Below are 93,385 nucleotides of genomic sequence, written 5' to 3'. Positions count from 1 at the left end.
CTGCTCGGTCAGTTTATACTGCAAGTATTCGTAGATGTCCGCTTCGCGGTCACACACCGATATCACGTTCGCCATTTGTCCTTGCAGCCGCTCTGCCATCGCTCGTGACGCTGACTCCCACTTGTAACTTTCTTTTTCTTCGTAAGAAGTCGTCGCGTGTTTTTCTCTTTTTCCCATCGTGTTGATATCACGAATCCAGCGAGACTGTTCAATTAATCCCACAACTTGCTTTGTGTCTGGCGCAAACAGTAATACGCTATGAGCTAACAAGCCTCGTTGTTTTGCTCCTCGTCCGACATGACCCAAATCATCTCGAATGGAGGAATGTTTATAAATTAGTGTGGTCGTGTCTTCTAATGCGAGCAACAAGTTATGACTTTTTGCTTGTTCAACCGTGGCTTTAAAGCCTGACTCTGCTATAGCCGTTGCGTCAATATTCTCGTTGCGAATAAAGCGGTAGGCACCTTCCATATCGGCGGGGATTGAGTGATGTTTACAAGTGGTTTTCCCGGTTCATTTGCAAGCGTTGATGCTAACTTTACCAGACGCGCTGTTCTTCTTGGATCACCTAAGTCCGATTTACCGAATTGTTGTTTTGCCCAATGAGTATGTTCGTTAATCATAATGTGCCCTCAAACAAGATTTGAAGATCTGATCATGACATTGAGATTTAGTTCAAAAAAATCCCCGCTAATTTCTTAGCAGGGATTTGTGTATAAGAGACAGCTAACAAGCGGCATTTTTTATTTTAATAAACTTACCCGCGAGGAATAAAACCAAGCGCATCGTATACCGATTTCAATGTTTTCTCAGCACGTACACTTGCTTTTTCAGCACCTGACTTCATTATGCCATCAAGTAGGTTTTGATCTTCTCTGATCTCTTTAAAGCGTGCTTGAATTGGCTCAATCATATTTACAACTGCATCTGCTGTATCTTTCTTTAAATGGCCATACATTTTATCTTCATACTCAGGAACTAGGTCTTCAATTGAGCGCTTAGTTGCAACACTCAATAAAGTAAGCAAGTTTGATACGCCAGGCTTTTCTGTGCGATCAAAATAAATACGTGCTTGTTCATCTGAATCAGTTACTGCTTTTTTAAGCTTTTTCACAATTTGCTTAGGCTCATCTAATAACATGATGTAACCATTTGGGTTTTCGTCAGACTTAGACATTTTTTTAAGTGGATCTTGCAAGCTCATTACGCGTGCACCAAACTCAGGGATGTACGGCTCTGGTAATTTAAATACGTCGCCATATAAATTATTAAAGCGTGTGGCTATATCGCGAGTCAGCTCTAAGTGTTGCTTTTGATCATCCCCTACTGGTACTTGATCAGCTTGGTATAATAAAATATCTGCAGCTTGCAATACCGGATATGAAAATAAGCCCACGTTTACGTTATTTGCGTGCTTAGATGACTTGTCTTTAAACTGAGTCATTCGATTAAGCTCACCCATTTGCGCGTAACAATTTAATACCCACGCTAATTGTGCATGCTCAGGTACTTGCGATTGTACAAATAACGCAGATTTTTCAGGATCAATGCCACATGCCGCATAAAGAGCAATACCATCTAACACTCGAGAGCGCAGTAATTCAGGCTCTTGGCGAACCGTAATAGCGTGTAAGTCTACTAACATAAAGAAACTTTCGTGGTCTTCCTGTAACTTTAGCCACTGGTTAATAGCGCCAACATAGTTGCCTATTGTCATACCACCGGTTGGCTGAATGCCGCTTAAAACTACTGGTTTACTCATGATTTTCCTTTATTTTGCTTAATGAATAATATTTAACGCTGCGTTAGAACAGGTATTATATCTAAGAAGTTATCGCATAGGTACTGCGGATTATAATCCTCAAGATTTTCACCTTGGTTATAGCCATAACTAAGTGCAATTACGTCTATATTAGCGGCTTTAGCTGCAAGTATATCGCTTTTAGAATCACCTATCATTATTGCTTTATTAGGCTCCGCATTTAGTTTTTTGCAGGCAAATAGCAATGGTTCTGGCGATGGTTTTTTTGCCATGTCGTCACCGCATACAACCACATCAAAATGACTCGTTAGTGCCAATTTTTCGAGTAGTTTCTCTGTAAAAATTCGAGACTTATTAGTGATTAATGCTTTAGGCATACCGCGAAGTGCTGCAAGCCCTGTTTCTACATGTTGGTACAAAACACTATACTCACCAACTTGCTGTTCATAATACTTATAGAACTGTAATATTGCTTTGCCACTAAGTGACTCATCTAGATTTTCACTCACTTGCATATCGCCACTCAAAGCGCGTTTAACAAGGACTTCAACCCCATTACCAATCCAACTTTCAACCAAGCGTTGACTAACAATAGGAAAAGCAAAATCGCTCAAGGTTAAATTAATAGCGATATACAAGTCGTAAACGCTATCAACCAAAGTACCATCTAAATCAAATAAGGCGACATCGTACTTCATTACTTAACACTTCCAAGCTGCTCACGCATTTGATCAATCACCACTTTGTAATCAGGTTGATTAAAAATAGCTGAGCCTGCAACAAACATATCAGCACCCGCTCGAGCCGCTGCTGCAATATTATCGACCTTAATACCACCATCAACCTCTAAGCGAATATCTCGGCCTGATTCAATAATACGCTGTTTGGCTTGGCGTAATTTTTCAAGCGTATGAGGGATAAAGCTTTGCCCGCCAAACCCAGGATTTACCGACATTAGTAAAATGGTATCTAGCTTATCAATAACATGATCTAAATAACTTAGGCTTGTTGCTGGGTTAAACACTAAGCCTGCTTTACAGCCGTGATCTTTAATTAACTGTATTGTACGATCGACGTGCTCACTGGCTTCAGGATGAAAAGTAATAATAGAAGCACCAGCCTCAGCAAATAAAGGTATTATGCTATCTACAGGCTTAACCATTAAATGTACGTCGATAGGTGCTGTAATACCGTAATCTCTTAGTGCTTTACACACCATAGGACCAATTGTGAGATTAGGTACATAGTGATTATCCATTACATCAAAGTGAACCACATCAGCACCCGCTTCGAGAACTTTATCAACATCTTCGCCTAGCTTTGCAAAATCAGCAGACAAAATAGAAGGGGCTATTAAATATTTTTGCTCTGGGTTAAACATGATTAACTCCATCAATAAATAGTGTATTGCGTTAATGTAACTTAATTGAAGATGTTACCCAAGTAATATGGCGTAATAGCCCCCATTTTAGGTAACTTTAAGTTTGATATTTAACCAGTATTTGCTATGATTAAAAAAGTAACAAATTATTGGATTTCATCATGCGTGCTTTTAAAATTGGGATATTAATTGCGTCGGCATTACTGCTTATCGGGGCGTTTAGCTTTGGTTCAAGCTCTGAGCAAGAATTAAGCTCAGTGAGTAATTGTCATAATACACAAGTGGTAAGTGCTCAAAACACTTTAACTGCGTGTATTAAAGCTGAAGAAGAGTCATCATGGTTTTCGTGGTTAACTGGCGATAGCCGTAGTGCTCAGTTTCATTACCTTGATTTACTGGAACTACTTACTAGTTCTGAAGATTCTAAAAACACTCCTTCTTTAAAACCTTTATTTTAAATAATGCTACAATTTTTTAGCGCGTTGCAAAGTGTGCTAGCTGCATTTTTTGGTGTTCAGTCTGAAAATAAACGCCAAGTCGATTTTAAACAACATTCCCCTTTATCCATCATTTTAATTGCGATTGTACTATTTGTTGCTTTTGTTATCGCAATTTACGCAGTGGTTGCTTGGGTGCTAAATACATAGCCATCAACTCGTCAACTTTATTTCTAGAGCCACCTTTGGGGCTAATAGTGCGCTTTACTTGAATTTGTTCAAGCGATGCTTGGCTATAAATTTTACGCGTCCACACGGTATCGTGGTTTGAAATAAGCACAGGCGTGTTATTTTCAAATGCGGCTTGTTCTGCCAAATTAGCTAAGTTAGCCTGATCATCTAAATTAAAACCCCCTTTAGCGTATGACGTAAAAGAAGCCGTTTTACTTAATGGTACATAAGGTGGGTCGCAATAAATAACAGCATTGTTAGGCACTAACTTAAAAACGTCATCGTAATCTAAACAAGTGAACGTTGCTTTTTGTGCTTTTTCAGCAAAAAAATACATTTCTTTTTCAGGAAAGTAAGGCTTTTTATACTTACCAAAAGGCACATTAAAAATGCCTTTTAAATTATACCTACACAGTCCGTTGTAACCATGGCGGTTCATGTATAAAAACAAGATTGAACGTTCGTATACATCACGGCTTTGATTAAACTGCACACGATATTCGTAATACGCATCTGCGTGATTATTCAAATCAACAAATAGCTTTTTAGCGTCACTAATAAGCTCATCTGGAGAGCTTTTAAGCTCTTTATATAAGTTAATTAAGTCTGCATTGATATCATTGAGGATATAGTGCTTAAAGTCACTATTTAAAAACACAGAGCCTGCACCAACAAAAGGTTCAACCAAAGTATCAGCATGCTTGCTAGCTTGGTTTAATCGCGCATTAATGTTTTCAACTAGGCTGTATTTTCCGCCGGCCCATTTAAGGAAGGCTCTACTTTTTTGCTGCATTGGCTCTTTACTTCAATCTGGTGTTGCGCGATTTTACACTAAAGCAGTGTGTTTTACTGATCAACGACTGCTATTTCTTGCTTTATTTTACTAATTTTTTTATAGAAAGGTTTATTTTTTCTAACCCCAGGGGGTAAAGTATCCATTGCTGATTTTGCCTCGTTTATACTCTCAAAGCTGCCAAATGTAACAACCCACCATATTTGATTATTTCGCTTCGTTTGGTAAGAATGTGCTTGCTGCTGTAGATTGAATTGAGCAATGAAATTATCGCGAACTTCCTGCTGAGTTACCGCTAATAATTGAATAACACTATTTGTATCTGCTTGCTGCATGTACCAAATATTATCTTGGCTTATCTGAGTTTGCTCTGCTGTATTTACTTTCTCTACTTTTAGAGCTTTAGATACAACTTCACCTGCTTCACTGCTTTTGTTTTTAACGCTATTATCAATAGCATTGTCTAATACCTTGACGGTATTTGCAGGTTCGGTAAGACTTTGCATGATAGCAGGCACATCATTAATGTGTACGCTCTCTGGCTCAATATCTGGCTCAACTACTTCAGGGTCATTTAAAGTAACTACTGACTCATTTTGCTTTATAACCGGCTCACTTACTTGCTCTACAGATATTGCTGTATTTAGGACTTGCGCTTCTTCCTGCTGATAATATTGTTGCCACCACTGCGTCATATCAGACTTATAAAGCAGACCAATAATTAAAAGCATAATTAACAACATCAAAATCAATAAGTGCAATCGCCAAGATACTTTATCTTTAACGATAATATCGGCTATGTGCTCACTAGGTTGCCAAGCAAGCAATAAGCTGGGATTACCATGAGCCTCGGCTAAAAAAGTACTAAAAACAGGGTCTTCATCATAAGGTAAATCAGTAAAGTACCACTGCAATAACATCTTGCTTTCTCGAAGCGTCAGTGGCTCCAAGTAAATTTCGACAGCATCATTTAAAGCAAGTTTAGACTGTGATGCAATTATGATATACAACGTATTAGGGCTATTTTTAGAAAGCAGCTCAAGCTCAATTAGTATCTCTTCAGATAATTGCCTACCGCCATCAAGCACCCATAAACAAGGTCCGCACTGCTGTTGCTCAAGCAGCTGGTAATAGTTTTCAGGTAAACTTAAATTATGATCAACTAAAGGGGAATCAAAGCTTTGCTCTAATAAATCGCTCATTAGCTGAGCGTCAGTCATTTGTGCACTTACTTGCACAAACGCTTTATTAAAGTCATTGTATTTATCTGTAATGAAGGTTTCGAGCATATAACTTTTACCTAGCCCCGATGTGCCAAGTAAAACTATTAAATTTTGTCCGTACTCAAATTGCAGTGCGATTCTATCCACCAAAGCCGCACGGCTTGGTAAAATTTGTGACTGCATTTACTGCTCGATTAAGTCTCTAACTTGGTCATCAGAAACATCATCAACTAATGCACACTGGCCAAATTGGGTAGGTAGAATAAAGCGTATAGTGCCTCTTTTATTCTTTTTGTCTTTACGCATATGCGTTAGGAACTGCTCACTAGTCATTTGCTTTGGAATTTCTGTTGGTAAATTATATAGCTCAAGCAGCTTAATAATTCGATCAACTTCACTTGCGCTTAAATCTTGGCGTGTCTTGGCAAGTTTAGCTGCTAATACCATGCCTGTTGCAACAGCTTCGCCATGTAACCAAACGCCGTAGCCCATTTCTGCCTCAATTGCATGGGCAAATGTATGACCTAAGTTTAATAAAGCACGTAAACCATGCTCTTTTTCATCTTGCGCAACTATAAGCGCTTTTATTTCACAACATCTAAAAATAATATGCTGTAAGCACGTTTCATCTAGTTGCTGCAAATTAGCTACGTTTCGCTCTAAGTATGCAAATAATTCGGTATCGTAAATCAGACCATACTTAATTACTTCAGCCATACCTGCTGCAAACTCTCTTGCTGGTAGGGTGTGTAATGTTTGTGTATCAATAAAAACCGCTTGAGGCTGATAAAATGCCCCTATCATATTTTTACCTAAAGGATGATTTACTGCCGTTTTACCACCTACCGATGAATCAACCTGTGAAAGCACTGTCGTTGGTATTTGAATAAACGGTACGCCGCGCTGATAACACGCTGCTACAAAACCAGTTAGATCACCTATAACACCGCCACCTAACGCGATTAAACACGTATCTCGGCCACAGTTATTTTGTAGTAAAAATGCTGATATTTTTTCAAACCATTCAAGTGATTTATATTGTTCACCGTCAGGAATAATAAAAGATAGCGGATTTTGATCTGCTAATGAGTCAAGTAACGCTTGTAAATATAAAGGCGCTATTGTGTCATTAGTAATGATGATAGGCCGACAATCACCAATGTGGTGAACCAGGCGGCCATTATCTTGAAGTGCAGATTGCCCAATATAAATAGGATAACTTCGCTCGTCCAAATTAACTGTTAATTTAAGCATGCTTAGTTATTTCCTTATTATTGGTTTTTAAAAATCTAATTTCTCGATGATTTGGTTAGCAACAACTTTAGCGCTTTGCTCATCGGTACGTACAACAAAATCGGCAACTTCTTTGTATAGGGGCTCGCGTTCTTCTGCTAAGCGCTCTAGTACGTTACGAGGTGCTTCTTCAGTTTGCAGTAATGGGCGACGCTTGTCGCGTTGCGTGCGTGCAACTTGCTTTTCTATAGGTGTCTCTAGGTATACAACTATACCTCGAGCCGAAAGCTTGTTTCGAACTTCTTTGCTCATTACTGAACCACCACCGGTAGCAAGTACAATACCTTGCATCTCGGTTAAATCGCCAATAACAGACTCTTCTCGAAGTCTAAAGCCTTCTTCACCTTCAAGATCGAATACCCATGCAATATCTGCACCTGTGCGGCGTTCGATTTCTTGATCAGAATCAACAAATTCAAGGTGTAATTGGTCAGCGATGTGACGACCAATCGTGCTTTTGCCAGCCCCCATGGGGCCAACTAGAAATATATTACGTTTCTCAGCCATATCTTTTAGTACAAACAAACTCTAAAATTTGAAATAAAACCCCGCCTAACGACCTGGCCCCAAAATTAAGGAGGGGATTATCTCAGTAATTGCAGGGGTATTTCAAGTCAATTAGAATAAAAAGCCATATAACGAGCAATTAATCTAAATAATCACCCGTTGGTTAACATAAAACCACTGTATTTTAATCAATTTGTATTTTCGGTGTCACGAAAATAAGTAATTCACGCTTTTCATTAAACTCACTTGTGGTTTTAAATAGTCTTCCTACGTAAGGAATGTCACCTAAAATTGGCACTTTACTCGTAGTATTAATGATTTGCTGTTGGAAAATACCACCGAGTACTACGGTTTGGCCATTCTCGACTAACACTTGTGTTTGAATTTCTTGAGTATCAATAGACACCGCTTCACCAGTACCTGTTTGTACAGTATCACCACGTGTATCTTGAGTAATAATTAAATCTAGAATTACTTTATTATCAGGTGTGATATGAGGTGTAACTTCTAAGCTCAGTACCGCTTTTTTAAAGCTTACGGTAGTAGCACCGCTTGAAGCTGACTCAGTATAAGGAATTTCAGTACCTTGCTCTATTCGGGCTTTTTGCTGATTAGCCGCTATTATACGTGGACTAGCAATAATCTCGCCTTTATTCTCTTCCTCAAGCGCACTTAGCTCTAAATCAATCAGCGTGCCGTTAGCCAGTTTTGCTATGTGTAAGCCAATGCTAGCCGCAGGGTTAGTGATAGGTAAATTTACATTTAATCGGTCTGAAATACTTGGTGCATCTGAAGTAGATGTCGCATTATAAATACCTTCTGCGCCTTCAAGAGAGCCTGAAATACCAACACTACTGCCTTGGTCACTAAAGCCCCAACGTACGCCTAAGTCTTCAGTAACGTTATCGCGTACCGTTACCATTCGAGATTCGATTACAACCTGCTGCACTGGAATATCGAGCGTTTCTATCATCCGGCGAATGTTTTCTATACTCTTTACAGTATCTTTTACCAACAAAGTATTTGTACGTTGATCAACAGATACACTACCACGGGCAGTTATAATACTGTTTGTATCTGTTTTTAATAGATCAGCAAAATTTTCGGCTTTAGCATAGTTTAATCGGATGTATTCACTATATAGGGGCTCTAAGTCTTCAACTTGCTGTTTAGCTTTTAAGTCTTTGGCTTCACGTGCTGCAAGTTCTTCTGCAGGCGCTACCATTAATATAGAGCCGTCCATGCGCTTATCTAGCCCTTTAATACGTAGTACTACGTCAAGCGCTTGATCCCACGGTACACCATCTAGGCGCAGCGTTATATTGCCCGTTACTGAATCACTGGTTACTAAGTTAAAGTCGTTGTAACCCGCGATAATTTGCAGTGCTGCACGCACAGAGATATCTTGAAAATTTAAGGTCATAGGGCGACCTTGATACTCAACACCACCATCTAAGTACGCATTTTGCGTTTCATCTTTTTCTACTGTCAACGTTAAAATATTATCTATTTGCTGATACGTAAACGTGAACTGAGCATTAGGTTCGATAACAACACGACTTAAACCATCTTCTTTAAAAGTCTCGATATTACTTACAACAGTTCCAAAATCTAATACATCTAATTCATAAAGTAGATCGTCTAAAATATCGGTGTGATGAAAGTCAGCGTAAATTTTCCCGCCACTTTCATGGACTTCAATTGCAGCTTGAGTGTCTTGTAAAAATACAAGTACTTTTGCTTCACCCTTCTCACCACGTCTAAAATCAATTGACTGGATACGGTTAATGTAATTTCCACTTACATCACCTGAGTCCATCACTACATCTTCATTTTCAGATTCTGTAAGAGGGTTATCAGAGACACGTATCGATACTAAATTATTATGAACTTCAGTCTCATAAATTTTTAATCTATCTAAGTTTACCGTTACCTTTAAACCACTGTTAGTTAAAACATTAGTAACACTGCTAATTCCAGCTTGATTAACTTCAACATCATTTAAACCAACTTCTAACTCTGCAGAATCAAAAAACATTTCGATTCGGGCTGGGCTATTAAACACTTGAACTTTTGGTTCAAAGGTTAACCCTTCATCAAAAACAAGCTGTAATTCAGTTTCGCCTTTAAGTAATGGATTATAACGAACATCATAAAGCAATGGCCCAGCTATGGCTGAGTTTACAGTGACTAAAGCAACAGCAGCCAGTAATGTCCGTGAAATACGATGAAGCCAAAGTACATCCTTATGCATCCTATTTTTACCTTTTTTATTATTAATTTGCGCCATCTGTTGCCGCCTCTAACATTTCTAATTTCGTCAGGCGCTCTTTCCAACAGCCAGACCCATCAGGGATTAATTCCACTAATTCTATATAGTCGTTGCTTACTCTTTTTACTTTGCCATCATAACTTCCAAGATAATTCCCTACCGTTACGCGGTGCAAAGTGTCATCTGTTGCTGTAATTAATGCCCATATTTGTCCACTAGAGCCAATTGTGCCTTTCATTGCTAAATTATCTAGCGGGTATTTCTCTAACGGTTCGCGGCGACGCTCTTGATCTGGGTGCAAACAGTTTTTTACCTGCGTTAGTTTATTTTGAATAATCTCAGGCTGAGGCGCTACAAACGGGCTACGTAGCTGACCAGCACTGTACTCAAATATTTCAAACTTTGTCAGTTCAGGAATCGTCTCAACCTTTGGTGTGGTGCTTGCTTTTACCTGATCAATAAATTCTTTTTGCTCAGAAGTGTCATCATTACAACCAGCTAAAACAAATGCTATAGCTAAAGGTACTACGCGAAGGAGTTTCATTTTTTAACCCCTTCTTCATAACGATATGTTTTTGCAACAACACTGAATGTTAACTGTTTATCGCCCGATGATAAAATAGAAAAGTCATGTAAGCTTACAATTCGGGGTAACTGGGCCACTTTACCTACAAACTCACCAAACTCATGGTAGCTACCTATTACTTCGATTTTAATAGGCAGCTCGGTATAAAATTCTTTTTCAACTTCTGGCAGCCAACCTATTTTTAAAAAAGTCAGACCACTCGTTGTCCCAACATATGATAAATCATCAAGTAAACCAGGAGTTTCATTCGAAGTGGGTAGACGCTTTAATAGCTGTGAAAACTTATCTTCCATTTCAATCATTTGTTGACGATATATTTCAAGCTTGCTCGCTACTGCATACTTAGTTCGATAAGTTGTTCGTAGTTCAACTTCTTTTGCCACGGCACTATGGTAGCTGTCAATTTCATCAGAAACTAATAGGCTATAACTAAAAAACAATACAAGGCCCGCAACAAATGTGCAGCAAATTGCTTTAACAGCAATTGGCCAATCACCAATGTTATCAAGCTCTATTTCATTCCAATCAATTTCACTCAGTGCTTTAAAATCAAGGTTCATCGCTAACCTCACCAATTTTATCAAATGGTTTTACATAAAATTCCATATTAAAATCACTAAGTAAACGCGAAGATTGATCGCCTGCAACAATGCCCTGCATTGAAGGATTCTCTAGTAAATATGAGCTTTGTACTTGGCGGAGCATTGTTGATAGACGATTATTAGATTCACTACGTCCTAAAACATGTATTTGGCTGCCTTTGCGCTCCAGTTTTGTTAAATAAACACCACCTGGCACTATTTTGGCAACTTCATCCATTATTTGCGTACCCAAGTTACGGCTGCTTTGCAATTCTTCAATGAGCCTCATACGCTGTTGTAAATTTTCCTTTCTTTTATCTAAGCTTCGTATTTCACTTATTTTTTTATCTAGCATGCTAATTTCTGAGCTTAAATAATTATTCTTTAAGTTTTGACCGTCTTTTAAGGCACTATAAAAAGAGCTTAATAAATACATACTTGCAAAACAAAGTATAACGACACCAACAAGTATAGTTACAAATTTCTTTTTCGATTCTTCGCGTTGTGATTCACGCCAAGGCAGTAGATTTATATGTGGCATGTTGAAAAACTCCTTAATGCCAACCCTGTTGCAATTGCAAACTGCGTTTTGTGACGCTGCATTATATTACGGTCTACCTTTGGGGAAATTTCCATATTTACAAAAGGCTCTGCAACAACTGAGTGGATACCGAGTTCTTCAATAAGCAATCGGTCGATACCTTTTATCATCGATGTACCGCCCGTTAATACAATATAATCTATTTGCTCTTTACCACTGGTTGTTAAAAACATTTGCACAGCTCTGCGAACTTGTTGAAGTAACGAAGTTTGAAAAGGGGCTAATACTTCAAAGGTATAGTTTGGCGGTAAATCACCTGATGTTTTGCCTATTTCGGCTTCATCAAAGCCTTTATTATAATAAGCAACAATACTATTTGTATATTGATCGCCACCAAAAACTTGGTCACGGGTATAAATGGTTTCCCCAGCTTGCACAACACTCACAAGCATTAAAACTGCGCCAATATCGACCACAGCCACACACTTATTAAATGCATCGCTAGGTAATTGTTGATAGTAAACGTCCATAGCACGGCTCAATGCGTAGCTTTCTACATCTACTATTTTGGCCTCTAAATTTGCGGCTTCTAAAGCGCCCACCCGTGCTTCAACACTCTCAGTACGAGCAGCCGAAAGCAAAACATTCATTTTGCTAGGATCGGCCTCATTCGTCGAAAGCTTCTCAAAATCGAGGCTCACTTCATCAAGTGGGTAAGGGATTAAACTATCAGCTTCAATTTCAATTTGCGATTCAAGTTCAGCATCTGTTAACGATACATCCATGAAGATCACTTTTGTAATAACTGTTTGGCCAGAAACAGCCACTGCAGCAGATTTTAACGACTTCGGTAATTTTTTTCTTAATTTTGTAATAACGTTACCAATCGCTTCAATATCTTGGATTGTGCGCTCACTCATCGCACCTTTTGGCATCGGCTCAATTGCAAGTGCTTCTAGTCGAAATCCAGTTTCAATTTCACGTAAAAGCACCGCTTTGATAGAGTGCGATCCAATATCAATTCCTACCATCATCGGGGACGGTTTTTGAAATAGTTGACTTAGCATGTTTCAACTTGGCCTTTGTTTTAATAATAAACAAGTTATAATTTTTATCTGAAAAAATATTATTCATTTTTTAATCAATATATACTAGCAGTCAAAACTCGCAATTGGGAGTCCATTTAGGGAAATATAAGTGATTTTATTAAAACGAACTTTACAATTTTTTATCATTTGTGTGTTAATTGGTCTGATCACTTTGGTCAGTCTTTATTACTACGTTAAACCTGATATCCCCAGTGTGCAAGTTTTAAAAGACGTGCAATTACAAACTCCTATGCAAGTATTCACAAAAGATGGGCTTTTAATCAATCAATTTGGTGAAAAGCGTCGTATTCCAGTGACTATTGATGAAATTCCTCAAACACTCATTAATGCATTTTTAGCGACAGAAGATAATCGATTTTACGATCATATAGGCATAGATCCTATAGGTATTGTGCGTTCGGCTATTGTTCTTATATCTACCGGCGAGAAAAAACAAGGCGCAAGTACTATTACTATGCAGCTTGCTCGTAATTTCTTTTTAACTCGCGAAAAAGCATATATTCGTAAAGTTAAAGAAATATTTATAGCGCTACATATTGAAGGTGTATTAACAAAAGACGAAATTTTAGAGCTTTACCTTAATAAAATAGAATTAGGTAATCGCGCTTTTGGTATTGGTGCTGCAGCACAAGTTTATTACGGTAAGGAGTTAAAAGATTTAACACTTGCACAAATGGCGATGATTGCAGGTTTACCGAAGGCCCCTTCAGCTTTAAACCCAATTCGTAACCCAACGCGTGCAAAAGCACGCCGAAATGTTGTTTTAGGGCGTTTATTAACTGAAAATTATATTACTCAAGAAGAATATAACGAAGCAACGAGCCAACCTATCACCGCTTATTTTCATGGTGCTGAAATAAATTTATACGCCCCGTATATTTCTGAAATGGTGCGCGCTGAAATGGTCTCGCGTTATGGAATAGATAAAGCTTACAACTCAGGTTTTAAAATTTTCACCTCGGTAGAGTCTAAAGTTCAAAAAGCAGCGCAAAACGCACTTGTAAATAACTTACATAATTACGATATGCGCCATGGTTTTAGAGGACCAACAGATGTTTTATGGGACCCTGAAACACAACCTGCTTTAACTGAGCAACAAATACTCAATAAATTACAAAGCGTAAATGAGTTGGGTACTTTGAAAGCAGCAGCCGTGCTTAGTGTTAATGATAAAACAGCGTCGGTATTACTTAAAAGTGGCGAGCGCACAACTCTTACTTGGGATAACTTAAAATGGGCGCGTAAATATATTACTCGTTACCGCCAAAGTTTTGCTCCAAAAGCAGCTACAGATATTTTAACGCCAGGAATGCAAATATGGGTGCGTAAAAATGAAGATGACAGCTACTTACTAAGCCAAATACCAGAAGCATCAAGTGCTATTGTGTCACTCGACCCACAAGATGGCAGAATTAAAGCTATTGTAGGTGGTTACAGCTTTGAGCAAAGTCAATATAACCGAGCGGTACAAGCAAAGCGTCAAGTAGGTTCTAATATAAAACCTTTTATATATTCAGCAGCACTTGAAAAAGGTTACACGCTTGCGTCTATATTAAACGATGCTCCTATAAACCAATGGGATAAAAGCCAAGGCGTAGCATGGCGTCCCAAAAACAGTCCTGCTGTATATAATGGTCCGATAAGAATTCGCCGTGCTTTAGCACAATCTAAAAACGTTATTTCGGTGCGCTTACTACGCGGCGTTGGATTACAACGTACAGCTGATCATTTATTAAAGTTTGGCTTTAAAGATTCAGACATTAATCGCAGTGAATCACTAGCACTGGGTAGTGCTTCCATTACTCCACTTGAACTTGCTCGTGGCATGAGTGCATTTGCCAATGGTGGCCACTTAATTGAACCTTACTTTATTTCAGAAATTCAAGATGCTTACGGTAATGTATTGTTTAAAGCAAACCCTGCCCTTGCCTGTGACGAAGAGTCTTTACCAACACATAATGAATTCTCACTTCATAATAGTAGTGATGAAGTGGAGCCAACAAAAAAATGTGCACCGAGAATTATTTCTAAGCAGAATGCTTTTTTAATTGCTGATGCAATGCACAGTGGTATTTGGGGCGGCGGTAGTTGGACCCATAAAACGGGTTGGAGTGGTACAGGTTGGCGCGCACAAGCTTTAGAACGTCGTGATCTTTCGGGTAAAACAGGCACAACTAACGATTCTGTAGACACCTGGTTTAGTGGCTTTAACAGTAAAGTAATGACTTCTGTGTGGGTGGGCTTTGATAACCCAGGTAACGCTCTTGGTCGTTCTACGTACAATAACAACTTAGATAGCAGCCAAATATCTGGTGCTGAATCGGGGGCTAAAACAGCGCAGCCTGCATGGATTGAATTTATGAAAGCCGCACTTGAGGGAACACCTGAAGCGCCAATTGAGCCACCTGAGGGGCTTGTTTCGATTCGTATTGATTTAGCCACTGGTTTGCTAAGCCACAAAAATGACTACACCAGCCGCTTTGAATACTTCGAAAAAGGCACTGCACCGACAAAGTATGTGCTATCTCAGCCAAACGATATATTTGAAGAAGACACAAAAACCGAAGAAGAGCTATTTTAATAATATCTCTGTAATACAAAAACGGCAGCTTATTTAAGCTGCCGTTTTAATTTAAATAATCGCTTATTTTAAGTTTTGAACAAGCCAATATAAGTCAGAGTGTACACCCGCAGCGGTTACTTCTTTCCCAGCCCCAGGCCCCTGAATCACAAGCGCGTTATCACTATACCATTTGCTATTAATTACAAAAATATTATCGCCAGGTGTAAGGTTTGCTAACGCATTCCCATTGGGCACATACGTAACTCCTACTTTAGCGATAACTTCAGTTTTTGTTATATCTAATAGGCCTGTGTATCTCAGTACTGAGTTATTAGCTTTTGCTGTATCAGCATGCTCTTCAATGAACGCATCTAGCTGGGCTTTATTGTTTAGAAAGTCTTCCCAACTTCCTAGCGCAAGCTCACCGGGCATTAATGCCGATAAGCTAACATCATCAAGCTCAAGCTCTATACCTAACTCTCGGGCTAAAATAAGTAACTTACGCTGCATATCTCGTCCAGATAAATCCTCGCGAGGGTCAGGCTCTGTGAACCCCATTTTCTGTGCTTCTAATACCAACTCAGAAAAAGCAGTGGTACCATCATACTTACTACATAACCACGAAAGTGTACCCGAGAACACGCCTTCAATACGCGTAATTTTATCACCACTATTTTGCAAATCAGCCAAAGCAAAATTGATAGGTAAGCCTGCACCTACACTTGTATTATATCGCCAATGTAAATTACGTTCGCCAAGGTTACTACGAAGTGCTTTATACCAAGAAGTAGGTGCTGTACCTGCATATTTGTTAGCACTAATTAAATGACAATCTCTGTCTACAAAATCTGTATATAAAAAGCTAAACTGCTCACTTGCAGTAATATCAATTAAAACTTTATGTTCGTAGTCAAGCTCGCTTATCGCATTAAGTAAATCCGCAGCTTCATAGCTATTCGCCTCATGCTGCCATTGAGTTTTCCATTGCGATATATTTATGCCACTTGCATTAAATAACATATGTTTAGAGCGAACCAGCGCTACCAATTTAATACTAAAGTCGTCTGATAAACGCTCAAATTGTGCCGATAACTGCTCAATAAAAGCATCGCCTACATTGCCAAGGCCCGCAACTATAACGGCTATTTCTTGGCCTTTATTGATTAGCTTATCGTGTAAGGCGCTTTGTATATCGCTATCTATAAATTGGTCTGTTAGTAATAAAACATAACCATTATCTTGATGCACAAAACGCGGTTTTATAGTCTGCTCAGCTAATACTTCTAAAGCTTGCAGTTTTAATACGCTAACGTCTTGCTCAGGGGCAATAATTGCACAGCCATTTAAATTTGACTCACTAATATTAGCTCTACCAGCAAAGTAATTAATAACTTGATATGTTTGTGCAGCCGGTACTACTAAATACACTTCACCATTATGGTTAAAATGATGAAGGCTATGCTGAATAAGCTGACTAACGCTTGCAACCTCACCTTCACTTAATCCTTCAACCATTAACAAATCAACATTTTGCAGCGTGGTTATAAAACGCTTTTTCTTTGCTGAACCTTCTTTTACTATATCTGTTGGGCTTGCTTGCACATCAAAACTACTACGAACAGCTAGCTTAATATCTGTGTTTTTAAGTGGCGATAGTGTTTTTGCATGTAATACAGGGTTACCCAAACGAGCTAATATATTAGCTTGTCCGCGACAAATTTTGCCGTACTTAATCGCTTTTTTTACCTTACGAGGATCAGTGCTAAACACTCCCTGTGTATCGGTCCAAATACATACTTGCTTAGCATTACAGTAATTTGCAAGTAGTGTTGCACTATAATCGCTACCGTTGCGTCCAAGTGTTACGGTCTCACCTTTCGTATCAGCGGCAATAAACCCAGTAACAACATTTATCTTATTAGGCAAAATTGACTGTCGACATTGCTGCGCATTTTGCGCATGCATTAATTCACCATCGTTCAAGGTAAAAAGACTACGGGCATCTTGAGCACACGCCTCAATATTTAACTGCTGTAAATAAGTAGCGAGTAAACGTGCTGACCACAGTTCCCCATGCGCAAGTAACGCAGCCTCTTTCAACTGCTCAGCTTGAGCAAGTTCTGCAATATTACTAAGCTCGGTATTTAGTGTTCTAAGTGCGCAGCGCTTTAAATCAGCTTGTAATAACTGCTCAATTAAATCGCTTTGATGGTTATTTAACTGCAGTAAAATATCAGCGACAGCTTGCGTGTCTTGCAGCTGATAACTTTGCCACAACGACACAAGTGTATCTGTAGTCTTACCTGCAGCAGATACCACAACACAGTCGCCCGGCTGAGTATGCCCAATAATTATTTTAGCTACGCTTTGATAGCGCTCACTAGAGCTTAAGCTTGAACCACCAAATTTATGTACACAATTGACCATATTTATACCAATTCGCTTAATTAAGTTGTCTATTTTGAGGTAAGAAAACCGTATCGATAACAAGGCAAAAATTTCGTTATTTAGTTGTTCTATATTAGGAATTTTTAACGATGTTATCGTGCGGTTTAATCCCTCAAATTGATTAGGTATTATTGCGGATTGGTATTAATTACCAAAGCGCTGGACGGGCTGCACTTAATTTAACGTTTCCACCAGAAGTGCCAGCACCTTTGCCTACACGGCCAACATTTTTATTTTGCCCTGGTTTTACAAGTTCAAATACTCGTTCAAAGTCAGCTATTAAATCGTGTATATCTTCAATCCCAACCGAAATACGAATAAGCGTATCGCCCACACCCGCTTCTAAACGTGCCTTTGCCTCCATACCTGCGTGCGTCATAGTTGCAGGGTGACAAATTAAGCTCTCTACGCCACCTAGTGACTCAGCTAAACTAAACGTTTTAAGGCTAGTTAAAAATGCTGCCGCGTCGTTTATATCGCCTTTAATATCAAAACTAACCATGCCACCAAAGCCAAGTTGTTGTGCTTTAGCAAGTTCATGTTGAGGATGCGACTCAAGTCCAGGATAGTAAACTTGGCTTACAAAATTGGAACTTTCAAGGTACTCAGCTATTGCTAGCGCATTTTCTTGGTGCTGCCTTAAGCGCACATTTAAAGTACGTAGACCACGAAGCGTTAAATAACTATCAAAAGGGGCGCCCGTAATACCAATATTATTTGCCCACCAAGCAAGCTCATCACCAAGCTCTTGTGTTGCAGCAATAACAGCGCCGCCCACTACATCTGAGTGCCCGTTAATATATTTAGTAGTTGAATGCACCACAATATCTACACCAAACTTAATAGGGTTTTGTAAGGCAGGAGACAAAAACGTGTTATCTGCGGCAACCAATGCACCGCATTGCTTAGCAACATCGGTAACCGCTTTAATATCAGTTAAACGAAGTACTGGGTTACTTGGAGTCTCTATCCAAATAAGCTTAGGTTTAATTGCTAAAATTTGTTGAAGGCTTTCTTCTTTTGTTAAATCTAATACTTCAAGCTTCAATAGTCCGCGTTTTTGTAACGATGTAAATAAACGATAGCTACCACCATAACAATCATGTGGAATTACTAACGTGTCGTCACTGTTAAGTAGCTGAGTAGCTAAATGCACGGCAGCCATACCAGTGGCCGTAATTATGCCACGAGCGCCGCCTTCAAGCTTAGCAAGCGTCTCTGCTAAAATATCACGATTAGGGTTACCACTGCGGCCATAATCATACTCACGCTTAGTATCAAAGTCGGCAAACGAATAAGTCGTTGATAAATAAATTGGCGGCACCACTGCACCATGATGTTTATCAGCATCAACGCCGTTACGTACAGCAATGGTCGCTTTGTTTTTTTCGCTCATATTCGTCACCTGATTAATTTGGATGTTTAGACGTCTAAAAGAGTAAGTTATCCGTTTTAATAAGTCAAAGTATTTTAAAGCTCTAGATGGCTAAAGTTAGGAAAGGCGTTTGCTAGTACCACATTTTAGCTCACAAAAGTGAGCTTATTTTTACATCCCAAATAGGCTTATTAAGATAGATCGGTATCTATTATTTGACTATCTTTTTTAAATCGATAGAATTTCACGCATATTTACACGCTTTTTATACCGTGTGAGAAATTAATAATCTGAGGCAACGATACATCTTATGGCTAAATGGAATGGTGAGTATATTCACCCATACGCAGAACACGGGAAAAAATCAGAGCAAGTTAAAAAGATCACCGTTTCGATCCCGCTAAATGTATTAAAAGTTTTAACGGATGAGCGTACGCGTCGTCAAATCAACAACCTTCGCCATGCAACAAATAGTGAATTGCTATGTGAGGCGTTTTTGCATGCATTTACTGGCCAACCTTTACCAAATGACGATGACCTACGTAAAGACAACGCAGAAAAAGTACCAGAAGAAGTTAAAAAGATAATGCAAGAAATGGGTTTAGAAGTGCCTATTTTAAACGAAGAATAAATCGTTACCTTTTTAATCAAAAAACCTCAGCATTGCTGAGGTTTTTTTGTTTAAGCGTTATATATTACGCCATATAGTTTTCAGGCAAGTCAATTTGCGCAACACCCGACTCTACCGCAGCAAGTGCTACAGCTTTAGCTATACGCGGTAGTAAACGCGGATCCATTGGTTTTGGAATAATGTACTGCGCACCAAACTCTAGCTTATCTACGCCTGCCGCTTTTAAAACTTCTGCAGGTACAGGCTCTTTGGCAATACTACGAATAGCCTCAACTGCAGCAATTTTCATTTCATCGTTAATCGCGCTTGCACGTACATCAAGTGCACCACGGAAAATAAACGGGAAACATAAAACATTGTTAACCTGGTTAGGGTAATCAGAGCGCCCTGTTGCCATAATTAAATCGTTGCGTGCGCCGTGAGCAAGTGCAGGATCGATCTCTGGGTCTGGGTTTGAACATGCAAACACGACCGGCTTTTCTGCCATTAGTTTTAAATCTTCGGCAGCTAACAAGTTAGGACCCGAAACACCAACAAACACATCAGCATCTGCAATTACATCTTGCAATGTGCGTTTATCGGTATTGTTAGCAAAAAGCTGTTTATATTCATTTAAATCATCGCGACGAGTATGAATAACACCTTTGCGGTCAAGCATATAAATGTGTTCACGCAGTGCACCACACTTAATTAACAGTTCCATACACGCAACTGCAGCAGCGCCTGCACCTAAACATACAATTATTGCATCTTCAATTGATTTACCTTGTACTTCTAGTGCATTTAACATGCCGGCAGCCGTAACAATGGCGGTGCCGTGTTGATCATCATGAAAAACAGGAATGCTACAACGCTCTATTAATGCTTTTTCAATTTCAAAACACTCTGGTGCTTTAATATCTTCAAGGTTAATACCACCGAATGTGTCAGCAATATTGGCCACCGTGTTAATAAAGTCTTCTGTTGTTTTGTGCTTTACTTCAATATCAATAGAATCAAGCCCTGCAAAACGTTTAAACAATAACGCCTTGCCTTCCATTACGGGTTTAGACGCTAAAGGACCTAAATTACCCAAGCCCAAAATTGCAGTACCATTAGTGATAACCGCAACCATATTACCTTTACCGGTATATTTATATGCATTTGCAGGATCTGCGGCAATTTCACGTACAGGTTCAGCGACGCCAGGGCTATAAGCTAGGGCTAAGTCTTGAACTGTTTCAGCTGGTTTTGTTAGCTCAATGCTAATTTTACCAGGTACGGGATGTGAGTGATAATGTAGTGCTTGTTCACGAAAGTCAGACATAACGCGATGGTATCCTGCAATTTAAGTTAAAGTGAGAGGTGGAGTCTTGGGGTACGATACCCTTATTATTTTTAAATTCCAAGCAATATCAGGTCTATCCTGTTATATGCTATATCCTTTAATTTTAAGAGGTTTTTCAGTAACTTTGCAGGATTATATAAACATTTGATAAATAAAAATTCACCAAAAAAGTAAGTTTTGAGGTGTGTTTATGTCTATTAAAATATTAAAAAAATGTATGTTTAACACATCATCATAAACTTAAAATAACAGCCTACTACACTACTTTAAAAACAGATAAGCCCACGTTAGCTACTTTTATCAACCTAGTTAAAATTTGTACCATTTAAAATATAGAGAATATCTATCCATTTGTCTGTAAAGGTTTATGCATACTCAGAATAAGAATAGGAAATAGTTATGCAAGGTGTGATGTAGCTCGAGCAAGCTAAATAAGATAAGAAGTAGTAAATTTTAGACACAAAAAAAGCACCCTAAGGTGCTTTTTTTAACTAAACAGCAATAATTACTTCTTGCTGCTAAGTGCACCGAAGCGCTTGTTGAAGCGATCAACACGGCCGCCAGTGTCTAAAATCTTTTGCTTACCAGTGTAAAACGGGTGACACGCAGAACATACGTCTAAGTGAATGTCTTTACAAAGAGTTGAGCTAGTTTCGAATTTGTTTCCGCATGAACATGTTGCAGAAATTACTTCGTACTTAGGGTGAATACCTTCTTTCATAGGAACCTCTAGTTAAGGCCGCATCGCTCTCCAAACCCGAAGTCTGGCACCATACGTCGTTAAAACAAATTTGTTGGTGGCGGATTTTATCCAACAACCTTCCCCTGCACAAGTATTTATTTATCTTTTCGCTAAAAAAGTGAACAATCTCTTTCTCAAGTACTATTGCTAGTAGGTTTTTAGCGGTATTTTTAGTACATTACAGCATTAATTTTACGGGTTGAGTTGTTATGAGTTTTGTTGAAGTTGCTATTAAAGTCCCGCTTCCACGCACCTTTGATTATAAAATAGAAGAACAGCTCAGTGGCTTATCAACCCCAATACTTCCGGGCATGCGGGTTTTAGTGCCTTTTGGTAATCAAAAAAAAGTGGCTGTTGTTCTGGGCATTAAAAACAGTACCGACGTCCCTTTAAATAAAATTAAGAATATTATAGAGGTAATAGACGACACCCCTATTTTAAGTGCCCAACATTTAGAACTCCTTAGCTTTACTGCCCGCTATTATTGCTACCCCTTAGGCGAAACTATTCATATAGCGCTACCGAGTGTACTTCGCCAAGGTGAATCGCCAGATAAAACCAGTATTAATATGGTTGCCCTGACAGAAAAAGGTGCAAAAGTACCGTCATTAAAAGCTAAAACACAGCTCAATTTATTAAAGCAGTTATCGCAATCGGGGAAATCATCGTTAACCGAATTAAAAGCTCTTGGCTTTAGTAAAAAAACAATCGATAGCCTAATAGATAAAGAACTCATAACACAAACTATTGAGCACGATAACCAATGGCAAAGTGTTGCTCCAACTGTCGGTAGTAAACCAGTACTTAATAAAGAACAAGCGGTTGCCTGTACGGCAATAAATCAAAGTAGTGGATTTAGCAGCTTTTTATTAGAAGGCGTAACTGGCAGTGGTAAAACAGAAGTGTATTTACAGTGCCTAGAAGAAGTACTCAAACGTGGCGAGCAAGCATTAGTATTAGTGCCAGAAATAGGCTTAACGCCACAAACTGTAAACCGTTTTCGTCGCCGCTTTCCTGATACACCCATTATGCTTTGGCATTCAGCCCTTACCGACAACGAGCGATTGCAAACATGGCGTTTTTGCGAAAAAGGCAGTTGTGCAATAGTTATAGGCACACGTTCGAGTATTTTTCTGCCATTTTTAAAACTCGGTATGATAGTTGTCGATGAAGAGCACGATTCATCATTTAAGCAACAAGATACCCTTCGTTACCATGCTCGTGATTTAGCTGCATACAGAGCTTTTCAGCATAAAATACCACTTATATTAGGCAGTGCTACACCCGCACTTGAAACACTTCACAAAGCAATTAATAACAAATATCAGCTACTAAGTTTAACCGAGCGCGCGCAAACTGCGACAGATAACCAATTTAAGTTACTCGATATGAAAGGCCAACCCGACCAAGCAGGTATTGCACATGCAAGCCTTGCAACTATGCGCCAACACTTAAATCGCGGTAAACAGGTTATGGTTTTTTTGAATCGTCGAGGTTTTTCACCCACTCTTATTTGCCATGAATGTGGCTGGCTAAGTGAATGTAAACGCTGCAGTACCAGCGCCACATTTCATAAAGCGATTGGGCAAATGATTTGTCATCACTGTGGCGATCAATACCCTGTTCCTCACCAATGTCCTGATTGTGGAAGTACGCAAATATTTCCAAATGGCAAAGGTACAGAGCAAATTGAAGAGTTTTTATCGACCGAGTTTCCAGATACACCCGTTACTCGCATAGACCGCGATTCAACTCGCCGTAAAGGCAGCCTTGAAAAAGCACTAGATGAAATAAACCTAGGCGGTGCACGCATTTTAGTAGGCACACAAATGCTTGCCAAAGGCCATCACTTTGCAGATGTAAGCCTTGTTATAATTTTAGACGTAGATAGCGGTTTATACTCATGCGACTTTAGGGCAACAGAGCATTTAGCACAGTTAGTTACTCAAGTCGCGGGGCGAGCTGGGCGTTCAGGGGAGCCTGGCCAAGTATTATTACAAACACACTTTCCAGAACACCCACTTTTACAAGACTTAGTTAATAATGGTTACCAAGACTTTGCTCGCTTTGCACTGAGTGAACGCGATGATGCAGACTTACCACCCATTACAAATATGGCTATTGTCCGTGCACAAGGACACAGCATTAAGCTAGTCGTCGATTTTTTGACGGATTTGGTTCCTGTGAATGGGGTATCTGGTATACAATTGCTCGGCCCGATCCCTGCTCCACTTGAAAAAGTCGCAGGTATGTATCGTTTTCAATTACATATTCAAGCGCAAGATCGTCGCATATTACATCAGTACCTTGCGCAAATGGTTGATTATTTAAGTTCAAGTAAACTTGCACAAAAAGTACGCTGGAGCTTAGACGTAGACCCTATAGACATGATTTAGGTTAAGGCCAAAATAACACCATGGCACAGCACGATTATATTAACAAAAAGCCTGCAGGCAGAAACAGTAAAAAAAACGCACCCGCTAAAAAACCATTTCCTATTCTTTTAGCTGTCATAGCCATCTTACTCGTCGGTGGTTTTGCTTATACATTATGGTTTATAAAAAGTAATGCAGATCCAAAACTTGTCGAAAAACAAGCAAACCCCACTGCGCCCGCAAAAGTAGAAGTGGTTATTCCACGCACACCAGAGTTTATTAAAGAAATTAGAAACCACGAGATTCAAGTTGAAGTGAAAGAACTTGAGCAAAAAGGTCCTTACGTTATGCAGTGTGGTTCGTTTAAAACCCACGCACAAGCGGAATCGCTAAAAGCTAAAATAGCATTTGCAGGCCTCATTTCTGAAATAAAACAGGCTGAAGGCAGCAATGGTACTTGGTATAAAGTGCGCTTAGGCCCATATAAAACCAAACGCCAAGCCGAAAGTGATAAAAACAAACTTAAACGTGTAAAAATAGTCGGCTGCGGAATTTGGGGCTGGACTTGAAAATAAACCATTCACCCATATAACCTCTTCATAATCGTTTTTTACGAGTTGCCTCTGCAGCTCGATGATGAGGAATAACATGACTACTATCGTAAGTGTACGCCGTGGCGACAAGGTTGTAATTGGCGGCGATGGCCAAGTGTCTCTTGGTAATACAGTAATGAAGGGCAACGCCCGTAAAGTTCGACGTCTTTATAATGGCAAAGTAATCGCTGGTTTTGCCGGCGGTACTGCTGATGCCTTCACTCTTTTCGAACGCTTTGAAAGCAAATTAGAAATGCACCAAGGAAACCTGACTAAAGCCGCAGTAGAAATGGCTAAAGATTGGCGCAGCGACCGTGCACTTCGAAAACTCGAAGCGCTGCTCGCTGTTGCAGACGAAACAGCCTCTTTAATTATTACCGGTAATGGCGATGTGGTTCAACCTGAAAACGACCTAATTGCAATTGGCAGTGGTGGTAACTTTGCACAATCAGCGGCAACCGCCCTTTTAGAAAATACAGATTTAAGCGCTCGTGAAATAGTAGAGAAAAGCTTAACTATTGCAGGCAACATCTGCGTATTTACTAATAACTTCCAAACAATCGAAGAATTATAATAGGAACTATCATGTCTGATATGACCCCAAGAGAAATTGTTCACGAGCTAGATCAGCACATTATAGGTCAGGCTAAAGCAAAAAAAGCAGTGGCTATCGCACTTCGTAACCGCTGGCGCCGCATGCAACTCAAAGAAGATTTACGCAGCGAAGTAACACCAAAAAACATTTTAATGATTGGTCCAACCGGTGTAGGTAAAACAGAAATTGCACGCCGATTAGCAAAACTTGCTAACGCACCCTTTATTAAAGTAGAAGCGACTAAGTTCACTGAAGTTGGCTATGTTGGTAAAGAAGTTGAGACTATCATCCGCGATTTAGTCGATGTATCAATTAAAATGACTCGCGAACAGCAGACTAAGAAATTTAAACATCGCGCCGAAGAAGCAGCAGAAGAGCGCATTTTAGATGCCCTTTTACCACCAGCGAAAGATCAATACGGCGAAACGCAGCGTGATGATAACTCATCAACTCGCCAAACGTTCCGTAAAAAGCTACGTGAAGGTCAGCTAGATGATAAAGAAATTGAAATCGATTTAGCACAAGCACAACCAAACGTAGAAATTATGGCGCCTCCTGGTATGGAAGATATGACCAACCAGCTACAAAGCATGTTTCAAAACATGGGCGGCGATAAGCGCACTAAGCGTAAACTAAAAATCAAAGAAGCCTTCAAACTATTAACGGAAGAAGAAGCCGCTAAATTAGTAAATCCTGAAGAGCTAAAAGAGCAAGCTATTTTTGCAGTAGAGCAAAACGGTATTGTGTTTATTGATGAAATAGACAAAATTTGTAAGCGCGGCGATTCTTCAGGTCCAGATGTGAGCCGAGAAGGTGTTCAGCGCGACTTACTACCGCTAATTGAAGGTTCAACTGTAAATACTAAGCACGGAATGGTTAAAACTGACCATATGCTGTTTATTGCCTCTGGTGCGTTTCAGATGGCAAAGCCATCAGATATGATCCCAGAGCTACAGGGCCGCTTACCGATTCGAGTAGAACTTGAAGCACTTACTGCAGATGACTTTAAACGCATCCTTACAGAGCCTCATGCATCGCTTACCGAGCAACAACGAGAGCTGCTTAAAACTGAGCAGGTATCGATTGAGTTTAGCGACGATGCAATTGAACGTATTGCCAAAGCAGCTTGGCAAGTTAACGAGAAAACCGAAAACATCGGTGCTCGTCGCTTACACACTGTAATGGAAAGATTGATGGAAGAAATTTCATACGACGCTTCTGAAAAAGCAGGCTCGTCATTAGTAATCGACGCCGCTTATGTTGAGAAACACTTAGGTGCACTTGTTGAAGATGAAGACTTAAGCCGCTTTATTCTATAAAACGAATATAAACGTTATACTAAAAGCCTCCAGATTGGGGGCTTTTTAATGGGATATATTAAATGAAACACGTAACAAAAGTGCATTACCACAGTGTAAGTAAAAATCTAGATGTTTACTTTGATGATGACAGTAAAGCTGTATTTAGCTGTGAGTTTTTACGTGTACACTCCCCTTCAGCTGAAGTGCAGGGCCATGGCTCTGGCCCAATGAAGCTAGTACTTAATAAGCAAGCTGTAGGAATAAAAAGTATTGTACCTGTTGGGCATTACGCACTTCGTTTAGATTTTGACGATGGCCATAACAGCGGACTATTTAGCTGGCGCTACTTTGAAAAACTACAACAGCAACAAGATACATTGTGGAGTGAATATTTAGCGCGGGTAACTGAACACGAAAAAAGTAAGGATAGCGTGCCTATAAAATTTGTTCCTTAAACTTTGTAGGCCCGTTCTATTAAGCGTTATTAAACATTAAATTTATCAATTGCAGTGAACAGAACGCGAGCCTGCTCAGAGACTTCTTCACTTGTTTGCGCATTGTTAGCAGCGTGTTCAGTTGCGTCTTGTGCAATATCGCGAATTCTTACTACATTTTTATTAACCTCTGACGCCACTTGGCTTTGCTCATCAATAGCAACCGCTATTTGAGAGCTCATTTCCATTATTGTTTGTACATCTTCAGTAATTGCGCCTAATAGCTCACCTGCTTTAATTGCTTGCGAGGCACTTTCATCACCTTGAGAGCGACATTTGTGCATAATACTCACCACTTCTTGAGTACGCTGCTGTAAGGTACTTATAATACCTTCAATCTCACTTGTAGACTCTTGAGTACGCTTTGCTAATGAACGAACCTCATCTGCAACAACAGCAAAACCACGACCATACTCACCAGCACGGGCCGCTTCTATTGCCGCATTAAGTGCAAGTAAATTTGTTTGATCTGCAATCCCTCGAATTACATCAAGCACTGAACCAATTGTTTCACCATCTTTTTCAAGTTGCGACACTACATTTGATGCATTCCCCAGCGAATCAGATAGGGCCCTAATGTGCTTAACGGTAGAATCTACTTCACTACGCCCTTGTTGTGCACTTAAATTTGTTGACTCTGCTTTTTTCGCAGCCGCCTCAGTATTATGTGAAATATCCTGAATCGTCGCCTGCATTTCGGTGGCTGCAGTTGCAACCATGTCGGCTTCATGTAGTTGCTCTTGCATACCAGAGCTTGTTGCTGCGGTACTTTGTGATAAATGCTCTGTTGCTACATTAAGCGTGTTTAAAGCACCATTAACTTCGTTAATTAAGTTCTTAAAATCGCCTATTAAGCTATTAAAGTCGACCGTCATGGTGGTAATTTCGTCTTTACCAGTTTGCTCTATCATCACGCTCAAATCATTATTACGGCGAATATCGTTAATGGTGTGATAAACCCGCTCAATAGGTACGATAATGGAGTGGCTTGTAAAATAAACGAGTGCTAATACAATCACACCTGCAATCAAAAATACCAAAATAGCTAAAAATTGAGCCTGCTCTACACTTTGCTCTACTTGTAACTTAGTGTCTTTAACGATTTTAGAAACAATGGCGTCGCTTTTATCTACACTGTCACGCATTACTCCAAGTGCGCCTGACTCAAGATCTAGCCCTAGCTTAGTTTGCGCCTGCACAAGTGTTTGAAATTCGCTTTGGTATATATCAATCAAAGGATTAATTTGTGCTTTATAGTCGCTTGGCAGCTGTGCTGCAGCTATCTGCTGCTTAAATGTATTAATTCCCTCATTAAAACGCCCTAGGTACTTAATATCAAATCTCAGCATGAAATCTTTTTCTGAGCGTCTTAGTTGCAGCATTGACGACAGCAGTTGGTAATTTTGCTGCTCTTTTAATAGTTGCTCAACTTCATGAACCGAGCTTCTAAGCTTGCCATATAACCCGTCGGTCGGGGTTAAACCAATCTCTTTTTGAAGCTTAACAACAGTTTCAAAATCATTATTATAGCTATTTATTAGTTGCTCAAAGCGCTGGACCTGCTCCTGTGCAATACCTTGGTTAGCCATTAACTGTTGTAACTTTTTTACTTTATCACTTAACTGCTCAAAATCCGTTTCAAATGCAGTTAACGCATCTTCTTGTTTATAAAACAAAAAGTTTTTTTCATGTTTACGCAATGCTAATGCATGTACGTTGAGCTCTTCTGCTAATTGAATAGTCTTGTTTAAGCTCAAGGTTGTACGTGATTCAAAAATAATCACGCATAAAAGGACCACCATTGCTAAACCAACAACGACTGCGTTTAGTTGTAAACGTCGTTTAATTGTTAAGTTTTGTAAAAAATTCATCGCTAACGCCTTTTTTGAATATGCATTTTTATTATAGCTAATAGATCACAAGCGACTAATTAATTTAACTTTTATTATTGGTAATTCTAAACAGTTTAAATGTGATGGCTATAAGGCGACACTATCCCACAAACCTTTATGTAACGATTGTGTGTTATTCCATTGTTGTTTAACCAACCAATCAATTAAAGGCGCGGGATCGCTGGGGTAATTTATTTGCTTGTTTTGCGGCGCGCTATTCCAATCATCAAGGGCTTGAGGGTTTAAATAGTTCATAACATGCGCCATGCCCATGGAAAATAAAGTTTGTGCATTTGCTGCTTGCTCAAACTGACCATCTAAAGGCTTTAATAGTAACTTTTTACCTAACTTAAGCGCTTCACTGGCAAGCTCAAATCCCGCGTTACCAACAACACCACTTGTGTTTGCTAAGTCGTTTAAAAAGCCAGAACGTGAAGGGGCTCGTAAATGTATATGTCCAAAAGACTGATTGCTGGCATTTGGGTGATAGCAATAAAATTCTTTTTCGGGAAAGTCTTTTAAATAATCAACAACGCTATCTAAGTTTTCGAAAGGTAAATATACCAATACCTTGTTCATTACTGCTACAGGGTTGTCGTGATTATGATGAGCAATAAAAGGCGGTATTATATTATTTGCAAATGGTTGCCAGTGCACGCCTAAGTAGGTAGTCGCTGGTGCATAATGCTTGATAAGTGATTTTCTCAGGACGCCACGACCAAACATAGGTACGTTATCTGACAAAAATGCTGCTTGGTGACTAATGCCAATAACGGGTATACCTGCCCGTTTTGCAGCCCATGCTGTAACAGGCTCAAAGTCGTTAAGTACAAAATCGTACTGTTTTATCTCAAGCGATTTTATATCACTCACCAACTTACAAATTCGCATGTTTTTAAGTGTTTTTAAATTTTTAACTTGCCCATTTTCAGTGCTAAACGACAAACCACGATACGCTTTATAATCTGAGAATTCGTGCATATCAAAGTAATCTTTATTTGCGCGCCCTGAAAACACATAATCAACATCAATACCGAGCTTATTAAAGCAGCTTGCCATAACCCGAGCGCGCGTTATATGACCATTACCGGTACCTTGTACTCCATACAATATTTTCATGCAGGCACCACGAGTGCTAACGCAAATAAACCACAAAAACTACCAATCGTTGCGCCTATTATAATATCAGCAGGAAAGTGCACACCCAATACCACACGAGACATAGCAACGCCGGTAGCCCAACTAAATAGTAGTAATGCATATTCTGGGAAAAAATGGCTTAATATAATTGCCACTAAAAAGGCTGCAGCACTGTGACCCGATGGTAAACTAAATTTATCGCTTGGTACTATATAGGCATTTGTTACTAAGCAGTCGCATGGACGGATCCGAGCAAATCTATTTTTAGCTAGTAGGTAAATAGGTCTTTCTATAGCAAAACCAATTAATATAGTGACAGGCAATAATTGGTGCTGTTCATTATTACTAAGCCACCACACTGCTAAGCATATTAATATATAAAGCCCACCATCACCGCTTTTAGACAAACCAAAGGCCATTGTTTTAAACCACCTCGGTGAATTGCAATTAAACAAAGTTAAAAATAATTGCTCATCTATCTGAGTTACCTTTTTAAGCATATTATTATTCATCACCATCCCTCATCGCATAACATATGAACACCGATTTAGCTTATGTGTTGTAAATAACAATTGAGTGACGCTTTTAATACACTATTATTGCGATTAATGATTTAGCGCTTGTTTTGCCTAAATTTACTGCGATTAAGTCGTTGTTATTGCTTATAAGGAGGGTATACTGAGATATAAATTAATGTACCTTTTGAGGATAAAATAATGGATTACAGCACTTCTGATTTATGCGACCACTTTGCTGACGTGGTTGACGTGCTAGAGCCTATGTTCATCAACTTTGGTGGTCGACACAGTTTTGGTGGCCGCATTAAAACGGTTAAATGTTTTGAAAATAATGAACTCATCCGCGAATTACTTTCTCAAGATGGTACAGACCTAGTACTTCTTATTGATGGTGGCGGCTCAACTCGTCGCGCACTAATCGACATTGAACTGGCTGAGCTAGCACTTGAAAACAACTGGAATGGTATTGTTGTTTACGGCGCAGTACGCCACGTTGATGAGCTTGAAGAGCTTGATTTAGGCATTCAAGCAATTGCTTCAATCCCTGTTGCAGCCGACAGCGAAGGTGCTGGTGAAGACGCTATAGGCGTTAACTTTGCTGGGGTATCATTTTTTGATGACGACTTTATTTATGCTGATAGCACAGGCATTGTTTTATCTGCAGAAGAATTAGAGTTGGAAGTTGTAGAAGTATAACGTGACTTCCCATTTAAAAGTATATGATGAAAGCGCGGTTAGAACACTTTGCTCTACCCGCGCAAATGAGAAAAAAGCATGGCAATCAATGGCCTTGCTCGACACCCAAGTAAACCTGCAACAAGCACTTGTTGACGCTGCTCAATTTGGTATCCGCTATGTACTTCTGGGTATTTGCGAAGATATCGGCCCAAAAGCAAACTTAGGAAATGGCGGTGCAAACGAAGCATGGCCGGCTTTTTTAAAACGCTTTTTAAACCAACCTCACAATCAATTTATTGCCACTCAAAAAGTGCTTTTATTGGGTGAAGTTAATACTGATGATTTAATGGCGCAAAGCAACCAGCTTAATAATCAGCAAGGCCAGCAGTTAACCCAATTACGAGATTTATGCCAACAGCTTGATGAACGCGTAGAGTCGGTATTGAGCCTTATTTTTAAAGCGGGGCTTGAGCCAATCGTTATTGGCGGAGGTCATAACAATTGCTTGGGAATTATCCGTGCCCTGAGTAAGTCAAAAAATACACCTATTAATGCTATCAACTTTGACCCCCATGCCGACTTTAGAGAATGTGAAGGTCGCCATAGCGGCAATGGCTTTCGCTACGCTTATAACGAGCAACATCTAAGTAATTACCACGTTATTGGCTTACATGAGATAAAAAACAATCAAGCAATTATAGATGCAATGAGTGAAGCTAACTTTACGTTTGATAGCTATCAATCAATACAAGTTAAGCGAAAAACTACACTCACGCAGGCAATTGAAAACGCATTAAGTAATTTTAACGATTTACCACTGGGTATTGAAGTTGATTTAGATAGTATTACTTACATGCCGGTGAGTGCGTACACATGTTGCGGATTTAGTGTGAATGACACTGAGCACTTTGTGCATTTAGCAGCAAACCATCGCGACTCTAAGTACTTACATTTATGTGAAGCAGCGCCTAGCCAGCACCCTAACGGAGTTGAGGCCGGTGCTGCCCATGTAGGACAAGTGATCAGTGCACTTGTGAATAGCTATCTACAAGCCAAAGAAAACACTTAGCGCTGTTGAACTAATCGCCACTCTTTTAGCCAGCTCATTAAACCAATACTACTTAGCGGGTGACCAAAGTAATAACCTTGGGCAGCATAACCTTTTAAGCTTTTTACAAACTTAAGTTGCTCAAGTGTTTCTACCCCTTCAAAAATCACTTTTGTTTTTTGTTGGTTATGCATTTCAACCATTCCGCTAACTAAACTGCGTATATTGTTTTGATTACTAAAGTCAGCAGTGAGTGAAGGTGAAACCTTAATATACTCTACCGCTAAGCTTGGTAACTTAGAAAGCAGTACCGGGTTATCACCAAGTCCATCAACACATACTTTTAAGCCTATGTTATTAAGCCTTGCGATCATGCCTCTGCCTTTATCATCTAGTCCCGCAAAAATATGCAAAGGGCATTCAACAATTAAATCGCCAGCTTCCAAGTGATGCTCACTTAAAACAACATCAACAAATTCAATAAACTCTTCGTTAAGCATTTCAGGACCAAATACGTTAATGCTAAGCGGTATAGAAATACCTTCTATTCTAAGCGCCATTGCAAGCTCAGCAGCTCTCTCTATTACAAATTTAGCGAGTGGATAACCAAGCCCTGCAATTCTAATGTCGTCGATAAACCTGTTAGCGGATAAAATCCCTTGCTTAGGGTGCTGCCAACGCAGTAGTAATTCTAAAAACTCAATTTGACCGTTTTCGTTACAAATAATAGGCTGAAAATAAAGCTCTAACTCGCTCGAAAAATCAATATTTGCTAATTCCTTTAGTCGCGCTTGTTGCTCTCGCAATTCAATCATCATTTGTTGATGATAAGGAACAACCTTGCGATCTGGGTGGCTATCGAGTGCTAGGTATGCGTACGATATTAAATTATCAAAGTTGTTATCTTGCTCATTACAATCAACATAACTCGCTCTCGCTTTTACTTCTACAGTGCAGTTAGCAACATTAAATGGCTTAAGCGTTGCACCCAGTATTTGGTCAATAACTAATTCATGTAAGTGTTTTTGATTCGCGAAACTACAAATAAATGCAAAGTTAAGACCCCCTAAGTGGGCTAGCTTTTCTTGTCCAGTTAAAGTCACTATTTCGTCACTTGAAAGTAGCTCTTTTATTCGATTAGCCGATTGCGCTAACAGTATATCGCCAAAGTCGCGTCCAATATGCTGGTTAACTTGCTCAAAGCCTTCAAGGCGAATAACGATTAACGCTGCGCTTATTTGTTTGTTGTCGCACCATGTATAGTAACCTTGGCGTAACTGTTTTCTATCTGCAAAAACTGAAAGCGGAGACTCTTCAACAAATGCATCACCTTCAGGTTCTGGCTCTATAACGACTTCTATTTCAGCACTTTCATCATTTAAAAAACCTACAATAGCTAATAATAATATTGCTAACACAACCCAAAATAGCGGAACTTCCAATAATAAATGAGCTGAAAATAGAACAACAAATAAAAGACCAGCCATTGAGCTGGTAATTATCATGCTCCAATTATTTCGCTCAAATGCTTGCCATAAGTGAAAACAAAACCCAAAGGCTAGTAGAATAGCAAGCCAAGCCGCACCGCTGCTTAAAATAGCTAAACCAACAGCAGCTGTGCATAAATAACTAAATTTAATACTGGTATTTTTAACAGCAAATAAAGTGGCGATCATCGCCATTAATAGTGCACCACTAAAAAATATTGGGAAATTACTGTCGGTTAGTATGTTCAAATTAACGGCATCCGTATTCGCTAAAAAAGTTTAAACCAAGTTATATGTGGGTAAAAATAATACAAACTAATTAATTCTACCCAAAATCCATAAATTTAACAGTTTATTTACGCCAAATTGGTAACTTAATTGTGATGGATGACTTATTTGCCAATGCGCAATATCAGCTCTTGCGCCAACCTTTAAAATACCACGGTCGTCTAAACCTAGTGCTTTAGCTGCATTTCGAGTAACACCAGCTAATGCTTGCTCAGGTGTTAATCTAAACAATGTGCATGCCATGTTCATCATCAAGTGCACTGAGCATAGTGGTGAAGTACCTGGGTTAAAATCACTCGCAATAGCTATCGGTACTTTATATTGATTAAGTAATTCAATAGGTGGGAATTTAGTTTCTCTTAAAAAATAAAATGCACCTGGCAATAATACCGCTACCGTCCCAGCGTCTGCCATGGCTTTTACACCCTCTTCATCTAGATGCTCAATATGATCCGCCGAAAGGCCATTAAACTGCGCCACCAGCTTAGCACCCTGTTGATTAGATAGCTGCTCAGCATGGCATTTTACTGGGAGGTTATGCTTTTTAGCCGCCTGGAAAACACGTTTGGTTTGCGAATAACTAAACCCAACATTTTCACAAAATACATCGACTGCATCAGCAAGATTATTAGCCACTACCTGATCAAGCATGTCAGTACACACTAAATCAATATATTCATCAGCACGGCCTTTGTATTCAGGCGGTAGAGCATGCGCCCCTAAAAAAGTAGTTTTAATATCAATAGGGTGATGTTGACCTAATAAACGAGCGACTTCTAATATTTTTATCTCATTTTCAGTATCTAGCCCATAACCAGACTTTATTTCAACGGTGGTTACACCTTCTTTTAATAACGTATTTAAGCGATCTTTTGCATCAACAAACAATTGTTCACGGTCGGCTGCTCTTGTGGCTTTAACCGTGCTTGCTATGCCACCGCCTTGTGCTGCGATTTGCTCATAGCTTACGCCTTGCAAACGCTGTTCAAACTCTTGCGATCTTGAACCTGCAAATACTAAGTGAGTATGGCAATCTACTAAGCCCGGCGTTAACCACTGTCCTTTTACACTCAATGTCGGCGTTGCAAACACATCAAAACTAGGCAATGTTGATTGCTCTCCAATCCACGCAATTTTACCATTTTTAATGGCTATAGCAGCATTTTCGATTGCGCCATAAGGGGCATTTATATTGCTATCCATAGTGGCAATATTGGCATCAGTTAAAAGTAAGTCGATTTCTTCTAACTCATAATTTTGTGTTGTGCTTTGCATTTTTTAGCCCTTTTTACGCCCAGAGTGATGAAAATATAGTCTAACAACCCATCTTGTATATACAAGATAATTGTGTCATCTTATTTATATAGTTTATTTTTAATGTAACCATAAATTTAATGACGACACCTAAATTTGCGCAAATAAAACAATTCATTGTTGATAAAATTCGCAGCGGTACGTGGCAAGAAAACCAACGTGTTCCCTCTGAAAACGAACTAAGTAGTCAATTTAGTGTAAGCAGGATGACAGCCCGCAGAGCACTAAGCGAATTAACCGAGGCAGGTATTTTAACCCGCAGCCAAGGGCTTGGTACATTTGTAGCTACATTTAAATCGCAGTCATCGTTACTTGAAATAAAAAATATTGCTGATGAAGTAAAAGAGCGTAACGGCAACTACACCTGTAGTGTACTCATACTCGAATCAATAAATGCAGTAGCACCTATTGCCATTGCACTTGGTGTTGAGGTTGACAGTGTTGTATATCGAAGTGTACTTGTGCATAACGAAAATGACAGCCCTTTGCAGCTAGAAGAGCGTTTTGTAAATCCTGCCCTTGCGACTGGCTACTTACAACAAGACTTCAGCACGCTTACGCCGCATGAATATCTATCTAGTGTTGCCCCACTTACCCAAGCAAGGCATACAGTAGAGGCCATTATGCCAAACAGCGAAATGTGCCAATGGTTAAATTTATATAATGAAGAGCCATGCTTACAAGTGATCCGACGCACCTGGTCTGTTAAAGGCATTGTAAGCTTTGCGCGCCTTGTATCACCTGGCAGTAAATATCGCTTAGGCGGCCACTTAACATTTAAAAAATAACAAACAATAGCGCTTACTGCGCTTTTTTTATAACAAATCACCTTGTATATACAACAGGAGCAAAACATGAACAACCGACTCGACACAAGTCGCGTAATACGTGCACCTCATGGAGATAAAATAAGTGCTAAAAGCTGGCAAACAGAAGCTGCCAAGCGCATGCTAATGAATAATTTAGACCCTGAAGTTGCAGAGCATCCTCATGCACTTGTTGTATATGGTGGTATTGGCCGAGCAGCTCGTGATTGGCCAAGTTATGACAAAATTATAGAAACCCTCGATAGGCTCGAAAGCGACGAAACCCTGCTTGTACAATCAGGAAAACCCGTTGGTGTATTTAAAACCCACAGTAATGCACCTCGCGTGCTTATTGCTAACTCAAATCTTGTTCCACACTGGGCAAATTGGGAGCACTTTAACGAGCTCGATAAAAAAGGCTTGATGATGTACGGGCAAATGACGGCGGGTTCTTGGATCTATATTGGCTCGCAAGGCATAGTACAAGGAACTTACGAAACCTTTGTAGCTATGGCAAAGCAACATTTTGCAGGTAGCGCTAGTGGTAAATGGGTATTAACAGGTGGTCTTGGTGGTATGGGCGGTGCGCAACCACTTGCAGCTACAATGGCTGGGTTTAGTGCACTGGTTGTTGAATGTGATGAAAGCCGTATCGATTTTCGTATAAAAACAGGCTACGTTGATGTAAAAGCAACAAGTCTTGAACACGCACTGCAATTAGTAACCAATGCATGTGTAAAAGGTAAAGCCCTCTCAGTGGGTTTGCTTGGTAACGCTGCCGATGTATTTAGTACACTGGTTAAAACAGGCATTACCCCTGATGTAGTCACAGATCAAACATCTGCTCACGATCCATTAAATGGTTACTTACCACAAGGCTGGACAGTGGAGTACGCAGCAAAAATGCGTGAGCAAGATCCAAAAGCCGTAGTAAAAGCCGCTAAACAATCAATGGCAGTCCAAGTTAGAGCTATGCTGGCACTACAAAAAGCCGGTGCCGCCACTACTGATTACGGTAATAATATTCGTCAAATGGCGTTTGATGAGGGTGTTACCAACGCGTTTGATTTCCCTGGATTTGTGCCTGCCTATATTCGCCCTTTATTTTGTGAAGGTATTGGACCATTTAGATGGGTAGCATTATCAGGCGACCCTGAAGATATATATAAAACCGACGCTAAAGTAAAAGAGCTTATTCCTGATGATGCACATTTGCATAACTGGCTTGATATGGCGCGGGAACGCATACAATTCCAAGGTTTACCTGCACGTATTTGCTGGGTTGGCCTAAAAGATAGAGCGCGCCTTGCACTGGCCTTTAATGAAATGGTTAAAAATGGCGAACTTAAAGCCCCTATAGTTATTGGTCGTGACCACCTCGACTCTGGCTCAGTTGCAAGCCCTAACCGCGAAACAGAAAGCATGAAAGATGGCTCAGATGCAGTATCAGATTGGCCATTACTCAACGCACTGCTTAATACGGCAAGTGGCGCTACTTGGGTGTCGCTTCATCATGGTGGCGGTGTAGGAATGGGATTTAGTCAGCACTCTGGTGTAGTTATTGTTGCCGATGGTACTGATGAAGCTAAAGAGCGTATTGCTCGCGTACTGTGGAACGACCCTGCAACAGGTGTAATGCGCCATGCTGATGCCGGATACGACATAGCAAAAAACTGCGCTAAAGAACAAAATTTAGACCTACCTATGTTAAACGAGGAATGATCATGTTCGAACTTACTCTCACACCCGGATCACTTGATTTAAACACACTAAGAAAAATTAAGAATTCACCGGTAAAGTTAAGCCTTGCAAAGCATGCCGAGTCGCAAATAGCAGCCAGCGCGCAAACCGTTCAAAACGTTATTAATGAACACCGCACTGTATACGGAATTAACACCGGCTTTGGATTATTAGCCAATACCAAAATTGCCGACGACGAACTTGAATTATTACAGCGCTCCATTGTGCTTTCACACGCTGCGGGTATTGGCGAATACATGGATGACAGCACAGTAAGGTTAATGATCACCTTAAAAGTAAACTCGCTTTCACGTGGCTATTCGGGCATTCGCCTGCAAGTAATCCAATTTTTTATGCAGCTGCTTAGTAGCGAAGTATATCCATGCGTGCCTAAAAAAGGCTCCGTGGGGGCATCGGGAGATTTAGCCCCTCTTGCGCATATGTGTCTACCTTTATTAGCTGAAGGTCAAATGCGACATAAAGGAGAAATAATTAGCGCAGCACAAGGGTTAAAAATAGCGGGACTTGAACCCCTTACCCTTGCAGCCAAAGAAGGCTTAGCATTATTAAATGGCACACAAGCGTCGACTGCGTTTGCACTACAAGGCCTATTTAGAAGCGAGAACTTATATGCACAAAGCTGCGTTATCGGCTCGATAAGTATAGAAGCCGCAATGGGCAGTCGCGCGCCATTTGATGCACGTATTCATGAAATTCGCGGACAGCGCGGACAAATAGACACCGCTCAAGTATTTAGAGAGCTACTCGATACGCACTCTCAGATTAGTAACTCCCACGTCAATTGTGAAAAAGTACAAGATCCATACTGCCTTCGCTGCCAGCCTCAAGTGCTAGGTGCTTGCCTAACTCAGATACGCCAAGCTGCAGAAGTGTTACTATGCGAGTCAAACGGTGTAACCGATAATCCGCTAGTTTTTGCCGATGTAGGCGACATTATATCGGGAGGAAACTTTCATGCAGAGCCTGTTGCAATGGCCGCTGACAACTTAGCAATCGCAATTGCAGAAATTGGCGCATTAGCAGAAAGGCGAATTGCATTACTTATCGATTCAAACCTATCCAAATTACCGCCATTTTTAGTTGAAAACGGCGGGGTAAATTCTGGATTTATGATTGCCCAAGTTACCGCAGCAGCGCTTGCATCAGAAAACAAATCATTAGCGCATCCGGCTTCGGTTGATAGCTTGCCTACATCTGCAAATCAAGAAGATCATGTTTCTATGGCAACCTTTGCAGCAAGGCGCTTAGATGAAATGGCCAATAATACCCAAGGTGTTTTGGCAATAGAATGGTTAGCATCGGTTCAAGGGCTAGAATTTAGAAAGCCGCTTGAACCATCAGATAAAGTGCAAAGCGCTAAAGCATTGTTACGCGAGCATGTAAGTTATTATGATAAAGACCGCTACTTTGCTCCCGATATCGAAGCTGCTAATACATTACTAAGTGAAGGTAAGCTATGCGACTTTATAGAGAGCAGTCCCCTGCCTTCAGCATATTAAATACCGTGCTGATAGCTAAACCCTAAGGCTTCAATGGCTGAGCCTAATATTTTTCGCTCAGCCGAATCAGTTCCTGTAAACGTTGGCATTTCACCACCATGTTGCTGACACTTCATAGCGTAGTACTCAGCTTTTGTGGGGTGCGCAGGATTAACCACATTATAAATATTTTGCCCTACTTGCCAGTGCTCTATCACCGCAAAAATAGCATTAATTACATCTTGTTGATGCACCATATTTACCACTTGCTCACTTGATGTATTGAGCTCTTTACCTGCCACAAAACGCCCCGGTTCTCTATTAGGCCCTAGTAAGCCAGCTAAACGAAGTATTTTGCCATCTTGTTCGAGCACTTGCTCTTCAGCTTCGTAAAGCTTTATTTGGCGCTCGTTTGTGCATGAAATATCGCTACTTTCACTATATACACCAGGCTCTTGATCGTACACCCCGGTTGATGAGCACAATAAAAAGCCCTTTGCGTTTAGCTCCTTTGAAAGCTTAAGCGCTGCGGTGAGTGTTTCAGGATAATTACTTTCACTGTGCCTGCTACGTGGTGGAATAGCACATACCCAATAAGCACCTTGTAAATCAACTTGATGCCTTAATTGTCCATCTTCAAGTGTAAACTGACGCTCAAAGTCAAACTCGTGTATATCTGTTCTATGCGTTCCTTGTACTTGCCAGTCAGCTTTTTGTGCACTTAGGCATAAAGCATGTCCTAACCAGCCTGCACCTAATACTACTAATTTATTACTTTTCTTTGTCATTTTTGTATAAGCCTTTATTTTAAACGCATAATTAGTTCTTTCTATCTAACTTTATAGAGATTTTAAGTAAGATATGATTAGATATAATTTCATAAATAATAAAAATATGTGTACTCATGCTAAATAATTTATCATTACGGAAGAAAATATTATTATTGATTGGTGGAACAATTACCGTTTTACTAATTATCGCCTCAACATTTTTTGTTAAACACATTGCCAATCTCTCTAGAGAAAACATAGAAAACGAAGCACAAAGTTATCTACAGACCGAGCAACTTTCAATGCAAAGTTACTTCGCGATGTACGGTAAAATGGTATCAACCTTTGTTAATAACCCACATTTAATCAACTTTTTTGAAAATTGGGATACACGCGATCAAGCACTCGAAAGCGCGCCAGGTTACAGCGAAGTAAACCAAGACTTTGTGCGTTTAAGCTCAAATGACGAAAACATTTTATCGGCCTTTTTTGCCTCAGCAACCACCGGTGAATACTTTAAAGAAAACGAGCGTACAAGTCACTACAACGGCCAGCCTTATTACGCTTACAAGCGTGGGTGGTGGCAAGAAGCCATGCAAGTTAACAAGCTTTACGTAGGTCCAATCTCTGTTGATTTAACCACAGGCGTAGCATCCGCAGTAGTACAACAACCTGTTTATAACGCTCAGCGAAAACTCATTGGTATGGGCGGTGTTGATTTACAATTAAACAAAATTAACGACATGGTCGAAAATATTCGCTTTAACGGCCAAGGTTATGGATTTTTACTCGATGGCAATCAAAAAGTAGTACATTTTTCAAAGACCACTGGGCATAAACTTTCAATTACAGATGAAGGTGCAAATGGTAAAGAAGGGCTCGATGCGCTTGAGCAACAATTTACAAATACAACAGGCTTTAAAGAGTTAAATACACAAATGCGAAATAACCTTGAAGGCAGCCAAATGGTTACTTTTAAAGGTGAGCAGTTTTATGTGGTTTACCATCGTTTGCAGTTAGAGCAGCCTTATATAGATTGGTATGTAGGTCTACTTATCCCAACTACTATGATTGAAGAGCCCGTAAATGCTGCAGTAACCGCTACAACAACGGCGGTAATTATTATCTTAATCATTATATTAGCCATGATTTTATGGGCTACCCACATGATTTCAAAACCCATTACAACGCTTACGCACATTATGCGTGATATAGCATCGGGCGAAGGCGATCTTACTCAAAAAATTTATATTAATAGTCAAGATGAAGTGGGACAGCTGGCCAACCACATGAACACTTTTATTGATAAGTTGCACGCCATGATGCTTGATACCGCAGCGCAAGCAGAACAACTAAGTAATGCAGCGGCCCAGCTAAGAAGTGTTTCTGAGAAAACAAATTCTGAAATTCAGCAAGAGAAGCAGCAAGTTGATAGCGTGAGCGCAGCGGTAACTGAAATGGCGACTACTGTGCTTGAAATATCACGTAACGCACAACACACAAATAACGCAGCTGAAGAAGTACAAGCAATTACAGCTGAAGGAGCTAGCCGTTCTACACAGGCGCAAACAGTAATGACTGAACTGGCATTACATATTGGCGAAGCATCTAAAGTGGTTGCAGGTCTTGAGCAAGAAAGTAATAACATTGGTGCATTAGTCGATGTAATTAATTCCATTGCTGATCAAACCAACTTACTTGCACTTAATGCGGCTATAGAGGCTGCTCGTGCCGGTGAACATGGTAGAGGCTTTGCCGTTGTTGCTGATGAAGTTCGTTCACTTGCAAGTCGCACACAAGAATCAACAGACGATATTCGAAATATGATTTCGCGCTTGCAGCAAATAGCTCAACAAGCCTCAGTAATGATGCAACAAGGACAAGATCAAACCGAGGGCTCAGTGCTTCAAACTAAAGAAGTGCTTAGCTCACTTCACAATATTGCGCAGTCGGTTACTAAAGTACAAGACCAAAGTCATCAAATAGCCACATCTACCGAGGAGCAAACTGTTGTTGCTGAGGATATTAATACGAGCCTTTCGGCAATTAATAACTTAGTGAACAGTACCGCTGACCATGCGCACACCCTCGCTGACGAAGCTCGTGACTTAAGTGATTTAGCTGCGGCGCTTAACAAAACGGTTAATCAATTTAAATTATAAAACATGTATTTAATAGTTGTGTTTAAGCGTAAAACTTAAGCGCAACTATAACCCTTGTTTTTAATTTATTTAGCACCATATCTTTACAGTTCGCTGCTATTTTTACTGTAATTGAGTAATACAAAGTGATTTTTACGAACCAGATCAAATTTTTCGATTTTATACACCGATCTTTTTATTGAGATAGTTTGTTGTTTGGCAGAGTCTGGTATAGTAGCGCACGTAATAAACAGTGCTTTTTGAACGGTTTAATACAAAATTGCTAATTAATATGTTCTAAGTGTTACTTAAAAGCACATATTAATTACCAATTGTTAAAAATGGGTTAGCCGATACTCGGCTGACAAAGAATACATTGTAACGGTTTTATCATGATATCTAATTTATTTACCAAGCTTTTTGGTAGTCGCAATGACCGCACTATTAAAAACTTAAGAAAGACGGTCGCGCTAATCAATGCGCTAGAAACGCAACTTGAAGCGCTTTCTGATGAAGATTTAAGAGCTAAAACAGCTGAGTTTAGAGAACGTTACGATAACGGACAAAGCCTTGACGACATTCTACCAGAGGCTTTTGCTGTAGTACGTGAAGCGTCAAAGCGTGTAAATGGCATGCGTCATTTCGACGTGCAGTTATTAGGTGGTATGGTTTTACATCAAGGTCGCATTGCAGAAATGCGTACCGGTGAAGGTAAAACACTTACAGCTACTCTACCAGCTTATCTAAACGGCTTAACAGGCAAAGGTGTTCACGTAATTACCGTGAATGACTACCTTGCTAAACGTGATGCTGAAACCAACCGTGCGTTATTTGAATTTTTAGGCCTTACAGTAGGCTGTAACGTACCAGGTATGATGCCGCAGCAAAAGAAGCTCGCTTATACTGCTGACATTACATACGGTACTAATAACGAATTTGGTTTTGACTACCTTCGTGACAACATGGCTTTTAGCATTGATGAACGAGTTCAACGTCCATTATTTTATGCTGTAGTCGATGAAGTGGATTCAATCTTAATAGATGAAGCACGTACCCCGCTTATTATTTCAGGCCCAGCTGAGGATAGCTCTGAGCTATACACTGAAATAAACACCATCGTTCCTTTACTTGAGCTTCAAGAAAAAGAAGACGAAGAAGGCATTGAAGGTGACGGCGATTACACTATCGATGAAAAATCTAAGCAAGTTCATTTAACAGAACGTGGTCAAATTAAAGTAGAAGAGCTACTTACTGAGCGCGGCTTAATTGAAGAAGGCGATTCGCTTTATTCAGCAGCAAGCATTACGCTACTAAGCCATGTTTATGCCGCCCTTCGTGCTCATAAGCTATACCAAAAAGATGTTGATTACGTTGTAAAAGAAAACGAAGTAATTATTATCGATGAGCATACTGGTCGTTCAATGGAAGGTCGTCGTTGGTCAGAAGGTTTACACCAAGCTGTTGAAGCAAAAGAAGGTGTAAAAATTCAAAACGAGAACCAAACACTTGCCTCTATTACGTTCCAAAACTACTTCCGTTTATACGAAACGTTAGCAGGTATGACTGGTACAGCCGATACTGAAGCATTTGAGTTTCAGTCAATTTATGGCCTAGATACTGTTGTTATGCCAACTAATAAGCCGATGATTCGTGATGATCGCGCCGATTTAGTTTACCTAACGCAAGAAGAAAAATACGAAGCTATTTTAATTGATATTAAAGACTGCCAAGACCGTGGACAACCGGTGCTTGTTGGTACTATTTCAATTGAAAGCTCTGAGTATTTATCGCAGTTTTTACGCAAAGAAAAAATTAAGCACAACGTACTTAATGCTAAATTTCATGCGCAAGAAGCTGACATCGTTTCAGATGCTGGCCTACCAGGAACAGTAACAATTGCAACAAACATGGCCGGTCGTGGTACCGATATCGTGTTAGGTGGTAACTGGAACAGTGAAGTTGAAAAACTTGAGAACCCAACTGCTGAGCAAATTGCTGAAATTAAAGCAGCTTGGAAAATTCGCCATGATGCAGTAATTGATGCCGGCGGTTTACATATCATAGGTACTGAACGTCACGAATCTCGTCGTATAGACAACCAATTACGTGGTCGTTCTGGTCGTCAAGGTGATGCTGGTTCAAGCCGTTTTTACTTATCGATGGACGATGCGTTAATGCGTATATTTGCCGGTGAGCGCATGACGAACATGATGCGTAAATTAGGCATGCAACGCGGTGAAGCAATTGAACATCCATGGGTAAACCGTGCGATTGAAAATGCACAGCGTAAAGTAGAAGCACGTAACTTCGACGTTCGTAAGCAACTACTTGAGTACGATGATGTAGCAAACGATCAACGTCGTGTTGTTTACTCTCAGCGTAACGAACTACTTGAAGAAGGTGATATTTCAGAAACTATTACTGCAATTCGTGGTGACGTACTTAGCAATACAATTGATCAGTACATTGCACCGCAAAGCCTTGCTGAAATGTGGGACATTCCTGGCCTTGAAGAGCGTTTAAAACAAGACTTCTTAATTGAGTTACCTATTACTCAGTGGTTAGCAGATGACAATAAACTATACGAAGAAAAGCTTCGTGAGCGTATTGAGCAGGCGGTTGAGCATTCATACAAGCAAAAAGAAGAGCAAGTTGGCGATTCTGTTTTACGTCAATTCGAAAAAGCGATTATGCTACAGAGTCTTGATCAGCATTGGAAAGATCACCTTGCTGCAATGGATCATTTACGCCAAGGTATTCATTTACGTGGTTACGCGCAAAAGAATCCTAAGCAAGAGTACAAGCGTGAATCGTTTGAGCTGTTCTCCGAAATGCTTGAAAACTTGAAAGTAGATGTTGTAAGCATTCTAAGTAAAGTACAAGTACGCGCAGAAGAAGATGTTGAAAAAGTAGAAGAGCAACACCGTAAAAGTGAAAATGCTCCTCGCGAATACCAACATGAAGAAGCTGAGCACGTAGGTGGCGAAGCGCCAGAAACAGCGACAGTAATGGCTCGTACAGAACCAAAAGTAGGTCGTAATGACCCTTGTCCTTGTAAATCAGGTCAAAAATTCAAACAGTGTTGCGGTAAATTAAAATAACCCAATATTGTCAGTAGCTTATTAAAAAGCGGCGCTAGCGTCGCTTTTTTTTATGGAGTTTTAAAGTAATGACTATAGAAATTGTACATGTAGCTGTTGGTGTTATTAAGAAAAATAATGCTATATTCATTTGTAAACGTGCAGATGAACAACATCAAGGCGGTTTATGGGAATTTCCTGGTGGTAAAGTTGAAGCTGGAGAAAGTGTGTTTGTTGCACTTAAACGCGAGCTTATTGAAGAAGTTGGACTAACCATTCACAGCTCTAGCCAATTGATGGTGATTGAACATGACTACGGCGATAAATGCGTTAAATTAGATGTACACGTAGTAAGTAACTTTAGCGGTGAGGCACATGGCGCTGAAGGGCAACCTAGCGAATGGGTGGCAATTAGTGAATTAGAAAATTATGATTTTCCTGAAGCGAATGCTGAAATTATCGAAAAAATAGTTGCCCGATACGCATAAAAAAGAGCATAAGTGAGCACAATGAATATCTCAATACAAAATAAGCTAAGCGAACTGTTAGCACTGCCCCCTGAGTTAACTCAAGTTAGTGCGATTGGTAGCGGTCATATAAATAGTACATGGCTACTTACAAGTATTGATAAACAGTTTATTGTGCAAAAACTAAATACTGAGGTATTTAAAAACCCTGCTCAGTTAGTGAGTAATGCAAAACTAATTGAGCAGCATTTAAATGCTAAACAACTGCAAAGCAATTACCCGCTTGAAATAATCAAACATATAGCTACACAAAACGATGAACACTTAATAAAAATTGATAATGCGTATTATCGCGTCCTTAACTATATTAGTGATAGCTACAGCGAAGACGTTGTTAAAAATACCCAGCAGAGCGAGCAAGCGGCTTACGCCTTTGGCGTATTTGCTCATGCATTACAAGATTTTGATGCGCAACAGCTGCACACTGTAATTCCTGATTTTCATAACTTAGCGATGCGCTTTGAGCAATTAAATACCGCAATCACTAACAACGTAGTTAATAGAGTAAAGCACTGCGCTGACGAAATAGAATATTGCTTAACGCAGCAGCACTTAATTACTGAGCTTAGTCAGGTAGCTAAACACATACCGCTTAGAGTGTGTCATAACGATACAAAAATAAATAATATGCTGTTTTGTAATACAACTCACAAAGCAAAAGCAGTTATTGATTTAGACACCTGCATGGCAGGATTTTGGCTTTATGACTTTGGCGACATGGTACGTACATTTTGCTCCCCCGAAGCCGAGGATTCAACAAACTTACACAACGTTGTTATTCGAAAAGATATATTTTCAGCCATTGTAAAAGGCTATGTAACGCCATTAAAAAATAGCATGAGTATACTAGAGCAAGAAAGCTTATTATTAGGCGCTAAAATAATGCCGCTCATGTTAAGTGTGCGCTTTTTAACTGATTACTTAAATAACGATGTGTACTTTAAAGTATCTCATGCAGAGCATAATTTAGAGCGAGCACAAAACCAACTCGCGCTTTATAAAAACATACTGAGTAACGAAGAATGGATGCACGCGTGCTTAGTCGATAAACAAATTCAAGATACAAAAAAACCAGTAAGCTAAAAACTTACTGGTTTTTTGTTATTTATAGCAATGCAATTACCAGATTTTTACGCGATCTTCTGGTTTGATATACATTTTATCACCTTCTTTTACGTCAAACGCTTCGTAAAACTCAGGCATGTTCGACAAGATACCGATTACACGGTAGTGGCTTGGTGAATGAGGGTCTGTTAATAAACGATTACGTAACTCTTCATCGCGGTAGTTACGACGCCAGATTTGTGACCAACCCATAAAGAAGCGTTGATCGCCTGTGTAACCATCTATCACGGGTGCTTTTTTATCACCTAAAGATAGCATATACGCTTTATGCGCAACGGTTAAACCACCTAAGTCACCAATGTTTTCGCCAAGCGTTAGCTCACCATTAACACTTGCATCTTCAAATGGTTTATATTCGTTATACTGTGCAACTAAAGCCGCTGTACGCTCTTCAAATTGCTTAAGGTCAGTCTCACTCCACCAGTTACGTAAGTTACCGTCACCGTCGTATTTAGCACCTTGGTCGTCAAAACCGTGGCCAAGCTCATGCCCAATTACCGCGCCAATTGCGCCGTAGTTTACAGCATCATCCGCTTCTAAATTAAAGAATGGTGGTTGTAATATAGCGGCTGGAAATACAATTTCATTGTTTACTGGGTTGTAATACGCATTTACCGTTTGCGGAGTCATGTGCCACTCAGAGCGATCAACAGGTTTACCCAATTTAGCAATCATATCTGCGTATGCCCATTCGCTATAACGAATGTAATTACCTACTAGCTCGTCTGAGTTAATCTCTAGCTCTGAGTAATCTTTCCACGTGTCTGGGTAACCAATCTTAGGCGTAAATTTGTCTAATTTTTCTTTCGCTGCAAGCTTTGTTTCAGGGCTCATCCACTCAAGATTTTCGATAGCAACGCCATAACCTTTAATTACGTTATCAACTAACTCTTCCATGCGTGCTTTAGCTTCTGGCGGGAAGTTATCTTTAACGTATACCTTACCTAAAATTTCACCAAGTACACTGTTAGATGCATCAACCGCTTGCTTCCAAAGAGGTGCTTGTTCTTCTACGCCACGAAGTGTTGTGCTGTAAAAGTCAAAGTTAAGGTTAACTAAATCTTCGCTAAGTAGCTCTGCATAACCACTTACAAAATGAAATTTTAAGTAGTTTTTCCACGTCGCTAAATCAGTATCTTTATAAATAGTAGCAAGTGCTTCTAAGTAGCTTGGTTGACGTACAATAATATCACTTGCACTCACACCTGCATCTTTAAAGAATGCAGCTAAATCAAGCTCCCCCATCAACTTGCTTGCGTCTGCTACTGTCATCTTGTTATAAGATTTAGTTGCATCACGGCTTTGCACACGGCTCCACTGAGCATCAGCTAGTGTTTTTTCAAATGCAAGTACGCTCTTGGCAGCTTCTGCTGCTTTTTTAACGCCTGATTTTGCTAAAACATCTGTGATGTATTGCTCGTAAGAAGCACGAATTTTAGTGAATTTTTCGTCATCATTTAAGTAATAATCACGATCTGGTAAACCAAGACCCGACTGAGATAAATACAATGCATACTCGCTCGAGTTTTTAGCATCGTTATTTACAAACCAACCAAACGGTAAAGTACCGCCTTGTTTTTGAATTTTAGCCATTAAACCCACTAAGTCAGCTTTAGATTTAACGCTATCAATTGTATCTAATGACGGTTGTAATGGCGTAATACCTAGCTCATTACGCGCAGATTGATTCATGTAGCTTTTATAAAATGCGCCAATTTTATACTCATCACTGCCTTTTTTAGCGGCCTTATTCGCGGCTGCGTTTTCAAGGGCAATTTTCATCGCTTTTTGTGACTCATCATATAGCTGCGAAAAAGAACCGTAGTTAGACTTATCACCTGGTATTTCAGTTTTTGCTAACCACTGTCCATTTACATGATAATAAAAATCGTCTTGTGCGCGTACTGAACTATCCATATTCGCTAGTTCAATACCAAGCTCTAGTGGCTTTTCAGCGGGTGCTGTTACTACAGGAGTATCGGTTACTTTAGCTTCTTGTTGTTTTTCACCACAACCTACTAGACCAAGTGCAAGCGCTATGCTCGCAGCGGCCATTGTTACTTTATTCATAATGATTCCGTTTGTTAGTTAGAATTAAATCATACCAATCTGCTTATGTATGGGGTCTATTTAACGTTAAGAAAATTACGCTAGAACTAGGCAAAAGTTTTTGTATCTAGTTGTTCTAAATAAAAATTTTTAACGACGTTATAGTGCAATTTAATTCGTTAAATTGATCAAAGATTTATGCAGGTTGGTATCACATACCAACTCCATTAAATTCTTGAATATAGCAGGAGTAAAAATAGCACTGCCTGTACGCTTTTACTTAATGGAATGGGTATCAAGGGAGCTTTAAATAATAAAGCACACCACGCAGTATCATAAACCTCATTAGACCAACAATAAAATGGAATATGTAACAAAGTATTTTGAATGCGGTGAGCTGCAAAAATAGCCCTACCAATAACAATATAGTGGGTGGCTAAGGCTAACTTTTATTCTTCCCGTGGAGCGCTAAACGCTCTAGTTTTTCTTTTAATGAAGGGGGGGCAGAAGCCGCTATCGCATTTAAGTAATTAGCGGTTTGCTCACTCATTTTCCGAGAGTTGGTAACTGTAGGGCTGCCCGATTTATTCGCGGTACTTAATCGCTGAGTTGCTTGAGGGTTTGCAGTTATTTTTATTTGTCCAAGCTCTGCCATTCCAGCAGCTCTAAAGTGTGAAAGCATATCCATTTTTAAATAATTAAGCCTAAGCGCGATAGGCGCAGATACCGCCTCTATCATTAGCGTGCCGTCTCGGTAATTACTAACTCGGCATTTATCACCCAATTTAGGGCCTAAAAAATCTTTTAATAAGGTTTGCTGTGTATCAAGTGCTTGGCTTTTGCCTGCATAAGCCGATAAACGATTATTTAACCCCGCCATAATATCGGTTAGCGGTTTTGGTGCATATCTATCTTTAGCCATTTTACACCTCGTAAAAACTCACTTAGACCCAGAGATAATACTCTGGGTCTAAGTATACACTGCGTATTAATACTACGCGCCGGCTATTTGCATTTGCTCTATTAGTACTGAGCCTGTTTGAATACCACCACGGCGTTCTATATCACCACCAATGGCAGAAATACCTTTAAACATGTCTTTTAAATTACCAGCAATAGTAATTTCACTTACCGGATATTGAATTTCACCATTTTCAACCCAAAAACCTGCAGCACCACGAGAGTAGTCACCCGTTACGGTATTTACGCCCTGCCCCATTAGCTCTGTAACTAATAAGCCAGTACCCATGGTTTTTAATAGTGCAGTTAAATCGTTATGAGTTTGCTCAACGAGCCAGTTATGTATACCGCCAGCATGTCCTGTTGGCATCATGTTCATTTTACGCGCAGCATAACTTGCTAATAAATAAGTTTGTAACTCGCCGCCTTGAATTATTTCTCTATCGAATGTTTTAACACCTTCGCTATCAAACGGTGACGATGCCAACCCTTTTAAAATATGTGGGCGCTCAGCAATATTCACACAATTACTAAATACCTGAGTGCCTAAGCTATCAAGTAAAAAACTTGATTTACGATAAAGCGCGCCACCACCAATTGCCGACACCAAGTGACCAAACAATGAATTTGCAATATCTGCTCTAAAAATAACAGGCACTTTCATTGTGCCTAACTTTTGGCTGTTTAATTTAGCTAAGGTTTCAGCTGCCGCTTCAAGACCCACTGCCGCAGCATCATTTAAACCAGCCTGATCGCGAGCAACTGTATAAGCAGAGTCGCGCTGCATGTGTTCGCCATCTTTACCTATTACCATAGTACTAATACTATGACGAGTGCGCGGAAAACCTGCAATTAAACCGTGGCTGTTACCATAAACACGTAATCCCTGATGCGATGAAAAACTCGCACCATCAGAGTTAACAATACGCTCGTCCGCATTTAATGCAGCTTGCTCAGCAGCATGACAAAGCTCAATGCCTTCCTCAGGACTTACATCCCAAGGATGATATAAATCTAAATCTTTAGGATTAAATTCAAGTAACTCTTTATCAGCAACGCCGTTAAATGGATCATCAGATGTAAATTTGGCTATATCAATCGCTTTTTCGACTACCGTGCGCAATGTTTTTGGATTTAAATCAGCCGTTGACGCCGAGCCTTTATTATTACCAACATATACACTAATGCCTAAGCCGCCGTCTTGGTTGAACTCAATGGTTTCTACTTCACCCATTCGTGTACTAACCGATAAACCAGACGTGCTAGACATCGCAGCTTCTGCAGCTGTAGCGCCTAATTTTTTAGCATGTTCGAGTACTTCTGCTACCGCATCTTTAACTTGCGATATTTGAGAATAAATTGGATCGTTTTGTTGGCTTTTCATAAATTAAGTCCTGAGCCTTAGAGGCATAATGCACGCATTTCTTATATTTAAATGCTAACACACTCAATGCATCACATCAGCTAATATTCCTAAGTATCATATTCATGTATAATGGCAAAAGTTATTTTTATTTAAGAGCACCCCATGGCAAAGAAAAAAGGCAAGCCTGCTGAAATTGAAGAAGAAATTGAATATGTATCAAGAACGGAGCTTAAACGCGAAGCGCAAGAGTTTCATCAGTTAGGTACTGAAATTGCCAAAATGGGTAAAAAACAGCGCGAACGCCTGCCATTAAATGACGATTTAAAAGAAGCGATGGTTGTTGCTGATAAAATAAGTAACAAAAGCGACGCGTATCGCCGCCACTTAAATTACATCGCTAAAACACTGCGTACTGTAGAAAACATTGATGATATTAAAGCGATTATCGATGTGATGCTTAATAAAAATAACCAAGCTGAAGTATTGGTCAAAAAAATTGAGCAATTACGTTCAGATTTAATTGAGCAAGGTGATGACCTTATCAATGAGACTATTGAGCAGTTTCCATCTCTTGATCGTCAACAAATGCGCCAATTGGTTCGAAATGCGGCAAAAGAAGCGAAAACTGAAAAGCCGGGTAAAGGTTATAAAGAATTATTTCAATACCTTAAAGATGCTCATACTATTACGTATTAATTAGGTCGTATTAAGTTATATTTTATTAAAAAAGGTGCTTCGGCACCTTTTTTGTTATAGATCAAACCGCCTTCCTGAGTACTTTTTTATAATCCCTCCTAAATAAATACTTAGGTGTGCGTGATGATTAAACTTCCACAATGGGATGAAACCCTAATAAACAAATATAATGTGTCTGGTCCGCGTTATACCTCTTATCCCACGGCTTTATCACTGCGTGACGGATATCAGCAACAAGACCTACTAAGCGCTATAGAATCGTCAACAACTCGCTCTCTTTCTTTATATATTCACATCCCGTTTTGTAGTCAGCTTTGCTACTACTGTGGCTGTAATAAAATAATTACCCGTCATCAATCTAAGGCAGATACGTATCTCGACTTTTTAGCAAAAGAAATTACTGCCCAAGCGCCTTTATTTAAAAGCTACACGGTTGAGCAATTGCATTTAGGTGGCGGTACTCCCACCTTTTTAACCGCAAAACAAATGACCCGTTTAATTAAACTTTTAGAACAACACTTTAATTTTACACGCACAACAGAGCGCGGTATTGAAATAGACCCACGCTCACTTGCCGATAATATGCTTGTTGATTTAAGAATGCTTGGCTTTAACCGTGTCTCATTTGGGATTCAAGACTTTAACGACGACGTGCAACTTGCTGTTAATCGCCCGCAAAATGCAGATACCGTTAAGCAATTAATTACACAAGCTCGCGAGCTAGGATTTCAATCTATTAATGCAGATATGATTTACGGGCTACCTCTGCAAACGCCAGAGAGCTTTAAGAAAACTATAGAGCAACTTATTGAGTTAAGCCCTGACAGAGTATCAGTGTTTAACTACGCGCATTTACCAGAGCGCTTTGCTGCACAGCGTAAGATTAAAGATGCAGATTTACCCAGTGCTCATAATAAGCTCACCATGTTTAAAAATACGCTGGAGCAGATGACGCAAGCAGGCTATCAATTTATTGGTATGGACCATTTTGCAAAAACTGATAATGAACTAGCTGTTGCGCAAAATGTAGGCAAGTTACATCGTAACTTTCAAGGTTATACAACCCATGGAAATTGTGATTTATTAGGTTTAGGCGTGTCATCAATTTCACAAATTGGCACCGCCATTTTACAAAATCAAAAAGAATTAAAACATTATTACCACAACGTAGAAACACAAAGCGGTAGTGCTCTTAATAAAGGAATGCACTTAACACATGATGATGTAATTCGTGCTGATGCAATTAAACAGCTCATTTGCCAATTTGAATTAGATATACAAGACTTTAGTGAAAAACACGCGCTTATATTTAATGACTACTTTGAGGATGCATTAGTAGCGCTGGCGCCACTTATAAAAGATGAACTAGTCACTATAATTGATAATAAAATTAGCGTAACACCACGCGGGAACTTATTCATTCGTATTATTTGTATGTGCTTCGATGCTCACTTACAAAAACAAATTAACGCAACGCGCTTTTCAAGGGTGATTTAGCCTGAACTCTGGATAATAAATACATCGGCACAAAAAAAGCAGACCTAGGTCTGCTTTTTGTATTTAAGTTGTAGCTTTAATTAAAAACGACTTTATCGCTACCTGGAGCGGCTTTAAACTCGATAATAATTTTAGCGCAATCCGCTTTAACTTCATCTTTAAGTGTTTTTTCAGCTTGCCAGCGAGCCTTATCTAGCTTAAAAATCTCTTTTTTAGAGTATTTTTTACGTGCATCGTGCGTCGGCATTTCTTTAACTACCTGATACATTTTATAAATACCAGGATACTGCGTCGTTAAATCACGCTCGCTTTCAAAGGCATACTGAGACATAAGTACCCAAATACGTAAACAGCCTTCAGAAAACTCACACTGCTCTTCATTCATTGCACGTGCGATTAAATGAATACTATCGGCTAGTTTTGCGTTTCGCTTTAAACGCGACTTTTCAAGCTTTTGCTTTTGTTCAGCCTGCGTTTTAGCAATTAACTTTTTTTGCGCATTTAACTTATACAGCAACTGACCCGCATAAAATGCCAAACCAGCTATGATAGCAGCGCCTAAAAGTAAGGCTAAAATTACCGAGGTACTCATTATTTATCCTTACTATTTGTCGTCTTCATCTAACCATTCGTTGGCTAAATCATCAGATAAGTATTGATCGAAATCAGAATTGCCTTGGCTTTCAAGGTCATCTTCAAACTCGTCTTCGTCCTCATCTTCAATACCAAGAATTTCACATAACGCCTGATGACGGGCAATGCGACTATTAAAGTACTTAGCATCTTTACCTGTTAGCATTTCACCTTTTTCATGACGCTCTACTAATTTAAGTAAACGTTCATCATTCTCAAGTGCTTCTAGCTCTTGTTCAGGTGTAAACTCAGGCTCGATTACTTTTTTCAGCTCAATAGTTGGCTTTAAGTTGCGTTTCATTTCAACTTTAGGCTCTGGCGCGGTTGCGATTAACGGCACAGGCTTTTTACTGCCTACACGCTTATCTTTAGGCGCGTGATTACTATTTTGGCTTTCGCTATCTAGTAAATCTGGCGCATTACGAGAACCGGGCTTTGCGCCTTTGGTTTTTTTAACTCGCTGCTCTTTTAATGCGCGCATTTCTTTAAGCTTATCTTGGCTTAAACGAACAGGTCCGTTTGCTGGGCTTTTGCGTGACTTTTTAGTTCTACTCATATCTTGATCATCTCACTTAAGAGGTTTTGAGCGAAGCGCAAATTAATGGGCATCGCAGTGCTGGCCTAGCCAGAAGAATTCAGTTTGCGCTATAGAGGTTGGGTTTCTCATTTAAAAGCGCCTTAGCTAATTAATCGCTAATTTTAAACGGTGGGTATTGTAACAGGACAAATAAAAAGGCGGTAGAGAAAACATCTCTACCGCCTGCTAATCTGAGCGCCATTATCTGGACACTTCTCCCTTCGACTTTTTTTAGTCTTTATTATTTTTATTATTATCAGTCCGTATTGTTATTATTTTTACGTTCCTTGTTACATTCCATTTTGTTTTTGTTATTAAACTTCCATGAGTATTTTATTATTTTCGGTCATCGTGACACTTTTTTATTATTTCCTTTAGTAGCACCAATCTTGTGCTATGTAGTCATGCCGCGCCACTTTCCTTATAGCTTGTTTCCGTTTTGTTATTGTTCTTTTGCGACAGTGGTTAATTTACTCGTTAATGATTTTGTTACAACTGGTTTATATAACTTTTATTATACTTATTACATTTTAAAACAAAATAAACAATAAAATACAATAGGTTAATGATGAATAAAAAATAAAAAGAAGACTTTTCTCACACTAACGCATGGTCAATGTCTTACATTTAAACGGGTGATATCGTTAATTTTGCACACAAAAAAAGCAGCCTGGGCTGCTTTTTGTAAAACATTGTAGTGTATTTATTATTAATTGCTAAATAAATACGACTTTAGTGTAAACCACCTAAGTACTGAGAAAGTACTTCAATATCTTTATCTGTTAATTTCTTCGCTATATCGCCCATCATGCCATTTAAGTCATTGTGACGAGTTCCATCACGGAATTTTTCAAGTTGAGACTTGATATATCCAGGATGCTGAAAAGAAATTTTTGGAAACTTAGCAAGTGATGAACCGTTACCACGTGGACCATGACATGCTGCACATGATGGAATCCCACGCTCCGCATCGCCTGCTTTAAAGAGCATTTCGCCAACTTCAACAACATCTTTAGGTGTAGCACCTTCAGTCATGTTGATTGAAGAAAAATAAGCAGCTAGATCTTTCATGTCTTGCTCGCTAAGTGGCATAGCCATAGCGCTCATTACTGGATCCATACGCCCTTCTTTGCCGCCTGACGTCATACCTAATTTTAAATCCTGAAGTTGCTTAAGGATATAATCTGGATGTTGACCTGCAATTTTAGGGTAAATATTAACCGGCGCATTACCGTCTGGGCCGTGACAAGCCGCACACGTTGCTGATTTTTCTTTACCTGCGTTTACATCGCCATCAAATGCTGTTGCGTTGCTTGCTGACAACGCACCAAGCAATATTGTTAAAGATAGTGCTATTTTTTTCATGGTGAATTCTCTGTTTCCGACCCTGTATCATCTACAATCGTGATGTTGTAATACATATATTCTACACGATAATAAATTCTCTGGCACGTTTTCTACACATATTAAGCTTATAATTTACAGGGTTTTGACTTAGATTAAGCTTTAACATGTTTTAAATGTACCATAGGTGCTGTTTTTAGGTGGTTAAATACGCTTTTTAATACATCCTTTATAGTATAAAATACGCGCCCTGAGTGAATTTGGTTTACTCAATGTTATTTTTTTAAGTTTTAGGAGAGCCTGTGCTCAAATCTCGTATCAAATATAATACTGCGTCTTTCGTAACAAGCGCTCCCGACATTACTAAATTACCTGCTGATACGGGAATTGAAGTTGCGTTTGCCGGTCGCTCCAATGCAGGTAAGTCGAGTGCATTAAATGCATTAACCGATCAGAAGCTAGCACGTACAAGTAAAACACCTGGACGTACTCAGCTAATCAATACATTCGATTTAGCGGATGTTGACGATATGCGCCTTATCGATTTACCAGGCTATGGCTTTGCTAAAGTACCAATCGAAATGAAAAAGAAATGGCAAAAGTCGTTAGGTGAATATCTGCAAAAGCGTCAAAGCTTAAAAGGTATTGTTATTTTAATGGATATTCGTCATCCATTAAAAGATTTAGACCGTGATTTAATTAACTGGGCAATTGGTAGTGAGATTCCAGTATTGGCACTATTAACTAAAGCCGACAAACTAAAGCAAGGCCCTCGTAAATCACAAGTACTGCAAGTTCGCCGTGAATTAAGCACGCTTGATGGGGATATTACAGTTCATGCGTTTTCATCATTAAAGGGCACGGGTTTACCAGAAGTAGCTAAAAAGCTAGATGAATGGTTTTTAGGTCCTGTTATTGCTGTACCACCTAGCGATGAAACAATCACAGACGAAACCAACCCAGAGGCTTAAACGCTGGCGTTACGATAAATAAAACTGCTTTCCTGCAGATTTAATAAAATAGCCGAGCTTATCAGACTCGGCTTTTTCAGCCCACTGATAAAATACACTGCGTGAAACTCGCGCACTACAACCATACGGTAGCTTTAAATAAGGCACCTTTGAACCATTGTAGTCTTTTATATGCAAGGGCTGCTGAGCGCTCACTAACCACTGCCTAGCTAAATTATCAATACAACACAACACTTGCCCTTGCGCTGTATTTTCAAAGCGCCAATCAACAATAATAAACGGCGCATCTTCAACCGTTATTGTTATTTTTTCGACAGGGGTTTTTAAATAAAATTGCTCACCTTCTTTACACAATACAGAAGCAAACAGCTTCACCATGGCTGGGCGTGTTATTTCGCTGCCATCGTAAAACCATTTCCCTTCATTATTAATAACAATTGGCAGCTCCCCACAATGGTTAGGCTGCCAACTATCAAAAGGTTTGCTTGGCTCGCTTAATCGCTTGCTAAGCTCACTTAAAGAAATCACTGTTTTTTAAGTGTTATTGCAAATGTAACAGGCACAGCTGTTGCAATTGAAGGCAAGCCCGCTAACTCTTGCAGCTTTTTAACGCCTTCGGTTACACCAAAATCATCACTATTAATAATAATAGGTGTTAATGATGATACCGTTAAATCACCACTTTGCGTGCTGTTAACGAGTACATCAATTGCCAATGGTTTTTTATTACCATGAAAATCAAGCTCAGCTGTAATACCCTTCAATACATATTGACCAGGCTTTTTGATATTACTTAGCTCTTTAGTTAAATTTGCAGTTAAAACAGCATTGGGGAATTTAGCCGCTTCGAATAAAAATGTAGCTAAACGCTCATTACGAATAGGGATTAGAGTTTCGGCTGATGTTAAATCAACATTAACGCTAAACTCACCTTTATCAGAAAGCATACCTTCAAGGTTAGTAAAATGGTGAGCTTCAGCAATCGAATCTTTTTTAATTGAAACAAAGCTTAGTTGGCTTTTATCATTCACTAGCTGCCAATTAGCCTGAGCAACATTAGAAATAACTAAACTTGATAAAGAAAAACCTGCAATAGCTAATGCTTTAAACATAACGCACTCCTTAGTAATAAAATGAAAAGAATAAAAATGATAGCACTTCGATGGTATCACCTGCGATGTACCCAAACCACCTCGAAGTGACGAATGCACAATACAATTGGTATAGCGCAAAAAAGAATTAATTAGATAGGATTTTTAGGCGTAAAATAAAAAACGGCCCACCAAACAAGTTGGTAGGCCGGTATAGCAAACTGGGGAGAAGCTATCAATTTGTTGCACCCTTTCAGATGCATCATCAACAGGATGTCCTACAGGATAGGACAGGCGGGACTTTAACAAAAGCACGCATTAAAATACAATCATATTCCTGTAAAACAGCTCGAATTGACGAACATATAACTATTTAATACAAATAGTTGCTTAAATTAACCTTATTTTAACTAAAGCTTGCATATAGCTAATTAAATAGCTGTTATTCGCCATTTTTATTAAACATAAAAAAAGCGCCAAAAGGCGCTTTAATTAAAATGCTCAAATTGCATTAATGGGCTTGTTCCCAGTTGTCACCTTCGTCGGCTTCAACAATAAGCGGCACATCAAGCGCTGCAGCTTGCGACATCAGCTCACAAATATGTTTTGTGTATTCAGGTGCGCAGTCTGTTTTAATTTCAAATACCAATTCATCGTGTACTTGCATTAGTAGCTTAATCGTATTTGGCGCCTGTTCGTGTACCCAGCGGTTAACGCTCAGCATTGCTTTTTTAATAATATCAGCAGCAGTACCTTGCATTGGTGCGTTTATAGCAGCACGTTCGGCTCCTTTTCTGCGCGCGCCATTACGTGCGTTTATTTCTGGTAAATGTAGGCGGCGACCAAATATTGTTTCAACGTAGCCATTTTCAGCTGCTTTTTCGCGTGTTGTTTCCATGTACTCTAATACACCAGGAAAACGCTCAAAGTATTTATCTATGTAATGCTGCGCTTCGTGGCGCGGCACATCTAGTTGACGTGCTAAACCAAATGCAGACATACCGTAAATTAAGCCAAAGTTTACTGCTTTCGCCTTGCGGCGCATATCGGTAGTTACATCATCAAGCTCTACACCAAATACTTCAGCGGCAGTTGCACTGTGTACATCTAAGCCGTTAGCAAATGCATTTAATAAACCTTTGTCTTGTGAAAGGTGCGCCATAATACGCAGCTCAATTTGGCTGTAATCGGCAGCGACAATTTTGTAACCATCGGCAGCTATAAACGCTTCACGAATTCGACGCCCTTCTTCTGAACGAATAGGAATATTTTGTAAATTAGGATCGGTTGAACTCAAGCGCCCCGTTGCTGTAATTGCCTGATGATATGACGTATGTACACGCTGGGTTTTCTCATTCACCATTAATGGTAATTTATCGGTATAAGTTGATTTAAGCTTTGATAAACCACGATGCTCTATAATTACTTTAGGTAGTGGATAATCATGAGCAAGCTCTTGCAATACTTCTTCTGCGGTAGAAGGTGCACCTTTAGGTGTTTTTTTGATAATAGGCAGGCCAAGCTTTTCAAACAACAATACTTGTAGTTGCTTAGGAGAGCTTAAATTAAATGGTTCGCCTGCTATTTCAAATGCTTCCTTTTCAAGCTCAATTAAACGCTCGCCTAATCGTTGGCTGTGTGCTGCAAGCATATTGCTATCTATTGCAACGCCGGTTCGTTCAATATCAGAAATCACACTAACAAGTGGCATTTCTATATCTTCGAATACAGATTTTAGCTTTTCATCAGCCGCTATTTTTGGCCAAAGCACTTCATGTAGGCGTAAAGTAATATCGGCATCTTCTGCAGCGTAAGGCGCAGCTTTTTCAAGTTCAATTTGGTTAAAGGTAAGTTGCTTTTTACCTTTGCCAGCAATATCTTCAAAGCTAATATTTTTATGACCTAGATATTTAAGTGCTAGCGAGTCCATATCGTGGCGTGTACCCACACTATTAAATACGTATGACTCAAGCATGGTGTCAAACTTAATACCATTTAGCGCAAAACCTGCATTCGCTAATACACTTTTGTCGTATTTAAGGTTTTGCCCTACTTTAGCTTTGTTTTCATCGGCCAAAATTGGACCTAGCTTTTGCATTACAAATTCCAGACTTAATTGCTCAGGCGCACCCGGGTAGTCATGCGCTAGAGGTAAATACACAGCTTCACCCGCTTTTACGGCAAAACTCATACCCACTAATTGCGCTTTCATGTAATCAAGGCTGGTAGTTTCTGTATCAAATGCAAATAACTCGGCACTATTTAATTGCTCTATTAACGTATCAAATTGCGCTTGCGTTAAAATAGTTTCGTAATGGGCATCTTCTACTTTTGGTAATTCAGTGGCTTCGGTAGGTACAGCTAGATGTGTTTCTGCATCTTTAGGGTTATCTAGTAACTCAGCTAACCAACGACGAAATTCACACTCACCATATAGTGCAATTAATTCGTCTTTATTTGGCTCTTGTAATTTGAACGTATCAAGATCTGATTCGACTTCAACATCGCACTTAATTGTTGCAAGCTCGTAGCTTAGAGGCAGATGATCGAGAGCTGCAGCTAACTTTTCACCTATTTTACCCTTAATCTCACTTGCGTGATCCATTACACCTTGCAACGAGCCATATTTCTCTAACCACTTAACGGCCGTTTTTGGACCACAGCCTTCAACACCTGGGATATTGTCGACCTTATCGCCCATTAGTGCTAAGTAATCGATAATAAGTTCGGGGCCTACACCAAACTTTTCCACTACGGTAACAGGATCTGAAATACTGTCGGTCATCGTGTTTATTAATGTAACGTGTTCATTTACAAGTTGCGCCATATCTTTATCACCAGTGGAGACAAGGACATGCCGTTTTTGCTCAGTTGCAATGCGTGCAAATGTGCCAATAACATCATCAGCTTCAACGCCTTCGATACTAATTAGCGGAAAACCCATCGCTTTGATAATGCTATGTATTGGTGCTATTTGCGTACGTAAGTCATCCGGCATCGGCGGGCGATTTGCCTTATATTCGCTATACATATCGTTACGGAACGTTTTGCCTTTAGCATCAAATATAACCACCATGTGTGAGGGATCATATTGTCTGATCAAGCTTTTAAGCATGTTGATCACGCCATAAATAGCGCCCGTAGCCTCACCTTTAGAATTAGTTAAATGCGGCGGAGAATGATAAGCACGAAATAAATATGACGAGCCATCAACTAAAATAAGTGGGTTTTCGGGGATCTGAGCCATGGTGAATTTGGATCCTAAATGCAAAAAATTAAGGTAATTATAAGCATGCCATAAGGTAGTAAATAAAACGACTGTGAATTACTGTTTATCGTGTTATTAAAACTAGAGCAAGCTGTGGATAAGTGTGTAGATAACAGCCACGAGCTATTCTTCCAAAGCATTATAAAATGCCTAGAAAATACTTTAACTGTATGTTTTAATTTAAAAAAGATAATACGAGGTTCTTTTTTTATTATTTTAAACCAATGTGGAAAAAGGTTTTCTAACGACTGCTTCTGTTGTTATTCACTTTGATTATTCGCGTCCATTTAAATAACCGGAGGAGTATTCTAGCACAATGGATCGAAGATCATAGCGATCCTTTATAATTTTTTTAAAGGCAAAGTGATCGCAAATGGCATAAACCGCAAAACGACTTGCACTGCGAATGATTTTTGTACTAAAAATTTATTTTCGCGAGAAATTTTGAGCATGTTAAACTTCATCCGATCGACTTATAAAAAAGACTTTAGGGGACAAAAGCATGAAAAACGTAGCAGTAATATTAGCAGGGTCTGGTGTGTACGATGGTAGTGAAATTAATGAAGCAATTTTAACTTTATTACATATAGCCAAAAATGGCGCAACGTATCAGTGTTTTGCACCAGATATTGAACAACTTCATACCATTAACCATTTAACAGGTGAAGTAATGCCTGATAAACGCAATGTATTAACAGAAGCTGCTCGCATTGCACGAGGTGACATTAAATCGCTGATTGAACTAGACGTGACTCAGTTTGACGCATTAATTGTACCTGGCGGTTTCGGTGCTGCAAAAAACTTATGCGATTTTGCAATTAAAGGCGCAAAAGCAAATATCAATCAGGACGTCCTTAATGCTTGTAAATCATTTGCAAAAGCAAATAAGCCTGCAGGTTATATGTGTATTGCACCCGCATTGATCCCATTTATTTACGATAACGCCGCACTTACTATTGGTAACGATGTAGAGACAGCACAAGCGCTAAGCACATTAGGCGCTAAACATATAGATTGTGCGGTTGACGGTGTAGTTATCGATGAACCAAATAAGTTAGTTACCACCCCTGCTTACATGTTGGTAGAATCGATTCTTGAAGCCGACGCAGGGATCGCAAAACTAGTTAGTAGCGTATTATCAATAAATTGATTTTGATCTTAGGATCTAAAAAGTTAATTGTATGACTGATTACGCTTATTAAATTGCTTAACAAAAAACAGTAAATAATTAAATTTTATTGCGTTAACGCAAAAAGTAGTCAGTTTTATTAATAAAAACGGCTCTTAGCATTTTATAAATTGGCCCAGAGAGTTATAATCGGTTTAATTTCCGTCATCTTTAATCGTGATTGATCACGTTCAAATCGAAGTGAGCAAGGCAAAATGAAAAAATTAACAGCTGCAGCATTATTATTGCTAGCAACCACTGCATACGCACAGCCATATGATAACTCTATGACTGAAGATGCAATTAAAGCACGTCTCGCGCCGGTTGGTGCTGTATACCTTGAAGGCGATAAAGCTGCAGTTGCAGCGGCGCCTACCGGTCCTCGCTCTGGTGAGCAAGTATATCAAGGTGCATGTTTTGCATGTCACGGCACTGGTGCACTAGGCGCGCCTAAATCGGCTGACGATTGGGCTCCACGTATTGCTAAAGGTAAAGACACTTTACTTGAGCATGCACTAAATGGCTTTAATGCTATGCCTCCAAAAGGCACGTGTATGGATTGTTCTGATGATGAGATTAGCGCTGCTATCGACTTTATGACATCTAAATAAGCTCGATTGAAATATACAAAAAAGGTTTACTTCTGTAAGCCTTTTTTAATGCCTAAAATAGTGTGTCTAGCTACTGCTTTAGTAGGAATATCAACTTGACGATAAGCACTAAAAGTGAAAGTATAAGGCTAATAACTATACAATAAAAATAGCCGGTTAGATCATTGGAAGATAAACTATCAGTATCGAGTAAATTGGCGTATCAAAATAAACGCCTTAGAGCGCTTCTCGAAAAATACAAACAATCACATCACTTACAAAATGCCCTGATCCAATTATCAGAGCAGGCAAGTACTGTGGCCGAGCTAACCCTGCTATACCCCGCCATCCATGACATTTTACAAAAGTACGTACCTAGTAAAAGTTTTTATGTGGTGCTGCTAAATCAATACAGCCAATCACTAGAGCTTTCTTACTTTTCAGATGAAAAAGATGGTATTGCCGTCGCCCTTAACCAATCAAATAGCTTTGATGAAGGCGCCACGGGTTATGTATTTAAACAGGGTAAAACCACATGTTTTACCAAGCAGCAAATGCAAGATGCTGCAGCAGAAGGTTTATTTAAAGCATTAGGCACTCCTGCCGAACATTGGGTAGGCGTACCTGTTTACCAAGAACATAATATTATCGGTGTTTTAGCAGCGCAAAGTTACGATACAAAACAAGGCTATAGCTCACAGCAAATACAACTACTTGAGTTTATGTCGCTTTATTTGGCAACAGCAATAGAGCGTGTAAAAAAACGAGAGCTTCTTGAGTCAGAAGTTAAAATTCGCACCCGCGCACTCACTCAAAGTAACGATGCACTAAACCTTGAAATAGAGCAGCGTAAACGCGCACTTCAACGCCAACAAATTCTATTTAAAATATCTGAGATAGCAACACAAGCTAAAAACCTTGATGACGCTTATTTTAAGATACACGAAATAATAAAAACAATTACCTACGCAGAAAACTTATATATTGCGCTTTATGATAAAGAAACAGGGTGGATTAGTTTTCCTTATTGCGTAGATGAATTTAAAGAAAATACACAGCCAAGACGCTTTGCTAAAGGTTATAGCGAACTGGTAATAAGCACCGAAGAAACACAACTAATACACCCATGTAGAGCAAAAGAATTAATAGTAAGCGGTGTGGTACAACGTTCAGCACCTGTACCAAAAGAGCAAATGGCCACTAGCTGGTTAGGCGCTCCACTTAAAACAGCTCAAGGTGTTATCGGCCTTATTGTTTGCCAAGCCTACGATAACAAACATATTTTCAGCCGAGATGATTGCGAGTTAATTACCTTTGTATCGCATCAAATTGCAGCTGTTTTACAAACAAAGCTCGTCAATCAAGCAATTGCAAAAAGCCATCAAGAACTCGAATTTAGAGTAAACGAAAAAACCAAAGAATTGCGTCAAACTAATCTGCACTTACAAATGCAAATAGATGAGCGAAAAAAAATAGAGCAGCAGCTTTATCATGATGCACATCACGATTCACTTACGAGCTTGCCTAATCGTAGTCTATTTTTAACTCAGCTCGAAAAAACGCTACAACATTATCAACGTTTTCCTGAGCACCACTTTGCTGTTTTGTTTATCGATTTAGATAAATTTAAAGATATTAACGATCAGCTTGGCCACCATGCAGGCGATCAATTTTTAATTAACGTAAGTGAGTTATTTGCCCAATGTATACGCGAGCATGATTTACTAGCACGTTTAGGCGGGGATGAATTTGTTATTTTATTAACCCATTTAACTGAGCCTCAACAAGCAGAAGATGTTGCAAATCGTATTATAGATTTAATGAAAAAACCCTTTTATCTCAAAGGTGAGTCTTTACAAAGTGGCGCAAGTATAGGGATAACCTACTCAAAGAAAAGCTATACGCATACAGATGAAATTATTCGTGATGCCGATGCCGCCATGTATCACGCCAAAAACTCAGGAAAAAATCGTTACGAGTTATTTCATCCGCTATTAACGCAATCAATACCTGCGCAGACTCTAAAAGCACAACATCACCTTGATATATTACCTATGAGTTTTAGAAGCTCAGAAATAATTACGCTTGATGAGCAACAACAGTCTGAATCTTTATTTGAAGCATTTGGTGAACACCCAATACTTGGCTTTACTAGCTTTGATATTTTGAAAAAGTTTGCATCAGATAAAGAGCAGCATCTGCAAGTAGAGTTACAACTATTACAACGCGCCTATGCACAAGCAATTACTGCAAATGTAGCTATGGCATTGGTTCCTTGCTCTGGTTTGCTACTTGAGGAACACGAATTTGTTTTATTTACAGATACGCTAAATAAACAACAAGGACAAAGCCAACTCTGTTTATTATTTGATGAGCAAGAAATTCGCCACGCATGTGCAACGCAAATAAAAAACCTCAAAACGCTATCACAACTTGGTTATTCAATTGGTTTAAACAATTTTGCTAAAGACAGGTGCGAACTTAATTTACTAACCGATATTAATTTTGATTATTTACTACTTAGCTCGACCTTTAGTAAACGTGTTTTACAACAAGAAAGTTACGATTTTCAGCTACAGGGCGTGCTTGCAATTACAAAGCTCAAAGCAATGAAGGTCATTGCTAAAGGCCCATCAATACTTAATTTCAGAGCTTTATTAGATAAACACGGTTTGGCATTTTTTGTAGGTAAACAACACGCTTTAGTATGCTCTGAGTTACCTGAAGTGCAAGCAACCCAGTCTTTATAAAGTTAGCCTGAGGTATTACTCAGGCTTTTTAAACATCGCTCGTAAGTTAGCGACTCTTGCTTGGCCTTTTTCCATGCGCTCTGCTTGGGTATTTGGCGCTTTTTTGTTTTCGAACGCAAGATCGTCCTGCGGTAACTCTTGTACAAATCGGCTTAATTCAGTTTGTGAGGTTTCACCAAATTGACGACGTATCTTTGCATAAGTAAGTGTTAACTCCTGCTGAGCACGAGTAATACCAACATAAGCTAAGCGACGTTCTTCATCTACGTTGTCCTCATCAATACTTACCTGATGCGGAAGTAAACCCTCTTCCATACCCACCATAAATACGTACGGGTACTCTAAGCCCTTTGATGCATGTAGTGTTGATAAGTGCACTGCATCGGTTTCATCTTCTTCTTCGTTACGCTCAAGCATATCGCGAAGGGTTAGCTTGCTAACAACCTCGGCTAATGTCATTGGTTCGTTGTCGGCATCACCGGTCAACATATCTGTTATCCAACGATACAGCTCTGATACGTTTTTCATACGCATTTCAGCCGCTTTTGCACTCGGTGACGACTCGTACAAATATGCCTCGTAATTAATATTACGCACTAAGTCTTTAACAGCTTCGAGCGTATCACCGCGTACTGCGTTATCAGATAGCTCAACAACCCAGCGTGCAAATCCAGCAAGCGCATTAAAGCCACGCCCTTTTAGTCTGTAGCCTAAATCGTTATCAAAACAGGTAGCAAACAAGCTCGCGTGCTTTTCATTAGCAAGCGTACCAAGCTTTTCAAGGGTAACCGTGCCTATTTCGCGTCGCGGTGTATTTACGATACGTAAAAATGCATTGTCATCATCTTGATTAACTAGCAAACGTAAATACGCCATAATATCTTTAATTTCTGAGCGAGCGAAAAACGACATACCGCCACTAATTTTATAAGGGATACGGTTACTCATTAGTGATTTTTCAAAGCCACGTGCTTGATGATTACCACGATATAAAATCGCGTAATCTTTATAGCTGGTTCGCTTCATAAACTTATGTGAAATTATTTCAGCAACCACACGCTCAGATTCATGCTCTTCATCGCGGCACCCTATTACTTTGATCGGCTCACCGTAACCTAGTTCACTAAATAACTTTTTCTCTATGTCATGTGGGTTATTGGCAATTAAAATGTTAGCCGCTTTTAGTATTCGCCCTGCACTTCGATAGTTTTGTTCAAGCTTTATAAGTCTAAGCCCTGGGTAGTCTTTACCTAATAACACTAAGTTTTGCGGGCGAGCACCACGCCATGAGTAAATTGATTGATCGTCATCACCTACCACAGTAAAACGGGCACGCTCGCCTACTAGCAATTTAACAAGTTGATATTGGCTTGTATTGGTATCTTGATACTCATCCACCAGCAAGTATTTAAAGCGTTGCTGCCAGCGCTCACGAGATGTGGCGTTATTAGTAAGTAACAAAGTAGGGATCATAATTAAATCATCAAAATCCAGTGCATTATAAGCACGTAGCTGGTTTTGATATCGAGCATACAACTGTGCAAACAATGCCTTTTGCGCATCACGCGCTTCGCGTATTGCTTGCTCTGGCAGTACTAATTCGTTTTTCCAACTACCAATTTCCATTTTAAGTAGTTTGAGTAAGTCCTTGTCTTTTTTTAGCTCATCTTCGGTGAGTTCACTAAGAAGCTGATTGGTATCTTGATCATCAAATAACGAAAAGCCGGGCTTAAACCCTAATGTACTCAACTCTTTTTTTATTATTTCTAAACCGAGTGTATGAAACGTTGATACCCATAAACCTTTAGCGTCTTGCTTACCGAGCGTTTGCAGTACTCGCTCACGCATTTCTTTGGCTGCTTTATTGGTAAAAGTAACAGCGGCTATATTTCGCGCTTTGTACTCACATTTTTTCACTAAATAAGCGATTTTATTCGTAATAACACGGGTTTTACCAGAGCCTGCGCCCGCGAGTACTAAGCAGGGACCACTAATATATTTTACGGCTTCATCTTGTTTAGGATTGAGTTTCATAACGACCAAAGAAATTTAAAAGACGCGCAATTTTAACGTAACCATTACAGCGAGCATAGCAATTGCCTTAATTAATTAAGGTAAAGATGATCATGTGTTAAATGCCGTGGGTATAAGGTAATATTAGTTATTATCATTTAGGCAATGCCGAAGGGACAAATATGATCAACCCAGCAAAACTTGAAGAAATTGCTAAGCAAATTACTAGCAATATGCCGCAAGGTGTAAAAAACCTAGCAGACACACTCGAAGGTAAAACAAAGCAAGTTCTACAAAACAAGCTTGCTGAGATGGACTTTGTGAGCCGTGAAGAATTTGATGTGCAAAGCCAAGTACTTATTCGTACTCGCGAAAAGTTAACCGAACTTGAAGCTAAAGTTTCATTGCTTGAGCAACAACTTAGCGCTAAAACTGACGCTGAATAATTATACCAATTGCATTAAATTAGTGTTCTATTATAGCGATAAGAAAATAGCTCAATAACAAGGCTAAAATTATGGTACGTAGTTGTGCTATATAAATAATTTTTAACGTAGTTAGTGAGTTATTTAATACACTAAGATGATCATTTTTTTAATAAGATTGGTATTAATTTTAATGTACAAAAAAGGCAGCTTAGGCTGCCTTTTGCATTTTACCAAGTTTATTCAAATAGCTCATCAAGTACATAATAAGACAACTTAGCCTGCTGAGCTAAACTCACACTCAGCATTTTTTGCGCAACTTGCTCGCCAGTTATTGGTTTGTAACGCTTTAAAAACGCAAATCGTGTAATAACAGGAAAAATAATACTGCCTATCTTTTCTGCCACTCTAAATTGCTCACGATCGCCTAATAATAAAGATGGTTGTAAAATACTTATTTTATCAAAAGGGAGTGCTTTAATATGTTGCTCAAGCTCTCCCTTCATTTTCAAATAAGCACTATTACTGTGCGTATTCGCCCCGCTTGATGACACTAAGCAATAATGCGTAACGCCATTACATGCCGCTAACTGCGCCGCTATAAACTGATAATCAAAATCAACTTTACGCTGAGCGTATATCGAGCCCGCTCGTTTACGGGTTGTGCCCAAACACGAAAACAATACATCACCTTTAAAAAGCTCAACATATTGAGTTAATTTTTCAAAATCAATAACGTGATTAACTAGCTTTGCATGTGTGACAGGCAGAGCTCGACGGCTTAACGTAACTACTTTTGTATAACGGTCGCTATTAAGTAACTTATGGAGCAACTCATTACCGACCAAGCCTGTAGCACCTATTAACACCGCCGTTTTAGTCATGGATTTATTTATTTTCACCCACTTTTTTAAATACGTGTTGCACTGCTTTTTTGTAGCTTTGCGTTTCTTCACTCGCGCACGTTACTACAGATTCTAAATCATGAAGATGGCCGTTTTCTAAACCATAAACCCAACCATGAACGCTTAGTTCTTGGCCTCGCTCCCAGGCATCTTGCACAATGTTAGTACGACACACATTACGTACTTGCTCAATTACATTTAGCTCAATAAGGCGGCTTAAGCGTTCGCTTTCTGGCATTGCGTCGAGTTGTTCAAGATGCTTTTCTTTTACATCTCCTACATGGCGTAGCCAATTATCAATAAAGCCAAATTTAGCATTGTTTAAAACGGCTTGTACGCCACCACAACCATAGTGACCTACTACCATTATATGTTTTACTTTTAAAACCTCTACAGCGTACTGCATAACCGATAAGCAGTTATGGTCAGTGTGTACAACCACGTTAGCAACGTTACGATGTACAAATAATTCGCCTGGTAATAAATCAACTATTTGATTTGCAGGTACACGAGAGTCTGAACAACCAATCCATAAATACTCTGGATTTTGTTGCATAGATAAAATTTTAAAAAACTCAGGGTCTGCTTCACTTGTACGAGCAGCCCAACGTTTGTTGTTATCGAATAAATTTTTTAACTTTCTCATTGCATCTCTTATTAAGTCGAGGACGGAAATTTAATGGACATTAGCAAGAATCAAAATATTACGAGGCGTTAACTGCTTTTCACAAAACGTTTTAACGCTTACTTGATAACCTTGCTGTTGCAAATATAAAGCACGATCGAGCACAAGCCAAACTTCAATTGCCCTTCTGAACACATGTCGAACCAGTTCAACTCGGTCAGTTATTTTTTTTCGAGCTACCCCAACCTCTAAATACTTAATATAATCAGTGTCTTGAGGTAATTTTAATGCCTTTTTATCTGCAGCCCATGCACAAAACGATTTAAACGAATCTGAGAATATAGCTTTGTTGACCGAAGGTACGCTTACGTAATATTGCTCGCCAGTGATCGACTTTCTTAGTGCATCAAAACCAAGTCGCCACTCAAGTTCTGTTTTACGTACTTTTTCCAAACGAGAAGGCGCTGTGACAGTTTCTTGTAATGCGAGCTTTAAATCACGATGCGTTAGATTAAGCTCACTTTTATTTGCATCCTCACTCATTGCACGGTACTCATTAGCCGTGAATAAATGGTAGCAACAAGGTGAAAAGCTAATTTGCTGTACTTTCGCTAAACTTGCTTGGCGCATAAATGCTTGGTGTAAGCCACCGCATGCGTGAAGTGCTACAGCATGCATGTCTGTATTAAAAAATTGAGTGATATCGTCTTTTAATACATCTGCTTGGCTAAAGTGCATTGCTAAGCCTTGTTGCTGTGCACTTTTTTGTCCTTGCTCGCATAAGCTTTGTTGCAGTTCAATACTATGTACATTACTTGCGCCATTAAACGCAAGCATTCGACCTAAGTGTCCTTTACCCGCGCACCACTCTAAAACAGGTTGTTTGGTATTAGGTAGTGCAGATACAAAATCTTGTAACTGTGCAAACTTACGACCTTTAATGCCGTTACTTATCCAAAATGGATAATCAGCTCGAGAGTGGGCTGTGCTAGGTAACTCGCATAACTTTGCAAGTTCATCAAGTTGGTTTATGTGCTGGCTAAAAAATTGGTATAGCTGGTTTTGATCGTTATCAAGAACGCTTACCTGATCATCAGTTAGTTCGCTAAGTATGCCTTGTAGCTCTGGCCAAGGTATAGTGTCAAAATCAAATGCAGTGCACTGCCAATACTGACGATGATGCATTAAAAGTGAATCAAGTGCTAAAAATTGCTCAGCTAAAGTCATAACAGCTTAAAAAATAAAAAAGACAATTAATTATATCAGTTTCGTGAATTACCTAAGCAGTTAATTTTTACTAAAAATCAGCCGTAAATACAAAGGTATTGAAATAATACTTACCAAAATAGCTGCCATGAGCATCCACGATAACTGCATCTTTTCAGGCTCTTGATATTTATAAATAAAGTGAGATTTTACTTCGTCAAATTCGTTTTGCGGTATGCCATATAAGTCCGCAATTAAGCGCCACTTTGCTATCGACATATGTCCTAAACTGGTGGTGGGTGGGGTTATATAACTTTTTAGTACTTCAGCCTCAAAAGCGAGCTGATAAAAGCTTTTACCCGGTGCATAGTTTTGCTGGGTGACTGCAATGGCTTCATCCATGTTCATCATTGCATAACGCCACCCTTTTAGGCTCGCTTGGTAGAATTTTTCGACCGTTTGAGGATTTTTCTTAAGCATGTTTTCGCTGGTAAATAAAATGTCGCTATATACGTCCATACCATAACGCTGTGGGCAAACAAGTCGATGAGCTACGCCTTGTTGAGTCATATAATAAGGCTCTGTAGTAACATATACTTGCATAGCATCTAGCTTGTTTTCAATCCAAGCCTGGCCTGGATTTTCGCCATCGTAAACTTTGAGTTTATCAACATCAACGCCACTGCGTTTAAGCATAATAAGTAGTTCGGTGCCATCATTTTTGCTTACCGCAGTGATACGTTTATTAACAAAGTCACGTGGATGAAAAATATCAGACGTGTCTTTAACCATCCAGCAGTAAGGTGAAAATTGCAATAAGGCAGCCATAGCAACAAGAGGTTGGCCATTAATACGTTGCTGTAAAATACCAGAGTGCCCTACTCCAAATTGTGCTTCGCCACTGGCGACAGGAGCAAAGGTATCAGGTTTCATTGGATTAGCTTGTTTAATGGTTACATCAAGGCCCGCTTCATTATAAAAGCCTTTTTGCTTTGCCATATAGTAGCCAGCAAACTGAAACTGATGTGTCCATTTTAGCTGTAATGTGACTGATTCTTGCGCCGCGATATGGCTACAAAAAAAGCACAATCCAATGATTAATCCTTTAAATAGCAACTAGGTGTCCTCAAAAAGTATGACGATTACCTGTAACTATATGTAAAACGTGTAATAAAGCAAGCACCCTAGTTAGGTGCCTGCCTATAAAGTAGGATTATACTGAGGCGAGTTTTTCGGCTTTTTCTGCTTGGGGCTTTGATGTTAAGAATTGGCTAAAGCACGGATTTTGTGTTTCATCTTGTACACTGTAACCTAAACGATTTAAGTGCTCGTTAAACATCTCATACTGACTCGGCTCAATAGCAAAACCTGCCAGTACATTCCCCATCGAACCACCGTGATTACGATAATGAAATAAGGTAATGTTCCAATTACTACCTAAAGTATCTAAAAAGCGTGCAAGCGCACCTGGATACTCTGGAAATTCAAAGCGAAGTAAGCGCTCATGTAATTGCTCGGGTGCTTTTCCGCCAACCATGTAGCGCACATGTAATTTAGCGAGTTCGTTATCCGACAGATCGCAAAATTGGTAGTCATTATTTGTTAAGTCTTGCTTTAGCTCATTAAGCTCTTGCTCGCCTTGGCGCAGGGCAATACCTACAAATATTTGTGCTTCACCAGGTCCTGCATAACGGTAGTTAAACTCAGTAATAGCACGGCCACCTAAAGAAGCACAAAACTGTTTAAAGCTGCCTTTTTCTTCTTTAATAGTAACCGCTAATAACGCTTCGTTTTTTTCACCCAGCGCAGTGCGCTCTGCAACATAACGCAGGCGATCAAAGTTTAAATTAGCACCGGATAAAACAGCCGCTAAATGTAACCCTTTTAAACCCGACTGCTGGCTCCACTTTTTAAGCCCTGCCGTTGCAAGTGCACCTGAAGGCTCTGCTATTGCACGGGTAGATACAAAAATATCCTGCATGGCAGCACATATTTCGTCGCTGGTGACGGTTATAACTTCATCACAAAACTTTTGCGCTAAGCGAAATGTTTCAGTGCCAATAATTTTAACCGCTACGCCATCAGCAAAACTACCAACGCGTTCAAGCTCTACCGGTTTGCCTGCTTTAAGTGCCGCTTGTAAACATGCACTTTCGTCGGCTTCTACACCAATTACTTTTATATCTGGACGCAGCGATTTAATATAAACCGCCATCCCAGCAAGTAAACCGCCGCCGCCAACAGGAATAAACACCGCATCGAGCTCGTTTAATTGCTGCATAAGCTCACGTGCTACAGTACCTTGACCAACAATGACGTCTGGGTCATCAAATGGTGGAACAAATATACCGTTTCGTTGCTCTGTAAGCTCAAGCGCATGTGCTTTTGCGGCATCAAAATGATGTCCATGTAGCACAACTTCACCACCAAGCGCACGTACCGCACTGACTTTTATTTCAGGCGTTGTTACTGGCATTACAATTGTAGCTTGATGCCCTAAGTGAGAAGCACTTAGTGCAACCCCTTGAGCGTGATTACCCGCTGAAGCAGTGATAACCACTGAGCCTTTAGGTAATTTATTTAATTTGTTATACGCACCGCGTAATTTAAATGAATACACGGGCTGTTGGTCTTCACGCTTTAACCAAACATGGTTACCTAATTTAGCACCGAGCTCAGCCATTTCGCTGACCTCGGTAACTTTAGCCAAAGGCTCCATGTTTGCTTGAATAATAGCGCGAAAATAATCGAGCTCTTGAGAGACCATAATTAACTAAGCGCCTCCAATTTAGCTAAGTCACGCACTGCGCCTTTATCAGCACTTGTTGCAAGTAATGCATAAGCCTTTAAAGCAGACGATACATAGCGCTCACGATCAACTGGTTTGTACGCCAGTTTTCCGCGTGCTAATTGTTTTTGTTTACGTGCTTCAAGCTCTTCATCACTTAACGCTAACGTAATTTCACGGGTTGCGATATCAATAATGATTTTGTCGCCATTTTCAACATAAGCAATTGCACCACCACTTGCCGCCTCTGGTGATACATGACCAATTGATAAACCCGAAGTACCACCCGAAAAGCGACCATCAGTAATAAGTGCACACTTTTCAGCTAGGCCTTTTGATTTCAAGTAGCTAGTTGGGTATAGCATTTCTTGCATACCTGGGCCGCCTCTAGGGCCTTCGTAACGAATAACCACGATATCGCCGGCTTTTACTTCATCGTTTAAAATACCTTCTACAGAATCATCTTGTGATTCGTACACGACTGCAGTACCTTCAAAATGTAGCATTTCATCAACAACGCCAGCGCTTTTAACAATACAGCCATCAACTGCTAAATTCCCCGAAAGTACAGCTAAGCCACCATCTTGACGAAAAGCATGTTCGACACTTCGAATACACCCATTAACACGGTCATTATCGCCCTCGTCCCAACGACACTCTTGGCTCATTGCTTTGGTGGTACGAATGCCCGCAGGGCCAGCACGGTAAAATTTGCGCGCTGCTTCGTTAGTAGGATCTGTTGCATCCCATTTTTTAACGAGCTCAGCCATAGTTGACCCTGCAACATGATTAACTGACATATCAACTAAGCCTGCTTTGCCAAGTTCACGTACGATTGCCATCATGCCGCCTGCGCGGTGCACATCTTCAATGTGATATTCAGGTGTCGCTGGTGCAACTTTACATAAAAATGGTGTTTTACGAGAGAGCGCATCAATGTGCGACATATCAAAATCAACGCCCGCTTCTTGCGCTGCAGCAAGTAAATGCAATACCGTATTTGACGAGCCACCCATTGCAATATCAACAACCATTGCATTCATAAAGGCTGTTTTGTTAGCAATAGCACGTGGCAATACATCTTGATTATCTTTTTGATAATACTCACGACATAAATCAACAATACGAGCCCCCGCTTCAACATAAAGTTGTTTGCGGTCTTTATGAGTCGCAAGCGTCGTACCGTTACCTGGCAATGCTAAACCAATCGCTTCTAGCAGACAGTTCATTGAGTTTGCAGTAAACATGCCTGAACACGAGCCACATGTTGGACACGCAGAGCGCTCTACTTGCTCTGAATCTGCATCACTTACCGATTCATCAGCGCCTTTAACCATGGCATCTACTAAATCAAGTTTAATATCGATGTTAGCAAGCTTAGTTTTACCTGCTTCCATTGGGCCGCCTGATACAAATATTACCGGAATATTTAAGCGTAGTGCTGCAAGCATCATTCCTGGAGTAATTTTGTCGCAGTTTGAAATACAAATCATCGCATCAGCACAATGACCATTTACCATATACTCAACTGAGTCAGCAATTAAGTCGCGTGAAGGCAGCGAATAAAGCATGCCGCCGTGACCCATTGCAATACCATCATCAATCGCAATAGTATTAAATTCTTTAGGGACGCCACCGGCTTGTGTAATGGTTTCAGCCATAAGTTCACTTAACTGATTAAGGTGAACATGCCCTGGTACAAATTGTGTAAACGAGTTAACTACGGCAATAATCGGCTTACCAAAATCGGTGTCGGTCATACCTGTTGCGCGCCATAATGCACGAGCGCCTGCGCGTTTACGCCCTTCAGTTGTTGTTGCACTTCTTAATTTAGCCATAGTTACCTCAGTTTTTGCCGCAAAATAAGCGGGCATTCCTCATTCTAAAATTGGTGAGTAACCGAGTGATTCAGTTACTCGTAAATTGTTTTTCAGTTCGTAATTACACAGCCTGTTGTTGCTGTAAATTTTGTAAAGTGACTTCTTTGACATCCACCAGCTTATTTAACTGGCTGGTTAAAAGGTGAATTGGTTTATCACTATCTACCGTCATGTCTACATTATAAAAACCATCGTCCATATTGAGCTGAAAATGCGTAAGGTCAAAACCACGATGACGCACCACTCGTAAAAAGCGCTCTACCGCTATACTTTGGCTTTTTAATGCAATAGTTAGGCTATGTTTCATTTTGCTTTCTCCGTCATCATTTCGTCGTTAGCAGCCCCAGGTGGTACAAGTGGCCAAACATTTTCTTTATCATCAATACAGGCATGTACTATGTACGGACCTTTACTGTTAACTAATGCAGTTATCGCATCATCAACTTGGTTAGCGTGAGTAATTGTTTGCCCTGGGATACCAAATACAGCAGCTAATTGCACAAAGTCTGGGTTATCCGACAGGTTAGTTTCAGAATAACGCCCTTCAAAAAATAGTTCTTGCCATTGGCGAACCATCCCTAAACGCTGGTTATCTAAAATTAATATTTTTACAGGTAAATTGTTACGACGAATAGTGGCCAGCTCTTGAATATTCATCATTATAGAACCATCGCCCGATACAGTAATAACAAAGTCATCAGGGCGTGCTACTTGTGCACCAATAGCCGCAGGTAGACCAAAGCCCATTGTGCCTGCACCACCACTGCTTAAATGATTACTCGGATGAGTAAACTTCATGTGTTGTGCTACCCACATTTGGTGCTGACCCACATCGCAGCACACAACCCCTGTTTTTGGCATGCGTTGGCTTAGTTGGTTTAATAAGTACGGTGCAAAAACCTTCTCACCTGGGTAGTCGTAACGCCACGCATGCTTAATATTCATTTCTTTATTTGTGTCACACCAAGCTTTAGGTGTTACAAAGCACTCAAGTGCGGGTAACGACGTTTTTAAATCGGCAATTAATGAAGCCTTAGCAGGTTTTCGCTTACCAACTTCAGCAGCATCTATATCTAAATGGATTACTTTAGCTTTAGCTGCAAATTTAGCTAAGTTGCCTGTTACGCGGTCATCAAAGCGTGCCCCTATACATACAAGTACATCACATTCTTGCACTGCGATATTAGCAGCTTGACCACCATGCATACCCAACATACCTAAGTAATGTTCGTAATCTGGTAATACACTGCCCAGCGCTTTAAGTGTTGATACAGCTGGCATCTGAGTTTTATTTAAAAATTGCATTAGCTCGTCTTGCGCATCAGCGGCTTGTACACCACCACCTACATACGCTACAGGCTGTTTAGCCTCACTCAACAATTGATTAGCAATAGCAACTTGCTTTAAATCTAACTCTGGTAAGTATTCATCAGCTGCTAGCCACGGTTTAAAAGGGACTTGAGCCATTTGAATATCTTTTGGGATATCGACAAGTACAGGACCTGAGCGGCCGCTTTGCGCTAAATGAATTGCTTCTTGTAATATCTCTGCTAAGTCTTCAGCTCGTTCTACCATGTAGCTGTGCTTAGTACACGAAAGCGACATACCTAGTACATCTATTTCTTGAAACGCATCTGAACCAATCGCTGCAGTAGGCACTTGGCCGGTGATCGCCAATAATGGTACTGAGTCCATCATCGCATCAGCAAGAGCGGTTATTAAATTAGTTGCACCTGGGCCCGATGTTGCAAAACATACGCCTAATTTACGTGTGCTGCGAGCATAACCAACAGCTGCAAACCCTGCACCTTGCTCATGGCGAGTTAGGTAGTGTTTGACTGGCGCGCCATACAGCGCATCGTAAATTGGCATAATAGCTCCGCCTGGGTAGCCAAATACTTCATTTACGCCGTGTTTGGCCAATAAGTCGATTGTTAGTTCTGCGCCTGTCATTAATAAACCCTCATTCCTCAGTGACAACCCAATTACAAATTTTACCCTTAAAACTAAAAAGCCCTCCGAACGGTTAAGTGCGGAGGGCTTTTTTAATGCTTAAGTTTTTAAAGCACTACGAAGCCCTCGCGGGAATAATCACCACGATAATAATCAGGACTAGGTTAAGTGCGTTTGTAAGCATGTAATTAATACCAAATTTTGTTCAATTATCGCGAAGGTTATTCCTTCGCTCTCTTTTTATATTAGTACCGCGCTAGGCCCTTTAAGTCAACACCAAAGTTAATCTAACAAAAAGACTAAAAGGCAATTTATCAGGTTTTAAAATTCATTATACAAGCTGGTAGTGGTTTTTTTATGCTCTAATTTTAATCTCAGAAATTCACTATTCTTATATCCCTTATTTAAGGTTTGATTAATTTTTGAGAATATTTTTATAAATAAAATTATTTATCACCTTCAGGTAATGCGTAGGTTCTCTTAAGCGACTCTTAAGTGTTGTTGCATAGCATGGCGTTGTTATTTTAAACGAGCCTAAATATGAACATAACTAGCCAAACACCAGCACAAAAAAAGCCAAATCGTAGTAAGCGGTTTTACATTCACTGTAGTGCAAATGCCTTTGTAGTGATGATTGCCTGTTATTACTGTTTAGTTATAAACATTCCTTTTATTCAAGGTTCGTTTAGCGCCATCACCTCCCTTGCATCTTTTTCATGGCTATTTTTACTTTCAGTGCCACTGCTGTTGTTATGCCTTTTAATTATTTTCTTTTCAATAGTGTCGGTTAGGTGGTTACTAAAACCAATTAACTACCTTTTACTGATAATTTCGAGTGCCGTACTTTACGGCTCATTAAATTACGGCGTCGTGTTTGACTATTCAATGATTCAAAACACGTTCGAAACAGATTCAAGCGAAGCACTGAGCTATTTAAATCCGCAGCTCATAGGCTTTCTACTACTGTTTTGTGCGCTACCTGTTTTTATATTAAGCAAAGTAAAAATACACTTTACCCGCCCTCACCAAGAAGCGATTAGTCGTATAAAACTTATTGTAGCGTGCTGCTCACTAATTGCTTTAGTGGTCGTAAACTTTTACGCCGATTACGCAGCCACTGGCCGCAATAACCGCATTTTGAAAAAAGAACTCATCCCATTTCAGTATCTCTCTAGCGGTTATAAATATATGCGCGATCAGCTGCTGTATACCAATATGGAATTTAAAAACATAGATGCAGCACCTACCCTAATTGCGGCTAATACCACCAGCGTAACAGTTATAGTTGTTGGCGAAACCGCACGAGCAGAAAACTTTTCTTATCAAGGTTATAAGCGCAACACCAACCCTTATACACAAAAGTATAATGTGACGTATTTTAATAATGTTGCGTCTTGTGGCACCGCTACTGCTGTGTCTGTGCCGTGTATGTTTTCACTGCAAACACAAGATAACTTTGATCGTTTAGCAGCCGACAACCAACAAAACCTGGTTGACTTAGCACAACAAGCTGGCAGCGACGTACTGTGGGTTGATAACAACAGCGGCTGTAAAAACGTATGCACCCGTGTTGTTAACATTGATATCCCAACCACCCCATCAGCGCTTTGCGATGGAAAATATTGTTTTGATGAAGCACTGCTTGCTCCACTTAAGCGCAAACTCGCTAATTTAAACCAAGCTAATACCGTTATCGTCCTACACATGATGGGCTCACACGGACCAACCTACTTTAAACGCTACCCAGAAAAATTTAAGCAATTTACGCCCACGTGCGACAGAAGCGACATTCAAAACTGCTCACTCGATGAATTAGTTAATACCTACGACAACACAATTGCGTACAGCGACTTTGTTAACGCCCAGGTAATTGAGCAATTAAAAGCGCTGCCAAACAACATAGATAAGCAGTTTTTATATGTCTCTGATCATGGTGAATCACTTGGCGAAGCCGGTGCTTATTTACATGGTTTTCCGTATAGCTTTGCACCTAGCACACAAACGCACGTTCCTCTTTATATGTGGGCTGATGAGCATAATCAGCGCATTACTAATACCTGTTTAGCTAATTTAGACACCCGCGCTGCACGCTCACACAACAATATTTTTCACACCCTTTTAAATTTAATTGGCATTAAAAGCAAAACGTATCAGGCATCACTTGATTTACTTGCTAACTGCCAAACAACACCAAGCGAAATAAAACTATGAGTAATAAAACCGTTATAAAACGCCAAGGCTTAATGCGCCTTATTTTTACCTTAAGCCATTCTTTTAACGGCTTAAAATGGATGAGTCGATTTGAAGCGGCGTTTCAACAAGAGCTAGCACTGTTTTCATTACTCGGTGTGTTTGTGTGGCTACAAGAAATTGCACTAAGGGATAAATTACTGCTTATAGCTAGCCTGCTTTTTGTATTGTTTGCTGAGCTGGTAAATACGGCAGTTGAGGTTGTAGTTGATAGAATTGGCAGTGAATACCATGAGCTTTCGGGGCTAGCTAAAGATATAGCCTCTGCAAGCGTGTTTATAGCTATGCTAATTGCCGCACTTATTTGGTGGGCTGTGTTATGGGCATAAAGCTAACTTTTATACCTAAAATACAAAATGCACTTGGCCCTGTATGGATTTTTGTTGTATTTGCTGTTTTGGCACTTAGCTTTTTAACACTTGCTCGCTTTGGATTAAGTGTATGGCAAGGGGAGCGTGTATTTGGATTGCATGCGTGGTTATCTATATTTATAGGTGGTTTAAGAGTTGATATAGCCACTCTAAGCTACATTATTATGCCCGCATTACTACTTACTTTACTGATGCAAAGCGTAGGGTGGCAAAATAAAGTACGCGGCCTCATTAAAATTTATTTAGTGACGATGTCTGCTTTACTTGTTTTTTTTGAAGTGATTACGCCTACGTTTATAAACGAGTACGATTTACGCCCAAACCGCTTATTTATAGAATATTTAATTTATCCTAAAGAAGTCACAAAAATGATTTTTTCAGGCTATAAGGTAGAAGTATTTATTGCTGTTATAGCACTTATTTTAAGCTGTAAATTTGCAAGTAAAATATTTAGCAATCAATGGCAAAGCAAGTCATCACTAACAGGCTTAAATCAATCAATTTTAGCGCTTGTTTTAGTATGCTTAACTATTTTTGGCGCCCGCAACTCATTAGGACACAGACCACTTAACCCCGCCATGGTCTCGTTTTCTACCGATCATTTACTTAACGACTTAACCCTTAACTCACTTTATAGCGTCGCGTTTGCAGTTAAGCAACTTTCTAATGAGCAATCGAGCCAAGACTATTACGGTAAAATGCCCACCGATGAATTACTTAGTATTGTGCGTAGTAACATGCAAAATACGCAAGGCACATTTAGTGATGTAACCGCCCCTACAAAAACGTTTCATGGCGCAAGTAATACAGGTAAACCCAAAAATTTAGTCATTATTTTACAAGAAAGTTTAGGTGCTCGTTATGTAGGCACACTTGGCGGTTTACCGCTTACACCTAATATAGACGCCCTTTATAAACAAGGCTGGGGGTTTGATAATTTATACGCCACGGGTACACGTTCAGTACGTGGAATTGAGGCGGTAATTACAGGATTTACACCAACGCCTTCGCGTGCAGTTGTTAAACTTGATAAATCACAACGTGACTTTTTTACCATTGCTGATTTTTTAGCGAAGCAAAATTACAACACGCAGTTCATTTATGGTGGCGAAAGCCATTTTGATAACATGCGCAGCTTCTTTTTAGGCAACGGTTTTAAAAGTATCGTAGATACAAATAACTTTAAAAAAATAGACTTTAATGGCTCGTGGGGCGCATCAGACGAAGACTTGTACGACCAAGCCGACATAGAACTTACTAAGCTTAAAAATCAAAACAAACCCTTTTTTAGCCTTATATTCTCAAGCTCTAATCATAGCCCGTATGACTTTCCTGACGATAAAATAACGCTGTACGATAAACAAAAACAAACCCGTAATAATGCTGCCAAGTATGCCGATTACGCACTAGGCACCTTTATCGAAAAAGCTAAAAAATCGAGCTACTGGGATGATACTGTATTTATAGTTATTGCCGATCACGACTCGCGCGTATCGGGTTCGAATTTAGTACCGGTGGATCACTTTAAAATTCCGGCCGTTATTTTTGGAAAAGGTATTACCCATAAACGAGATAGCCAACTAGCCAGTCAGCTCGATATTCCTGTTACTCTACTGTCTTTAATTGGCGCAAGTGGTAAGCACCCAATGATAGGTCATGATTTATCAAAGCCAATTAGCGACAACAAACAACGCGCAATGATGCAATACGACAAAAACTTTGCCTACATGCACGATAATAAAGTGGTGGTGTTACAACCACAAAAACCAGCAACAACCTATACGTATAGCAATAACCAGCTTGTACCATGTGAAAATGATGAGCAACTAGTTAGAAAAGCCCTAGCCCACGCGAACTTGGGTAATTTAGCCTACACAAATGGTTGGTATCATTAACCAAGTGACTTGATAATAAAGCCTTGTTAAAGTAACAAGGCTATTTTTATAAACCGAGTAAACATGAAAATCCTCGTTATTGAAGACTCTGAAGCACTAAGACGCAGCTTGCAAGTTGGCCTTAGCAACCTTGGTTTTACCGTAGATGAAACTGGTGATGGCTCAGAAGGGCTGAGTATGGCACTGAGTGGAAACTACGACCTCCTCGTACTTGATTTAATGCTACCGAGCGTTGATGGCATGAGTATTTTACAAGCACTGCGCAGCAGTAATAGCCAAAGCCGTGTGCTAATTTTATCGGCACGAAGTGAGCCTCAAGATAAAATTAACGGCCTTATGAAAGGCGCTGACGATTATTTAACTAAGCCATTTTCGTTTGAAGAACTCCATGCTCGTGTCCTTGCATTACTTCGTCGTGGTTCACTGCAAAACCAACAAAATAGCCTAACCGTAGGAGATTGCGTATTAGATCTCTCCCTTAAAACTCTTCATTACAAGCAACATGCCATTGAGCTCACGCGTAATGAATACAAAATAATTGAATGCTTATTTAACGCCCCAGAGCGAGTATTGGGGCTTGAACTTATAAGTGAAGCGGTGGTAGGTCAGTTTGATATGCTCTCTAAAAATGCGCTTGAAGCACACATCTCAACCATACGTAAAAAAGTAAGACAGTTTGATGGCGAGCTCCCGATAAAAAATAAACGTGGATTTGGTTATGTCGCAACAACAAAATAAAAATCACTCAATAAAACGTAAACTCGTTAATAATATTAGCGCCGTTATCTCGGTTATTTTGTTCACCATATTTTTAACCGTTGATTTAAGTGTTGATACTTGGGTGGAAGATCAGTTCAATCAGTCTTTAACTAACAAAGCTAACTACTTAAAAACCTTAGTTGAAGATGACAACAACGTGGTTGAATTTGATTTTGCTGGTGAGTTTATGTCGGAGTATGAAGCAGCCGATGCCACGGAGTTTTACCAATTATGGCATGGCCGTGATGTGTTTGAGCGCTCGGACTCATTAGCGCTTTATGAAAATGCTAACCTGCCTTTTTTAGAAATGCCGATTAACGAATCTAAAATTATAGATTACGAGCTTCCTAACGGACGTGATGGTCGCGCACTTATAAGTCACTTTGTAGCCCAAAAAGATGATAGAAACCCCACTCACTCTGCTGTTTTTAATACCATGACACTTGCAATCGCAGCGCCGACAGCCGAACTTAATAAAGTACTGATTATTATTGATGTGGTCTTTATTTTAACCTGTGTACTTGGTGTGTTTGGTGTGCGCTATTTAGTGACACGTATTGTAAATAAAGGCCTGCACCCACTACACAATTTAAACGACCAAATTAAGTTACTCGATATTACCGGTGTTGCGCAAACAATAGAAAGCGACTTTAAAGTAGAAGAAATAGAACCTATACGTAATGAACTAAATAAGTTTATTACCGTTAATCAGCAACTCTATAGTAATGAAAAACGCCTAACAAGCGACATTGCACACGAGCTTAAAACCCCAATAGCTGAACTAATAAGCCTCTCAGAGGTGGCTATTCGCTACCCTGACGATAAACGCATTAGCGACACCTATACCAGTGATGTGCTTAATATTTCACAGCGTATGAAAACAATTGTTAGCAACCTCTTATTATTGCAGCGCTCAAGTAGTAGTGCTATGCAATTGAATGCACAAAATATCATGCTAAATAACTTAGTAAATCAAATTATTGATGAGCTGACCTTTAAGCATCCAAGTATCAAAACGCGTTTAAATAACGAAATAAGTGACGAGATTACACTTAATGTTGACGAATTTAGTTTAAATACCATTTTGTGTAACTTAATCGATAACGCACTATTTTATGAACTTCCTGAGGCGCCAATTAAATTAACTGCCGTAAATAACAGCACAAACATGAGCATCTCTGTTAGTAACAAAGTAAATAAACCACTAAGTGGTGAACAGCTAATTGCTATTTTTGACCCGCTCTATCAGCTAGATTCATCTAGAACTAATAATCAGCGCCATGGTTTAGGATTATCAATTGTACAGAGCTTATGTAACTTAAATGGCTTTACTATTACGGCCAGTAATACCGAAAACAATACGTTAACGTTTATATTAACGTTACCTCTGAAGTAAATTTAGGTTAGTATTTACACTACTAATTTTGAGATTTTAAGGACAAACCATGAATGCTCTTACCCGTGTTAGCCACTTTTTTATTGTGGCATTACTTATAACATTTAGCTTTAACAGCTATGCAGCACCTGCCTTATATAAAATAGAAAAAAATGGCGTCAGCTCATACCTATTTGGCACTGTACACGTTGGTGATGCCAGCATGAAAGGCTTACCTAAAAATGTAACCGATGCAATTAGTGCAAGCAAAGAAGTCATTGTTGAAGTTGATATAAGCAAACTTACTCCACTTGAAATGCAGCAGCGCTCAATGCCATTTATGATGCTAAGTGACGGTAAAACATTACAAACTGAGCTTTCAAAGCAAAATTATACCAAGCTAAAAGATTACTTTGCTAAAAAGTCGATTGATATTGCTATGTTTAATGGCTTAAAGCCTTGGGCTGTTATGGTGACTATGATGCAAATTGAATTTCAAAATGCAGGATATTCAGATAAAACCGGCATAGACAAGCAAGTGCTTAGTTATGCTAAAGAGCATAATATTAAAATTGGCGAGCTTGAAACCCTAGAGCAACAACTACAAATGTTTGATGGTATGGCGCTATTAAGCAATGAAATGATTGAAGAAACCTTTGAGCAACTAGCCGATATTAATACTTACTTTATCAAGTTAGTTAATGCATGGAAAAGCGGTGACATGGACACACTAACCGATTACTACAACATGAGTTTTGATGACAGTAATTACGGTGAAATTAGCGAGCAAGTAATGCTAACTAACCGCAATAATAATTGGGTTAAACAACTCACACCGCGTTTAGCAAACGAGCAGCTATTTATTGCTGTAGGCGCTCTGCATTTACCTGAAAAACACGGGTTACTTAAACAACTTCGAGATAAAGGCTTTAGCGTTACTCGTCTTTAAAATAAAAATGACCCCAATAGAGCTTACGTAAACAAACTCGCTAAGTAAGCTCATAATGTTTAGGTAAATTATGAAACGTTTTCAATTTGAGATTTTATTTTTTCTCACGATGCTTTTTATCAATGGAGTATATTACTACCAAGAGGGGTATTTTAAACCAAGTGGTGGGTTAATCCTTGCCTCTATTTTTATTGCGATTGAAATTGTTATTTACTTAATAGAAAGCATTAATAAAAAATATAAAAAACGAACTAACAACTAAAGTCTTCCATTTTTAAGTAATTCTCTATTCCTTTAATTTTGTCTGCCGCATGATGATTTACATAAATCACAGTACTTGTATTGGCAGCACAAATTTTCTCTATTAGTAGCAGTACACGTTGCCTGTTTGCTTCATCCAAGCCTAAGCAAGGCTCATCTAAAATAAGTAACGTTGGATGTTTTACCATAGCTCGCACAATTAAAAGCATACGTTGATCGCCGTACGATAGCTGGGTGAATGAGGTATTTTGTTTATCACTTAAACCAATAAATGCCAGCCACTGCTTAGCAATATTAATTTGTGCGTCGCTCGGTTTTTGATATAAACCTATGCTGTCGTATAATCCTGAAATAACAGTATTTAAAGCCGATATACTTACGCGGTAATCCATATGTAGCGCGTTAGATATAAAACCAATATGCTGTTTTATATCCCAAATACTCTCCCCTGTCCCACGTTTAAAACCGAACACTTCAATGTCATTGTTATAACACTGTGGGTTATCACCTGTTATTAAATTTAATAGGCATGTTTTGCCTGAACCGTTCGCTCCACTAAGCTGCCAATGCTGATGCTTTTTTATAGTCCAATTGAGATTTTTGAATATGCTTACATCACTGTAACTAACTTTAGCATTACTCAATTTAACTAAGGTATTACCGGTGAATGCCTTTTGCTCTTGTTCAGTATCCGGAGATGGCACATCCAATGAGGTATGTTCTAAATGAAGTAGTTTTAGTAAATCACTCAATTGTTCACTGTCTGGCTTTGCCAAAGTATGTAACAAGCAACCTTGGTTTACATAGCCATAGTGAGTAATGAATGAAGGGATTTCGTCTAGGCGGTTTAGTACAAAAACAAAAGTAATAATTTGGCTAAGTTCTATGAGTATTTTATTAAGCTGCTGGCAAGATTGTACGTCGAGTCCATGAAATGGCTCATCAAGCACGACTAACTCACTATGGGAGCTGAGTGCTTTTATAAGTAGGAGTTTACGAGTTTCACCCGTTGAAAGGTCTCTAAAATGCCTATTTAGTAATGAGCTAAATTTAAATAACTCTATTAGCTGCGCTAATAACTCATCATTATTACTATGCCCTGTAAAAACAAGGTCTTTAACGAGGGTGTGCTTATCATGCTCTAATTCTTGAGCTAGTAACTGTTTATGCGAATCTGAAGACACGAGCATAAGCTTATTAATACTACTTATACGCTTACCACTTTCGCACTTAGCCTCACCGATTAACGCAGCTGTCAGTGCAGATTTACCAGCTCCATTAGCACCTAAAAGTAACCAATGTTCTCCTAGGTTTACTTGCCAATCTAGGTTGCATATATCGTAACGGCTTTTACCTTGCCCTTGTAAGTAACCATTAAATTGCTCAAGCGTAATTGACTGCACTAACTTTTCCTAATAAACCTTAAAACAGCAAGTTAACGTATATTAAAAGTGCTTAGCAAGCTTGTTATCCGCAAAATTAATTTATTTCACTAACAACGCTAATACTATTTAATGCGTCTTTAATTGCTTGCTGGCTTATTGGCTTATGAATATGGAGGTTAGCTCCGTATTCATAAACTCGCTCTATATCATTTTGTGAGGTATTTGCTGTTATAACAATAATTGGCATTACTTTATTAAGATCGGAACGTATTTTTTTAATAGCCTCAAACCCATCCATTACAGGCATATTTAGGTCCATAAAAACAATATCGTACTGATTTTCACTCACCATATCACACGCGACTTTACCATTTTCTGCGCAATCATAGCTTAAACCTAATAAACTAAGTATGCGGGTTAATAACATAGTGTTTAATGGGTTATCTTCAACGACTAAACACGTTAGCTTGTCGTTTACTTTAAGAGGTGTTGGGAGGGCTTTACTTATAGTCACTGGTAAATACAAAGACACCAAAGCACCATGAGTTTTATTATTTGTAAAAGTAATTTCACCATGCAGTGCTTTTACAACGTATTGAACCCGGGTTAGGCCAGTTCTTAACCCTTGAAAGTGATTGGTTTGTTTAAATGAGTCAAATTCAAGACTGGTAATCTTCTTCGAAAAGCCACTGCCAGTGTCACTCACCGTTAAATGAAATTCATCATTTAAAAGCTTAGCTGAAACAGTAATTTCACCTTTTTGTGTAAACTTAATAGCGTTACTAATTAACTCTGTAAGTGTGTGCTGCAAACGTTGATGATCCAGTTTACATACACAATTTAACGATTCATCTAAACGACTAACTAGTTTTAGGCCTTTTTGCTTACACGCATGCTTGTAAGCTATTACTACTTTATTACACGACTCTAAAAGGTTTTCATCATTTAAATGCGGTACCCATTTACCTGCACTTAAAGCCTGCAAGTCTTGTAATTCATCTAATATGGCTATTAACCTAAGCGCGCAATAGTTAGCTTGGGTTTTAACGCTTTGCTGTTTATCAGAAACCTCTAGCTCCTCAATAGACGTAATAAGTCCCTGCAAAGGTGTTCTAAATTCGTGACTAGCTCTGGCAATAAAATGCTCTTTATTTTGACTTGTTTGATAAACAAAATCTTTTTGTTTTTGTAGCTCTAAAAGCGTGTCTGAAACCTCTTTTTCCATTGGTATAAAAACAAATCTTAACTCAATAAGTAATAATGTCATTGCCAATAACCAGCATAGTATCTCTAGGTTGGCGACCCAATTTACTTTTTTAACAGCTTGAGATTCAAATAAGCTCACTGCCTTATCAAGCTTTGTTAATAACGTTTCAACATGCTCTATTGAAAATAGAGACTGGTTTACCTCACCTTTTTGATACAAAAGCCTTTCAGTTTGTTCTACATATTCTAATACGGTCTTATCCAAGCCAGTAGTTGCACCAAAATATAAATCCACTAATGCTGAATCTAAATAAATGTATTCACCATCAGAATTTTTTTTTAATAATGTTTGGTGGGATTTTTTAAATGTATTGAGAGATTTCTCAAGCGATTCAGTATGAAGTGGTGAGTAATTACTAATGTTGAGTATGGCATTGCTATGCCACGCTATTTTTTGCGACAGCATTCTTTGCTTACCAGCAATATTAATAACTTTTGCATCGTACTTTTGAACGGAGAAGCTATATTGTAACAATAGAGCAGAACCACTTATTAATAGCGCTATTGCAATTAGTGCCCATCGGTAACGTGTTCTCACGCTTTTAATAATATTGAACATGTATAAACCAGTTTTTTTATATAAGTGTAGACTAATTTTTTAAAACGAAGAATCAGTCAAAATAATTAAGCGAATTATTAATACCCAATAAAAAAGCCCAGCATCAAGCTGGGCCATAGTAGTAAAATTATATTAGCGATTCTCTAATCGATTATAATCGAACATTCCATGTTCTATCCCACGATACTTTTTAGCTGTATCGTGCAATATATCGCTGTATTGCCAAAACTGTGGATGAGTACGTCGAATACCAAACTTAGATTTCAAAGCACCATAATCGGCTTCTATTTGCATCATAGGCAATTGCTCGGCAAAAGCATTTACTTGCTGCTCGTTATTTAAATACCAAATAGCTGCTGGGTAATCACCGATAAAGCCAGGAACAATAGTCGCGGTATCTTCATCATAAGCACGTTGGCCATCTTCGTTTAATAAACTAGATATATTGTAGTGCGCATTATGATGAATAATAGTGTAGCCCTTATGACTATTATCTTTTTGCTTTACAAGTACAAAAGAAAGCTGGGGTAACAAGTTTACCGCTTTTGCTGGCATATTACTTACTACATTTAACGGCTTTGGTACTTCAGTGTAGTTGTATCTTTCACTTAAAACTGGCGCTAAGGCTTCTTTCATCAAAGTATATAGCTCATGCTGTGGATCATCAGTTTTATAGTTAATACCACTTGGCTGACTAAATTCTCGGTTATTTTTAAAGAACTTAGATAAGTCAGGTGGTGAATTACGATACCACTGCTTTTTAATTTGATTACGTTTAGCCTCAGGTAACAATGCTAAAAAGTTTTGCTCTCCCTCTAAACGTAAAAAATCCATATATAGGCGTGTCACTAATTGATGGCCTATATTTCCGTACACATCAAAGCCTGCTACAAGCAAATAGTGAATACGCTCAAACAAAGCATAATCTAATATCCAGGTGGTTTTAGGCTCTTGACCAATAAAACCTTTAACTACAGTTGCACTATCAAAATGGCGGAAAATAGTTAGTGCCGCATTTTTATTATGCCCATCACCTTTCCAAAGTAAGTCTGTTGTAAGGTGCTCACCACCTTTGAACATTTTGTTAGCCAGCTCAACTTTCGCCTGTAAATACTTTTTCTCGCGAACTGAATATTTAACCCAGCTAGAAATGGGTAAGGCATTACTTTCCTCAGCGGCAGGAAGTTCTAATGCCTCTTCATGTTGCATTAGCATTTCCCCTACAGCCGGAGTCGCTACTTTATTAGGATCAGCAAAAGCCACCCAAAAATGATCGTTTATAACATTTAAAGCAATCTGACCACGACAAACAGGCCCTTTTATAAAGCCCATAATAATTAACTCTGCCTCATCAAGCATAAATTGATACTTAGAATTAATTGGAATAACTTCGAAAGTTTTAAAAGGGTTAGATGCTGCCTTAGCCTCATAACTAGGCATTTTCGTAACAGTATAATCTGGCGCAATAAACTGCTCATATAAACGCAGTAATTTAGCTTCATTAAGCTCAAGAGGTAAATGTGTTTTAGAAAGTATGGTTGTACGCTCTTGCATAAAACGATAATAAACACGGCTAACTTTAGGGTCATCGTATGGGCGGCGCGTGTTTATTAACTTTATTTCCTCACCAGGAGGCGTACTTGAGCGAACTAGTTTGAAAAAGCTTTGTGGGTTTTCTGAAGTAAAATAAATATGTGCTAAAAACCAATGCTCATAAATATACCGTGCTGATAACTGATACTTTAAGCTATCTTGATTTAAAAATGCTTCCCAGCCCGCTATTTTATTCTGATCATATTTACTTGGTGGCTGAATATGTGACATTTTACCACCACCTTTAAGCCAGTTCTGTAAGTGATTAAACTCTTCACGCGAAACACCAGGTAAACCATAAGGCATGCCGCCATGAGGTTGTTCACTTGCCAATCGATCAAACTCACCCATTGTTGCGCAGGTTTGCGAACGCGCTAACGAAAAGTCAAACTCATCATCTAGCACTTCATTTACTGGCAATTCATGGCTTTGCTTTAGCACCAGGCTATTAAATAACACACTGCCCGCTAAGTTAGCTTCTTCACTTTGCACGCGCTCATTTAGCACTGGCGTAAAGTTTTTCTCTCGCCATTGCTGAGTATTAGTTGCATCAAATAATAAACGGCTTGGGGTTGTTGCCAATAAACGAGTTCCATCGTAAACGAGCTCTTTACTCAAACCTCGGTCAATACCTTCAGGGGATGAGAGCTTCAGTTGACATGGTGCATCGTAACAACCATGACAAACTACGCAGCGGGTATCGAGTACAGGTTTTACATTTTGTAAAAAATCAGCACCAGCACCTGTTGTATGAGGCACCATTCTCTCTTGTGTTTGTTCAGGTCCAAAAAGATCATCGTAGTGAGCATTTCCCAAATATGCACAACCACTTAAAATAATGAGTACTATCGTACTTATTAGTATTTTTCTCATTCGTCGTCCTCATCACCTAAATCAAAGGTGGGCATCATATCCATTTGAGGAGAAACGAATGTATTCTGACCTTCAGTATTCAAAACAATACTTAAAAGAGGGCCATGCGTTAATGTTATCTGCGCATCGTGCTCTTGATCTAATATAGCTAAGTACAGAGGATTAGTTATAAGCAACTCATAACCGCTAACAGTAATAGCGACACTGCTATCTTCACTTGGGTTCTGGCAAATTTGAGCAAGTAACTCATCATCAAGTCCAATTGATATTTCAAAATCAGGCTGCTCTAAGTCTCTATTACTTAATGATTCATCTAATAGAAATAAAGGGAGGGTTAAATTACTATCTTGTTCAAATTCCATTGCGTTCTCTGCACTTTGTGACGATTTAATTGACGAGTATTATATCAAACTAGCGAGCAAATTAACGCTAAAGCTAATTTAACTGTGTTTAAACGTCATCCATAACAGATTCGATCACCGAAAATACAGCACCTTGAGGGTCGCATATAACACTAAAACGACCAACATCGGGGATATCTGTTGCAGGAACACATACTTGTCCACCTAAGCTAGCGGCTTTACTAACAATTACATCGCAACTCTCTACTGCAAAATAAATCATCCAATGAGCAGGGGTATCATCAGGCCATTCACTTGTCATTTCAAGCATACCGGCAATTGGTTGTCCATCGACTAAAAATAAAATGTAGTCCATCCCTTCCATAGGCTTTATTTCGCTTTCCCAGCCTAGTAAAGCACAGTAAAAGTCTCGACTTACTTTACTATCTCTTGTTGCTAACTCATGCCAATAAGGCGTATTTAATTCACCTAAGTGCTTACAACCTTTATGCTCATTCCCCTGCCATAGTGCAACAGTTGCGCCTACTGGATCTCTTAGCATCAACATTCGTCCTGCATTCATAACATCATGAGGACCGGCAATAACCTCAGCACCTAGTTCTTTTGCTTTTAGCGCACAATCATCAATATTATCGACGGCAATGTAAGCCAACCAATGACTTGGGATACCTGCACTAATTTGCTCTTTAGGCATTTCGTACATTGCAGCGATATCATCACCTTGCTTTTGTAGCATGGTGTAGTATATGTTCTCTCCAATAGGTTGATCGTCATGCCCCCAATCAAATAATGATGTATAAAACGCCTTACCATCTTTCCAATTGTGCGTACAAAGCTCTGACCAACAAAAAACACCATGCGGGTGGTTTTCAACTTTACTCATGATTAAGCCCTTATTATTCTAATTTTACCTAAACGAACTCTGTCACATTTTATAAACTACATAATTGAACAGATCATAAATTGAGATTAGAGCAATAACTAAGCGGAGTCGATAAAAGAAGGACAAAAATTCGTTATCCAGTTGTTTCATATTTGAGGTTTTTAACGCAGTTAGGGTCAGATTTAATCCCTCAAATTGATTAAATATTATTGCTGATTGATACAAATTATTCGCCAAGAAGCGCTTCGCTTAGAGGAATACCTAAATCACTTTTCTGCAGACGTAAAAAAGCCCGACTATTTTTAGTCGGGCTCTCTACAATTTGAAGTCTGGTACTGTCGTAGTGCCCACAGCGGTGGAGAGTCACATAACAAATGTACAATATCGTTGGCCGGGGCTCGCCTTCGAGCTGTTTTGTTTGACTACCGAGTTCGGTATGCAAGTTCTATATAGCCTATAGGTTTTTTCTAAACCTCAGAAAGCAAAAAACCCGTCACATTGCTGTAACGGGTCTCTACAATTTGAAGCCTGGTAATGTCGTAGTGCCCACAGCGGTGGAGAGTCACATAGCAAATGCTACTTTATTGGCCGACTGAAATACTGAGAAGTTTTGTTGTGATTTTAACGTCGGGAGTC

Annotated in this window: 77 protein-coding genes and 1 pseudogene; 32 read left to right on the top strand and 46 right to left on the bottom strand. The window is 39.4% G+C overall.

Annotation, left to right across the window (positions count from 1 at the left end):
- The 4 genes and pseudogenes from H5117_RS14510 to rpe form a co-directional block, all read right to left on the bottom strand.
- Positions 1-623 (bottom strand): annotated as a pseudogene (locus H5117_RS14510) (IS4 family transposase); the annotation flags it as partial.
- Between the two features lie 134 nt (positions 624-757).
- Positions 758-1,762 (bottom strand): tryptophan--tRNA ligase, encoded by a 1,005-nt coding sequence (gene trpS / locus H5117_RS14505; RefSeq protein ID WP_002958388.1) that lies wholly within the window; start codon positions 1,760-1,762, stop codon positions 758-760.
- A 32-nt stretch (positions 1,763-1,794) separates the two neighbouring features.
- A complete protein-coding gene (locus tag H5117_RS14500) occupies positions 1,795-2,460 on the bottom strand; it encodes a phosphoglycolate phosphatase (RefSeq protein WP_182738468.1) in 666 nt (221 codons plus the stop codon).
- On the bottom strand, positions 2,460-3,143 hold the full coding sequence (gene rpe / locus H5117_RS14495; RefSeq protein WP_002958386.1) for a ribulose-phosphate 3-epimerase: 684 nt from the start codon (positions 3,141-3,143) through the stop codon (positions 2,460-2,462). Before rpe ends, H5117_RS14500 begins: the two co-directional genes overlap by 1 nt.
- 161 nt (positions 3,144-3,304) lie before the next feature.
- Here rpe and H5117_RS14490 point away from each other — a divergent pair, with 161 nt between their 5' ends.
- Together H5117_RS14490 and H5117_RS14485 are read left to right on the top strand one after the other, a co-directional pair.
- Positions 3,305-3,601, top strand: coding sequence for a hypothetical protein (locus H5117_RS14490; protein WP_024596024.1), 297 nt, complete (start codon positions 3,305-3,307; stop codon positions 3,599-3,601).
- Between the two features lie 3 nt (positions 3,602-3,604).
- Entirely contained in the window at positions 3,605-3,790 is a 186-nt protein-coding gene (locus H5117_RS14485; RefSeq protein WP_002958384.1) for a DUF2970 domain-containing protein, read from the top strand.
- Here H5117_RS14485 and H5117_RS14480 read toward each other — a convergent pair.
- The 9 genes from H5117_RS14480 to H5117_RS14440 all read right to left on the bottom strand — a co-directional run bounded on the left by H5117_RS14480 (position 3,747) and on the right by H5117_RS14440 (position 12,674).
- Entirely contained in the window at positions 3,747-4,604 is an 858-nt protein-coding gene (locus H5117_RS14480) for a Dam family site-specific DNA-(adenine-N6)-methyltransferase (protein WP_002958383.1), read from the bottom strand. The genes H5117_RS14485 and H5117_RS14480 overlap by 44 nt on opposite strands.
- A 53-nt stretch (positions 4,605-4,657) precedes the next feature.
- Positions 4,658-6,010, bottom strand: a complete 1,353-nt coding sequence (locus tag H5117_RS14475; RefSeq protein WP_182738466.1) for an AAA family ATPase — start codon at positions 6,008-6,010, stop codon at positions 4,658-4,660.
- Positions 6,011-7,081, bottom strand: coding sequence for a 3-dehydroquinate synthase (aroB, locus tag H5117_RS14470; protein ID WP_024596026.1), 1,071 nt, complete (start codon positions 7,079-7,081; stop codon positions 6,011-6,013).
- Positions 7,082-7,108: 27 nt separating this feature from the next.
- Entirely contained in the window at positions 7,109-7,627 is a 519-nt protein-coding gene (gene aroK / locus H5117_RS14465) for a shikimate kinase AroK (RefSeq protein ID WP_004589350.1), read from the bottom strand.
- A 184-nt stretch (positions 7,628-7,811) separates the two neighbouring features.
- Positions 7,812-9,917 carry a type IV pilus secretin PilQ gene (locus H5117_RS14460; RefSeq protein WP_182738464.1) on the bottom strand — a complete coding sequence of 702 codons (2,106 nt, stop codon included), beginning with the start codon at positions 9,915-9,917 and terminating at the stop codon, positions 7,812-7,814.
- On the bottom strand, positions 9,904-10,443 hold the full coding sequence (locus H5117_RS14455) for a pilus assembly protein PilP (protein ID WP_002958378.1): 540 nt from the start codon (positions 10,441-10,443) through the stop codon (positions 9,904-9,906). Before H5117_RS14455 ends, H5117_RS14460 begins: the two co-directional genes overlap by 14 nt.
- Positions 10,440-11,045, bottom strand: coding sequence for a type 4a pilus biogenesis protein PilO (locus H5117_RS14450; RefSeq protein ID WP_024596028.1), 606 nt, complete (start codon positions 11,043-11,045; stop codon positions 10,440-10,442). The genes H5117_RS14455 and H5117_RS14450 overlap by 4 nt, the downstream gene beginning before the upstream one ends.
- Complete coding sequence (locus H5117_RS14445) at positions 11,035-11,607, bottom strand: PilN domain-containing protein (RefSeq protein WP_002958376.1); 573 nt, start codon at positions 11,605-11,607, stop codon at positions 11,035-11,037. Before H5117_RS14445 ends, H5117_RS14450 begins: the two co-directional genes overlap by 11 nt.
- Positions 11,595-12,674 (bottom strand): pilus assembly protein PilM, encoded by a 1,080-nt coding sequence (locus H5117_RS14440; RefSeq protein WP_024596029.1) that lies wholly within the window; start codon positions 12,672-12,674, stop codon positions 11,595-11,597. The genes H5117_RS14445 and H5117_RS14440 overlap by 13 nt, the downstream gene beginning before the upstream one ends.
- 130 nt (positions 12,675-12,804) lie before the next feature.
- Between H5117_RS14440 and H5117_RS14435 the strand changes: the two genes are divergently transcribed.
- On the top strand, positions 12,805-15,297 hold the full coding sequence (locus H5117_RS14435) for a penicillin-binding protein 1A (RefSeq protein ID WP_182738461.1): 2,493 nt from the start codon (positions 12,805-12,807) through the stop codon (positions 15,295-15,297).
- A gap of 63 nt (positions 15,298-15,360) precedes the next feature.
- Here the strand turns inward: H5117_RS14435 and metL are convergent, their stop codons facing one another.
- Positions 15,361-17,706 carry a bifunctional aspartate kinase/homoserine dehydrogenase II gene (gene metL / locus H5117_RS14430; RefSeq protein WP_182738459.1) on the bottom strand — a complete coding sequence of 782 codons (2,346 nt, stop codon included), beginning with the start codon at positions 17,704-17,706 and terminating at the stop codon, positions 15,361-15,363.
- A 169-nt stretch (positions 17,707-17,875) separates the two neighbouring features.
- Positions 17,876-19,123, bottom strand: a complete 1,248-nt coding sequence (metB, locus tag H5117_RS14425) for a cystathionine gamma-synthase (RefSeq protein ID WP_182693844.1) — start codon at positions 19,121-19,123, stop codon at positions 17,876-17,878.
- A gap of 289 nt (positions 19,124-19,412) precedes the next feature.
- Between metB and metJ the strand changes: the two genes are divergently transcribed.
- Positions 19,413-19,733 (top strand): met regulon transcriptional regulator MetJ, encoded by a 321-nt coding sequence (metJ, locus tag H5117_RS14420; RefSeq protein WP_002958371.1) that lies wholly within the window; start codon positions 19,413-19,415, stop codon positions 19,731-19,733.
- Between the two features lie 64 nt (positions 19,734-19,797).
- Here the strand turns inward: metJ and H5117_RS14415 are convergent, their stop codons facing one another.
- A complete protein-coding gene (locus H5117_RS14415) occupies positions 19,798-21,039 on the bottom strand; it encodes a malic enzyme-like NAD(P)-binding protein (protein ID WP_002958370.1) in 1,242 nt (413 codons plus the stop codon).
- A 526-nt stretch (positions 21,040-21,565) separates the two neighbouring features.
- Positions 21,566-21,781, bottom strand: coding sequence for a 50S ribosomal protein L31 (gene rpmE, locus H5117_RS14410; protein WP_002958369.1), 216 nt, complete (start codon positions 21,779-21,781; stop codon positions 21,566-21,568).
- 230 nt (positions 21,782-22,011) lie between these two features.
- Between rpmE and priA the strand changes: the two genes are divergently transcribed.
- The 5 genes from priA (at position 22,012) to H5117_RS14385 (ending at position 27,121) form a co-directional block, all read left to right on the top strand.
- Positions 22,012-24,198, top strand: coding sequence for a primosomal protein N' (gene priA / locus H5117_RS14405; RefSeq protein ID WP_154903921.1), 2,187 nt, complete (start codon positions 22,012-22,014; stop codon positions 24,196-24,198).
- Positions 24,199-24,218: 20 nt separating this feature from the next.
- On the top strand, positions 24,219-24,746 hold the full coding sequence (locus tag H5117_RS14400) for an SPOR domain-containing protein (RefSeq protein WP_024596311.1): 528 nt from the start codon (positions 24,219-24,221) through the stop codon (positions 24,744-24,746).
- 79 nt (positions 24,747-24,825) lie between these two features.
- Positions 24,826-25,344 (top strand): ATP-dependent protease subunit HslV, encoded by a 519-nt coding sequence (gene hslV / locus H5117_RS14395; protein WP_002958366.1) that lies wholly within the window; start codon positions 24,826-24,828, stop codon positions 25,342-25,344.
- A gap of 11 nt (positions 25,345-25,355) precedes the next feature.
- A complete protein-coding gene (gene hslU, locus H5117_RS14390; protein WP_024596310.1) occupies positions 25,356-26,684 on the top strand; it encodes an HslU--HslV peptidase ATPase subunit in 1,329 nt (442 codons plus the stop codon).
- Positions 26,685-26,746: 62 nt separating this feature from the next.
- Positions 26,747-27,121, top strand: coding sequence for a gamma-butyrobetaine hydroxylase-like domain-containing protein (locus H5117_RS14385; RefSeq protein ID WP_002958364.1), 375 nt, complete (start codon positions 26,747-26,749; stop codon positions 27,119-27,121).
- Positions 27,122-27,150: 29 nt separating this feature from the next.
- On the opposite strand, the gene H5117_RS14380 is transcribed toward H5117_RS14385, so the two are convergent.
- The 3 genes from H5117_RS14380 to H5117_RS14370 all read right to left on the bottom strand — a co-directional run bounded on the left by H5117_RS14380 (position 27,151) and on the right by H5117_RS14370 (position 30,707).
- On the bottom strand, positions 27,151-29,031 hold the full coding sequence (locus H5117_RS14380) for a methyl-accepting chemotaxis protein (RefSeq protein WP_182738457.1): 1,881 nt from the start codon (positions 29,029-29,031) through the stop codon (positions 27,151-27,153).
- 108 nt (positions 29,032-29,139) lie between these two features.
- A complete protein-coding gene (locus H5117_RS14375; RefSeq protein WP_024596308.1) occupies positions 29,140-30,171 on the bottom strand; it encodes an MJ1255/VC2487 family glycosyltransferase in 1,032 nt (343 codons plus the stop codon).
- Positions 30,168-30,707, bottom strand: coding sequence for a phosphatase PAP2 family protein (locus H5117_RS14370; RefSeq protein ID WP_024596307.1), 540 nt, complete (start codon positions 30,705-30,707; stop codon positions 30,168-30,170). Before H5117_RS14370 ends, H5117_RS14375 begins: the two co-directional genes overlap by 4 nt.
- Before the next feature lie 201 nt (positions 30,708-30,908).
- Here H5117_RS14370 and rraA point away from each other — a divergent pair, with 201 nt between their 5' ends.
- Positions 30,909-31,406: a ribonuclease E activity regulator RraA gene (gene rraA, locus H5117_RS14365; protein WP_002959955.1), complete on the top strand. Its 498-nt coding sequence runs from the start codon at positions 30,909-30,911 to the stop codon at positions 31,404-31,406.
- Position 31,407: 1 nt separating this feature from the next.
- Positions 31,408-32,457 carry a formimidoylglutamase gene (locus H5117_RS14360; RefSeq protein WP_165723716.1) on the top strand — a complete coding sequence of 350 codons (1,050 nt, stop codon included), beginning with the start codon at positions 31,408-31,410 and terminating at the stop codon, positions 32,455-32,457.
- Here the strand turns inward: H5117_RS14360 and H5117_RS14355 are convergent.
- Both H5117_RS14355 and hutI read right to left on the bottom strand, forming a co-directional pair.
- Positions 32,454-34,118, bottom strand: a complete 1,665-nt coding sequence (locus H5117_RS14355; RefSeq protein ID WP_182682819.1) for an EAL domain-containing protein — start codon at positions 34,116-34,118, stop codon at positions 32,454-32,456. The two genes, H5117_RS14360 and H5117_RS14355, sit on opposite strands and share 4 nt — an antisense overlap.
- A gap of 120 nt (positions 34,119-34,238) precedes the next feature.
- On the bottom strand, positions 34,239-35,486 hold the full coding sequence (gene hutI, locus H5117_RS14350) for an imidazolonepropionase (RefSeq protein ID WP_182696196.1): 1,248 nt from the start codon (positions 35,484-35,486) through the stop codon (positions 34,239-34,241).
- A 119-nt stretch (positions 35,487-35,605) separates the two neighbouring features.
- On the opposite strand from hutI, the gene hutC reads away from it, so the two are divergent.
- The 3 genes from hutC (at position 35,606) to hutH (ending at position 39,591) form a co-directional block, all read left to right on the top strand.
- Positions 35,606-36,313, top strand: a complete 708-nt coding sequence (gene hutC, locus H5117_RS14345) for a histidine utilization repressor (RefSeq protein ID WP_024596303.1) — start codon at positions 35,606-35,608, stop codon at positions 36,311-36,313.
- A 66-nt stretch (positions 36,314-36,379) separates the two neighbouring features.
- On the top strand, positions 36,380-38,053 hold the full coding sequence (gene hutU, locus H5117_RS14340; protein WP_182738455.1) for a urocanate hydratase: 1,674 nt from the start codon (positions 36,380-36,382) through the stop codon (positions 38,051-38,053).
- A gap of 2 nt (positions 38,054-38,055) precedes the next feature.
- Entirely contained in the window at positions 38,056-39,591 is a 1,536-nt protein-coding gene (hutH, locus tag H5117_RS14335; RefSeq protein WP_182738453.1) for a histidine ammonia-lyase, read from the top strand.
- Here hutH and H5117_RS14330 read toward each other — a convergent pair.
- Positions 39,588-40,358: an NADP-binding protein gene (locus tag H5117_RS14330; protein ID WP_182738451.1), complete on the bottom strand. Its 771-nt coding sequence runs from the start codon at positions 40,356-40,358 to the stop codon at positions 39,588-39,590. The genes hutH and H5117_RS14330 overlap by 4 nt on opposite strands.
- A gap of 116 nt (positions 40,359-40,474) precedes the next feature.
- On the opposite strand from H5117_RS14330, the gene H5117_RS14325 reads away from it, so the two are divergent.
- From H5117_RS14325 to H5117_RS14310, 4 genes are all read left to right on the top strand, one after another.
- Positions 40,475-42,502 (top strand): methyl-accepting chemotaxis protein, encoded by a 2,028-nt coding sequence (locus H5117_RS14325; protein WP_182738449.1) that lies wholly within the window; start codon positions 40,475-40,477, stop codon positions 42,500-42,502.
- 371 nt (positions 42,503-42,873) lie between these two features.
- Entirely contained in the window at positions 42,874-45,582 is a 2,709-nt protein-coding gene (secA, locus tag H5117_RS14320; protein WP_182738447.1) for a preprotein translocase subunit SecA, read from the top strand.
- A gap of 68 nt (positions 45,583-45,650) precedes the next feature.
- Entirely contained in the window at positions 45,651-46,049 is a 399-nt protein-coding gene (mutT, locus tag H5117_RS14315; protein WP_007582062.1) for an 8-oxo-dGTP diphosphatase MutT, read from the top strand.
- Between the two features lie 21 nt (positions 46,050-46,070).
- Positions 46,071-47,171: a phosphotransferase enzyme family protein gene (locus H5117_RS14310; RefSeq protein WP_182738445.1), complete on the top strand. Its 1,101-nt coding sequence runs from the start codon at positions 46,071-46,073 to the stop codon at positions 47,169-47,171.
- Positions 47,172-47,207: 36 nt separating this feature from the next.
- Here H5117_RS14310 and H5117_RS14305 read toward each other — a convergent pair whose 3' ends face one another.
- The 3 genes from H5117_RS14305 to pmbA all read right to left on the bottom strand — a co-directional run bounded on the left by H5117_RS14305 (position 47,208) and on the right by pmbA (position 51,606).
- Positions 47,208-49,283 (bottom strand): M13 family metallopeptidase, encoded by a 2,076-nt coding sequence (locus tag H5117_RS14305; protein ID WP_182738443.1) that lies wholly within the window; start codon positions 49,281-49,283, stop codon positions 47,208-47,210.
- A gap of 421 nt (positions 49,284-49,704) precedes the next feature.
- Positions 49,705-50,184, bottom strand: coding sequence for a DUF721 domain-containing protein (locus H5117_RS14300; RefSeq protein WP_002959934.1), 480 nt, complete (start codon positions 50,182-50,184; stop codon positions 49,705-49,707).
- A 72-nt stretch (positions 50,185-50,256) separates the two neighbouring features.
- Positions 50,257-51,606, bottom strand: coding sequence for a metalloprotease PmbA (gene pmbA, locus H5117_RS14295; protein WP_165723708.1), 1,350 nt, complete (start codon positions 51,604-51,606; stop codon positions 50,257-50,259).
- A 144-nt stretch (positions 51,607-51,750) separates the two neighbouring features.
- Here pmbA and yjgA point away from each other — a divergent pair, with 144 nt between their 5' ends.
- Both yjgA and hemN read left to right on the top strand, forming a co-directional pair.
- On the top strand, positions 51,751-52,284 hold the full coding sequence (gene yjgA, locus H5117_RS14290; protein WP_182738441.1) for a ribosome biogenesis factor YjgA: 534 nt from the start codon (positions 51,751-51,753) through the stop codon (positions 52,282-52,284).
- A gap of 123 nt (positions 52,285-52,407) precedes the next feature.
- Positions 52,408-53,781, top strand: coding sequence for an oxygen-independent coproporphyrinogen III oxidase (gene hemN, locus H5117_RS14285; RefSeq protein WP_182738439.1), 1,374 nt, complete (start codon positions 52,408-52,410; stop codon positions 53,779-53,781).
- 76 nt (positions 53,782-53,857) lie between these two features.
- Here hemN and H5117_RS14280 read toward each other — a convergent pair whose 3' ends face one another.
- From H5117_RS14280 to H5117_RS14270, 3 genes are all read right to left on the bottom strand, one after another.
- Positions 53,858-54,373 (bottom strand): DUF2489 domain-containing protein, encoded by a 516-nt coding sequence (locus H5117_RS14280; RefSeq protein WP_002959926.1) that lies wholly within the window; start codon positions 54,371-54,373, stop codon positions 53,858-53,860.
- A 12-nt stretch (positions 54,374-54,385) separates the two neighbouring features.
- Positions 54,386-54,970, bottom strand: a complete 585-nt coding sequence (gene yihI / locus H5117_RS14275; RefSeq protein ID WP_002959924.1) for a Der GTPase-activating protein YihI — start codon at positions 54,968-54,970, stop codon at positions 54,386-54,388.
- A gap of 753 nt (positions 54,971-55,723) precedes the next feature.
- Positions 55,724-56,356 (bottom strand): cytochrome c, encoded by a 633-nt coding sequence (locus H5117_RS14270; protein ID WP_182682808.1) that lies wholly within the window; start codon positions 56,354-56,356, stop codon positions 55,724-55,726.
- Between the two features lie 281 nt (positions 56,357-56,637).
- Between H5117_RS14270 and yihA the strand changes: the two genes are divergently transcribed.
- Positions 56,638-57,306 carry a ribosome biogenesis GTP-binding protein YihA/YsxC gene (gene yihA, locus H5117_RS14265; protein ID WP_002959920.1) on the top strand — a complete coding sequence of 223 codons (669 nt, stop codon included), beginning with the start codon at positions 56,638-56,640 and terminating at the stop codon, positions 57,304-57,306.
- 9 nt (positions 57,307-57,315) lie between these two features.
- Here yihA and H5117_RS14260 read toward each other — a convergent pair whose 3' ends face one another.
- The 3 genes from H5117_RS14260 to polA all read right to left on the bottom strand — a co-directional run bounded on the left by H5117_RS14260 (position 57,316) and on the right by polA (position 61,644).
- Positions 57,316-57,834 carry a DUF1285 domain-containing protein gene (locus H5117_RS14260; protein WP_182696383.1) on the bottom strand — a complete coding sequence of 173 codons (519 nt, stop codon included), beginning with the start codon at positions 57,832-57,834 and terminating at the stop codon, positions 57,316-57,318.
- Positions 57,831-58,418 (bottom strand): YceI family protein, encoded by a 588-nt coding sequence (locus tag H5117_RS14255; protein WP_182694000.1) that lies wholly within the window; start codon positions 58,416-58,418, stop codon positions 57,831-57,833. The genes H5117_RS14260 and H5117_RS14255 overlap by 4 nt, the downstream gene beginning before the upstream one ends.
- 490 nt (positions 58,419-58,908) lie before the next feature.
- Positions 58,909-61,644 (bottom strand): DNA polymerase I, encoded by a 2,736-nt coding sequence (gene polA, locus H5117_RS14250; protein ID WP_138488411.1) that lies wholly within the window; start codon positions 61,642-61,644, stop codon positions 58,909-58,911.
- A 523-nt stretch (positions 61,645-62,167) separates the two neighbouring features.
- On the opposite strand from polA, the gene elbB reads away from it, so the two are divergent.
- From elbB to H5117_RS14235, 3 genes are all read left to right on the top strand, one after another.
- The gene (elbB, locus tag H5117_RS14245; protein WP_182738437.1) at positions 62,168-62,815 is read left to right on the top strand and encodes an isoprenoid biosynthesis glyoxalase ElbB; all 648 of its coding nucleotides are present in this window, start codon (positions 62,168-62,170) and stop codon (positions 62,813-62,815) included.
- 233 nt (positions 62,816-63,048) lie between these two features.
- The gene (locus tag H5117_RS14240) at positions 63,049-63,444 is read left to right on the top strand and encodes a cytochrome c5 family protein (RefSeq protein WP_002959908.1); all 396 of its coding nucleotides are present in this window, start codon (positions 63,049-63,051) and stop codon (positions 63,442-63,444) included.
- 164 nt (positions 63,445-63,608) lie between these two features.
- Complete coding sequence (locus H5117_RS14235; protein ID WP_182696385.1) at positions 63,609-66,173, top strand: diguanylate cyclase domain-containing protein; 2,565 nt, start codon at positions 63,609-63,611, stop codon at positions 66,171-66,173.
- 15 nt (positions 66,174-66,188) lie between these two features.
- Here the strand turns inward: H5117_RS14235 and rep are convergent, their stop codons facing one another.
- A complete protein-coding gene (gene rep / locus H5117_RS14230; RefSeq protein ID WP_024605304.1) occupies positions 66,189-68,207 on the bottom strand; it encodes a DNA helicase Rep in 2,019 nt (672 codons plus the stop codon).
- Between the two features lie 161 nt (positions 68,208-68,368).
- Between rep and H5117_RS14225 the strand changes: the two genes are divergently transcribed.
- A complete protein-coding gene (locus tag H5117_RS14225; protein ID WP_002959905.1) occupies positions 68,369-68,632 on the top strand; it encodes a ubiquinone biosynthesis accessory factor UbiK in 264 nt (87 codons plus the stop codon).
- A gap of 218 nt (positions 68,633-68,850) precedes the next feature.
- Here H5117_RS14225 and H5117_RS14220 read toward each other — a convergent pair whose 3' ends face one another.
- From H5117_RS14220 to ilvG, 8 genes are all read right to left on the bottom strand, one after another.
- Positions 68,851-69,495, bottom strand: a complete 645-nt coding sequence (locus H5117_RS14220) for an NAD(P)H-binding protein (RefSeq protein WP_182716521.1) — start codon at positions 69,493-69,495, stop codon at positions 68,851-68,853.
- Positions 69,496-69,499: 4 nt separating this feature from the next.
- Complete coding sequence (gene can, locus H5117_RS14215; RefSeq protein WP_002959903.1) at positions 69,500-70,162, bottom strand: carbonate dehydratase; 663 nt, start codon at positions 70,160-70,162, stop codon at positions 69,500-69,502.
- Positions 70,163-70,192: 30 nt separating this feature from the next.
- The gene (locus tag H5117_RS14210; RefSeq protein WP_182738435.1) at positions 70,193-71,368 is read right to left on the bottom strand and encodes a methyltransferase; all 1,176 of its coding nucleotides are present in this window, start codon (positions 71,366-71,368) and stop codon (positions 70,193-70,195) included.
- Between the two features lie 60 nt (positions 71,369-71,428).
- Complete coding sequence (locus H5117_RS14205; protein WP_182696389.1) at positions 71,429-72,463, bottom strand: ABC transporter substrate-binding protein; 1,035 nt, start codon at positions 72,461-72,463, stop codon at positions 71,429-71,431.
- 97 nt (positions 72,464-72,560) lie between these two features.
- Complete coding sequence (gene ilvA / locus H5117_RS14200; RefSeq protein ID WP_039485942.1) at positions 72,561-74,114, bottom strand: threonine ammonia-lyase, biosynthetic; 1,554 nt, start codon at positions 74,112-74,114, stop codon at positions 72,561-72,563.
- 2 nt (positions 74,115-74,116) lie between these two features.
- Complete coding sequence (gene ilvD / locus H5117_RS14195; protein ID WP_024596945.1) at positions 74,117-75,973, bottom strand: dihydroxy-acid dehydratase; 1,857 nt, start codon at positions 75,971-75,973, stop codon at positions 74,117-74,119.
- Between the two features lie 103 nt (positions 75,974-76,076).
- Positions 76,077-76,322: an acetolactate synthase 2 small subunit gene (gene ilvM, locus H5117_RS14190; protein WP_002959893.1), complete on the bottom strand. Its 246-nt coding sequence runs from the start codon at positions 76,320-76,322 to the stop codon at positions 76,077-76,079.
- Positions 76,319-77,968 (bottom strand): acetolactate synthase 2 catalytic subunit, encoded by a 1,650-nt coding sequence (gene ilvG, locus H5117_RS14185; protein WP_182738433.1) that lies wholly within the window; start codon positions 77,966-77,968, stop codon positions 76,319-76,321. Before ilvG ends, ilvM begins: the two co-directional genes overlap by 4 nt.
- Positions 77,969-78,508: 540 nt before the next feature.
- Between ilvG and H5117_RS14180 the strand changes: the two genes are divergently transcribed.
- The 7 genes from H5117_RS14180 to H5117_RS14150 all read left to right on the top strand — a co-directional run bounded on the left by H5117_RS14180 (position 78,509) and on the right by H5117_RS14150 (position 85,829).
- Positions 78,509-80,179: a phosphoethanolamine transferase gene (locus H5117_RS14180; RefSeq protein WP_154903899.1), complete on the top strand. Its 1,671-nt coding sequence runs from the start codon at positions 78,509-78,511 to the stop codon at positions 80,177-80,179.
- Positions 80,176-80,547: a diacylglycerol kinase gene (locus tag H5117_RS14175; protein ID WP_007582120.1), complete on the top strand. Its 372-nt coding sequence runs from the start codon at positions 80,176-80,178 to the stop codon at positions 80,545-80,547. Before H5117_RS14180 ends, H5117_RS14175 begins: the two co-directional genes overlap by 4 nt.
- Positions 80,538-82,484, top strand: coding sequence for an LTA synthase family protein (locus H5117_RS14170; RefSeq protein WP_182738431.1), 1,947 nt, complete (start codon positions 80,538-80,540; stop codon positions 82,482-82,484). The genes H5117_RS14175 and H5117_RS14170 overlap by 10 nt, the downstream gene beginning before the upstream one ends.
- Positions 82,485-82,547: 63 nt before the next feature.
- Positions 82,548-83,222 (top strand): response regulator transcription factor, encoded by a 675-nt coding sequence (locus H5117_RS14165; RefSeq protein WP_154903897.1) that lies wholly within the window; start codon positions 82,548-82,550, stop codon positions 83,220-83,222.
- Positions 83,203-84,639: a HAMP domain-containing sensor histidine kinase gene (locus H5117_RS14160; RefSeq protein ID WP_182738429.1), complete on the top strand. Its 1,437-nt coding sequence runs from the start codon at positions 83,203-83,205 to the stop codon at positions 84,637-84,639. The genes H5117_RS14165 and H5117_RS14160 overlap by 20 nt, the downstream gene beginning before the upstream one ends.
- Positions 84,640-84,688: 49 nt before the next feature.
- On the top strand, positions 84,689-85,567 hold the full coding sequence (locus H5117_RS14155) for a TraB/GumN family protein (RefSeq protein WP_182672745.1): 879 nt from the start codon (positions 84,689-84,691) through the stop codon (positions 85,565-85,567).
- 70 nt (positions 85,568-85,637) lie between these two features.
- On the top strand, positions 85,638-85,829 hold the full coding sequence (locus H5117_RS14150; protein WP_008166123.1) for a hypothetical protein: 192 nt from the start codon (positions 85,638-85,640) through the stop codon (positions 85,827-85,829).
- Here the strand turns inward: H5117_RS14150 and H5117_RS14145 are convergent.
- From H5117_RS14145 to H5117_RS14125, 5 genes are all read right to left on the bottom strand, one after another.
- Positions 85,819-87,231, bottom strand: coding sequence for an ATP-binding cassette domain-containing protein (locus H5117_RS14145; protein WP_182738427.1), 1,413 nt, complete (start codon positions 87,229-87,231; stop codon positions 85,819-85,821). The genes H5117_RS14150 and H5117_RS14145 overlap by 11 nt on opposite strands.
- A gap of 76 nt (positions 87,232-87,307) precedes the next feature.
- Positions 87,308-89,038, bottom strand: coding sequence for a response regulator (locus tag H5117_RS14140; protein ID WP_182738424.1), 1,731 nt, complete (start codon positions 89,036-89,038; stop codon positions 87,308-87,310).
- Between the two features lie 132 nt (positions 89,039-89,170).
- Positions 89,171-91,504 carry a fatty acid cis/trans isomerase gene (locus H5117_RS14135; RefSeq protein ID WP_182738422.1) on the bottom strand — a complete coding sequence of 778 codons (2,334 nt, stop codon included), beginning with the start codon at positions 91,502-91,504 and terminating at the stop codon, positions 89,171-89,173.
- Positions 91,501-91,866 (bottom strand): hypothetical protein, encoded by a 366-nt coding sequence (locus H5117_RS14130; protein ID WP_002959878.1) that lies wholly within the window; start codon positions 91,864-91,866, stop codon positions 91,501-91,503. The genes H5117_RS14135 and H5117_RS14130 overlap by 4 nt, the downstream gene beginning before the upstream one ends.
- Positions 91,867-91,954: 88 nt before the next feature.
- The gene (locus H5117_RS14125) at positions 91,955-92,749 is read right to left on the bottom strand and encodes a VOC family protein (RefSeq protein WP_182738420.1); all 795 of its coding nucleotides are present in this window, start codon (positions 92,747-92,749) and stop codon (positions 91,955-91,957) included.
- Positions 92,750-93,385 lie beyond the last annotated feature (636 nt).

Source organism: Pseudoalteromonas sp. SG45-1 (assembly GCF_014164135.1).
GTDB lineage: Bacteria > Pseudomonadota > Gammaproteobacteria > Enterobacterales > Alteromonadaceae > Pseudoalteromonas > Pseudoalteromonas distincta.
Note: the sequence above shows the minus strand (reverse complement) of the source record. Positions and strands in the feature narration are given on the sequence as shown.

Coding starts and splice junctions, on each gene's coding strand:
- trpS (WP_002958388.1), bottom strand. CDS start 1,762: ATGAGTAAACCAGTAGTTTTAAGCGGCATTCAGCCAACCGGTGGTATG.
- H5117_RS14500 (WP_182738468.1), bottom strand. CDS start 2,460: ATGAAGTACGATGTCGCCTTATTTGATTTAGATGGTACTTTGGTTGAT.
- rpe (WP_002958386.1), bottom strand. CDS start 3,143: ATGTTTAACCCAGAGCAAAAATATTTAATAGCCCCTTCTATTTTGTCT.
- H5117_RS14490 (WP_024596024.1), top strand. CDS start 3,305: ATGCGTGCTTTTAAAATTGGGATATTAATTGCGTCGGCATTACTGCTT.
- H5117_RS14485 (WP_002958384.1), top strand. CDS start 3,605: ATGCTACAATTTTTTAGCGCGTTGCAAAGTGTGCTAGCTGCATTTTTT.
- H5117_RS14480 (WP_002958383.1), bottom strand. CDS start 4,604: ATGCAGCAAAAAAGTAGAGCCTTCCTTAAATGGGCCGGCGGAAAATAC.
- H5117_RS14475 (WP_182738466.1), bottom strand. CDS start 6,010: ATGCAGTCACAAATTTTACCAAGCCGTGCGGCTTTGGTGGATAGAATC.
- aroB (WP_024596026.1), bottom strand. CDS start 7,081: ATGCTTAAATTAACAGTTAATTTGGACGAGCGAAGTTATCCTATTTAT.
- aroK (WP_004589350.1), bottom strand. CDS start 7,627: ATGGCTGAGAAACGTAATATATTTCTAGTTGGCCCCATGGGGGCTGGC.
- H5117_RS14460 (WP_182738464.1), bottom strand. CDS start 9,917: ATGGCGCAAATTAATAATAAAAAAGGTAAAAATAGGATGCATAAGGAT.
- H5117_RS14455 (WP_002958378.1), bottom strand. CDS start 10,443: ATGAAACTCCTTCGCGTAGTACCTTTAGCTATAGCATTTGTTTTAGCT.
- H5117_RS14450 (WP_024596028.1), bottom strand. CDS start 11,045: ATGAACCTTGATTTTAAAGCACTGAGTGAAATTGATTGGAATGAAATA.
- H5117_RS14445 (WP_002958376.1), bottom strand. CDS start 11,607: ATGCCACATATAAATCTACTGCCTTGGCGTGAATCACAACGCGAAGAA.
- H5117_RS14440 (WP_024596029.1), bottom strand. CDS start 12,674: ATGCTAAGTCAACTATTTCAAAAACCGTCCCCGATGATGGTAGGAATT.
- metL (WP_182738459.1), bottom strand. CDS start 17,706: ATGGTCAATTGTGTACATAAATTTGGTGGTTCAAGCTTAAGCTCTAGT.
- metB (WP_182693844.1), bottom strand. CDS start 19,123: ATGAGCGAAAAAAACAAAGCGACCATTGCTGTACGTAACGGCGTTGAT.
- metJ (WP_002958371.1), top strand. CDS start 19,413: ATGGCTAAATGGAATGGTGAGTATATTCACCCATACGCAGAACACGGG.
- H5117_RS14415 (WP_002958370.1), bottom strand. CDS start 21,039: ATGTCTGACTTTCGTGAACAAGCACTACATTATCACTCACATCCCGTA.
- rpmE (WP_002958369.1), bottom strand. CDS start 21,781: ATGAAAGAAGGTATTCACCCTAAGTACGAAGTAATTTCTGCAACATGT.
- priA (WP_154903921.1), top strand. CDS start 22,012: ATGAGTTTTGTTGAAGTTGCTATTAAAGTCCCGCTTCCACGCACCTTT.
- H5117_RS14400 (WP_024596311.1), top strand. CDS start 24,219: ATGGCACAGCACGATTATATTAACAAAAAGCCTGCAGGCAGAAACAGT.
- hslV (WP_002958366.1), top strand. CDS start 24,826: ATGACTACTATCGTAAGTGTACGCCGTGGCGACAAGGTTGTAATTGGC.
- hslU (WP_024596310.1), top strand. CDS start 25,356: ATGTCTGATATGACCCCAAGAGAAATTGTTCACGAGCTAGATCAGCAC.
- H5117_RS14385 (WP_002958364.1), top strand. CDS start 26,747: ATGAAACACGTAACAAAAGTGCATTACCACAGTGTAAGTAAAAATCTA.
- H5117_RS14380 (WP_182738457.1), bottom strand. CDS start 29,031: ATGAATTTTTTACAAAACTTAACAATTAAACGACGTTTACAACTAAAC.
- H5117_RS14375 (WP_024596308.1), bottom strand. CDS start 30,171: ATGAAAATATTGTATGGAGTACAAGGTACCGGTAATGGTCATATAACG.
- rraA (WP_002959955.1), top strand. CDS start 30,909: ATGGATTACAGCACTTCTGATTTATGCGACCACTTTGCTGACGTGGTT.
- H5117_RS14355 (WP_182682819.1), bottom strand. CDS start 34,118: ATGGCGATGATCGCCACTTTATTTGCTGTTAAAAATACCAGTATTAAA.
- hutI (WP_182696196.1), bottom strand. CDS start 35,486: ATGCAAAGCACAACACAAAATTATGAGTTAGAAGAAATCGACTTACTT.
- hutC (WP_024596303.1), top strand. CDS start 35,606: ATGACGACACCTAAATTTGCGCAAATAAAACAATTCATTGTTGATAAA.
- hutU (WP_182738455.1), top strand. CDS start 36,380: ATGAACAACCGACTCGACACAAGTCGCGTAATACGTGCACCTCATGGA.
- hutH (WP_182738453.1), top strand. CDS start 38,056: ATGTTCGAACTTACTCTCACACCCGGATCACTTGATTTAAACACACTA.
- H5117_RS14330 (WP_182738451.1), bottom strand. CDS start 40,358: ATGACAAAGAAAAGTAATAAATTAGTAGTATTAGGTGCAGGCTGGTTA.
- H5117_RS14325 (WP_182738449.1), top strand. CDS start 40,475: ATGCTAAATAATTTATCATTACGGAAGAAAATATTATTATTGATTGGT.
- secA (WP_182738447.1), top strand. CDS start 42,874: ATGATATCTAATTTATTTACCAAGCTTTTTGGTAGTCGCAATGACCGC.
- mutT (WP_007582062.1), top strand. CDS start 45,651: ATGACTATAGAAATTGTACATGTAGCTGTTGGTGTTATTAAGAAAAAT.
- H5117_RS14310 (WP_182738445.1), top strand. CDS start 46,071: ATGAATATCTCAATACAAAATAAGCTAAGCGAACTGTTAGCACTGCCC.
- H5117_RS14305 (WP_182738443.1), bottom strand. CDS start 49,283: ATGAATAAAGTAACAATGGCCGCTGCGAGCATAGCGCTTGCACTTGGT.
- H5117_RS14300 (WP_002959934.1), bottom strand. CDS start 50,184: ATGGCTAAAGATAGATATGCACCAAAACCGCTAACCGATATTATGGCG.
- pmbA (WP_165723708.1), bottom strand. CDS start 51,606: ATGAAAAGCCAACAAAACGATCCAATTTATTCTCAAATATCGCAAGTT.
- yjgA (WP_182738441.1), top strand. CDS start 51,751: ATGGCAAAGAAAAAAGGCAAGCCTGCTGAAATTGAAGAAGAAATTGAA.
- hemN (WP_182738439.1), top strand. CDS start 52,408: ATGATTAAACTTCCACAATGGGATGAAACCCTAATAAACAAATATAAT.
- H5117_RS14280 (WP_002959926.1), bottom strand. CDS start 54,373: ATGAGTACCTCGGTAATTTTAGCCTTACTTTTAGGCGCTGCTATCATA.
- yihI (WP_002959924.1), bottom strand. CDS start 54,970: ATGAGTAGAACTAAAAAGTCACGCAAAAGCCCAGCAAACGGACCTGTT.
- H5117_RS14270 (WP_182682808.1), bottom strand. CDS start 56,356: ATGAAAAAAATAGCACTATCTTTAACAATATTGCTTGGTGCGTTGTCA.
- H5117_RS14255 (WP_182694000.1), bottom strand. CDS start 58,418: ATGTTTAAAGCATTAGCTATTGCAGGTTTTTCTTTATCAAGTTTAGTT.
- polA (WP_138488411.1), bottom strand. CDS start 61,644: ATGGCTCAGATCCCCGAAAACCCACTTATTTTAGTTGATGGCTCGTCA.
- elbB (WP_182738437.1), top strand. CDS start 62,168: ATGAAAAACGTAGCAGTAATATTAGCAGGGTCTGGTGTGTACGATGGT.
- H5117_RS14240 (WP_002959908.1), top strand. CDS start 63,049: ATGAAAAAATTAACAGCTGCAGCATTATTATTGCTAGCAACCACTGCA.
- rep (WP_024605304.1), bottom strand. CDS start 68,207: ATGAAACTCAATCCTAAACAAGATGAAGCCGTAAAATATATTAGTGGT.
- H5117_RS14225 (WP_002959905.1), top strand. CDS start 68,369: ATGATCAACCCAGCAAAACTTGAAGAAATTGCTAAGCAAATTACTAGC.
- H5117_RS14220 (WP_182716521.1), bottom strand. CDS start 69,495: ATGACTAAAACGGCGGTGTTAATAGGTGCTACAGGCTTGGTCGGTAAT.
- can (WP_002959903.1), bottom strand. CDS start 70,162: ATGAGAAAGTTAAAAAATTTATTCGATAACAACAAACGTTGGGCTGCT.
- H5117_RS14210 (WP_182738435.1), bottom strand. CDS start 71,368: ATGACTTTAGCTGAGCAATTTTTAGCACTTGATTCACTTTTAATGCAT.
- ilvA (WP_039485942.1), bottom strand. CDS start 74,114: ATGGTCTCTCAAGAGCTCGATTATTTTCGCGCTATTATTCAAGCAAAC.
- ilvD (WP_024596945.1), bottom strand. CDS start 75,973: ATGGCTAAATTAAGAAGTGCAACAACAACTGAAGGGCGTAAACGCGCA.
- ilvM (WP_002959893.1), bottom strand. CDS start 76,322: ATGAAACATAGCCTAACTATTGCATTAAAAAGCCAAAGTATAGCGGTA.
- ilvG (WP_182738433.1), bottom strand. CDS start 77,968: ATGACAGGCGCAGAACTAACAATCGACTTATTGGCCAAACACGGCGTA.
- H5117_RS14180 (WP_154903899.1), top strand. CDS start 78,509: ATGAACATAACTAGCCAAACACCAGCACAAAAAAAGCCAAATCGTAGT.
- H5117_RS14175 (WP_007582120.1), top strand. CDS start 80,176: ATGAGTAATAAAACCGTTATAAAACGCCAAGGCTTAATGCGCCTTATT.
- H5117_RS14170 (WP_182738431.1), top strand. CDS start 80,538: ATGGGCATAAAGCTAACTTTTATACCTAAAATACAAAATGCACTTGGC.
- H5117_RS14165 (WP_154903897.1), top strand. CDS start 82,548: ATGAAAATCCTCGTTATTGAAGACTCTGAAGCACTAAGACGCAGCTTG.
- H5117_RS14160 (WP_182738429.1), top strand. CDS start 83,203: ATGTCGCAACAACAAAATAAAAATCACTCAATAAAACGTAAACTCGTT.
- H5117_RS14155 (WP_182672745.1), top strand. CDS start 84,689: ATGAATGCTCTTACCCGTGTTAGCCACTTTTTTATTGTGGCATTACTT.
- H5117_RS14150 (WP_008166123.1), top strand. CDS start 85,638: ATGAAACGTTTTCAATTTGAGATTTTATTTTTTCTCACGATGCTTTTT.
- H5117_RS14140 (WP_182738424.1), bottom strand. CDS start 89,038: ATGTTCAATATTATTAAAAGCGTGAGAACACGTTACCGATGGGCACTA.
- H5117_RS14135 (WP_182738422.1), bottom strand. CDS start 91,504: ATGAGAAAAATACTAATAAGTACGATAGTACTCATTATTTTAAGTGGT.
- H5117_RS14130 (WP_002959878.1), bottom strand. CDS start 91,866: ATGGAATTTGAACAAGATAGTAATTTAACCCTCCCTTTATTTCTATTA.
- H5117_RS14125 (WP_182738420.1), bottom strand. CDS start 92,749: ATGAGTAAAGTTGAAAACCACCCGCATGGTGTTTTTTGTTGGTCAGAG.